Genomic DNA, 114,739 nt, shown 5'->3' on the forward strand with positions numbered 1-114,739 from the left:
CAGAATCGGGAGAGAATGCCAGCCCGTCGCTTTGCTATTAATTTATCGCCTACCTCGGTGTGTCGCGCCCGACTTCCGACCGATATCGCGCAATTGCTGGTGAAATATAAGATTGAAGCCTGGCAACTGGTCTTTGAGGTAACGGAAAGCAATGCCTTAACCAATGCCGAGCAAGCGCAGGCAACGCTGCTGCAATTGCAGTTACTTGGCTGTCAGATAGCGATTGATGATTTTGGCACCGGCTATGCCAGCTATGCGCGACTGAAAAATGTGAACGCCGATATCCTGAAAATTGACGGCAGCTTTATTCGCAATATTGTTTCGAATAGCCTCGACTACCAAATTGTGGCATCGATTTGTCACCTGGCGCGAATGAAAAGAATGATGGTGGTGGCGGAGTATGTTGAAAGCGAAGAAATACGCAGCGCGGTGGTTTCTTTAGGAATTGATTATATGCAGGGCTATCTGATCGGTAAACCGCAGCCGCTGCACGAGATTTTGCAAGAACAGGTGCCAGAAATTCTGGCACCTGTTGAAGCGTTATGCGGCGATATTGGGTGAGCGTTCTTCTTCAATTTTAAGCCGCCAGCCCGTTACGGCTTCCCAGTATTGCTGCTCTTTTTCCAGATCGAGCAAAACCAGCGCGTTCTGGCTGAACCAGTCATGAGGGAAGCGCAATGTCCAGTGGTTCTCGTCGGTGATAAGCGTCAGCGTCGGCGGCGTGGTCGTCGCCTGGCGCTGGTTGTTCAGCAAGACACCCAGACGTAGCAGCTGGATAAGCGGCAGGAACTGTTTCTTCTTAAATAACGCAAAGCGTGGCAGATCGTCCAGCTTAACGGCTTTGCGATGGTAGCGAACCAATGTCGCCATCATCAACTGCTGTTCCTGGTTAAAACCCGGTAGGTCACTGTTTTGCAGAATGTAAGCCGAGTGGCGGTGCAGGCCACTGTGGTTGATGTTCAATCCCACCTCATGCAGCATGGCGGCCCATCTGAGTAATGCTTCCAGCTGCGGGTTCGCCAGCTTAGGCTGCTGCGCATGCCACTGCTCATACATTTGCATAGTGGTTTCCAGCACGCGGCGCGCCTGTTCGCTGTCGATGTTGTACTGGTTTGCCAGGCTGCTGGCAGTACGGCTGCGTACATCCTGATGGCGGAAGCGACCTTCCATTTCATACAGTACGCCTTCCCGAAGCGCACCATCAGAAAGGCGCAGCTCACGTATTGCCAGCGCATCAAAAACGCCGCACAGGATAGCCAGTCCGGGGACAAAAACCGCTTTCCGCTCCTCGGACAGCCCTGGCATACTGAGTGCTGAAAAAGAGGTGTGCTTCAGGACTTCACTGGTCAGCATTTCCAGGCGTTCGGGGGTAATAAAGCCATCTTTTTCACCCATCTCCAGCAGCACCTCGTGCGCCGCTTTAATGGTGCCTGAGGCACCCAGCGCCACGTTCCAACCTTGAATTCGAAACTGCCAGGTTAAGGTTTCCAGTTTTTGCGCTGCCGCCATGCGGGCGCGCTGGAAGTTTTCCCGAGTGATAATCCCGCCTGGGAAATACATCTGGGCAAAGCTGACGCAGCCCATCCGACGGCTCTCGACCAGTTTAGGCTCGAAATCTTCACCGATCACCAGTTCGGTAGAACCCCCGCCGATGTCTATCACCAGCTTACGGCCTTTCTCCGGCTGCGTATGTTCCACGCCCATAAAAATCAGTCGGGCTTCTTCGTTACCGGAAATAATTTCGATCGGGTAGGGGATGACCTTTTCTGCGCGCTTGAGAAAATCAGGGGCATTTAGTGCCTGACGCAGCGTATGAGTCCCCACAATACAGACGCTTGATGGGGGGAAGCCCTGCAGTCGTTCCGCGAACAATGACAAACAGCTTAATCCGCGCTCCATGGCTTCTTCGCTCAGCTTATTGTCTTCGCTGAGTCCATCCGCCAGATGTACGCGTTGTTTTAGTCGCCCTATAATTTGCATCGCTCCGTCAACTACGCGGGCAATAACCATATGGAAACTATTTGAACCCAGGTCGACCGCAGCAAATTCCTGCGGTCGTGGTGACTTGTCGTGTATTGGCATAGCGTTTATCCGTCATACTTCAAGTTGTGTATGTGTTGGCTGCATTCGTTCACCCCAGTCACTTACTGGCGTAAGTTCCCGGGGATTCTCTCATTTTCCGCCTTCCCACAACTTGAATTATTTAGGCTAGTGTCAGGTTGCTCGAGTGATTTGATGTAGTCATAAATCGCCAACTGCGACTGAACCTTACGGCGGTTTCCACGTGGCACGTAGCGATTACTCAGTTCTTTATCAATGTAACGGGCTTTTACCGTATCGCTGAACAGGATCTCGATAATATCCAGCACGCGCTGCTTGAGGTGTGGATCCAGCAGCGGCGTGGCGACTTCGATACGATAATCGATGTTTCTTGTCATCCAGTCCGCCGAGGACAGGTATACCTGTTTATCGCCGCCATTCTCGAAGATATAGACCCGGTCATGTTCAAGATAGCGGTCAACGATGCTAATCACGCGAATATTATCACTGATGCCTTCCAGATTCGGGATCAGGGAGCACATTCCGCGGATCAGCAAATTAACCGGTACGCCCGAACTGGACGCCGCATAGAGTCGATCAACGAGGCCCTTATCGACCAGGTTGTTCAGTTTTAGCGTAATGCCGGAAGAGCGCCCCTGCTGTGCATTGGCAATCTCTTTGTCGATCATCGCGTACAGCAGACGTCGCGAGTTCTGCGGGGAAACCAATAGATAATCAAAGGTCACCGGACGATACGGGTTTTCGATAAAGTTGAACACCCGACGCACTTCGTTGGTAATGCGCGAATCGGCGGTCAGCAAAGAGTAGTCGGTATACAGTCGCGCCGTTTTTTCGTTGAAATTCCCGGTCCCGATATGGGCGTAGCGCACCACCTCGTCGCCTTCTTTACGTGAGATAAGGAACAGCTTGGCGTGAATTTTCAGTCCCGGTGCTGAGAAGATGACGTGCACGCCGGCTTCGGTCAGACGCTTGGCCCAATGAATGTTGGCTTCTTCATCAAAGCGCGCCTGTAATTCGACGACCACGGTCACTTTTTTACTGTTGTGGGCCGCATGGATCATTGCGTCGATGATGCGGGAGTCTTTTGCCACGCGGTAGATATTGATCTTTATAGCCAGCACGCTCGGGTCAAACGAGGCCTGGCGCAGCAGTTCAAGGACGTGCTCAAAAGTATGATACGGATAATAGAGCAGCACATCGCGTTCGCGGATGGCATCAAATCCGTTACGGAACTTTTCGTTATCAAACCAGATATGGCGCAGGCGAGGCAGCGGCTTGTTCACCAGATTAGCTTTGCCAACGTTGGGGAAATTAATAAAGTCTTTAAAGTTATGGTAACGCCCGCCGGGGACGATCGAATCGTAGCGAGAGATCGTCAGTTTTTCACGCAGGATTTCGACCAGCGCATTGGGCATATCACGCTGATAGACAAAGCGCACAGGCTCTGCGGTCAGACGTTGCTTCAGGCTGGACGACATCAGCTCCATCAGGCTGGATTCCATCTCGTGAACCAAATCGTATTCAGCGTCGCGGGTCATTTTCATCGAATAGGCATTCAGCGTATCGTAATCAAAGAACCCTTTGAAAATGTCATCAAGGCAATAACGCAGGATGTTGTCTAGCAGGATCATGGGCTTGCGACGACGGGGCGTTTCCGGCGGCAGATTTACAAAGCGGGGAACCTTGTCAGACGGAATTTCCAGTAGCGCATAGCGAATGGTATCACCACGGATGATCTCTACGGCCAGATAGGTATAGTCGTCCTTCAGAAACTGGACTAAATCTGTCTCGCGGTTAATCAGGATCGGCGTAATGTGCTGGCGAAGATATTGCTTGAAGTAATGACGCAACCAGCTCTGCTGATTGGCTGACAGTTGGCGCTCATTGATTAAGAATATCTGATTGCGCGCCATCTCCAGCAGTAATTCATTGTACAGGCCATCGAACTCCTGATCGGCTTTCAGTACGCGGGCCTGGATTTTGCCTAACAGATGGCGGGAGTGAGAGTTAGAACCCTGCTCTTCGCTAATAATGATGCGGCGTTTTAGTTCGGCAAAACGAACTTTATAAAACTCGTCGAGGTTATTGGAATAGATGCCCAGAAAACGCATCCGTTCAATCAACGGGTTTGACTTATCAGCAGCTTCCTGCAGGACGCGTTCGTTGAACGCTAACCAACTAAGCTCTTTCTCGATGTATAGCTTTTCCTGACCCATTAATACTTTTACTCCGTTTCATTCACGGGACACTACGTGATCATTATGGCGAGCACGACTGGCATGTGCCAGAAAAAATGAGGGGAATTGCAGGATGTAGGCCGGATAAGACGCTTTAGCGTCACCATCCGGCATAAAAGCCCACATGAGTGCCGGATGGTGGTGTGAATGCCTTATCCGACCTACGAGGCTGGGAGGTTATTTTATGCTTCGTCGGCTGCGTAGCCTTGTGGTGGAAGGCGAATGCCGTCCAGCCAGGCTGCGTTATCGCGCATTTGCAGACGACCATCGACAAACCAACCGACCACCAGCGGATAGATGGCATGTTCCTGGGCCTGAACGCGTGCCGTCACATCATCTTCGCTGTCGCCGTCAAACACTGGCACTTTCGCCTGCAGAATAACCGGCCCACCGTCCAGTTCGTCAGTGACAAAATGAACGGAGGTTCCGTGTTCTTCATCACCGTTTTCCAGCACCTGACGATGTGTATGCAGGCCGGGATATTTGGGCAACAGAGAAGGGTGGATATTCAGCAAGCGTTCGGCATAGTGGGCGACAAACGCCGGGCTGAGGATACGCATATACCCGGCCAGTACCACGACGTCCGGCGCATAGGCATCGATCTCTTGTATTAGCTGGCGATCAAAGGCTTCACGGCTGGCAAACTGGCTTGCCTCCAGCGAATGAGCCGGAATGCCTGCTTCGCGTGCACGTTCAAGGCCGAACGCGTCGGCCTTATTACTGAATACTGCACGTAGGGTGCCCTTGATTTTTTTCTGTTTGCAGGCGTCAATGATCGCCTGCAAATTGCTTCCGTTACCGGAAATGAGCACCACTATATTTTTCATTCAATGACCACACGCTGTTCGGAATCGGACGCTTTGATGATACCGATTCTCCACGCGTTTTCACCTTTTTCGTTCAGCAGCGCAAGAGCATTGTCCACTTCAGCTTCTGGCAGAGCGATAACCATGCCTACGCCGCAGTTGAAGGTGCGATACATCTCGTGCTGACTGACGTTACCCGCTGTTTGCAGCCAGTTAAAGACGGCTGGCCATTGCCAGGAGGATTCATCGATTACGGCCTGGGTGTTGTCAGGCAAGACGCGTGGGATATTTTCCCAGAAACCGCCGCCGGTCAGGTGGGCAATTGCGTGCACGTCAACCTTCTCAATCAGCTCCAGAATGGATTTCACATAAATGCGGGTAGGCGCCAGCAGATGATCGGCCAGTGATTTGCCTTCCAGTTCGGTTGTTTCCGGGTCACAGCCGCTGACTTCGACAATTTTACGCACCAGGGAATAACCATTGGAATGCGGGCCGCTGGAGCCAAGCGCAATCAGCACATCGCCATCAGCCACTTTTGAGCCGTCGATGATTTCTGATTTCTCAACCACGCCTACGCAGAAACCGGCCACATCGTAATCTTCACCGTGATACATCCCCGGCATTTCAGCGGTTTCACCCCCGACCAGCGCACAGCCGGACTGCAGGCAACCTTCGGCAATACCGGCGATCACGCTGGCAGCGGTATCGACGTCCAGCTTACCCGTGGCATAGTAGTCGAGGAAAAACAGCGGTTCAGCGCCCTGCACCACGAGGTCGTTGACGCACATCGCCACCAGGTCAATACCGATGGTATCGTGGCGCTTCAGATCCATCGCCAGACGCAGTTTTGTACCTACGCCGTCAGTGCCGGAAACCAGTACCGGTTCACGATATTTTTGCGGCAATGCGCACAGCGCACCGAAGCCACCCAAACCACCCATTACTTCCGGGCGACGGGTTTTCTTTACTACGCCTTTGATTCGATCGACCAGAGCATTCCCTGCGTCAATATCAACACCGGCATCTTTGTAGCTAAGAGAGGTTTTATCGGTCACTGCCTGGTTCCCCACGTGTTTACTTGCAGTAAAAGTTAAATTCGGCGCAATTCTAACAGGGAAAGCAAACGTTTGCGAGTCTGCTCTGCATTGGCTTTTTTCTGCCGTTTTTTTCAGCGATTTACATTCACATACGTCTTTATTTGACCTGAGCCACGAAAATGAAACCGGGTTCAGCCTGGTGCTTGAAACCGGATGACGTAATGCACAGTATCTTACTGAAACCGGTTTCTGTTTTTATCAGCAGTAATGAAATTAACGGTGACCACACGTCAAAAGGAAGGATCATTAATGAATATCGCAGCATTCGATATTGGTGGTACGGCATTAAAAATGGGCGTGATTAGCGAACAGGGTGAATTGCGGGAAAAGGGCAAGCTGTCAGTGCCTGACTGCGATGGAGACAAAATTTTGCAGGGCATGCTGGACTGGGTTTCAGCCCATCCTGACTGCGAGGGCATCGCCATTAGCGCACCGGGTTATGTCAATCCGACTACCGGCTATATCGAAATGGGCGGAGCGATTCGCCAGTTTGACCATTTTGCACTCAAAGCATGGCTGGAAGAGCGTACCGGGCTGCCGGTGACGGTTGAAAATGATGCGAACTGTGTCGCGCTTGCTGAGCGTTGGCAGGGGAAAGTAGCCGGTATCGAGAATTTCCTTGTTCTGACCATCGGGACGGGGATTGGCGGGGCGATTTTCTGCAACAACCAACTGGTGCATGGCGCGCGTTTTCGTGCTGGTGAATTTGGTTATATGCAAACCGCCCGACCCGGAACACGTGATGTCAGACGCTATTCGATGAATGAAAATTGCACCCTGCGCGTTTTACGTCATCGCTATGCGGAACATATTGGGAGCGCACTGGAAGCCGTCTCGGGCGAAGATGTTTTTGATCGCTACGACGACGGAGACCCTGTCTGCCAGCGTTTAGTCACTGAGTTTTTTAACGACCTCGGCACGGGTCTTTATAACCTCGTTAATGTGTTCGATCCGCAGGTGATATTCATCGGTGGCGGCATTGTTGAACGCCCTGGATTCCTGTCGCTGTTGCGTCATCATTTGGCCTGGTTCGGTATTGCGGAATATATCGATATCGTCAGCCACGGCAACGACGCCGGGTTGTACGGTGCCGTTTACCATTTCAATCAGCAAAACAGAACGGTATAGGAGCTAACATGTCTGGATTTAAAGCAAATTTCATGTGGGGTGGCGCGGTTGCTGCTCACCAACTGGAAGGTGGCTGGCAGGAAGGGGGAAAGGGGATTAGCGTTGCTGATGTGATGACGGCGGGGGCAAATGGTGTCGCTCGCGAAATTACCGATGGCGTGCTACCAGGGAAAAATTACCCCAACCATGAGGCTATTGATTTTTACCATCGCTACCAGGACGACATTAAGCTGTTTGCCGAAATGGGGTTTACCTGCTTTCGCACGTCAATTGCCTGGACCCGTATTTTCCCACAGGGTGATGAAACGCAGCCAAATGAAGCGGGCCTGCAATTCTATGACGATCTGTTCGATGAATGCCTGAAATACGGTATTGAACCGGTGGTTACGCTGTCGCATTTTGAGATGCCGTACCATCTGGTGAAGGAATATGGCGGCTGGCGTAATCGTAAGTTGATTGATTTCTTTGTCCGTTTTGCCGAGGTGGTCTTCACCCGCTTCCAGCATAAAGTGAAGTACTGGATGACGTTCAATGAGATCAATAACCAGGCTAATTTCCACGAAGATTTTGCACCGTTTACCAACTCCGGCTTGAAGTACCAGCCAGGCGAAGACCGTGAGCCGGTAATGTATCAGGCTGCACACTACGAACTGGTGGCGAGTGCACTGGCGGTAAAAGCGGCGCGTGAGATTAATCCCACGCTGCAAATTGGCTGCATGATTGCCATGTGCCCGATTTACCCGCTGACCTGTGCGCCTGACGATATAATGATGGCGATGAACGCCATGCATCGCCGTTACTGGTTTACCGATGTCCATGTGCGCGGCAAATATCCGCAGCATATTCTCAACTACTTTGAACGTCGGGGATTTGAGCTGGATATTACCGAGGAGGACCGTCAGGCGCTGACTCAGGGCTGTGTTGACTATATTGGTTTCAGTTATTACATGTCCTTTGCTACGCAGGCTTCAGCGGAGAATCCGCAACTGGATTATGACGAAACGAAAAGCCTGGTCTCCAACCCCTATGTGCAAAAATCGGACTGGGGCTGGCAGATTGATCCGGTCGGCCTGCGCTACTCGCTAAACTGGTTCTGGGATCATTATCAACTCCCGCTGTTTATCGTAGAAAACGGGTTTGGTGCCATCGATATGCTGGAAAGCGATGGGACGGTGAACGATCAGTACCGCATTGACTACCTGGCGGCCCACATCAGTGAGATGAAAAAAGCCGTGGTGGAAGATGGCGTCGATTTAATGGGCTATACGCCGTGGGGGTGTATTGATTTAGTGTCCGCTGGTACGGGCGAAATGAAAAAACGCTATGGTTTTATCTACGTTGATAAAAATAATGACGGTAGTGGGACATTAGCACGCTCGCCTAAGAAATCTTTTTCATGGTATCAGCACGTCATTCAGACCAATGCTGAATTTTTATAGAATTCAATGGATTGATGCTCGGCCCCGCCCAGCGCGCGGGGCGTGTCTTATACTCATTTTTCAGACGTAAATGACTTTGGTTGATCCATATCAAGCGTATGCAGTGTTGCGCCAGAGAGGAAAAGCGGTATAATCCGGCGATTTTTTTTGTGGTTGCCACTCGTCTGAGGAAAGGAGAAGAGTATGAAGATCGTGGAAGTCAAACACCCACTCGTCAAACACAAGCTGGGATTGATGCGTGAAAACGACATCAGCACTAAACGCTTTCGTGAACTCGCCTCGGAAGTTGGCAGCCTGCTGACTTATGAAGCAACCGCTGGTCTGGAAACCGAAAAGGTGACCATTGAAGGCTGGAACGGCCCGGTTGAAGTCGACCAAATCAAAGGTAAAAAAATCACCGTTGTGCCAATCCTGCGTGCGGGCCTGGGTATGATGGAAGGCGTACTGGAAAACGTCCCGAGCGCGCGTATCAGCGTGGTGGGCATGTACCGTAACGAAGAGACGCTGGAGCCGGTACCGTACTTCCAGAAACTGGTGTCTAACATTGACGAGCGCATGGCGCTGATCGTTGACCCGATGCTGGCCACCGGTGGTTCCGTTATTGCTACCATCGACCTGCTGAAAAACGCGGGCTGCAGCAGCATTAAAGTGCTGGTGCTGGTTGCTGCGCCAGAAGGTATCGCTGCGCTGGAAAAAGCGCACCCGGATGTTGAGCTGTATACCGCATCTATCGACCAGGGGCTGAACGAGCACGGATACATTATTCCGGGACTCGGCGATGCCGGCGATAAGATTTTTGGTACCAAGTAAATGAATAAATAAAAAGAAGCCGACTTTAAGAGTCGGCTTTTTTTTGAATAAAACAACCCATCGCTACTCAAACACAATACTCAGAGGAAAACACTATGACGCGCCGTGCTATCGGGGTGAGTGAAAGACCGCCGCTTTTACAGACAATCCCGCTTAGTTTGCAGCACCTGTTCGCCATGTTTGGCGCCACGGTACTGGTGCCAGTCCTGTTTCATATCAACCCGGCCACCGTCCTGCTGTTTAACGGCATTGGTACGCTGCTGTATCTCTTTATCTGTAAGGGGAAAATCCCAGCGTATCTGGGGTCCAGCTTTGCCTTTATCTCTCCGGTACTGCTGCTACTGCCGTTAGGGTATGAAGTGGCGCTCGGCGGTTTTATCATGTGTGGCGTGCTGTTCTGTCTGGTTTCTTTCATCGTGAAGAAAGCAGGTACCGGTTGGCTGGATGTGATGTTCCCGCCTGCGGCTATGGGCGCAATCGTTGCCGTCATCGGCCTTGAGCTGGCTGGTGTTGCGGCGGGGATGGCAGGCTTGCTGCCCGCTGAAGGACAAATGCCGGACTCTAAAACCATTATCATTTCGATGGTGACGCTGGGCGTAACGGTATTTGGTTCGGTACTGTTCCGCGGCTTTATGGCGATTATCCCGATTCTGATTGGTGTGCTGGCGGGTTATGCGCTCTCGTTCGTGATGGGCGTTGTGGATACCACACCCATTGCCGAAGCCCACTGGTTTGCTCTGCCGACCTTCTACACGCCGCGTTTTGAATGGGTGGCTATTCTGACCATCCTGCCTGCGGCGCTGGTGGTGATTGCCGAACACGTAGGACACCTGGTGGTGACCGCCAATATCGTGAAGAAAGATTTAATTCGCGATCCCGGCTTGCACCGTTCGATGTTCGCCAATGGCCTGTCGACGGTGATCTCCGGCTTCTTTGGTTCCACGCCTAACACCACTTATGGTGAGAACATCGGCGTCATGGCCATTACCCGCGTGTACAGTACCTGGGTCATTGGCGGGGCGGCAATTTTTGCTATTCTGCTTTCATGTGTGGGTAAACTGGCCGCCGCGATTCAGATAATCCCGCTGCCGGTTATGGGCGGTGTCTCACTGCTGTTGTACGGGGTGATTGGTGCGTCCGGTATCCGCGTGTTGATCGAATCAAAAGTTGATTATAACAAGGCACAAAACCTGATCCTGACTTCGGTGATTCTGATTATCGGCGTGAGCGGTGCGAAGGTTCACATTGGTGCGGCTGAGCTGAAAGGCATGGCGCTGGCGACCATTGTCGGCGTTGCCCTGAGCCTGATCTTCAAAGTGATTAGCCTGCTGCGTCCGGAAGAAGTCGTCCTTGACGCTGAAGATGCTGACAGACCGCAACACTAAGTCTCTGACCGGGCGGCATCGCTGCCCGGTTCTATCGCGACGTATTTCTGTGGTAAACTCAACGCGATTTTATGAAATCCTGGGTTGAGGTATCTCTGAACACACCGGCACAGCTCTCTTTGCCACTTTATCTTCCTGACGATGAAACCTTCGCAAGTTTCTGGCCGGGGGATAACTCCTCTTTACTGGCCGCGCTGCAAAACGTGCTGCGTCAGGAACATAGCGGGTATATCTATCTCTGGTCGCGTGAAGGCGCGGGCCGTAGTCATTTGCTGCACGCAGCCTGTGCCGAGCTTTCTCAGCGCGGGGATGCCGTCGGCTATGTCCCGCTGGATAAGCGTACGTGGTTCGTACCGGAAGTGCTTGATGGCATGGAACATCTCTCGCTGGTGTGCATTGATAACATTGAATGCGTGGCCGGGGATTCCCTGTGGGAAATGGCGATCTTCGATCTCTACAACCGCATTCTGGAATCAGGGAAAACGCGCCTGCTGATCACTGGCGATCGTCCACCAAGACAGCTTAATCTCGGACTGCCGGATCTGGCTTCTCGTCTGGATTGGGGGCAAATCTACAAACTTCAGCCGCTCTCGGATGAAGATAAGCTTCAGGCATTGCAATTACGCGCCAGATTGCGCGGATTCGAACTGCCGGAGGACGTGGGCCGCTTCCTGCTAAAGCGTCTGGATCGCGAAATGCGCACGTTGTTTATGACCCTGGATGAGCTGGATCATGCGTCGATCACCGCTCAGCGCAAGCTGACCATTCCGTTCGTCAAAGAGATTCTGAAGCTGTAAGCACCGCAGCCGAAAAGACTGCGGTGCATCACATTAGCCGACGATATCCAGCACCTGCTCCGGCGGACGCCCAATTCGCGCTTGACCGTTGGCCACCACAATCGGACGTTCCATCAGTTTCGGGTTTTCCACCATCGCCTGAATCAGCGCCTCTTCACTCAGAGTCTCGTCCGCCAGGTTGAGCGATTTATAGAGATCTTCTTTCTGGCGCATCAGCTCACGCGCGCTGGACATGCCCAGCATCTGCAGCAGATTACGCAAAGTTGCTGCGTCTGCGGGAGTGTCGAGATACAGCACTACTTCCGGCTCCACGCCGTTGGACTTCAGTAATTCCAGTGTCTCACGGCTCTTTGAGCAACGTGGGTTATGGTAGATTTTAATCGCGTCTGACATGACTTCTCCTTGCATAGCAAAACTGCCGGATGGCGGATAAGACGCAACAGCGTCACCATCCGGTAAGTATTCAATAGTTACATCTTCGTGTACGGTTTAAAGCGCTCTTGCAGCTGGCGTAGCTGGTCAATACGGGCATCGTATCTTGCCTGCTGCTGGCTTCCCAGCTTCACCTGTGAACTTGCGCTGCTGAGCATAGAAATGGCCTGGTCAAGACGTCCCGCCAGCGCATAGCCTTCTGCGCGCGCTGCCAGTTCCTGATCGCGGTTATTCAGCGTTGCTTCCGTTTGTGCTAACAGATCCCAGCCATTGCCGTCATCCTTATGATTAAACGTATAACGATTCAGGATGGTAGCGGCCTCTTTGGCCTGACCGGCCTGTAAATAGGCATTCGCCAGGTTAAGCTGCAATACCGGATTAACGCGCAGGTCGCGGGCGTTTTTCAGGCGATTAATTGCATCGCCGGTTTTCTTCTGACCGAGATCGATATCGGTCGCCAGGTCGAGATACCAGGCATTGTTCGGATCGGCAGACAGCAGCGGCTGTAGCGCTTTACGCGCCTCGTCGTATTTACTGTCTTCCATTGCTTGTAACGCGCGGCCATATTGCGCCGCCCGTTGCTCGCGGACGTTGCCTTTTGCCCAGTTATCCAGCAGGTCGCTGCTCAACTGGTTGCGACCCGAGTTATACATGCCGAGGGTTCGCGCTTTTGCCAGGTAAAAATCTTCCGAGGATTGCACCACCGTCGGTCGCATCTGGTTAGCACGGTTACGCGCATCCGCCAGACGGCTTTCTGGCAGGGGGTGCGTCAGCAGAATTTCAGGCGGGCGCGTGGAATAGCGCGCCTGGTCGAGCAGTTTTTCCAGAAACGTCGGCATGGCCTGCGGATCAAATCCTGAGCGTTGCAGGACCTGAATACCGATACGGTCCGCTTCCTGTTCATTTTGCTGCGTAAAGCTGATCATCCCCTGACGGGTGCCGGCCAGCGTACCGGTCAGTGCTGCCATCCCTGCCTGCGGACTGGCCATCGCCAACAGAATAGAACCCAGAGCCCCCACCCAGGTCAGCGGGGCAGAGCGCTTTTGGTCTTCCATGGCGCGCGCTAGGTGGCGCTGCGTGACGTGAGAAATTTCGTGCGCCATCACCGATGCCAGCTGGCTTTCGTTATCGGAATAGCGGAAAAGCGCAGAGTGCAGCACAACGTTGCCGCCAAAGAAGGCAAAGGCGTTTATTTCATCGTTATTAATCAAAAAGAAATGGAAGGGGGTTTTGACGGAGTCCGCGTGTGAGACCAGACGCATCCCCAGAGAATTAATGTATTGGGTCAGCAAAGGATCGTTAATTAACGGCGCACTGCCGCGCAGCTGGCGTACGTAATAGTCGCCCATCTGCATTTCCTGCCCGATGGAAAGCGTGCTCCCTGCTGAGGTTCCCATATCCGGTAGGGTGTCCGCAGTGTCAGCAAATGCGGGCGCGACCTGACCGATGGCCAGTGCAGCAATGAGGGTAGCAACCAGGTTTTTTTTCAACTGCCTGAACATAACCTCTGTCCTGTATTCTTTTTTGAGATAGCCATTTGACCCATGCTGTGAAGTATCGTTCACCCTCAGACAGCTTTGGGAGTGTAACTGCGAAATTCGACGATGAACACCCAGGAAAAATGTCTTTTCACTTTGCGTAAACCGCTATAAAAAGCGAAGTCTTTTTTGTGACATTTCGATACAATTCGGGATCGCAATCCCGCTATTGAGGTTCATGGAAGGGTTTTATGCTCGAAATGTTGATGCAATGGTATCGCCGCCGCTTTAGCGACCCTGAGGCTATTGCCTTGCTGATTATTCTGGTTGCCGGTTTTGGCATCCTTTTCTTCTTTAGTGGGCTGTTAGCGCCGCTGCTGGTTGCCATTGTGCTGGCTTATCTGCTGGAATGGCCCACCGTGCGGCTGGAAAATATCGGCTGTTCAAGGCGTTGGGCGACATCCATTGTACTGGTGGTGTTCGTCGGTATTCTGCTGCTGATGGCGTTTGTGGTAATGCCGGTCGCGTGGCAGCAGGGGATCTACCTGATTCGTGATATGCCCGGCATGCTTAACAAGCTGTCTGATTTTGCCGCTACCTTGCCGCGACGGTATCCGGCGCTGATGGATGCCGGCATCATTGATGCGATGGCAGAGAATATGCGCGCGCGAATGCTCAATATGGGCGATTCCGTGGTGAAATATTCGCTGGCTTCGCTGGTCGGATTGCTGACGCTGGCGGTGTATCTGGTTCTCGTTCCGCTAATGGTGTTCTTCCTGGTGAAAGACAAAAGCCAGATGCTGAATGCCGTACGTCGGGTACTTCCGCGTAATCGTGGACTGGCCGGGCAGGTCTGGAAAGAGATGAACCAGCAAATCACCAACTATATTCGCGGCAAAGTGCTGGAAATGGTGGTGGTAGGCGTCGCCACCTGGCTGGGCTTCCTGCTGTTTGGCCTCAACTACTCCTTGCTGCTGGCTGTACTGGTCGGTTTTTCAGTCCTGATCCCGTATATCGGTGCCTTTGTGGTGACCATCCCGGTGGTGGGCGTGGCGCTGTTCCAGTTTGGTCTCGGGACCGAGTTCTGGAGCTGCTTTGCCGTGTACCTGATCATTCAGGCGCTGGATGGCAATCTGTTGGTCCCAGTGCTGTTCTCCGAAGCCGTAAACCTGCATCCACTGGTGATTATTCTGTCGGTGGTGATTTTTGGCGGGCTGTGGGGATTCTGGGGCGTATTCTTTGCTATTCCGCTGGCGACGTTAATCAAAGCAGTCGTCCATGCCTGGCCGGATGGTCAGACGATTGACGAGTCATAGACCCTGACGCCCGGCGGTGCAATGCCGCCGGGCCAGAACTTGTCTGACCTCTATACACACTTTCTGAATAATCTTCCTGGGTGTCGTTTTTCTCCGTATTAGCCTTTAACTTGACCAATGTGATGTTTTTTTGTCACACAAGGAATAAGACCAACAGGAGAAAAAAATGGGTCACAACACGCACACGCAACAAAAAGCGGGATGGGTTGGCTATCTCGCCTTTTTCGTCACTATTATCCTTTTTTCCGGCATGTTTTCGAAAAGTACCGACTGGTGGCGGGTGTTCGATTTCACCGTTCTCAACGGCGCATTTGGGCAGATAAACGCGGCAGGCGAGACGGCGGTCTCGTTTCGCGGTACCGGCGGGATGGGCGCAAAAGATGGCTTTTTATTTGCGCTGGAACTGGCGCCCTCCGTCATTCTGTCACTTGGCATCATCTCCATTACCGAAGGCTTGGGTGGGTTGCGCGCGGCGCAGCAGCTAATGACGCCGGTCCTGCGCCCCTTACTCGGCGTTCCGGGTATTTGCTCGTTGGCGCTGATTGCGAATGTGCAAAATACCGATGCCGCAGCCGGAATGACCAAAGAGCTGGCGGAAGAGGGGATTATCACTGAACAGGAACGCGCTATTTTTGCCTGCTGGCAAACCAGCGGTAGCGCGTGTATCACCAACTATTTTTCCTCAGGCGCGGCGCTGTTTACGATGGTTACCGTTCCGGTGATAACGCCACTGGCGGTGATCCTGGTCTTCAAATTTGTCGGCGCGAACCTGCTACGGCTGTGGATCGCGCAGCTTGAAAATCGCCGTACGCAGCAGGAGGCCTGAGATGACAACACACGTACGTAAAAATGTCATGGATATGTTCATCGATGGCGCAAGGCGCGGGTTTACCATTGCCACCACCAGCCTGTTACCGAACGTGGTGATGGCGTTTGTGATTATTCAGGCGCTAAAGGTAACGGGGTTGCTCGACGTCGTCGGCCGGGTGTGCGAACCGGTTATGGCGCTGTGGGGATTGCCGGGGGAATCTGCCACCGTGCTGTTGGCGGCGGTGATGAGTATGGGCGGCGGCGTTGGCGTTTGCGCCAGTCTGGTTGTCGCCGGAACCCTTTCGGGACATGATGCGACGGTATTGCTACCGGCCATCTACCTGATGGGGAATCCAGTGCAAAATGTCGGACGCTGTCTGGGGACTGCGGGGGTTCATCCTCGCTATTATCCGCTTATTATTGCGGTATGCGTGATGAATGCGCTGCTCTCTATTTGGGTTATGCAGGTAATTGCCTGACAAGGAAGGTTATGAACTGTTCAATTCTTGGTCTGACGCTGTTCCAGCGCGGACACGTTTACGCGCCTGACGATTTGGGGCAACAAGATATTCTGGTCGCGGGCGGAAAAATTGTCGCCATCGCGCCGTCTATCCTGGCAGACGATTTTCCCGGCTGTCGGTGTGTTAATCTCGAGGGTGCCATTGTTTGTCCGGGGTTTATCGATCAGCACGTTCATTTGATTGGCGGTGGCGGAGAGGCCGGCCCCCACACCCGCACACCGGAAGTGCGTCTGTCACGTCTGGTTGAAGCGGGTATCACCTCAGTGGTGGGATTGCTGGGTACCGACGGAATTACCCGTCATCCGGAGTCGCTGTTGGCGAAAACCCGAGCACTGGAATATGAAGGCATCAGTGCCTGGATGCTCACCGGCGCGTATTCGTTACCCTCCCCGACCATTACCGGCAGTATTGAGCGTGATGTGGCGCTGATCGACAAGGTGATAGGGGTGAAATGTGCGATTTCAGACCATCGCTCATCAGCCCCGAATACCGCGGTGCTGGCGAACATGGCGGCGCAGTCGCGCGTCGGCGGATTATTAGGGCAGAAGCCGGGGATTAGCGTCTTCCATATGGGTGACAGCCCGCGCATGCTGGAGCCGCTGTATGACGTCCTCGCGCATTCAGATGTGCCGATAACCAAACTGCTGCCAACGCATGTTAACCGCGCGGAACCGTTGTTTGAGGCCGCCTTAGCCTATGCCCGCAAAGGGGTGTATATCGACATTACCAGCAGTATTGATGAGCCCGTGGATCCGGCAACGGCCATCGCGACCGCGCTGCGCAGCGACGTTCCACTGTCGCGGATTACCTTGAGTTCAGACGGTAACGGCAGCCAGCCGGAGTTTGATGAACAGGGCAATCTGACGGGGATTGGTGTGGCCGGATTTGAATCACTGGCACACACGCTGCGCCAACTGGTGACTGTTCATGCCATTCCTCTGGAGCAGGCATTATGTCCGCTCACGCGCACGGTGGCGGAGTTTCTGGGACTTGGGCATAAAGGACGTCTGGCGGTTGGATGCGATGCGGACATTCTGGTGCTCAACGACACGCTGGAAGTTTACCACCTGTGGGCGAAGGGCAACGCGGTGGTGAAAGAGAAAAAAGCGTGTGTTAAAGGGACGTTTGAGTAAACGACGTTGATGCCGGATAGCGGCGTAAATGCCTTATCCGGCCTACGGACTTGCGCGGATGTAGGCCTGATAAGACGCGTAGCGTCGCCATCAGGCTTAATCCGGCAAAAATAAATCAGGCGTTTTCCTGCACCCATTTCAGCACGATGTCGTGGTGATTGCTGGTTTTGAAATCATCAAACACATGTTCAATCTTGCCGTCAGCATCCACCAGGAAGCTGATGCGATGAATGCCATCATAGGTTTTACCCATAAATGACTTTTCTCCCCAGACGCCAAACTGCTCGCAAACCTGGTGATCTTCATCGGACAGGAGCGTGAAGTTAAGCACTTCCTTCTCCACGAAGCGGGAAAGCTTCTCCGGTTTATCGGTGCTGATACCCAGCACTTCCACGCCGGCTTTTTTTAACTGATCCATGTTATCGCGTAAGCCACAGGCCTGTACGGTACAGCCGGGCGTCATGGCTTTCGGGTAGAAATAAACCAGAACACGCTGTCCCTGGAAGTCGGTTAAATTTACTTGTTCTCCGTCTTGATCCGGCAAGCTAAATTTCGGTGCGATATCACCGGCTTTCAGTGGGTTCATTACTTAACTCCATCCTGTTCATCATGCTGTGAGTAATTGACGACGTTAATACTGCCTTGCGCATTGAGTTCTGTACAGAGTGCTTTAAACGCATCCTCAATATTTGCCGAATCGTGTGACGCAGGGCTATGTGCGGTAATCTGAATAAACAACTGGGCAGCCTTTCCGTTCTCCGCCGGTTGGGTGCGAGAAACCAGTTCGGCAATATTCATTTGATGACTGTCGAAAAGGGCGGTAAAACGCTCAATCAAATGGGGAGAGTCAGGGACATCAACCTGAACCCATACCGTGGCGGGCATCGCCGGGCGGGGGCGTGCGGTTGTACGCTTCATCACAATCAATAAATCTAGCTCTGCGCCTTTCAACGGCAAGGTTGATTCAATCAGGGTGATGGCATTCCAGGTGCCAGACAACAGCATGATAAATGTAAACTCGTCACCCAGCATGGCCAGTCGGCTGTCTTCAATATTACAGCCACAACTGCTGACATGACGAGTGATGGTGTTCACAATTCCTGGGCGGTCGGCACCCAGCGCAGTAATGACCAGATAGTGTTGCGATGACGATGTCAAACCTGTTCTTCCTTTGAGCGGTGAGGTAATTATAAGGAAAGCATAAAAAAAACATGCATACAACAATCAGAAAGGCTCTGGTCGCTTGCTTTTATTGTCGTACCAAACGTACCATTGAGACACTTGTTTGCACAGAGGATGGCCCATGTTCACGGGAAGTATTGTCGCGCTTATTACGCCGATGGATGAGAAAGGTAAAGTCTGCCGGTCGAGCCTGAAAAAACTGATTGATTATCATGTCGCCAGCGGCACCTCGGCGATCGTTTCGGTTGGCACTACCGGTGAGTCCGCCACGCTGAGTCATGATGAACATGGCGATGTGGTGATGATGACGCTGGAACTGGCCGACGGGCGTATTCCGGTGATTGCCGGAACCGGCGCCAATGCGACCGCAGAAGCCATTAGTCTGACGCAGCGTTTCAACGACAGCGGTATTGTCGGCTGCCTGACGGTGACGCCTTACTACAACCGCCCGACGCAGGAAGGTTTGTTCCAGCATTTCAAAGCCATCGCTGAACATACTGACTTGCCACAAATTCTGTATAATGTGCCGTCCCGTACTGGCTGCGATATGCTGCCGGAGACCGTGGGTCGTCTGGCGAAAGTAAAAAATATTGTCGCTATCAAAGAGGCCACAGGGAACTTAAGTCGTGTTCACCAGATCAAAGAGCTGGTTTCAGACGATTTTATTCTGCTCAGCGGTGATGACGCGACCGGGCTGGACTTTATGCAGCTCGGTGGTCATGGCGTGATTTCCGTTACCACTAACGTAGCGGCACGTGAAATGGCTGAAATGTGCAAACTGGCGGCAGAAGGGCGTTTTGCCGAGGCGCGGGTGATTAACCAGCGTTTGATGCCGTTACACAACAAACTATTTGTCGAACCCAATCCTATCCCGGTGAAATGGGCATGTAAGGAATTGGGTCTTGTGGCAACCGATACGCTGCGTCTGCCGATGACGCCAATCACGGACAATGCTCGTGATATCGTCAAAGCGGCGCTTAAGCATGCCGGTTTGCTGTAAAGTTTAGGGAGATTTGATGGCTTACTCAGTACAAAAGTCGCGCCTGGCCAAGGTTGCGGGTGTTTCGCTAGTTATGTTGCTCGCGGCCTGTAGTTCTGACTCGCGCTATAAGCGCCAGGTGAGCGGTGATGAATCCTATCTGGAGGCCGCACCGCTTGCTGAGCTTCATGCGCCAGCTGGGATGATTCTGCCGGTAACAACCGGTGATTATACCATCCCGGTAACCAACGGCAGCGGTGCTGTTGGTAAAGCGCTGGATATTCGCCCACCGGCTCAACCGCTGGCATTGGTTAGCGGTGCACGTACCCAGATCGCAGGTGATACGGCAACGTTGCTGGTAGAGAATGGTCGTAGTAACACGCTGTGGCCGCAGGTCGTTAGCGTGATTCAGGCGAAAAACTACACCATTACCAAACGTGATGATGCCAGTCAGACGCTGACGACCGATTGGGTTGACTGGAACCGTCTTGATGAAGACGAGCAGTATCGCGGACGTTATCAAATCTCGGTTAAACCGCAGGGCTATCAGCAGGCGGTAACGGTGAAACTGGTTAACCTCGAGCAGGCCGGTAAGCCGGTGGCAGATGCTGCATCAATGCAGCGCTACAGCGCTGAGATGATGAACGTTATCTCTGCGGGTCTGGATAAGACCGCCACCGACGCCGCGAATGCCGCGCAGAGCCGCTCTGCCGCCACCATGGATGTTCAGAGCGCCGCCGATGACACCGGCTTGCCGATGCTGGTGGTACGCGGACCGTTCAACGTGGTGTGGCAGCGTCTGCCAGCAGCACTTGAGAAAGTGGGCATGAAAGTGACCGACAGTACTCGTTCTCAGGGCAGCATCGCCGTAACCTACAAACCGCTGTCCGATAGCAACTGGCAGGAACTGGGCGCGAGCGATCCGGGTCTGGTATCCGGCGACTACAAACTGCAGGTCGGTGATTTAGACAACCGCAGCAGCTTGCAGTTTATCGATCCGAAGGGACATACCCTGACGCAAAGCCAGAACGACGCGCTGGTCGCCGTCTTCCAGGCCGCATTCAGTAAGTAAAAATCAAGGGCTGGATAACTCCAGCCCTTTTTTCTGGTATGATACGCAAACGTGTGCGTCAGCAGAAAAACGCAATATTTATCGTTATTTCACACCCAGGAGTAATAAAGATGCAAAAGCAAGCTGAGCTGTATCGTGGTAAAGCGAAGACCGTATACAGCACGGAAAACCCGGACCTGTTGGTGCTCGAATTCCGCAATGATACGTCAGCAGGGGATGGCGCGCGCATCGAACAGTTCGATCGTAAAGGCATGGTGAACAATAAGTTCAACCATTTCATTATGACCAAGCTGCAAGAAGCGGGCATTCCGACCCAAATGGAGCGACTGCTATCCGATACCGAATGTCTGGTGAAAAAACTGGAGATGGTCCCGGTCGAGTGCGTGGTGCGTAACCGCGCGGCAGGTTCCCTGGTGAAGCGTTTAGGCGTTGAGGAAGGTATTGAACTGAATCCGCCGCTGTTTGATCTGTTCCTGAAAAACGATGCTATGCACGATCCAATGATTAACGAGTCCTATTGCGAAACGTTTGGTTGGGTGAGCAAAGAGAATCTGGCACGAATGAAAGAGCTGACCTACAAAGCTAACGACGTGCTGAAGAAAATGTTTGATGACGCGGGTCTGATCCTGGTCGACTTCAAACTTGAGTTTGGTTTGTATAAAGGTGAAGTGGTTCTGGGCGACGAATTCTCTCCGGACGGTAGCCGTCTGTGGGACAAAGAAACGCTGGATAAAATGGACAAAGACCGTTTCCGCCAGAGTCTGGGCGGCCTGATCGAAGCCTATGAAGCTGTCGCACATCGCCTGGGTGTGAAGTTAGACTGATCCCTTCCTGAGCCGGCGATCGCTCTCCGGCTCATCAATTCCCCCCTGGTTTGATTACTCTTTCTTATGGTAATCCTGTTCCGAACCGCCTACGATCATCATCATAATGAATAAAAAGTTGAGGTGATTATGCGCTGGCAAGGGCGTCGCGAAAGCGACAATGTAGAAGACAGACGTAACAGTTCGGGCGGCGGACCTTCTATGGGCGGGCCGGGCTTTCGTTTGCCACGTGGTAAAGGCGGCATCATCCTGCTGATTGTGGTCCTTGTGGCCGGCTATTATGGCGTCGATCTCACCGGGTTAATGACCGGCCAACCTGTTTCGCAGCAGCAATCCACGCGTTCCATCAGTCCGAATGATGATGAAGCGGCCAAATTTACCTCGGTGATCCTCGCCACGACCGAAGACACCTGGGGCCAGCAGTTTGAAAAAATGGGCCGTACTTATCAGCAGCCTAAGCTGGTGATGTACCGTGGCGCGACGCGAACCGGATGTGGAGCAGGCCAGTCAGTGATGGGGCCATTTTATTGCCCTGCGGACGGCACGGTCTATATCGATCTCTCCTTCTATGACGACATGAAAAGTAAGCTCGGCGCTGACGGTGATTTTGCTCAGGGCTATGTCATTGCGCATGAGGTTGGCCACCACGTGCAGAAACTACTAGGCATAGAACCGAAAGTTCGCCAGATGCAGCAGAATGCCTCGCAGGCGGAAGTGAATCGTCTTTCCGTGCGTATGGAGCTGCAGGCTGACTGCTTTGCTGGCGTCTGGGGCAACAGTATGCAGCAGCAGGGCGTGCTGGAAACGGGCGATCTGGAAGAAGCGCTGAACGCCGCCCAGGCAATTGGTGACGATCGCCTGCAGCAGCAGGGGCAGGGACGCGTGGTACCGGACAGCTTTACGCATGGTACCTCTGAACAGCGCTATAGCTGGTTCAAACGCGGTTTTGATAGCGGCGACCCGGCGCAATGCAATACTTTTGGCAAAGGCATTTAAGATCCTGAGGCAGGGATGTCCGATAACACCGCATTGAATGCGTTAACTGAACACATGGGCCGGGAAGGCATCCGTCGTCTGCTGATTATTAGCGGCGAGGGTCTGTGGCCTCAGGAGCGGGCGCTCGCGCTACGCAACACATTACCCGGCGACTGGCTTTGGGTGGGGGCAACGGCTCCCGCTGAACCGTACTGCACGCCGCAAGCGCTACAAACGTTACTGGGGCGTGAGTTTCGCCATGCGGTTTTTGATGCCCGTCAGGGATTTGACGCTGCGGCGTTTGCCGCCCTAAGCGGCACGCTGCGTGCCGGAAGCTGGCTGGTGCTGCTGACGCCCCCCTGGCTGACCTGGCAAACGCATCCTGATGTGGATTCACTGCGCTGGAGCGATTGCGCCGAACCTATCCCTACGCCGCACTTTGTCGAACACTTTCAACGGGTGATGACCCGTGACGGACAAACCCTGCACTGGCAACAGCATCAGCCGTTTGCGCCTGGACATTTTCCCGCGCGCGCTCGCTGGCAGCCAGCTAACGGCGAGCCTCAGCCAGAGCAGGCGGTCATTTTACAGCAGCTGCTGGATATGCCGCCCGGCGTGGCAGCGGTAACCGCCGCGCGAGGCCGGGGTAAATCCGCGCTGGCCGGGCAGTTGATATCACGCATGAAGGCAAGCGCCATTGTTACCGCCCCGGCAAAAGCGGCGACGGATGTGCTGGCGCAGTTTGCCGGAGAACGTTATCGCTTTATGGCGCCTGATGCGTTACTCACCGGCAGCGAAACCGCTGATTGGTTGATTGTGGATGAAGCGGCCGCTATTCCCGCTCCGTTGCTGCATCAGCTGGTTTCGCGTTTTCCACGTGTACTGTTGACTACCACCGTTCAGGGCTACGAGGGAACCGGCAGAGGGTTCTTATTGAAGTTCTGCGCGCGTTTCCCCCATCTTCTGCGTTATGAACTGCAGCAGCCCATCAGGTGGGCTCAAGGGTGTCCGCTGGAACAAACCGTCAGTGAGACGCTGGTGTTCGACGACGACACTTTTTTGCATCCCCCTCAAGGCGATATCCACTTCTCCACCTTTGAGTCGACGGTCTGGCATAGCAATCCGCATCTGCCGCTGGCGGTATACCGGCTGCTCTCCGGGGCGCATTACCGCACGTCTCCGCTGGATTTGCGCCGAATGATGGACGCGCCTGGCCAGCATTTTTTGCACGCATCGGCGGCTGACGCGGTGGCGGGGGCCGTCTGGTTGGTGGATGAAGGCGGCTTATCCGCTGAACTTAGCCAGGCCGTCTGGGCAGGTTATCGTCGTCCAAGAGGAAACCTGGTGGCGCAATCACTGGCCGCGCACGGCAGTGACCCACAGGCGGCGACGCTCGTTGGACGGCGAGTAAGTCGTATTGCGGTTCATCCCGCCCGCCAGCGGGAAGGTATTGGGCAACGGCTAATCGAGCAGGCTCATTACTATTCCACGCAGTGTGACTATCTGTCGGTCAGTTTTGGTTATACGAGTGAGCTATGGCGTTTCTGGCAGCGCTGCGGCTTTGTGCTGGTGCGGATGGGGAATCATCGGGAGGCCAGCAGCGGCTGCTACACCGCGATGGCGCTGCTGCCGATAAGCGAGGCGGGAAAACGCCTGGCCGCAACCGAACACCTGCGCCTGCGTCGGGATGCTGACGTTCTGGCACAGTGGAACGATGAGGCGATCCCGGTCGTGCCGCTGAAAGAGACTACGCTTAATGAAGATGACTGGCAGGCGTTGGCTGGATTTGCTTTTGCGCATCGGCCGCTGCTCACGTCGTTAGGCTGTCTGAGTCGCCTGCTCCAGGGCAGCGAGCTACCTCTTCCGGCATTGCGCGGACGTGTCGACGAGAGATGCGGCGACGCTGAACTGTGCCTACGACTGAAGGTGTCCGGGCGTAAAGCGCTTTTGTTGGTTCAGCGGGCTGAAGCGGCGCAGGCGTTGGCCCAGATCGATGCGGCCCGGACGCAACAGCTACAGAATCGCATTATGCAATGGCAATTTTTTCACTGACTTCTTCAATTTCCTGGCATGGTCATTGCGATTAAGCGGCGTAGAATTACTCTTATCAGTTAAGGAGATCGCCATGAAACATGACCATTTTGTTGTTCAAAGTCCCGATAAACCTGCGCAACAGCTGTTGCTGCTGTTTCATGGTGTCGGCGATAACCCGGTTGCCATGGGCGAAATTGGTTCCTGGTTTGCACCGCTGTTCCCCGATGCGCTGATTGTCAGTATCGGTGGGGCACAGCCTTACGGTTCCACCGGCGGCCGGCAGTGGTTTTCAGTGCAGGGCGTGACGGAACAGAACCGTCAGGAGCGGGTTGATGCCATCATGCCGGTGTTTATCGACATCGTACGCTACTGGCAGCAACAGAGCGGCGTTTCCCCTCAGGCAACCGCGCTGATTGGTTTTTCGCAGGGGGCGATTATGTCGCTTGAGAGTATCAAGGCCGAACCGGGGCTGGCATCGCGGGTGATTGCCTTCAATGGCCGCTACGCCAGCGTGCCGGAGGTGGCGACGACCGCCACAACGGTGCATTTGATTCACGGCGGGGAAGACCGGGTGATCGAACTGTCTCACGCCGTTGCCGCGCAGGAAGCATTAATTCGTGCCGGAGGGGATGTGACGCTGGATATCGTCGAAGATCTCGGCCATGCCATTGACGATCGCAGCATGCAATATGCACTCGATCATTTGCGTTTTACCGTACCGAAGCACTATTTCGATGAAGCACTGAGTGGCGGTAAGCCCCACGATGATGATGTGATTGAGATGATCTAGCCCGTAGGCCGGATAAGGCGAGGTCGCCATCCGGCACTTAATGCCCGGTAGCGCTAACGCTTACCGGGCCTACGGGACTGTGTTTATTTCTTCGGCTGATCTTTGTTCGGCCAGTCATCGTCATCATCCCATTTATCGTTAAAGTCACGATGCGGGGGAAGCTCCGGTTTATTGGCGAGAAATTTTTTATGGTCAACGCGCTTGAGATCTTTGATTACGTTCAGCAGTACGCCTACCAGAAAAACCAGTACTAAAATCCACCAATACTTTGCCAGCAAGTCCATGCTCATTTCCTCTTGCAGGAACGCTCATCAGGCGACGAGCTGCTCCATGATACGTTGATACATACGGGCAAGCAGCTGCAGGTCGGCGGCATTAACACATTCATTAATTTTATGAATGGTGGCATTGACCGGCCCAAGTTCTACTACCTGCGCCCCCATGCGGGCAATAAAGCGCCCGTCGGATGTCCCGCCTGTAGTCAGTAACTGCGGTTTAATTTCATTATAGTGCTCAATGGCGTTGACCACTGCATCCACCAGTTTACCGCGATCCGTCAGGAACGGCTGACCGGAAAGCCACCAGTCGACGGTATAACGCAGCTGATGCTTATCCAGCAGCGCCAGCACCCGCGATTTGATCATCTCATCGTTGAGTTCGGTGCTGAACCGGAAGTTGAACTGAACAAAAAGCTCGCCGGGGATGACGTTATTGCTGCCGGTACCTGCCTGAATATTGGCAATCTGCATGCTGGTCGCGGGGAAAAATTCATTGCCCTGATCCCATTCAATGCCTACCAGTTCATTCAGCATTGGCGCAGCGCGGTGCACAGGGTTATCGGCCAGATGCGGATAGGCCACGTGTCCCTGAACCCCGTGAATTGTCAGGTTGCAGGTCAGTGAACCCCGACGCCCGTTCTTGACCACATCACCGACGATTTCGGTACTGGATGGCTCGCCGACCAGGCAATAGTCCAGTCGTTCGTTGCGGGCCATCAGCGCTTCAACCACCTTCACGGTGCCATTTTTCGCGCTGGCTTCTTCGTCAGAGGTGATTAAAAATGCCAGACGGCCTTTATGGTTAGGGTGCTGAGCGACGAAACGCTCTGCCGCGACAACCATTGCCGCCAGCGATCCTTTCATATCCGCAGCGCCGCGTCCGAACAGCAGGCCGTCGCGGATTGTTGGCTCAAATGGCGGATTGATCCAACGATCAACATCGCCGGCAGGCACGACGTCGGTGTGACCGGCAAACGCCAGCGTCTCACCGTGTCCGCGCCATGCCCAAAAATTCTGTGTGTCACCAAAATCCATTCGCTCAACGGTAAAACCTACCGCGCGCAGGCGCTCAATCATTAACGCCTGGCACCCGGCATCATCCGGGCTTAGGGAAGGACGGCGAATAAGCTGCTGTGTCAGCTCAATAACCGGGCACGACATAGACTACACCTCATTACAATCATTAAAAAACTGCATATAACTGGATTCACTAAAACCCAGCAGCATAGGCTTACCCGGTGCGCAGAGCAATGGGCGTTTGATCATTGCAGGCATTTCAATCATCAACGCGGCGGCGGCGTCCGCAGTGGTGATGTGGCTCCGCGTGGTTTCATCCAGTTTGCGCCAGGTGGTTCCGCGCGTATTGAGCAGCGCCTCCCAACCTAACTCGTTGATAAAAGACTGCATGAGTGCGTGGTCCAGACCGTCAACGCGATAATCATGGAAGCGGTACTCAATACCGCGTTCCTCCAGCCAGCGTCGGGCTTTTTTAATCGTATCGCAGTTTTTAATGCCGTAAAGGGTGACCATTTGAATCCTTATTGACGTAATTTGAATATTTATTCTTAATCTGTGTTATTGCAGATAATACATAGTGTCACTCAATCGTTATAGAAAAATATAACATTGTTGAACAACAGTGAATAATGATTCCTGAAAGTTCCAGAATCAGGGATGGCGTAAAATTCAGAATTTACTGCTTTGCATCTGACTGTTTTTCCATCAGAATTATCAAAGTCGTAGATTATGTATGAATATTTCAAAATATTGCCGTAAGTCACATAAAATTTATGGGTATAGCGCATAGTGATGACATACACCCCACACACGGGAGGATGCAATCACAACCATTGGTTAAATTGTCTTCTTTTAATGATGATGATTTCGTAGAATGCCCATAATAATAAGAGAGGTTGTTATGATTGAACGTGAACTGGGGAACTGGAAAGATTTTATCGAAGTTATGCTTCGTAAATAAATTTCTGGCAGACATCCTGATCCCGCAAGGGATAAAAAAAGGCGACTCATAATAAGTCGCCTTTTTTGTGCCCTGATTATTCCGGGCGTGGCTTCAGCGGGAAGCGCCTGCGTACCAGCACAAAAAACAGCGGCACGAAGTAAATGGCCAAAATAGTGGCGGATATCATCCCGCCCATCACGCCGGTCCCTACCGCATGCTGACCGCCGGAGCCTGCGCCGCTGCTGATGGTCATCGGCAGCACCCCGAAGATAAACGCCAGTGAGGTCATTAAAATTGGACGTAAACGCTGACGACAGGCGTGCAGTGTGGCGTCGAGCAAATCGTGTCCTTTTTCATTCATTTCATTGGCGAACTCAACAATTAATATCGCGTTTTTCGCCGACAGCCCGATAACCGTTAATAGCCCGACCTGGAAATAAACGTCGTTTTCCAGACCGCGCATCCAGGTCGCCAGCAGCGCGCCAATCACCCCCAACGGCACTACCAGCATGACGGAGAACGGTACCGACCAGCTTTCGTACAGTGCCGCCAGACACAGGAACACCACCAGCAGCGAAATAGCGTACAGGGCAGGGGCCTGAGAGCCCGAGAGCCGTTCCTGATAAGACATCGCCGTCCATTCGAGGCCAAATCCGGTCGGAAGCTGATGCACCAGCGATTCCATCACGTCCATTGCCGTCCCGGTACTGACGCCGGGCGCGGCTTCGCCGACGATCTCGACGGCAGAGTATCCGTTGTAGCGTTCCAGACGCGGTGAACCGGTTTCCCAGCGCGAGGTGGCAAACGCCGAGAACGGCACCATACCACCGCTATTGTTGCGTACGTACCACAGGTTGATGTCGTCAGGGAGCATGCGATATTTCGCCGCCGCCTGCACGTAGACTTTTTTCACACGGCCGCGGTCCATAAAGTCATTGACGTAACTGGAGCCCCAGGCCGTTTGCAGCGTGTCGTTAATATCATCGATAGAAACCCCCAACGCCTGTGCTTTGCGCTGATCGATATCAATTTGCAGCTGCGGGCTGTCGTCGAGGCCATTATGACGTACGCGGGTGAGAGAGGTGTCCTTCCCGGCAAGTTCTATCAGTTTGTCCCGTGCGGCCATTAACGCGTCATGACCCGCACCGGCGTGATCCTGCAACTCCATATCAAAACCGGCAGAGCTACCCAGGCCGCTGATGGCCGGAGCGCTGCTGGCAAATACGCGCGCCTCTTTAATCTGGTTAAACGCTTTGGTGGCGCGTTCGATAATGGCAAATGAGGTGCCGGTGGTGGCGTCACGATCGTCCCAGTCTTTTAAGCGGACAAACATGCGCGCTACGTTCTGCCCGTTCCCTCCAGGTCCAGAGCCGACGGTTGAGAAGACCGACATGATGTTGTCTTTTTCATAGGTGAAATAATACTTCTCGACTTCTTCCACCACTTTTAACGTCTGCTGCTGCGTGGAACCGCTGGGCAGCTGTACCGAGGTGGTAAACATGCCGCGGTCTTCCAGCGGCAGGAACGAGGTTGGCAGGCGCAGGAACAGGAATACCATGCCGCCGAGCAGCAAGCCGTAGATCAGGATCCAGCGCAGGCTGCGATGTAAAATTCGGGCAACGCCTTTTTCATAGCGTTCAGCATTGCGGTTAAACATGCGGTTAAACCAGCCGAAAAACCCGGTCTGACCGTGATGTTCGCCCTTGTGCAGCGGCTTGAGCAATGTGGCGCACAGGGCCGGGGTCAGGATCATCGCCACCAGCACCGACAGCACCATTGCCGAGACGATGGTTATCGAGAATTGGCGGTAAATCGCCCCGGTGGTGCCACCGAAGAAGGCCATCGGGATAAATACCGCGGACAGCACCATGGCGATACCCACCAGCGCACCCTGGATCTGCCCCATCGATTTCCGCGTGGCTTCACGCGGCGAGAGGCCTTCCTCGCTCATGATGCGCTCGACGTTCTCCACCACCACAATGGCGTCATCGACCAGCAATCCGATGGCCAGCACCATCGCAAACATCGTCAGCGTGTTGACGCTGTAGCCAAAGGCGTAGAGCACGGAGAAGGTGCCCATTAACACCACCGGGACGGCGATGGTCGGGATAAGCGTCGCACGGAAGTTTTGCAGGAACAGATACATGACGAGGAAGACCAGCGCGATGGCTTCCAGCAGCGTTTTTACCACGTCGATAATCGACGCTTTGACGAAGGAGGTGGTTTCATACGCCACCTTGTATTCCAGTCCGTGCGGGAAATATTGCGACAGCTCATTCAGGCGATTGATAACCAGATTCGCCGTCGCCATTTCATTGGCGCCAGAGGCTAATTTAACCCCCAGGCCGGAGGCCGGATTGCCGTTAAAGCGGCTGAGGTAATCGTATTTCTCTGCGCCCATTTCGACTGTGGCGACGTCGCCCAGTTTGACGTCGGAACCGTCCTGGTTCACGCGCAGCGTAATCGCGCGGAAATCGTCCGGCGTTTGTAGCAATGACTGAGCATTGATCGTCGCATTCAGCGCCTGTTTGTCCACCGAAGGCGTACCGCCAAGTTGGCCCACTGCAATTTGCGCATTTTGCGACTCGATAGCGTCGGTGACGTCTTTGGCGGTCATCTGGAAGCTGTTCAGCTTGGCCGGGTCGAGCCAGATACGCATGGAGTATTGAGAGCCGTAGGCGTCAATATCCCCCACGCCGTTAATACGGCTGAGCGGGTCCTGAATATTACTCGCCACGTAGTCGGCAATATCCTGCTTGTCCATTGAGCCGTCGGTGGAGACAAAGGCGATAGTCAGGATATTGGTATCCCCGGTTTTACGTACCGTCACCCCCTGATCCTGTACCGCCTGCGGCAGCTTACGCATCGCCGACTGCAGTTGGTTTTGTACCTGCTGTACGGCTTCGTCAGGATCGGTCCCTGCCACAAAACTGAGTGTCACCGACGCCTGGCCGGTCCCGCTGCTTTGCGACGACATATACATCAGGTTATCGAGACCGGTCATGTTCTGTTCGATAACCTGGGTCACGGTGTTTTCCAGCGTTTGTGCCGACGCGCCTGGATAGTTCGCGGTGACGCGCACGTTCGGCGGCGCCAGATCGGGATATTGCTCAACGGGCAGCGAAAAAATAGCCAGGGTTCCTGTGAGACACAACAGGATAGCTAACACCCAGGCAAAAATGGGGCGATCGATAAAAAAATTCGCCATTAAAAGGGGACCTCGTGTTTCTGCGTATATTTGTGGGTATGACCTGCTTCACTGTAGCGGCAAGGTACGAGCCAAACGTGGAGAAAAAAAGAAGATAATGTAAATTATCATACGCGTTTACAGCGTACCTTTCGTGCCAACGCCGTCTGGACTGGGTGCAGACCAGACGGCGCATTGCTGTTCTTTACGTTAGCTGACTTTCTGTCTCTGCCGATCGAAAACTAATGCTGACCAGCGTTCCGCCCCCGGAGGGTTGCGAGAAGGTCAGTGTACCGCTGAGTCTTTCTGCTCGCTCACGCATAATATTCAAACCATAGTGTCCCGCGGGTTCTTGCGGGTCACCGATACCGACGCCGTTATCGCGGATATACACGGTATGATTCCCATCCGGCGCGGTCACGCAGCTGACGGCAATTTCGCTCGCACTGGCGTGTTTAATGGCGTTCAACACTGCTTCACGAACGATCTGCAACAAGTGCACCTGCATTTGCGCATCCAGTGCCAGCGTCGGTAACCGGCAATCGAGCGTCAGTTTAGCCGAAGTTTGGTTTTGCAGCGTTTCCAGCATTTCGTGCAGGGCAGAAGGCAGATCGGCCTGCTGTAAGGTCAGTCGGAAGGTGGTGAGCAGCTCGCGCAACTGGCGATACGCATCATTCAACGCCTGGGAGAAATCGGCCATGATGCCCTGCGCCGGGGCATTATCTTCCGGAATCGAACGCTTCAGTAGCGTTAACTGAATGCGCAAATAAGACAGCACCTGCGCCAGCGAGTCGTGGAGTTCACGCGCGATGGTCGCTCGCTCTTCCATTAACAACAGTTGCTGAAAATGTTTTTGCGCCTGATTGAAGTACAGCCCGCGACCCAGCATGGTTGACACGCTATTAAGCAGCGGTGTGGACGCACTTACGTTAGGGCTTTGCCAGTGTAGTTCACCATAGACGGTCTCTTGCATGGTGACCGGCAGGATCTGCATCGGCAGGTCGGGGCTTTTCGTTCCTTCGCTGATCCGCCAGTTATCCCCGACGGTGAGTTCCAGGAAATATGCAGCGTCGTGCTCGCGAACGATCTGTAAAATATGGCGGAAGCAGTGCACGTCAATTTGGCTGGTATTCAGCGCCTGAGAGCACTGATACAGCACTTCCAGGCGGCGATTGGCTTCGTGAAGGTCGTGTGTTTTCTCCGCCACGGAGGCTTCCAGCGAGCGGTACAGTTTATGCAGTTGACTCGACATCTGGCTAAACGTCTTCGCCAGCAGCCCCAGTTCGTTGGGCAAGCCGGTATCCAGTTGGGGGATATCAAACTGACCGTGTTCAATCTGCTGGCTGGCCATCACCAGGTTATTGAGTGGACGTACTACCTGCTGGCGAATACGCCGCAAAGTAAAGAACACCAGGGTGAATATGCCGATCCCGCCCGCCAGCGATATGCCAAACACCAGCATCACTTTGCGCTCAGCATAATGCTGCAGCGCCAGAACGAAGAGGTCGATTTGATTGACATAGTTGTTGATATTGGCCTGATACCAGGGCAAATCGCCGCTTATCAGTCGGGTGTTCATTTCCAGCCAGTTCGCATGCAGACGTCCATAGCGGCTTTTTACCGCCTCTGGAACATACCAGGCGTTCAGATTTTGTAATGCCGGCGCGTTTAACGCCTGCTGGAAAAGCTGGCGATGGGCGTTGAGTTGTGGGCTTTGGCTTTGCAGGTCATACCCCAGCCGATAACTTTGCATACGCAGGGAACCGGCAATATTAATTGCCTCCGCGTCGCGCAAACTGCTGGTGAGCGTAAGCAGCGCAATGCCCGTAGAGAGAATTGACAGCAGCACGATGTAGAAAAAAGCCTTGGCTAAACTGGCCGAGACAGGACGCTTTACCGTCACTCGCACATCCTCACACAATGCGCCTCGCGCCTGGTTGCAGCCCGAACGACTCAGTGTATTTGTTAAATGTTAATAAAATCGCCATGAAACAGGATGGTAACTGAAACACAATTTCATATGCGATGAAATAAATTGATCTGCCACAGGTTCTGGATAAATAGTTGTACTTTCTGGGCAAATGGACATTGCCGCTCACTTCAGGGTCGGTTAATAACAGTCATATAAAGAATAAGGTTTTTGCAACCAAAAAAGAAGGAAGCCATGAATCGTTTTATTATGGTCAACAGCCAACAGTGCCTGGGATGCCACGCCTGTGAGGTCGCCTGTGTCATGGCGCATAACGATGAGCGGCATGTCCTGAGCCAACGGCATTTTCAGCCGCGCATTACCGTCATCAAACATCAACACCAGCGCAGTGCGGTGACTTGCCGCCACTGTGAAGACGCGCCCTGTGCCAGAAGCTGTCCGAATGGCGCAATCAATCATGACAATGACAGCGTGCAGGTGAACGCGAAAAAGTGTATTGGCTGTAAATCCTGCGTTGTTGCCTGTCCTTTTGGCACGATGCAGATCGTACTGACTCCCGTGGCGAAAGGAAAGGTGAAAGCGACCGCGCATAAGTGCGATTTGTGTCAGGGGCGGGAAGAAGGACCGGCCTGCGTTGAGAACTGTCCGGCGCAGGCGCTACAGCAGGTGACTGAAAGCTCACTTGCCGGTCTTTCAAAAGCACGCAGGCTGCGCGCAGCCAGTCAGGAGTGTCAACCCTGGCATGCGATTGCCAGCGGAGTGACGCAGCATGTCACCAGTAAAGTTGAACAAATGCGGGCCACGCCCCCGCGCGGTGAGCCCGATAAACTGCCGATTGAAGCCCGTAAAACCAGCTTTGATGAAATTTATTTGCCGTTCCGCACGGCGCAGGCTGAACGGGAAGCCTCCCGCTGCCTGAAGTGTGGCGAGCACAGTATTTGTGAGTGGACGTGCCCGCTGCACAACCATATTCCACAGTGGATCGAACTGGTGAAAGCCGGAAACATTGACGCAGCGGTTGAGCTTTCGCACCAGACCAACTGTCTGCCGGAAATTACCGGACGCGTCTGTCCGCAGGACCGGCTCTGCGAAGGGGCTTGTACGGTACGTGATGAACACGGTGCGGTCACCATTGGCAATATTGAACGTTACATCTCCGATCGCGCGTTGAGCAAAGGGTGGAGACCGGACCTAAGTCATGTACAGAAAGTCGATAAACGCGTCGCCATTATCGGTGCGGGTCCGGCGGGGCTGGCTTGTGCGGATGTGTTAGCCCGCAACGGCGTTAGCACCACCGTCTTCGATCGCCATCCTGAAATTGGCGGCTTACTGACGTTTGGTATTCCGGCCTTCAAACTGGATAAATCATTGCTGGCGCGCCGTCGTGAAATCTTCAGTGCCATGGGTATTCATTTCGAGCTGAACTGCGAAGTCGGCAAGGACGTGACGCTGGCTGCGTTGCTGGAAGACTACGATGCGGTGTTCGTGGGCGTCGGGACCTATCGTTCGATGAAAGCGGATCTGCCGAATGAAGACGCCCCCGGTGTGTATGACGCGCTACCGTTCCTGATTGCCAATACCAAGCAGGTGATGGGACTGGATGAACTGCCAGAGGAGCCGTTTATTGACACCGCCGGACTTAACGTCGTTGTCCTCGGCGGCGGCGATACGGCCATGGACTGCGTGCGTACCGCGCTGCGCCACGGGGCAAGCCAGGTCACCTGCGCTTACCGTCGGGATGAAGCCAACATGCCCGGCTCGAAAAAAGAGGTCAAAAATGCCCGCGAAGAGGGGGCTAACTTTGAATTTAACGTCCAGCCGGTTGAGCTGGTGCTGAATGCTGAAGGGCGCGTCAGCGGCGTGCGTTTCTTACGCACCCAACTCGGTGAACCTGATGCGCAGGGGCGGCAGCGTCCGGTTCCCATCGCCGGGAGTGAATTTGTGATGCCTGCAGATGCGGTGATCATGGCGTTTGGTTTTCATCCGCACGGCATGCCATGGCTGGAGGCGCACGGTGTGAAGGTTGATAGCTGGGGGCGGATCGCTGCGGACGTTGAGAGCGCTTACCGTTATCAAACCACGAACCCGAAGATTTTTGCCGGGGGGGATGCGGTGCGCGGAGCCGATCTGGTGGTGACGGCCATGGCGGAAGGGCGTCATGCCGCACAGGGGATCGTCGACTGGCTGGGTATAAAATCAGTTAAATCTCACTAATCAGCGGGTAGGCCGGATAAAACGCGTTAGCGTTGCCATCCGGCAATGTGCCGTATGTAGGTCTGATGGCGCTTCGCTTATCAGGCCTACATTGTTCTAAGACAAACCCGGTTTCACGGCGTAGTATTATTGCTCACTTCTCTCCGTGGAGCCGGTATGTCGCAAAAAATTACCCTCATCAAAGACAAAGTCCTTTCCGATAACTACTTCATCCTGCGCAATATTACCTATGAACTGACCCGTAGCAACGGCGAGGTCATCCGCCACAAACGCGAGGTTTACGATCGCGGTAACGGGGCCACCATCCTGCTGTATAACCCGGAGAAAAAGACCGTGGTGTTGATCCGCCAGTTTCGCGTCGCGACCTGGGTCAACGGTAACGAAAGCGGACAGCTAATAGAAACCTGCGCCGGACTGCTGGACAACGACGAGCCGGAAGCCTGCATTCGCAAAGAGGCGATAGAAGAGACCGGCTATGAAGTGGGTGAGGTGCGTAAACTGTTTGAGTTGTACATGTCGCCGGGCGGCGTGACCGAATTAATCCACTTTTTTATCGCGCAATACAGTGACAGCCAGCGGGCGAATGCTGGCGGCGGCGTTGAAGATGAAGATATTGAGGTTCTGGAGCTCCCCTTCACGCAGACGCTGGAGATGATCAAAACCGGTGAGATCCGAGATGGTAAAACGGTGCTATTGCTGAACTATTTGCAGTCGTCACATCTCATGGACTCATGATCGGGATTTATATTTCTTTACAAAATAACGGCCAATCCGACGATTCTGATTGAGCCTCATCAATCGCGCAAGGAAGATACGGCTCAGGTTGTTGGTTTTGACTTCGGGGTTGTACCGTCCATGCGCTATCGCGTTATTTTCATCTTTCTGCTCGGTTTGCTGCCGGTCCGCTTTTTGTGGGCGGCTCCTGCGCAGCAGGCATTTTCCGACTGGCAGGTGACCTGCAATAACCAGAATTTTTGCGTGGCGCGCAATACCGGTGAACATCACGGCCTGGTGATGACCCTAAGCCGCAGCGCCGGGGCGCATACCGACGCGGTGTTGCGCATCGAACTGGGGGGACTGGACTCCCCCGATGCCAAAGAGGCAGATATTGCGCCGCGTTTGCTGCTCGACGGCGCACCGCTGCCGTTGACCGGTGAACACTGGAATATAACGCCCTGGCATCTGATGACTGACGATCCTGTCACCATTAGCGCCTTTTTACAGACCGTGCAAAACGCGCAGGCTATTACCCTGCAAAAAGGGGGGCAAACCCTGTCGCTGACAGGACTGAAAGCCGCGCTGTTGTTTATTGACGCACAGCAAAAACGTGTAGGCAGTGAAACCGCCTGGATACAAAAAGGTGACGAGCCGCCGCTCAGCGTGCCGCCGGCACCCGCCCTGAAAGGTGTGGCCATCGTGAATCCCACGCCAACGCCGCTGTCTGAACAAGAACGCAACGACCTACTGGATTACGGGAACTGGCGGATAAACGGGTTGCGTTGTTCGCTCGACCCGATGCGTCGTGAGGTGCGGGTGTCTGCGTTAACGGACGACAAAGCGCTGCTGATGATCGGCTGTGAGGCCGGGGCATATAACACCATCGATTTGGCATGGATTGTGTCCCGCAGCAAACCGCTGACCTCCCGCTCCGTGCGGTTGAGTCTGCCGTTTAAAACGGATGCAGAAAGCAATGATATGGAGTTGACCAATGCTGCGTTCGATGAAAAATCGCGCGAGCTGATTACGCTCGCCAAGGGCCGAGGTTTGTCGGACTGCGGTATCCAGACTCGCTGGCGTTTTGACGGCCAGCGTTTTCGTCTGGTGCGTTATGCGCAGGAGCCAAGCTGTGATAACTGGCATGGCCCCGACGCCTGGCCCACATTGTGGATCACCCGTTAAGCACCTTATGTGCTTTTTCGACAATGTTCTCCACCGTAAAGCCGAAAAACGGGAATAATTTGTCCGCCGGGGCGGATTCCCCATAGCCGGTCATGCCGACAATCGCACCTTTCAGACCGACGTATTTGTACCAGTAATCGGCAATGCCCGCTTCGACCGCCACGCGCGCGCTGACGTTTGCTGGCAGGACCGATTCACGGTATGCCTCGTCCTGGGCGTCGAAGATATCCGTTGAGGGCAGGGAGACCACGCGAACGTTGCGCCCTTCCCCCGTCAATTTCTCCGCCGCCAGCAGGGTGATCTCCATTTCTGACCCGGTAGCAATCAGGATAATATCCGGCTTCCCCCCGCCGTCTTTCAGCACGTAGCCGCCGCGGGCAATCTCTTTGACCTGCTCAGGCGTGCGTTCAACCTGTGCCAGGTTCTGCCTGGAAAGGATCAGCGCCGTGGGACCGTTATGGCGCTCAACAGCCAGTTTCCAGCCTACCGCCGCTTCGACCTGATCGCACGGACGCCAGGTGCTGAAGTTGGGCGTCAGGCGCAGGCTGGCGAGCTGCTCTACCGCCTGGTGAGTCGGACCGTCTTCCCCCAGACCAATCGAGTCGTGGGTATAGACCATGATCTGTCGGGCCTTCATTAATGCTGCCATGCGTGCGGCGTTACGGGCGTATTCGACAAACATCAGGAAGGTGGCTGTATACGGGACAAAACCGCCATGATGGGCGATGCCGTTGGCAATGGCGGTCATGCCAAATTCACGCACGCCGTAGTGAATGTAATTCCCGGCCGGGTCGTCTTTCAGCGAGGTTGAGCCTTTCCAGATAGTCAGGTTGCTGGGGGCGAGATCGGCAGAGCCGCCAAGCAGCTCGGGCAGCATCGGGCCATACACGTTGAGGGTGTTTTGCGATGCCTTACGGGTGGCAATTTTTGCCGGATTAGCCTGCAATTCGCGAATGTATTTCTCGGTACTCTTTTCCCACTCTTTTGGCAGCCCACCACGCATCCGGCGGGTAAACTCTGCTGCCAGTTCAGGATGTGCTTGCTGGTACGCGGAGAAGGTCGTATTCCAGTCCTGTTGGGCTTTTTCGCCTTTTTCCCGCGCGTCCCAGGCCCGATAAATCTCTTTGGGGATGTGAAAGGCGGGATGATGCCAGCCCAGCTTCTGGCGGGTCAGCGCCACTTCTTCTTCACCCAATGCCGCGCCGTGCGCCTCTTCTTTCCCGGCCTTATTCGGCGAACCAAAGCCAATTACCGTCCGACAGATAATGAGTGATGGCTTATCGGTCACGCTTTGGGCTTCCAGAATGGCTTTCTTCACCGCTTCAGGATCGTGCCCGTCTATCTCGTGTACCACATGCCAGTGATACGCTTCAAAGCGCTTCGCGGTATCGTCGGTAAACCAGCCTTTGGTTTCGCCATCAATAGAGATGCCGTTGTGGTCGTAAAAGCCGATCAGCTTGCCCAGTCCCAGCGTCCCCGCCAGCGAACAGACTTCGTGGGAAATCCCTTCCATCAGGCAGCCGTCGCCCATAAAAACATAGGTGAAATGGCTGACAATCTCATGGCCCGGTTGATTAAACTGCGCGGCCAGCGTTCGTTCGGCCACCGCCAGCCCGACGGCGTTCGCCAGGCCCTGACCCAACGGCCCGGTGGTGGTTTCCACGCCCGGCGTGTAGCCCAGTTCCGGGTGCCCGGGCGTTTTTGAATGCAGCTGGCGGAAGTTCTTTAACTCGTCCAACGGCAGGTCGTAACCGGAAAGATGCAGCAGGCTGTAAAGCAGCATAGAGGCGTGACCGTTGGACAAAATAAACCGGTCACGATCGTACCAGTGAGGATCGCTCGGGTTATGGCGGAGAAAATCGTTCCACAGCACTTCGGCAATATCGGCCATGCCCATCGGTGCGCCGGGATGGCCTGAGTTGGCTTTCTGGACCGCATCCATACTCAGCGCACGAATGGCATTGGCAAGCTCTTTACGGGTCATAGGAAATACTCCTTGAAAAGTAAAGTGTTAGAGCGTGTGTTAATTCACACTTTTGGAGAATTTGCAGGCGTTGTCAGCAAAAAGCATAGCAGACAGGCATGGTATTGCTGGCTTAAGCAGGTAACATGGCTGTTATAAATTGATAACAAATTCTTTCTTTGAGTAGTGAGAGTTTGGCGACCTTCAAAGTTTGCACCGCTGACTGAGGTGATAATGTGCGGCTCTGCAAAAGGGTTACCTGCGCCACTTTATTGATCGATACGTGAAAGGAACAACAAGATGGATGACCAGTTAAGACAAAGCGCCCTCGATTTCCACGAGTTTCCAGTACCCGGCAAAATTCAGGTTTCGCCAACCAAACCCCTTGCCACCCAACGTGACCTGGCGCTGGCCTATTCACCCGGTGTTGCCGCCCCGTGTCTGGAGATTGAAAAAGACCCGCTGGCAGCCTACAAATACACCGCGCGTGGCAACCTGGTGGCGGTGATTTCCAACGGTACTGCGGTACTGGGGCTGGGCAACATTGGTGCGCTGGCCGGTAAACCGGTGATGGAAGGGAAAGGCGTTCTGTTTAAGAAATTTGCCGGGATTGACGTGTTCGATATTGAAGTCGACGAACTCGATCCGGATAAATTTATTAACGTGGTGGCGGCCCTTGAGCCGACGTTTGGCGGCATCAACCTCGAAGATATCAAAGCGCCGGAATGCTTCTACATAGAGCAAAAACTGCGTGAGCGCATGAATATTCCGGTATTTCATGACGACCAGCACGGCACGGCTATCATCAGCACCGCTGCGATCCTCAACGGTCTGCGGGTGGTGGAGAAGAATATCTCTGATGTGCGTATGGTGGTGTCCGGTGCGGGGGCGGCGGCGATTGCCTGTATGAACCTGCTGGTGGCGCTGGGCATGCAGAAGCACAATATCGTGGTCTGCGACTCCAAAGGCGTGATTTACAAAGATCGCGAACCAAATATGGCTGAAACCAAAGCAGCCTACGCGGTGGAAGATGACGGCAAGCGTACACTGGATGACGTGATTGACGGGGCTGACATCTTCCTTGGCTGTTCCGGCCCGAAAGTGCTGAGCCAGGAGATGGTCAAGAAAATGGCGCGTGCGCCGATGATTCTGGCGCTGGCCAACCCGGAACCGGAAATTCTGCCGCCGCTGGCGAAAGAAGTTCGTTCCGATGCCATTATTTGTACCGGTCGCTCCGACTACCCGAACCAGGTCAACAACGTCCTGTGCTTCCCGTTCATCTTCCGCGGTGCGCTGGACGTGGGTGCCACTGCAATCAACGAAGAGATGAAGCTGGCGGCGGTACATGCTATTGCGGAACTGGCGCATGCTGAGCAGAGCGAAGTGGTGGCCTCCGCCTATGGCGATCAGGACCTGAGCTTTGGCCCGGAATACATCATTCCTAAGCCGTTTGACCCGCGTCTGATTGTCAAAATTGCACCGGCGGTGGCGAAAGCGGCCATGGACTCCGGCGTGGCAACGCGCCCGATTGCCGACTTTGATGCGTACATCGATAAGCTGAGTGAGTTTGTCTACAAAACCAACCTGTTCATGAAGCCGATTTTCTCGCTGGCACGCAAAGCGCCGAAGCGCGTGGTGCTGACGGAAGGGGAAGAGGCGCGCGTGCTGCATGCGACCCAGGAATTGATCACCTTAGGTCTGGCGAAGCCGATCCTGATTGGCCGTCCGAGCGTGATCGAAATGCGCATCCAGAAACTGGGGCTGCAGATCAAAGCCGGTGTTGATTTTGAGATCGTCAACAACGAATCCGATCCGCGCTTCAAAGAGTACTGGAGTGAGTATTATCAGATCATGAAGCGCCGGGGGATCACCCAGGAGCAGGCGCAGCGTGCGGTGATTGCCAACACCACGGTGATTGGTGCGATCATGGTGCAACGCGGTGAAGCGGATGCGATGATCTGCGGCACGATTGGCGACTATCACGAGCATTTCAGCGTGGTGAAAGCGGTATTTGGTCACCGCGACGGTGTGCATACGGCGGGGGCGATGAACGCGCTGTTGCTGCCAAGCGGCAACACCTTTATCGCCGATACCTACGTTAACGATGACCCGACGCCGGATCAACTGGCGGAAATCGCCGTGATGGCGGCCGAAACCGTACGGCGTTTTGGTATCGAACCGAAGGTGGCATTGCTGTCGCACTCCAACTTTGGCTCTTCCAACTGTCCGTCGGCCAGCAAAATGCGCGCAGCGCTGGAGCTTATCAAGGCGCGTGCGCCAGAACTGATGATCGACGGTGAGATGCACGGTGATGCCGCGCTGGTAGAAAGCATTCGTAACGATCGGATGCCGGACAGTCCGCTGAAAGGCTCCGCCAATATTCTGGTGATGCCGAATATGGAAGCGGCGCGTATTAGTTACAACTTACTACGCGTGTCCAGCTCTGAAGGCGTAACGGTCGGCCCGGTGCTGATGGGTGTGGCGAAACCGGTTCATGTATTAACGCCGATCGCCTCTGTTCGTCGTATCGTGAATATGGTGGCGCTGGCGGTTGTAGAAGCGCAAACACAACCGCTGTAATTTCACTTTAATTAATTCTGGCGCGGGTTTCTCCCGCGCCTTTTTATTTTCCCTTTCTTAGTGATCTCCCTCACCTTTTAAACCTGGTTGCCGAATTTTGTTATTTACTCTGACGAAAAATTGCCACGATGGGGTCAGTTTTAGCAGAGGCGGTGAGCAATGGAAAAAGAACGCATCATCCAGGAATTTGTGCCGGGGAAACAGGTCACGCTGGCGCATCTGATAGCGCACCCCGGCGAAGAGTTGGCGAAAAAGATCGGCGTTCCCGAGTCTGGCGCGATCGGCATCATGACCTTAACGCCGGGTGAAACGGCGATGATTGCCGGTGATTTAGCCATGAAGGCGGCGGATGTACATATCGGCTTTCTCGATAGATTCAGCGGCGCGCTGGTGATCTACGGCTCTGTAGGTGCAGTGGAAGAGGCGTTGCTCCAGACGGTGAGCGGTCTGGGCCGGTTATTAAATTTCACTTTGTGCAACCTGACAAAAAGTTAATCAGAGGCGGCGATGAAACGTATTGCGTTTGTCGGTACGGTGGGGGCGGGAAAAACCACGCTCTTTAATGCGCTCCAGGGGAATTATTCCCTCGCCAGAAAAACACAGGCTGTCGAGTTTAATGAAAACGGCGATATCGACACTCCGGGAGAATATTTTAGCCATCCGCGCTGGTATCACGCCTTAATTACCACGCTGCAGGATGTTGATACGTTGATTTATATACACGCGGCAAATGATTTAGAAAGTCGCTTACCTGCCGGGCTGTTGGATATCGGCGCCAGTAAACGACAAATCGCCGTTATCAGCAAAACGGATGTGCCGGATGCCAATGTCGCCGCAACGCGACAATTACTTCGCGGGATAGGGTTTCAGGAGCCGATTTTTGAGCTCAATAGCCATGACCCAAGCAGTGTGCAGCACCTGGTGGATTATCTGACTGAGCTCAGCCAAAAGGAGGAAAGGGCAGGTGAAAAAACTCATCACAGCTAACGATATTCGTGCGGCCCACGCACGCGGTGAACAGGACGTATCGGTTGTTCTGCGCGCCAGTATCATCACCCCGGAAGCACGCGAAGTTGCGGCGCTGCTGGGCGTCACTATCACTGAATGCGATGAATCCGCGCCGGCAGCCGTATCAACGTCTACGGCAGCACCAACTGCGGCGGATGACGGCAAAACGGAAAGCCAGCGTATTCGCGAAACCATCATTGCGCAGTTACCGGAAGGACAGTTTACCGAAAGCCTGGTCGCGCAGCTGATGGACAAAGTGATGAAGGAGAAACAGTCGCTGGAGCAGGGCGGAATGCAGCCCAGCTTTGCCTCGGTGACCGGCAAAGGTGGCGTCAAAGTCATTGACGGCAGCAGCGTCAAGTTTGGCCGTTTTGATGGCGCCCAGCCGCACTGTGTCGGCTTAACCGACTTAGTTACTGACCAGGACGGGAGCAGCATGGCCGCCGGGTTTATGCAGTGGGATAACGCATTTTTCCCATGGACGCTGAACTACGACGAAATTGACATGATTCTGGAAGGCGAGCTGCACGTTCGTCATGAAGGCGAAACCATGATTGCGAAGGCCGGGGATGTGATGTTTATCCCGAAAGGTTCCAGCATTGAGTTTGGTACGCCGACGACGGTGAAGTTCCTGTATGTGGCCTGGCCTGCGAACTGGCAGTCCTGCTAAGGCGGATGTATGAAGGATTTCATTACCGAAGCATGGCTCAGAGCGAATCATACGCTTAGCGAAGGGGCTGAAATTCATCTCCCCGCTGATGCTCGCCTGACGCCGTCTGCCCGGGAGTTGCTGGACAGTCGTCGACTGCGCATTAAGTTTATCGATGAGCAGGGAAGCCTGTTTATCGACGACGAGCAGCAGCAACCGCAGCCGGTGCATGGTTTAACCAGCAGCGATGCACACCCGCAGGCAAGCTGCGAGCTGTGTCATCAACCGGTGGCGAAGAAACCTGACACGCTGACGCATCTGACAGCGGACAAAATGGTCGCCAAAAGTGACCCGCGCCTGGGATTTCGCGCGGCGCTGGACAGCACCATTGCGCTGGCCGTGTGGTTACAGATTGAGCTGGCCGAACCGTGGCAGCCGTGGCTGGCGGATATCCGCTCGCGCTTAGGCAACATTATGCGCGCCGACGCCATGGACGAACCTCTGGATGCGCAGGCCATTGTTGGCTTAAGCGACGGAGATTTACACCGGCTCTCGCATCAACCGCTGCGCTACCTGGACCACGACCATCTGGTGCCGGAAGCCAGCCACGGTCGTGATGCTGCACTGCTTAATTTGCTGCGCACCAAAGTCCGTGAAACGGAAACGGTGGCGGCGCAGGTGTTTATCACCCGTGGTTTTGATGTGTTGCGACCAGACATCCTGCAGGCGCTAAACCGTCTTTCGAGTACGGTTTACGTAATGATGATTTTGAGCGTGGCGAAGCATCCACTGAGCGTCAGCCAAATCCAACAGCGATTAGGGGAGAAGTCATGATCATTGAACGCGCTCGCCAACTCGCCAAACGTTCACCTGCTCGGGTGGTGTTCCCGGATGCGCTGGATGTCCGAGTGCTGAAAGCGGCGAACTACCTGCATCAGCACGGTCTGGCTCGCCCTATTCTCGTCGCCAGCCCATTTGCATTGCGCCAGTTTGCCCTCAGTCACCGCGTGGCAATGGACGGTATTCAGGTTGTCGATCCGCAAAGCAATGTGCAAATGCGTGAAGAATTTGCCCTGCGCTGGCTGGCCCGTGCGGGCGAAAAAACGCCGCCGGATGCGCGGGAAAAACTCAACGATCCGCTGATGTTTGCCGCCGCGATGGTCAGTGCAGGTAAAGCCGATGTCTGTATTGCCGGCAACCTGTCGTCAACGGCAAACGTGCTGCGCGCAGGGTTGCGTATCATTGGCTTACAGCCGGGTTGCAAAACGCTGTCGTCGATTTTCCTGATGCTGCCGCAGTATCTCGGACCGTCATTAGGATTTGCCGACTGTAGCGTGGTGCCGCAGCCGACCGCCGCACAGCTGGCGGATATTGCCATCGCCAGCGCGGAAACTTGGCAGGCGATTACCGGTGAAGAGCCGCGAGTGGCCATGCTGTCGTTTTCCAGTAACGGCAGTGCCCGTCATCCCAACGTCGCTAACGTGCAGCAGGCGACGGACATCGTTCGTGAACGCGCGCCGCAGCTTACCGTCGACGGTGAACTGCAGTTTGATGCCGCTTTTGTACCGGATGTCGCCGCGCAAAAAGCGCCCGCCAGTCCGCTACAGGGCAATGCCAATGTGATGGTTTTCCCGTCGCTGGAGGCAGGCAATATTGGTTATAAAATCGCCCAGCGCCTGGGAGGGTATCGTGCCGTAGGCCCCTTAATTCAGGGACTTGCCGCACCGCTTCACGACCTCTCTCGCGGCTGTAGCGTGCAGGAAATTATCGAACTGGCGTTGGTGGCAGCTGTGCCGCGCCAGACTGAAATGAGTCGTGAAAGCGCCTCGCAAACACTGGTTGTTTAGGTCCCGTTCTGGACCCCTTCTACTAAGAGGAAAACACAATGGAAGCATTAGGAATGATCGAAACCCGGGGCCTGGTTGCACTGATTGAGGCTTCTGACGCAATGGTTAAAGCGGCACGCGTGAAACTGGTTGGCGTGAAGCAGATCGGTGGCGGCCTGTGTACTGCCATGGTTCGTGGTGATGTGGCCGCTTGCAAAGCAGCTACGGATGCCGGAGCTGCTGCTGCGCAGCGTATTGGCGAACTGGTTTCTGTACACGTTATCCCGCGTCCGCATGGCGATCTGGAAGAAGTATTCCCGATCAGCTTCAAAGGCGACAGCAACGATATGTAAGTCGTCCATGTGACGCCACTGGATTGTTAAGAGAAAGCTGGCGTCACCCTCTCTCCTTTTCACATTACCTTCTGCGGAGGGTAGGGGGAGGTTTTACCTGAAATATGCCACGGAGGCGGGTATGAAACTGGCAATCGTCACAGGACAAATTGTTTGTACCGTACGCCATCAGGGGCTCGCGCACGACAAGTTGCTGATGGTGGAAATGATTGATGCTCAGGGAAATCCCGACGGGCAGTGTGCTGTTGCTACCGACAGCATCGGGGCGGGAACCGGAGAGTGGGTGCTGCTGGTCAGTGGAAGCTCTGCCCGCCAGGCGCACAGTAGTGACTCATCGCCTGTCGATCTGTGCGTGATTGGCATTGTCGATGAAGTGGTGGCAGGTGGTCAGGTGATCTTCCATAAATAAGGCAGAAAATCATGAATCAACAGGATATTGAACAGGTCGTGAAAGCGGTGCTGCTGAAAATGAAAGACAGCAGCCAACCCGTCAGTGCCGTTCAAGAAATGGGCGTATTTGCCTCCCTGGATGACGCAGTGGCGGCAGCAAAACTGGCACAGCAGGAGCTGAAAAGCGTCGCTATGCGCCAGTTGGCCATTCACGCCATTCGTGAAGCAGGCGAAAAACACGCCAGAGAATTAGCGGAATTTGCCGTCAGTGAAACCGGCATGGGACGCGTTGAAGATAAATTTGCCAAAAACGTGGCGCAGGCACGCGGCACGCCGGGCGTGGAATGCCTGTCTCCACAGGTACTGACCGGCGATAACGGCCTGACGCTGATTGAAAATGCGCCGTGGGGCGTGGTGGCATCGGTAACGCCGTCCACCAACCCGGCCGCGACCGTCATTAATAACGCCATCAGCCTGATTGCGGCGGGTAACAGCGTGGTCTTTGCGCCGCATCCTGCTGCAAAAGGCGTTTCTCAGCGTGCGATCGGTCTGCTTAACCAGGCGGTAGTCGCTGCGGGTGGTCCGGCAAACCTGCTGGTGACCGTTGCCAATCCGGATATCGAAACCGCTCAGCGTCTGTTCAAGTACCCAGGCATCGGCTTGCTGGTGGTGACCGGCGGCGAAGCGGTGGTGGAATCTGCGCGTAAGCACACCAACAAACGTCTGATTGCCGCAGGTGCGGGTAACCCACCGGTGGTGGTGGATGAAACCGCCGATCTGGCGCGCGCCGCGCAGTCCATCGTCAAAGGTGCGTCGTTTGATAACAACATCATCTGCGCCGATGAAAAAGTCCTGATCGTCGTGGATAGCGTTGCCGACGAGCTGATGCGTCTGATGGAAGGTCAGCACGCGGTCAAGCTCACCGCAGCTCAGGCTGAGCAATTGCAGCCGGTGTTGATGAAAAACGTCGATGAACGCGGTAAAGGCACGGTTAGCCGTGACTGGGTCGGGCGCGATGCGGCCAAAATCGCCGCGGCGATCGGCCTGAATGTCCCGGAGCAAACCCGCTTGTTGTTCGTCGAAACCTCAGCCACACATCCGTTTGCGGTAACTGAACTGATGATGCCGGTGCTGCCGGTGGTGCGGGTGGCTAACGTTGACGAAGCCATTGCGCTGGCGGTCACGCTTGAAGGTGGTTGCCACCATACGGCGGCGATGCACTCACGCAACATCGATAACATGAACCGTATGGCTAACGCTATCGACACCAGCATTTTCGTCAAGAACGGACCGTGCATTGCCGGTCTTGGGCTTGGCGGTGAAGGCTGGACCACCATGACCATTACCACGCCAACCGGGGAAGGGGTGACCAGTGCGCGCACGTTTGTCCGCCTGCGTCGCTGTGTATTGGTGGATGCGTTTCGCATTGTATAAGGAGTGAAAGAGATGGCGCATGACGAACAACTGTGGCTCACACCCAGACTGCAAAAAGCAGCAACGCTGTGTAACCAGACGCCGGCCGCGAGTGATTCACCGCTGTGGCTCGGCGTTGATTTGGGGACCTGTGATGTGGTGTCGATGGTTGTCGACAGTGAAGGACAGCCGGTTGCGGTTTGTCTGGATTGGGCCGACGTCGTGCGTGACGGCATCGTCTGGGATTTTTTCGGTGCCGTGACCATTGTTCGTCGCCATCTCGATACGCTCGAACAACAACTGGGTTGCCGCTTTACCCACGCGGCAACCTCGTTCCCGCCAGGAACGGACCCGCGTATCTCCATTAACGTGCTGGAGTCTGCCGGACTTGAGGTTAGCCATGTGCTGGATGAGCCCACCGCCGTGGCGGATCTACTTCAGCTGGATAACGCAGGCGTGGTGGATATCGGCGGTGGGACGACCGGTATTGCCATCGTGAAGCAGGGCAAAGTGACCTATTCCGCCGACGAAGCGACCGGTGGGCATCACATTTCTCTGACGCTGGCTGGGAATCGTCGTATTCAACTGGAAGAAGCCGAGCAGTACAAGCGCAGCAACGGCAAGGAAATCTGGCCGGTAGTGAAGCCGGTTTACGAAAAGATGGCGGAAATTGTCGCCCACCATATTGCCGGGCAGGGCGTCATGGATTTATGGCTGGCCGGTGGGTCCTGTATGCAGCCGGGGGTTGATGAGCTGTTCCGTAAGCGTTTCCCGGAGCTGCAGGTGCATTTACCGCAGCACAGTCTGTTTATGACCCCGCTGGCGATTGCCAATAGCGGAAAAGTAAAAGCGGAAGGAATCTATGCAAGCTGAATTGCAGACCGCGCTCTTTCAGGCATTCGATGCCCTGAATCTACAACGCGTAAAAACGTTCAGCGTTCCACCGGTCACGCTATGCGGACTGGGAGCGCTCAGCACCTGCGGACAGGAAGCGCAAACGCGCGGGCTGACGCACATGTTCGTTATGGTAGATAGCTTCCTGCATGAAGCGGGAATGACCGCCTCACTGGAACGCAGCCTGGCGATGAAAGGCGTGGCGATGACGCTGTGGCCGTGCCCGGTCGGTGAGCCGTGCATCACTGACGTTTGCGCGGCGGTCGCACAGTTGCGCGAGTCAAAATGTGACGGCGTTGTGGCCTTCGGCGGCGGCTCGGTACTGGATGCCGCCAAAGCCGTCGCGTTGCTGGTAACCAACCCAACGCAGACACTGGCTGATATGACGGAAAACAGCGTGCTGCGTCCTCGTTTACCGCTGATTGCCGTGCCAACCACCGCCGGGACCGGGTCAGAAACCACCAACGTCACGGTGATTATCGATGCCGCTACCGGACTGAAAAAAGTGCTGGCCCACGCCACGCTGATGCCGGACGTCGCCATTCTCGATGCGGCGGTAACGGAAGGCGTACCGCCGCACGTGACGGCAATGACTGGCATCGATGCACTCACCCACGCTGTTGAAGCCTACAGCGCGCTGAACGCGACACCGTTTACCGACAGCCTGGCAATTGGCGCGATTGCGATGATCGGCAAGTCGCTGCCTAAAGCGGTGGGTTACGGCCATGACCTGGCGGCGCGCGAAAGCATGTTACTGGCTTCCTGTATGGCGGGGATGGCTTTTTCCAGCGCAGGTTTGGGCTTGTGTCATGCGATGGCTCACCAACCAGGTGCTGCGCTGCACATCCCGCACGGGCAGGCTAATGCCATGCTGCTTCCTACGGTAATGGGCTTTAACCGCATGGTGTGCCGTGAACGCTTCAGCCATATCGGCAGAGCGTTAACCAATAAGAAATCAGACGATCGTGACGCTATCAGCGCGGTAATTGAGCTGATCGCTGAAGTGGGCCAGACCAAACGGCTCGCTGACGTGGGCGCGAAACCTGAGCATTACAGTACCTGGGCGCAAGCCGCATTGAACGATATTTGTATACGCAGCAACCCACGAACCGCCACGCAGGAACAGATTATCGACCTGTACGCGGCGGCACAATAAGGCATACCAGGACGTAGGCCGGATAAGGCGTTCGCGCCGCCATCCGGCAACAACGCGACATCATTGCCTGATGGCGCTGCGCTTATCAGGCCTACTAAGCACCTGGCAAATGGAGATAGGGCTATGGGAATTAACGAAATCATCATGTACATCATGATGTTCTTTATGCTGATTGCCGCCGTGGACAGGATCCTGTCGCAGTTCGGTGGTTCAGCACGTTACCTCGGTAAGTTTGGTAAGAGCATCGAGGGATCGGGCGGTCAGTTTGAAGAAGGTTTTATGGCGATGGGCGCACTGGGTCTGGCGATGGTCGGTATGACTGCGCTGGCACCGGTACTGGCACATGTGCTCGGACCGGTAATTATTCCGCTGTATGAAATGCTGGGCGCGAACCCGTCAATGTTTGCCGGAACGCTGCTGGCGTGTGATATGGGCGGCTTCTTCCTGGCGAAAGAACTGGCGGGTGGCGATGTGGCCGCATGGCTGTACTCTGGCCTGATCCTCGGGGCAATGATGGGGCCGACGCTGGTCTTCTCCATCCCGGTTGCGCTGGGAATTATTGAACCGTCAGACCGTCGTTATCTGGCTCTGGGCGTACTGGCCGGTATCGTGACCATTCCGGTTGGCTGTATCGCTGGCGGCCTGGTGGCAATGTACTCCGGGGTTGAAATCAACGGGCAACCGGTGGAGTTCACCTTCGCGCTGATTCTGATGAACATGATTCCGGTGCTGATCGTCGCCATCCTGGTGGCGCTGGGGCTGAAATTTATCCCGGAAAAAATGATTAACGGCTTCCAGATCTTCGCCAAGTTCCTGGTGGCGCTGATCACTATCGGCCTGGCGGCGGCGGTCATTAAGTTCCTGCTTGGCTGGGAGCTGATCCCGGGTCTCGATCCTATCTTCATGTCTGCGGGTGATAAGCCCGGCGAAGTGATGCGCGCCATCGAAGTGATCGGTTCTATCTCCTGCGTGCTGCTGGGTGCCTACCCGATGGTACTGCTGCTGACCCGTTGGTTTGAAAAACCGCTAATGAGTGTCGGCAACCTGCTGAAAATCAACAATATCGCCGCTGCGGGTATGGTGGCAACGCTGGCGAACAACATCCCGATGTTCGGCATGATGAAAAATATGGATACCCGCGGCAAAGTGATCAACTGCGCGTTCGCGGTCTCTGCAGCCTTCGCTCTGGGTGACCACTTAGGTTTTGCCGCCGCGAACATGAACGCCATGATCTTCCCGATGATTGTCGGCAAGTTGATTGGTGGTGTGACGGCGATTGGCGTAGCGATGATGCTGGTGCCAAAAGACGAAAATGTTCCGGCCGTTGTTGACGCGGAAACTGCAGAAGCAAAAGCGGAGGCGCAATCGTGAATACTCGCCAGCTACTGAGCGTCGGTATCGATATCGGCACCACCACCACTCAGGTGATCTTCTCCCGCCTTGAGCTGGTTAACCGTGCGGCAGTGTCGCAGGTGCCGCGCTACGAATTTATCAAACGCGAAATTAGCTGGCAAAGCCCGGTCTTCTTCACACCCGTCGATAAGCAGGGCGGGTTGAAAGAGGCTGAACTTAAAGCGCTGATCCTGGCCCAGTATCAGGCGGCGGGTATCGCGCCGGAAACGGTTGATTCCGGCGCGATCATCATTACCGGAGAAAGCGCGAAAACCCGCAACGCCCGTCCGGCGGTGATGACGCTCTCCCAGTCGCTGGGTGACTTCGTGGTGGCCAGTGCCGGTCCGCACCTGGAATCGGTGATTGCTGGTCACGGTGCCGGTGCACAAACTCTGTCTGAGCAGCGTCTGTGCAGCGTGCTGAATATCGACATCGGCGGCGGGACGTCAAACTACGTACTGTTTGATGCCGGAAAGGTCAGCGGCTCTGCGTGCCTGAACGTCGGGGGACGACTGCTGGAAACTGACGGTCAGGGGCGCGTGGTCCATGCGCACCAGCCGGGACAGATGATCGTCGACGAGGTGTTTGGTGCCGGTACCGACGCCCGAACGCTCAATGCCGCACAGCTTGTCCAGGTCGCGCGGCGAATGGCGAATCTGATCGTGGAAGTGATTGACGGCACGCCTTCTGCCCTGGCGCAGGCGCTGATGCAAACCGGTTTACTGCCTGCGGGCGTGAAACCGGATGTGATTACGCTTTCCGGAGGAGTGGGCGAGTGCTACCGCAACCAGCCTGCCGATCCGTTCTGTTTTTCTGACATTGGACCGCTGCTGGCGACGGCGCTGCATGAACATCCGCGCTTGCGTGAGATGAACGTGCAGTTCCCGGCGCAAACCGTGCGCGCCACGGTGATTGGCGCCGGGGCGCATACGCTGTCGCTGTCGGGCAGCACCATCTGGCTGGAAGGTGTGGCACTTCCGCTGCGCAATCTGCCGGTGGCGATCCCGGTTGACGACGCTGATTTGGTGGCGGCCTGGCAGCTGGCGCTGGTGCAGCTCGATCTTGATCCGAAAACAGACGCCTATGTGCTGGCGCTGCCCGGGTCGCTGCCGGTGCGCTACGCCGCGCTATTAACGGTCATCGACGCGCTGCTGGCCTTTGTCGCGCGTTATCCGAATCCGCATCCCCTGCTGGTGGTAGCCGAGCAGGATTTTGGTAAAGCCCTGGGCATGCTGTTACGCCCACAGTTACAGCAACACCCGCTGGCGGTCATCGATGAGGTGATTGTCCGGGCGGGGGACTATATCGACATTGGTACGCCTCTTTTTGGCGGATCGGTTGTGCCGGTGACGGTGAAATCACTCGCATTTCCTTCCTGAGGGAACGACTTATGAAACTAAAGACCACATTGTTCGGCAATGTTTATCAGTTTAAGGATGTAAAAGAGGTGCTGGCCAAAGCCAACGAACTGCGTTCGGGGGATGTGCTGGCAGGTGTCGCCGCGACAAGCTCACAGGAGCGCGTGGCGGCCAAACAGGTGTTGTCGGAAATGACGGTGGCGGATATTCGCAACAACCCGGTGATTTCCTATGAAGAGGACTGCGTCACGCGTCTGATTCAGGATGACGTCAACGAAACAGCCTATAACCGCATCAAAAACTGGAGCATCAGTGAGCTGCGCGAGTACGTGTTGAGTGATGAAACCTCTGTCGATGACATTGCGTTTATGCGCAAAGGGTTAACGTCAGAAGTGGTCGCTGGGGTGGCAAAAATTTGCTCCAACGCGGACTTGATCTACGGCGGCAAAAAAATGCCGGTGATCAAAAAAGCCAACACCACGATCGGCTTGCCGGGCACCTTCAGCTGCCGTTTGCAGCCGAACGACACCCGTGACGATGTGCAGAGTATTGCCGCGCAAATCTACGAAGGGCTTTCTTTCGGTGCGGGCGATGCGGTGATCGGCGTTAACCCGGTAACCGATGACGTGGAGAACTTAAGCCGCGTACTCGACACCGTGTATGGCGTGATCGACAAATATAACATTCCTACTCAGGGCTGCGTGCTGGCGCACGTTACTACCCAGATCGAAGCGATTCGTCGCGGCGCGCCGGGCGGGCTGATTTTCCAGAGTATCTGCGGTAGCGAGAAAGGCTTGAAAGAGTTCGGCGTTGAGCTGGCGATGCTGGACGAGGCGCGTGCAGTGGGCGCTGAATTCAACCGTATCGCCGGGGAAAACTGCCTGTACTTTGAGACCGGGCAGGGGTCTGCGCTTTCTGCTGGCGCTAACTTCGGTGCCGATCAGGTGACGATGGAAGCGCGTAACTACGGGCTGGCACGCCACTACGATCCGTTCCTGGTGAATACCGTTGTCGGCTTTATCGGGCCAGAGTATCTCTACAATGACCGCCAGATTATTCGCGCCGGTTTAGAAGATCACTTCATGGGCAAGCTGAGCGGCATTTCGATGGGCTGTGACTGTTGTTACACCAACCATGCCGATGCTGACCAGAACCTCAATGAAAACCTGATGATTCTGCTCGCCACCGCAGGCTGCAACTACATCATGGGCATGCCGCTCGGTGACGACATCATGCTCAACTATCAGACCACCGCGTTCCACGACACCGCGACTGTGCGCCAGTTGCTGAACCTGCGTCCGTCGCCGGAGTTTGAACGCTGGCTGGAAAACATGGGCATTATGGCAAACGGTCGCCTGACCAAACGGGCGGGCGATCCGTCACTGTTCTTCTGATGACGCGGGGATGACACACGATGGATCAAAAACAGATTGAAGAAATTGTACGCAGCGTAATGGCGTCAATGGGTGAGTCACAACCGCAGGCTCAAGCGCCGTCAGCGGAAGTGAAATGCAGCACCACGCAGTGCGCCGCACCAACGGGCGAAAGCTGTGCCATGGATTTAGGTTCAGCCGAAGCGAAAGCGTGGATTGGCGTTGAAAACCCGCACCGCGCAGAAGTGTTGACGGAGCTGCGTCGCAGCACCGCTGCACGTGTCTGTACCGGTCGTGCTGGCCCTCGTCCGCGTACCCAGGCGCTGCTGCGCTTCCTGGCTGACCACTCACGCTCGAAAGATACCGTGCTGAAAGAGGTGCCGGAAGAGTGGGTGAAAGCACAAGGCTTGCTGGAAGTGCGCTCGGAAATCAGTGACAAAAATCTGTACCTGACCCGCCCGGACATGGGCCGTCGTCTGAGTGCAGAAGCGATTGAAGCGCTGAAATCCCAGTGCGTGGCGAACCCGGATGTCCAGGTGATTGTCTCTGATGGCCTGTCTACGGATGCCATCACCGCCAACTACGAAGAGATTCTGCCGCCATTGTTGTCTGGATTAAAACAGGCTGGGCTGAAGGTTGGCACGCCGTTCTTTGTCCGCTATGGCCGCGTGAAAATCGAAGATCAGATTGGCGAGCTGCTGGGTGCGAAAGCGGTGATCCTGCTGGTCGGTGAACGTCCGGGCTTAGGCCAGTCGGAAAGTCTTTCCTGCTACGCCGTCTATTCACCGCGCGTGGCGACTACCGTTGAGGCCGACAGAACCTGTATTTCCAACATTCACCAGGGCGGTACGCCACCGGTCGAAGCGGCTGCGGTAATCGTGGATTTGGCCAAACGCATGCTGGAGCAAAAAGCGTCCGGCATCAACATGACCCGTTAAGGAGGCATCATGCCAGCATTAGATTTGATTAGACCTTCAGTCACCGCCATGCGCGTGATTGCCTCGGTAAATGACGGTTTTGCCCGCGAACTTAAATTACCGCCACATATACGTAGCCTCGGACTCATCACAGCAGACTCTGATGACGTGGCGTATATTGCCGCAGACGAAGCGACAAAACAGGCAATGGTCGAAGTGGTTTATGGCCGCTCGCTGTATGCCGGTGCGGCGCACGGACCTTCTCCAACGGCAGGTGAAGTGTTGATTATGCTCGGTGGACCTAACCCGGCGGAAGTTCGCGCGGGTCTGGATGCGATGGTGGCCAATATTGAAAATGGCGCCGCGTTCCAGTGGGCCAATGATGCAGAAAATACGGCTTTCCTGGCACACGTGGTATCGCGTACCGGTTCATACCTTTCTGCTACGGCGGGATGCGTACTGGGCGATCCGATGGCTTATCTGGTGGCTCCGCCATTAGAAGCAACCTACGGGATTGATGCTGCGCTGAAATCTGCCGATGTACAGATCGTTACCTACGTGCCGCCACCGTCAGAAACCAACTACTCGGCGGCGTTTTTAACCGGTAGCCAGGCCGCCTGTAAAGCAGCCTGTAACGCCTTCGCTGATGCTGTTCTGGATATTGCCCGTAATCCTGTCCAGCGCGCGTAAGAGAGGTTGCAATGATCAATTCACTGGGATTACTGGAAGTGGATGGCATGGTGGCTGCTGTAGACGCGGCGGATGCCATGCTGAAAGCCGCGAACGTGCGTCTGCTTAGCCACCAGGTGCTCGATCCTGGCAGGCTAACGCTGGTGGTGGAAGGCGATCTGGCGGCGTGTCGTGCAGCGCTGGATGCCGGTTGTGCTGCTGCTGCGCGTACAGGACGTGTTATCAGCCGCAAGGAGATAGGACGGCCGGATGATGACACCCAGTGGCTGATCGGCGGTTTTACGCGCCAGCCGAAAAAACCAGAACCGAAGAAATCAGAACCGAAGCCGGAAGTGACATCAGACGTGAAAACAGAGAAGACGCAGGAAGCACCGGTGTCCTCTGAATCCTCTGACGAATTACTGGCGCTGTTAACATCGGTCCGTCAGGGAATGACGGCAGGGGAAGTGGCCGCGCACTTTGGTTGGTCACTTGATAAAGCCAGAATTGCGCTGGAACAGCTCTTTTCTGCCGGAGCGTTGCGTAAACGCAGTAGTCGCTATCGCTTAAAAAATTAACCTGTCGGAGGGCCGGGGGCTTCAGTGAAGCTTCCGGCTTCAAAGGTCATGAAAAAGAAACGTACTGCAAATCTGCACCATCTTTATCATGAAGTATTACCCGAAGACGTTAAACTTACGCCGAAAGTGGAAGTGGACAATGTTCATCAGCGGCGAACAACGGATGTGTATGAGCATGCGCTGACCATTACCGCCTGGCAGCAGATCTACGACCAGCTGCATCCAGGTAAATTTCATGGCGAGTTCACTGAAATCCTGCTTGATGATATTCAGGTGTTCCGTGAATACACCGGTCTGGCGCTGCGTCAGTCCTGTCTCGTCTGGCCAAATTCATTCTGGTTTGGCATTCCGGCTACGCGCGGCGAACAGGGGTTTATTGGCACCCAATGTCTGGGTAGCGCTGAAATTGCCACCCGTCCGGGCGGGACGGAATTTGAGCTGAGTACGCCGGATGACTACACCATTCTTGGCGTCGTGATCTCTGAAGAGGCGATCGCTCGTCAGGCTAACTTCCTGCACAACCCGGAAAGGGTGCTGCATATGCTGCGCAACCAGTCGGCGCTGGAAGTAAAAGAACAACACAAAGCCGCATTGTGGGGCTTTGTGCAACAGGCGCTGGCGACGTTTAGCGAGAATCCTGAAAATCTTCGCCAGCCTGCGGTGCGCAAAGTGTTAGGGGATAATCTGCTGTTGGCGATGGGTACCATGTTGGATGAAGCCCAGCCGATCATCACCGCCGAGAGTATCAGCCATCAGAGTTACCGTCGGTTGCTGTCGCGTGCGCGCGAATATGTGCTGGAAAATATGTCGGAGCCGCTGACCGTGCTCGACCTGTGCAATCAGCTGCATGTCAGCCGAAGAACCTTGCAAAATGCCTTCCATGCGATCCTGGGGATCGGGCCGAATGCCTGGTTAAAACGCATTCGTTTGAACGCAGTCCGCCGTGAGCTTATCAGCCCGTGGTCGCAGAGTACGACGGTAAAAGATGCCGCGATGCAGTGGGGATTCTGGCATTTAGGGCAGTTTGCCACCGATTACCAGCAGCTGTTTGCCGAGAAACCGTCGCTCACGCTGCATCAGCGTATGCGTCAGTGGGCGTGATGAGATTATTGAGTCGGATGCGACGCTTCGCGTTTTATCCGACCTACGGGACGGTGCCATTATTGAAGTTGTAGGCCGGATAAGGCGTTAGCCGCCATCAGGCAATGACACCCAGTCGCGCACCTGAATAAACTCGCTAAGGGCGGCTTCCGGGCTGTTCGCTTCCGGCTGCCAGTCATACTCCCAGCGCACCAGCGGCGGCATCGACATCAGAATGGATTCCGTACGCCCGCCAGTCTGTAGACCAAACAGCGTGCCGCGATCCCACACCAGGTTAAATTCCACGTAGCGTCCACGACGATAAAGCTGGAAGTTGCGCTCGCGCTCACCCCAACTCATCGCTTTGCGCCGCTCAACGATCGGCAGATACGCGTCGGTATAGCCTGTGCCAACTGCTCGCATAAAATCGAAACAGTGGTCGAAGTCCGGAGTATTTAAATCATCGAAAAACAGTCCGCCGATGCCGCGCTGTTCGTTGCGATGCTTAAGGAAAAAGTAGTCATCGCACCACTTTTTGTAACGCGGGTAAACGTCATCGCCAAACGGCTGGCACAGCTCAAGCGCCGTGCGGTGCCAGTGAACGGCGTCCTCTTCAAAGCCGTAGTAGGGCGTTAAATCAAAGCCACCGCCAAACCACCACACCGGATCGGCACCGGGTTTTTCGGCGATAAAAAACCGCACGTTAGCATGACTGGTGGGAATGTAGGGGTTGAGCGGGTGCACCACCAGTGACACGCCCATCGCTTCAAAACTGCGCCCGGCCAGTTCTGGTCGATGTGCTGTCGCCGAGGCTGGCATCGCGTCACCATGGACATGGGAGAAATTCACGCCCGCTTGTTCAAAAATCCCACCGTTACGCAGCACCCGGCTGCGTCCGCCGCCACCCGCTTCGCGCTGCCAGCTATCTTCAACAAATTCAGCGCCGTCTACGGCAGACAGTTGCTGACAAATATCATTCTGCAGGCTGAGCAGGAACTGTTTAACGCGCTGGGCATCGGGCTTCATGATTAACGTTTCTTCGAGTGGGCTTTCTGGTTATCAAACCAGTGGAAATAGCTGATAACGCCATTGGCGATAGCGGTGGCAATTTTCTGCCGAAATGCCGTGGTGCCCAGCAGGCGTTCTTCTTCCGGGTTGGTAATAAATGAGGTTTCTACCAGCACCGAAGGAATGGACGGCGATTTTAGTACCACGAAGGCGGCCTGTTCTGTACTGCGGCTGTGCAGACGGTGTACTGGCTTGATTTTCTTCAGGATGTGCGACCCTAAGGTCAGGCTATTTTTAATGGTGTCGGTCTGAACCAGATCGAACAGCACTTGCTGCAACAAATGATCTTTGTCGGTGGCTTTTTTCCCGGCGACTTCATCCGCGCGGTTTTCACGATCGGACAGATACTTTGCCATGGCGCTACTGGCGCCGCGGTTAGACAGAGCAAAGACCGACGCCCCCGCCGCGCTGGGGTTAGTAAAACCGTCGGCGTGGATGGACATAAACAGGTCGGCACCGTGCTTGTGGGCGATCTCGACGCGGTCGTAAAGCGGAATAAAGGTATCGCCGGAGCGGGTCAGCCGGGCATCGATCCCTTGGCTACGCAGGATGGAGCGCACGTTTTTGGCAATCGCCAGCACCACGTGTTTTTCCTTCGAACCGTTGCGACCAATTGCCCCGGTATCAATGCCACCGTGACCCGGATCGAGAACCACAACGCGCTTTGCGCCTGATTTTTTCGCTTTCGGTTTACTGTGACCATTGCTGGTTTTTAGCGCTTCTTCTTTAGCGATAGCTGGCGACATACCTGACAGCGTCAGGGCAGCCAGCCCGGCTTTCAGCACCTGGCGGCGCGATGTGAGAGTTTTTAGTGGTTTAAAAGTGCTCATACGGCCTGAGTTGTAATAAATAAGTTCCAGATGTTATATCGTATCGCGTAGTCCGTTGCGACGGATCGGGATAATAATTGTTTTACTTTTCATTTCAATACGTGACAGTTGCCTATTATGCCATTTTTTACGCCGCTTCGCGTCAGATATTGGCTTAATCAGTTGTTCACGCCATAATCACTATTTTTAGGGCTAAAAAGGGTCTCAATACCATGGAGATACGCGTATTTCGCCAGGAAGATTTCGAAGAGGTTATCACCCTCTGGGAGCGCTGCGACCTGCTGCGTCCATGGAACGATCCGGAAATGGATATTGAGCGCAAGGTGAATCACGACGTCAGCTTGTTCCTGGTCGCTGAGGTGAACGGTGAAGTCGTTGGCACGGTGATGGGGGGTTACGACGGTCATCGCGGCTCAGCGTACTATCTTGGCGTACACCCTGAATTTCGTGCTCGTGGCATTGCGAATGCACTGCTAAGCCGGCTGGAGAAAAAGCTCATTGCCCGCGGATGTCCGAAGATTCAAATTATGGTGCGTGACGACAATGACATCGTGCTGGGCATGTATGAACGTCTGGGATATGAACATGCTGACGTACTCAATCTGGGCAAGCGCTTGATTGAAGATGAAGAGTACTGAGTTTCATCCCGCCGACTATGACGGTCACGGGCGTCTGCGCCTCCCTGTTTTGTTCTGGTGCGTGCTGCTGCTTCAGGCGCGCACGTGGGTGCTGTTTGTGATTGCGGGATCTTCTCGCGAGCAGGGAAACACCTTACTGAATTTGTTTTACCCCGATCACGATGCGTTCTGGCTGGGATTGCTCCCAGGTGTTCCCGCAGTGCTGGCGTTTTTACTCAGCGGGCGGCGTTTTGCATTTCCTGCGCTGTGGCGCTGGCTGCGCGGATTACTGATTTTGGCCCAGTTGGCGTTGCTTTGCTGGCAGCCACTGCTGTGGTTGGGGGGCGATCCGGTCAATGGCGTTGGGCTGGCGCTGCTGGTAGCCGATGTTGTCGCCCTGGTCTGGCTACTGACTAACCCGCGTTTACGTGCCTGTTTTGCCATCGAAAAAGAATAACGGCACTTTTTTATGAAGCCGGACTCCAAGCAACGTTAATTAATAAAGAAAGGATGTGAGATGAAATCGCTGCGTTTGATGTTATGCGCGATGCCGCTGGTACTGACTGGCTGCTCGACGCTCTCGTCGGTGAACTGGTCCGCCGCAAATCCGTGGAACTGGTTTGGTTCTTCGACGGAAGTCACCGAGCAGGGGGTGGGACAACTCACTGCTGCGACGCCGCTGGATGAGAAAGCCATTGCCGATGCGCTGGACGGAGATTATCGCCTGCGCAGCGGGATGAAGACCGACAACGGCAATGTGGTGCGCTTTTTTGAAGCAATGAAAGAAGATAAGTTGGCGATGGTGATCACTGGCGATGGGGGGACCATCAGCCGTATTGATGTACTGGACGGCGATATTGAGTCAGCGTCCGGTGCAGAAATCGGTACACCGTTTAGTGACCTTTACACCAAAGCGTTCGGTAATTGCCAGAAAGCGACCGGCGATGATAGTGCAGGTGTTGAGTGTAAAGCTGAGGGAAGTCAGCATATTAGCTACATTTTTTCCGGTGAGTGGAGCGGTCCTGAAGGCATAATGCCGTCTGACGATACGCTGAAAGACTGGAAAGTAAGCAAAATTATCTGGCGGCGTTAATTTGCGTCTGAACAAATCGACAGACTAAAAAAACAGGTAGAATAACGCCCATCAATGCCACGAGGTCGTGGCATCTTTTTTTCAGGAGGAACAATGTCTCAGGTTCAGAGTGGCATTTTGCCAGAACATTGCCGTGCGGCGATTTGGATTGAAGCCAATGTAAAAGGCGACGTTGAGGCTTTGCGCGCTGCCAGCAAAACATTTGCTGATAAGTTGGCGACCTTTGAAGCAAAATTCCCGGATGCACATCTGGGCGCGGTTGTGGCTTTCGGTAACAAAACCTGGCGCACGCTGAGCGGTGGCGTAGGGGCTGAAGAGTTAAAGGACTTTATCCCTTACGGTAAAGGTCTGGCCCCGGCAACGCAGTATGACGTGCTGATCCACATTCTTTCTCTGCGTCATGACGTGAATTTCTCTGTTGCGCAGGCGGCCATGGACGCCTTTGGTGATTGCATCGACGTGAAAGAAGAGATCCACGGTTTCCGTTGGGTCGAAGAGCGTGATCTGAGCGGCTTCGTTGATGGTACGGAAAACCCGGCCGGGGAAGAGACGCGTCGTGACGTTGCGGTTATCAAAGATGGCGTGGATGCGGGTGGTAGCTATGTGTTCGTGCAGCGCTGGGAGCACAACCTGAAGCAGCTGAACCGCATGAGCATCCACGATCAGGAAATGATGATTGGTCGCACCAAAGAAGCTAACGAAGAGATCGACGGCGACGATCGCCCGGCCACCTCTCACCTGAGCCGCGTAGATTTGAAAGAAGACGGTAAAGGGCTGAAAATTGTCCGCCAGAGCCTACCATACGGTACCGCCAGCGGTACGCACGGTCTGTACTTCTGCGCTTACTGCGCGCGCCTGCACAATATTGAGCAGCAACTGCTGAGCATGTTCGGCGACACCGACGGTAAACGTGACGCCATGCTGCGCTTCACCAAGCCGGTGACCGGCGGCTATTATTTTGCGCCATCGCTGGACCGCTTAATGGCGCTGTGAGAGTGAGTTGCCGGATGGTGGCATAACGCCTTCTCCGGCCTACACACTGGCGTAAAATACATCTCCCCGCACCGTCGGGGATTTTTTTTACCTGAAATTAACCTGATTTAGTGAGCCATTTCGCAGCACTGATTTGTTAATGCTGTATCTTCTGCGTGAATGAAGCGGATGCTTCATATTCAAAAGGAGAATATTGAAATGGGAAAACTCACGGGCAAAACAGCATTGATTACGGGCGCATCTCAGGGTATTGGCGAAGGGATCGCCAGAACATTTGCCCGCCACGGTGCGAACCTGATCTTGCTGGATATCTCCGATGAGATTGAAAAACTGGCGGATGAGCTTGTTGGACGCGGTCACCGTTGTACGGCAGTTCATGCGGACGTCAGAGATTTTGCTTCTGTCACGGCGGCGGTAAAACGCGCGAAGAACATTGAGGGCAAAATTGATATTCTTGTCAACAACGCAGGCGTATGCCGCCTCGGCAGCTTCCTTGAAATGAGCGATGAAGATCGCGACTTCCATATTGATATCAACATCAAAGGTGTCTGGAACGTGACGAAAGCCGTTCTGCCGGAGATGGTTGCTCGCAAGGATGGGCGCATTGTGATGATGTCATCCGTCACCGGCGATATGGTCGCCGATCCGGGGGAAACGGCCTATGCACTGTCAAAAGCCGCGATTATCGGCTTAACCAAATCGCTGGCGGTGGAATACGCGCAATCCGGCATCCGCGTTAATGCGATTTGCCCCGGCTATGTCCGTACGCCAATGGCGGAAAATATCGCGCGTCAGTCTAACCCGGACGATCCGGAATCAGTGTTAACTGAAATGGCAAAAGCCATTCCGCTGCGTCGCCTGGCGTGTCCGCTTGAAGTCGGTGAACTGGCGGCGTTCCTGGCGTCTGATGAATCCAGCTACTTAACCGGCACGCAGAACGTGATCGATGGCGGCAGTACCCTGCCAGAAAGCGTTAGCGTCGGCGTCTGAGTGATGCCTGTCTCCTCCCCGCGAACAGGGGAGGAGTTACCTCTTATTCTCTTTTCAACTTTCAAATCATCAAACGGTATATAAAACCGTTACTCCTTTTACTCCCGTTATAAATATGATGACCATAAGAAAGTCATTAAATTTATAAGGGTGCGCAATGGCCGTTAACTTACTGAAAAAAAGAACTCTGACGCTGGCGGCGCTGCTGCTGGTCGGTCAGGCGCAGGCAACAGAACTGCTGAACAGTTCCTATGATGTGTCTCGTGAGCTGTTTGCCGCCCTTAACCCGTCGTTTGAACAGCAATGGGCGCAGGATAACGGCGGTGACAAGCTGACGATTAAACAATCTCATGCCGGGTCATCAAAACAGGCGCTGGCGATTCTGCAGGGGCTGAAAGCCGACGTCGTCACCTATAACCAGGTCACTGATGTGCAGATTCTGCATGACAAAGGAAAGCTGATTCCGGCCGACTGGCAAAGCCGTCTGCCAAATAACAGCTCGCCGTTCTATTCCACAATGGGCTTCCTGGTGCGCAAAGGGAACCCGAAAAATATCCATGACTGGAATGACCTGGTGCGTTCTGACGTCAAACTGATCTTCCCAAACCCGAAAACCTCCGGTAACGCGCGCTATACCTATCTGGCGGCGTGGGGTGCGGCGGCAAAAGCGGACGGCGGCGATAAAGCTAAAACCGAACAGTTCATGACCCAGTTCCTGAAAAATGTTGAAGTCTTTGATACCGGCGGTCGCGGTGCCACCACCACCTTTGCGGAACGTGGGCTGGGCGACGTGCTGATCAGCTTCGAATCAGAAGTGAACAACATTCGTAAGCAGTATGAAGCGCAGGGTTTCGAGGTCGTTATTCCTAAGACCAATATCCTCGCCGAGTTCCCGGTGGCGTGGATCGATAAAAACGTGCAGGCCAATGGCACTGAGAAAGCGGCGAAAGCCTACCTGAACTGGCTGTACAGCCCGCAGGCGCAGACCATCATCACGGATTACTACTACCGTGTGAATAACCCGCAGGTGATGGACAAGCTGAAAGATAAATTCCCGCAGACCGAGTTGTTCCGCGTGGAAGATCAGTTTGGCGCATGGCCTGAGGTGATGAAAACGCACTTTGTCAGCGGCGGTGAGCTGGACAAACTGTTGGCGGCGGGGCGTAAGTAAATGTTTGCTGTTTCCTCCCGACGCGTGCTGCCCGGCTTTACCTTAAGCCTGGGCACCAGCTTACTGTTTGTCTGCCTGATATTGCTGCTGCCGCTCAGTGCGCTGGTGATGCAACTGGCGCAAATGAGCTGGGCGCAATACTGGGAAGTGATTACCAATCCGCAGGTGGTGGCTGCCTATAAGGTAACGCTGCTGTCCGCGTTTGTGGCCTCGATCTTTAACGGCGTGTTCGGCCTGCTGATGGCGTGGATCTTAACCCGCTATCGCTTTCCAGGTCGCACACTGCTGGATGCGTTAATGGACCTGCCGTTTGCGCTGCCTACGGCAGTGGCGGGCCTGACGCTGGCCTCGCTGTTTTCGGTTAATGGTTTTTACGGCGAGTGGCTGGCGAAACTGGATATTAAAGTAACCTACACCTGGCTCGGTATTGCGGTCGCCATGGCGTTTACCAGCATTCCGTTCGTAGTGCGTACCGTACAGCCGGTGCTGGAAGAGTTAGGCCCGGAGTATGAAGAAGCTGCGGAAACGCTCGGCGCCACGCGCTTGCAGAGCTTTCGTAAAGTGGTGCTGCCGGAATTATCTCCGGCGCTGGTTGCCGGGATCGCACTTTCGTTCACCCGCAGCCTGGGGGAATTTGGTGCGGTTATCTTCATCGCCGGGAACATCGCCTGGAAAACGGAAGTCACTTCGCTGATGATTTTTGTCCGCTTGCAGGAGTTTGACTATCCCGCCGCCAGCGCGATTGCGTCGGTGATCCTCGGGGCATCGCTGTTGCTGCTGTTTTCGATTAACACCCTGCAGAGTCGCTTTGGTCGACGCGTGGTAGGTCACTGATGGCAGAGATTACCCAATTGAAACGCTATGGCGCGCCCCGCATCAACTGGGGGAAATGGTTTCTGATCGGCACCGGTATGCTGGTCTCCGCGTTCATTTTGCTGGTGCCGATGATTTATATCTTCGTGCAGGCGTTCAGCAAGGGATTAATGCCGGTATTACAGAACCTGGCCGACCCGGACATGCTGCACGCCATTTGGCTAACGGTGCTGATTGCGCTGATCGCGGTACCGGTGAACCTGGTGTTTGGCGTGCTGCTGGCGTGGCTGGTCACGCGCTTTAACTTCCCCGGTCGCCAGTTGCTGCTGACGTTGCTGGATATCCCGTTTGCCGTGTCGCCAGTGGTCGCCGGTCTGGTCTATCTGCTGTTCTACGGTTCCAACGGCCCGCTCGGCGGCTGGCTGGATGAGCACAACCTACAGGTGATGTTCGCCTGGCCGGGAATGGTGCTGGTCACGGTCTTCGTCACCTGTCCGTTTGTGGTGCGTGAGCTGGTGCCGGTGATGTTGAGCCAGGGCAGCAATGAAGATGAGGCGGCTATTTTACTTGGCGCATCCGGCTGGCAGATGTTCCGCCGCGTGACCTTGCCAAACATTCGCTGGGCGCTGCTCTACGGCGTGGTGCTGACCAACGCCCGCGCGATTGGCGAGTTTGGCGCGGTATCGGTGGTGTCCGGCTCTATTCGCGGCGAAACCCTGTCGCTGCCTCTGCAGATTGAATTACTGGAGCAGGACTACAACACCGTCGGCTCCTTTACCGCTGCGGCGTTATTAACGCTGATGGCGATTGTTACCCTGTTTTTGAAGAGCATGTTGCAATGGCGTCTGGAGAACCAGGAAAAACGCGCGCAGCAGGAGGAAAATCATGAGCATTGAGATTGCCAATATTAAGAAGTCTTTTGGTCGCACCCAGGTGCTGAACGATATCTCACTGGATATTCCTTCAGGTCAGATGGTCGCGCTGCTGGGGCCGTCCGGTTCAGGAAAAACTACGCTGCTGCGCATTATTGCCGGGCTGGAGCATCAGTCCAGCGGACATATTCGCTTTCACGGTACGGACGTCAGTCGTCTGCACGCTCGCGAGCGTAAGGTGGGGTTTGTATTCCAGCACTACGCGCTGTTCCGGCATATGACCGTCTTCGACAATATCGCCTTTGGTCTGACGGTACTACCACGTCGCGAGCGTCCGAATGCGGCGGCGATCAAAGCAAAAGTCACCAAACTGCTGGAAATGGTACAGTTGGCCCATCTGGCAGAACGCTTCCCGGCGCAGCTTTCCGGTGGTCAAAAGCAGCGCGTGGCGCTGGCGCGTGCGCTGGCGGTAGAGCCGCAGATCCTGCTGCTCGACGAACCATTTGGCGCGCTTGATGCCCAGGTGCGTAAAGAATTGCGTCGCTGGCTGCGTCAGTTGCATGAAGAACTGAAATTCACCAGCGTGTTCGTTACCCACGATCAGGAAGAAGCGACGGAAGTGGCGGACCGCGTGGTGGTGATGAGTCAGGGTCATATCGAGCAGGCCGATGCGCCGGATCAGGTATGGCGTGAACCGGCCACCCGCTTTGTGCTGGAGTTTATGGGCGAAGTGAACCGCCTGCAGGGCACCGTACGCGGTGGGCAGTTCCACGTTGGCGCGCATCGCTGGCCGCTGGGATATACGCCCGCGTATCAGGGACCGGTCGATCTGTTCCTGCGTCCGTGGGAAGTCGATGTGAGCCGCCGTACCAGCCTCGATTCGCCGCTGCCGGTACAGGTGCTGGAAGCCAGTCCAAAAGGTCACTACACCCAATTAGTTGTCCAGCCACTGGGGTGGTATAACGAGCCGCTGACGGTGGTGATGCAGGGCGATAACCCCCCAAGCCGCGGTGAACGTCTGTTTGTGGGACTGCAAAATGCGCGTCTGTATAACGGTGAACAGCGGATTGAAACGCGTGAAACCGAACTTGCTCTGGCACAATCCGCCTGATAGGTTAATTCGCATAGTTATCGCCCGGTGGCGCTATGCTTACCGGGCCTACGGGCTAAATCATGACCTGTAGGCCGGGTAAGCGCAGCGCCACCCGGCATTTTATTGAGCAGAAAACGTGAACACATTAGAACAAACAATTGGCAATACGCCTCTGGTAAAACTGCAACGTCTGGCGCCGGATAACGGCAGTGAAATTTGGGTCAAGCTGGAAGGCAATAACCCGGCAGGGTCGGTAAAAGATCGTGCCGCGTTGTCGATGATTGTCGAAGCGGAAAAACGTGGAGAAATTAAGCCTGGTGATGTGCTGATCGAGGCGACCAGCGGCAATACCGGGATCGCGCTTGCGATGATTGCTGCGCTGAAAGGCTATCGTATGAAGCTGTTGATGCCGGACAACATGAGTCAGGAGCGTCGTGCCGCGATGCGCGCCTACGGTGCTGAGCTGATTCTGGTTAGCAAAGAGCAGGGCATGGAAGGGGCGCGCGACTTAGCCCTGGAGATGGCTCAGCGCGGTGAGGGCACGCTACTCGATCAGTTTAACAACCCTGATAATCCGTATGCGCATTACGCCACTACCGGGCCGGAGATCTGGCAGCAAACCTCAGGCCGTATCACTCATTTCGTTTCCAGTATGGGCACCACCGGCACCATTACCGGCGTGTCACGTTTTCTACGCGAGCAGGATAAACCCGTGACCATCGTCGGATTACAACCGGAAGAGGGCAGCAGTATTCCGGGGATACGTCGCTGGCCCGCGGAATATATGCCGGGGATTTTTAACGCTTCGCTGGTGGATGAAGTACTGGATATTCATCAGGACGACGCTGAGAAAACCATGCGTGAACTGGCGGTTCGCGAAGGTATTTTTTGTGGTGTGAGTTCCGGCGGCGCGGTAGCCGGTGCGCGCCGTATAGCAGAGCAAAATCCTGGTGCGGTTGTGGTGGCGATCGTTTGCGATCGCGGCGATCGCTATCTCTCGACCGGCGTGTTCGGTGAAGAGCATTTCAACCAGGGATTAGGGATCTAATTTGTAGGCCTGATAAGCGTAGCGCCATCAGGCAAACATACGACACGATCGCCGGATGATGACGTAAAGCGTGTTATCCGGCCTGCAATGTTCAATCGTTACGTTTTTCTACCAGCAAATCAAGGAACTGCCACAACTTCTCGTTCATCTGCTGGTAGTTCCATTCACGCATTTCTGTAACGGATCGAATAAACGGTTTACCTTTGGCATCCGCCAGTTCCTGCTCTGAGTGCTGGATCAGCCCTTCAACCGCTTCGGCAGTGAACTCCATATGGCACTGGAAACCATAGACAAAATTACCGTACTGCACAATTTGTCGTGGGCAACCCTCGCTGGTGGCAAGAACCGTAGCCTGATCGGTTAACCCCGGCATATCGTTATGCCAGTGCCCGACCATCAGCGGTGAACCGAAGTGGGCGATCAGCGGATGCGTTTTACCTGCGTCGGTCAACGTAATGGGGTAATGACCAATCTCTTTTTCCGGGCTTTGACACACTCTCGCCCCCAGAGCCTCACCGATCAGCTGCGAACCGAGACAAATACCGACTACAATCTTACGCGCCGCAATCGCCTGGTTGATCAGGTGCTGTTCAGCCTGAGCATCAAAATATGGGCACTCTGCCAGCGTGGTACGCGGTGATTGCGGGCCACCGAAGACCACCAGCATATCGAAACCGTCGGCACTGGCGGGAACGGACTCTCCGGCGTAAACGCGCGACCAGCTGATGGCGTAACCACGTTCTTCGGCCCATGGCAGATATGCGCCAGCAGATTCAAATGACTCATGAATAACAAAATGAACTCGCATGTATTCTCTCCGGTTAGCGCTTCAGCGGCTGATGAATATCAGCCGCCAGCCTGGTAATGTCGTGGTCGTCTAATGTTGACAGCGTAATACGCAGGCCGTGTGACGGCGCATTGATGCCAAATACTTCGCCTTCTCGTACCAGCCAGCCGGCTTTCGCCAACGCGAAAGCGAGCGACTGGCTGTGGGTCTGTAGCGGCAGCCACAGATTCAGACCATCGCCAGCGGCAAGTTCAATGCCCTGTTGCTGAAGGGCCTGGCTTAGCTTTTGTTGCTGAGAGGCGTAAAACTGCTGAGTCTGCACCAACGTGCGCTGATAGTTCTCATCACTCAGACAGGCGCAGGCCAAATCCTGCAACAGGTGGCTGACCCACTGACTGCCGGCGTTAAGCCGCAGACGCAGTTTTGCCGAGGTATCGGGATCGCTGGCAACGATGGCGAGGCGTAGATCCGGGCCTAATGTTTTTGACATCGAACGGATGACTGCCCAGTGTTTTGTCTGCGGCGCAATCACCGGATACAACGGGGATGCGGACAGCAGGGCAAAGTGATCGTCGATAATCACCAGCGTTTGCGGGTAACGTGACAGGATATCCTGCAACCGGGCGGCGCGGATAGCACTGAGGCTACAGCCGGTTGGATTGTGCGCGCGCGGGGTGATGATCACCGCCCGCGCTCCTTTCTGTAGCGCCAGCTCCAGCATGTCTGGCTGCATGCCTTCGCTGTCCACGCTGACCGGGCTTGCTGAGTACCCGGCATAACGCAGCATATTGATGCTGCTTAAAAAACAGGGATCTTCGACGGCGACGCTATCACCCGGCAGCAAATGGGCGCACAGTAGCCGTTCGATGGCATCAATGGCGCCGCTGGTAATATCAATTTCACCTGGGCCGGGCAGGACATCCTGCATCCATTGCGTCGCCCACGTCTTAAGCCCAGGGGAGACGACCTCGTCGCCATATAAGCGGGGGTGTTTATTTATTTTCGCGAAATAGTGACTCAGGTCGGGGAGGCGTGAAGGCGCAGGATTGCCGCCGGAAAGGTCGGTTAGCGGTGTATCCGGATTCCCCCCTTCCAGCGCAACGGGCGAGGATACGCCCTTGATTACCGTGCCGTTACGTCCCTGGCTAAGTGCCAGTCCGGTAGTGACCAGGCGTTTATAGGCCGCTGCGACAGTATTGCGATTAACGTTTAATACCGTTGCCAGATCCCTGACCGGCGGCAGCGTGTCTCCTGCGACAAGTGCGCCTGTAGTGATATGTTGACGAATACTGTCAAAAATTTCGTTAGCGGTTTTTCCGTCGATCATTATTGACCTATGACAAAATGAATTTTAGCATATGACGATAATAGTGAGGCATCAGCCCGCTGTCCAGCGAGAGGAGAGGTTTATGGAGCAGGAGAGTGAAATACAGTCAGTGCTCTTCGACGACAAGCATCGGGCGTTACAAACCGATATCGTCGCCGTCCAGTCACAGGTGGTGTATGGCAGCGTAGGCAACAGTATTGCCGTGCCGGCCATTAAAGCGCATGGGTTACGGGTGACGGCGGTACCGACGGTGCTGTTCAGTAACACCCCACATTATGAAACCTTTTATGGCGGGATTATCCCCGGCGACTGGTTTAATGGTTATCTCACTGCTTTACATGAGCGCGATGCCTTACGTGAACTCAAGGCGGTAACGACCGGCTATATGGGAAGCGCAGAGCAGATAGCGCTGCTCGCACGGTGGCTGGAAACCGTTCGCGCCGCGCATCCAGAGCTGTGTATTCTGGTCGATCCGGTGATGGGTGATATCGACAGCGGGATGTACGTGAAGGCCGAGATTCCGGAGGCGTACCGCACGCACCTGCTCCCGCTGGCGCAGGGCGTGACGCCGAACGTGTTTGAACTGCAAATGCTGAGTGGAAAACCGTGTCGCACGCTCGATGAGGCGATTTTGGCGGCAAAATCTCTGCTCACCGACACGCTGAAATGGGTGGTAATCACCAGTGCACCAGCTGATGTCGAGGAGGTGATCAACGTGGCGGTGGTGACGGCTGAAACGGTTGAGGTGTTAGCCCACCCGCGGGTGAAAACGGACCTCAAGGGAACCGGCGATCTGTTTTGCGCTGAACTGATAAGCGGTATCGTTGCAGGAAAAGCGCTTACCGCCGCCACACATGATGCTGCGCAGCGTGTGCTGGAAGTGATGACCTGGACCCACCTGTGCGGGTGTGATGAATTAATTCTGCCACCGGCAGGGGAGGCGCGATGAAGAGTTATCGGTTGGTGGTTCGCCAGCATGGACGTTTAGTGGGGTATTTCGATACCAGCGGCACCGAGGCGCTGGAAGATATCTGCGTCGCGCGCGCGATGTTTGGTATTGCCGGAGGATATGACTGTGAACTGCTGGTGGCGGATTCAGAAAGACGGGTGCTGGAAAGCGGGCCTGAAGGGATGAAAATTTTGATGCGAGAAGCGTGTTACCGCCCGATGACCTCGCAGATTTAATGCCGGATGGTGGCGTGAACGTCTTATCCGGCCTACGGTGAGAGTTTCTTTGTAGGCCGGATAAGCGCAGCGCCATCCGGTAAAGTGCTGCCTGATTGCCGGATGGCAGCGTAAACGCCTCATCCGGCCTACGCAGAATTACTTCTTGATGCGGATAACCGGGGTTTCGCCCACGGTCACGCTACCGGACAGTTTGATCAGTTCTTTGATTTCGTCCATGTTGGAGATAACAACCGGCGTCAGGGTAGACTTGGCTTTTTCTTCCAGCAGTGCCAGATCGAATTCAATAACCGGGTCGCCCACTTTAACGCGTTGACCTTCTTCAGCAATACGCTTGAAGCCTTCGCCTTTCAGTTCAACGGTATCAATACCGAAGTGAACGAACAGCTCAATGCCGCTATCAGATTCGATAGAGAACGCATGGTTGGTTTCAAAGATTTTGCCGATGGTGCCGTCTACAGGGGCAACCATTTTGTTACCGGTTGGTTTGATAGCGATGCCATCACCAACGATTTTTTCAGCAAAAACTACATCCGGCACGTCTTCGATGTTGACGATCTCGCCAGAGAGCGGAGCTATAATCTCAATAGTTCCGGTGTCTTTCTTATCATCAGAAACCAGAGATTTCAGTTTATCGAACAAACCCATGATCTTCTCCTAAGCAGTAAATTGGGCCGCATCTCGTGGATTAGCAGATTGTTTTTTCTTCAATGAACTTGTTAACCAGCGTCATTAACTCGTCCGTTGTCGGTTGAGCAAGAGCCTGCTCTGCTAACACCTTCGCATCTTCGAAGTTCGTGTTACGGATAATCTTCTTAATGCGCGGGATAGAAATGGCGCTCATAGAGAATTCGTCCAGACCCATCCCCAGCAACAGAAGTGTAGCACGTTCGTCGCCTGCAAGCTCACCACACATGCCGGTCCATTTGCCTTCAGCATGAGAAGCATCAATAACTTGCTTGATCAGCGTCAGAACAGATGGCGACATCGGTTGGTAAAGGTGGGAAATCATATCATTACCACGGTCAACTGCCAGGGTGTACTGCGTTAAATCATTGGTGCCGATACTAAAGAAGTCAACTTCTTTGGCTAAATGACGTGCAATGGTTGCCGCAGCCGGTGTTTCCACCATCACGCCAATCTCAATGGTTTCGTCAAATGCTTTGCCTTCGTCACGCAGTTCCTGTTTGTAGATTTCGATCTCTTTGCGCAGTGCGCGTACTTCTTCAACAGAGATGATCATCGGGAACATGATGCGCAGTTTGCCGAAAGCAGAAGCACGCAGGATGGCACGAACCTGGTCACGCAGGATCTCTTTACGGTCCAATGCGATACGAATAGCACGCCAGCCCAGGAACGGGTTTTCTTCTTTCGGGAAGTTCATGTACGGCAGCTCTTTATCGCCGCCAATGTCCATGGTACGCACGATGACCGCCTGCGAGCCACAGGCTTCAGCAACGGCTTTATACGCAGCAAACTGTTCTTCTTCAGTTGGCAGCGAGTCACGGTCCATAAACAGGAATTCGGTACGATACAGACCCACGCCTTCAGCGCCATTACGCTCAGCGCCTTCAACGTCACGCACGGTACCGATGTTGGCGCACACTTCAACCTGATGACCGTCCAGCGTGATAGCTGGCAGATCTTTCAGCTTAGCGAGTTCCGCTTTCTCGGTAGCAACTTGCTCCTGAACGGCGCGCAGTTGCTCAATAACGTCGTTGGTTGGATTGACGTAAACCAGATTGTTTACGGCATCCAGAATCAGATAGTCGTCGTTTTTCACCTGAGAGGTGACGCTGCCGGTACCCACGATGGCAGGCAGTTCCAGAGAACGCGCCATGATTGAGGTATGGGAAGTACGTCCACCCGCGTCAGTGATGAAACCCAGCACCTTATTCAGGTTCAGCTGTGCGGTTTCTGACGGTGTCAGATCGGCGGCAACCAGGATAACTTCGTCCTGAATAGCGCTCAGGTCAATAATTGCCAGACCCAGGATGTTACGCAGCAGGCGTTTACCGATGTCACGTACGTCAGCCGCACGTTCTTTCAGGTATTCATCATCCAGCTCTTCCAGAGCGGTGGCCTGACCTTCGATAATTTCATGCGCAGCTGCGTCAGCCGTCATGTGCTTATCTTTAATCAGGGCTATGATTTCCTGCTCCAGCTCCTCATCTTCGAGCAGCATGATATGCCCTTCAAAGATGGCTTCTTTTTCTTCACCGAACGTTTCACCAGCTTTGGTTTTGATCGCTTCCAGTTGCGCAGATGCCTTGGCACGACCGCTCAGAAAACGTTCAACTTCCTGATCAACCTTGTCGGCAGAAATTTTTTTCCGGTCAATGACGATTTCGTCTTCTTTCAGCAGCAGTGCTTTGCCGAAAGCGATACCCGGGGATGCTAAAATGCCTGAAATCATAACCCTACCTTACTTGTGACTGATATTGAAAAGAACTCGTTGAACTTACTCGAGTTCAGCCATCAGTTTAACCAGATGCTCAACTGCTTTCTGCTCGTCTTCGCCTTCTGCGGAAAGGGTAACAACGGTGCCCTGAGTCAGGCCCAGAGTCTGCAGTTTAAACAGGCTTTTGGCGCTAGCGCTTTTGCCGTTGGAAGTCACAGTAATTTCAGACGTAAAGCCTTTTGCTTCTTTAACGAACTGAGCAGCAGGGCGAGTATGCAGACCGTTCGGAGCGGTAATGGTAACTTCTTGCTGGAACATTATATTTCCCCAACTTATAGGTTTAGTGTTGTGGAACTAAAGTCTAGCCTGGCGGCTCAACTTTAGCCTGTATTGTTAGCGTCGACCTAAACAGGTCGCGACACAAAAGGAGTTCGGTGCAATCCGTTGCGGGCAACTTCTTGCCACTGACGTTTCTTTCGTCATTAAACATTATGCCGCGAAAGGAAGAATTGAACCAAATCATTAAATCGATTCAGCTCGCGCTTTTCCTGTAACGATTAATTTCGCGCATCAAAATAATTAGTTTGGTTAAATACCAGTTCCGGCGGGTTGAATCAATGCCAGGTGGGGTGAAACTTTGAAGCAGGCCACAAAAAAGCACCCAAAAGGGTGCTTTTTTACGCGTTTTTAACATGCTGGCATTACTGTTGCAGTTCTTTCTCAGTAAAGAGATCGGCAAACAGTGCAGTGCTCAGATAACGCTCACCCGATGACGGTAGAATAACCACTATATTCTTATTGGTAAAGGTTTCATCTTCCTGGAGTTTAAGCGCGGCAGCAACCGCGGCTCCTGAAGAGATTCCTGCCAGAATACCCTCTTCTTCCATCAAGCGACGCGCGGTAGAGATAGCCTCGTCGTTAGTGATGGCGACCACTTTATCAATCAGTTTCAGATCGAGGTTGCCCGGAATGAAACCAGCGCCAATGCCCTGAATTTTATGTGGGCCAGGCTTGAGTTCTTCACCCGCCAGCGCCTGAGCGATGACCGGAGAATCTGTCGGTTCCACGGCAACGGTGATCAAATCCGTTTTGCCTTTGGTCCCTTTGATATAACGGGAAACGCCGGTCAGCGTACCGCCGGTGCCAACGCCGGAGATAAACACATCCACCTGACCATCGGTGTCTTCCCAGATTTCCGGGCCGGTGGTTTTTTCGTGAATTTCCGGGTTAGCCGGGTTACTGAATTGCTGAAGCAGCAGGAATTTTTCCGGATTGCTGGCAACAATTTCTTCTGCTTTCTGAATCGCGCCCTTCATGCCTTTTGCGCCTTCAGTCAGCACCAGATTTGCACCCAGCGCTTTCAGCAGCTTACGACGCTCAATACTCATCGTTTCCGGCATCGTCAGGGTCAGCTTGTAACCGCGCGCGGCAGCAACGTAGGCCAGGGCAATACCGGTGTTACCGCTGGTCGGTTCAACCAGTTCAATACCCGGTTTCAGCACACCACGTTTTTCGGCATCCCAAATCATATTGGCACCAATACGGCATTTGACGCTAAAGCTCGGGTTGCGTGATTCTACCTTCGCCAGAATGCGTCCGTTACCGATACGGTTCAGTCGAACCAGCGGCGTATGACCGATAGTCAGCGAGTTGTCTTCAAAAATCTTACTCATGGCCTGTCCTTAACTGTATGAAATTGGGATACCGCATCAGCATACCTGTTGAGAAAGTATGGGGAAGTAAGGAAATCGCATATCTATATGCTGATGAGAAATAATGCCTTGCAGTATGGAATAAGAGCGGGCATAAGACGGCCCGCATTTACACATTTTTGCATTACTTCCATAACGCGTGCTTAGCACGATAGCAATCTACCCACATTGCGGTGGCACCGCAAACGGCAACCGGCATGATGAACATGTTGAGCACAGGGATCAGGGTGAACAGGCTGGTCAGCGCGCCAAACTGCATATTGGTGACTTTGCGCGTGCGCAGGGCGGTACGCATCTCTTTGAACGGCACTTTGTGGTTATCAAACGGGTAATCACAATATTGGATAGCCAGCATCCACGCGCTAAACAGGAACCACAGTACTGGCGCAACGGTCTGTCCAATGCCGGGGATAAAATAGAGCAGCAGCAGTACGACTGCGCGCGGAAGGTACCAGGCCAGCTTTTGCCATTCACGTTTCATAATACGCGGAACATCTTTCATAATACCGAGCACGCCGGTGTCGGGTGGCGTTGCGCCGGTCAGTCGTGCTTCCAGTTGTTCAGCCAGTAAGCCGTTAAACGGTGCCGCGATCCAGTTGGCAAGCGTGGAGAAAAAATAGCCAAATACCAGCAGCACGGAGAATGTCACAATGGGCCACAGCAAATAACTGAGCCACTGTAGCCAGTCCGGAACATGACTCATTAGAGCGGGTATCCAGCTATCCAGTTGGCTAAATAACCACCAGAACGCGCCCCCCATCAGCAAAATGTTCACCAGCAACGGCAGGAGAACAAAGCGACGGATCCCCGGTTGGCTGATGAGCTTCCATCCCTGAGTAAAATAATAAAAACCGCTGCGTGGTACACTTGCAGATGATGAAACCATAGTCGGGACATGCTCCTTGTGGTCTAAGTCCAGGTCAACTTCGCGTATATTACCGGGTTGTTGAGCGTTAGGCTGTTCAGAAATGTTCGAAAAAACAGCAAAAAGCACGATTTTATTCATCTTTATGCTGTGAAAGCCAAGAGTACACTTGCACTAGACGTAATCGGCAAATACTCTTAGTGAGTAAATGTTTGCCGTGGTGGCAAGGTGTTAGAACAACAGAGAATATAATGATGCAGGATTTGCGTCTGATATTAATCATTGTTGGCGCGATCGCCATAATCGCTTTACTGGTACATGGTTTCTGGACTAGCCGTAAAGAACGGTCTTCTATATTCCGCGATCGCCCACTGAAACGCATGAAGTCTAAACGTGATGACGAGGATTCTATCGGCGATAACGTCGAGGAAGACGAAGGCGTGGGCGAAGTCCGCGTACATCGTGTGAATCATGCTCCCGGCAGCGGTCAGGAACATGGTGTTCCTCCTCAGTCGCCGCAACACCAGTACCAGCCGCCTTATGCGTCTGCTCAGCCGCGTCAACCCGCGCAGCAGCCCGCTGAAGCGCCGGTACCGCCGCCGCATGTTCAGCCTGTGCAGCAGCCTGTACAACCGGTGTCGCATCAGCCTGTACCACAGCAGCCGATGCAGCACCAGCCGGTCGCGCCGCAAGTTCAGCAGCCGGTGCAGCATGCGCCACAGCCTGCACCGCAGGCCTTCCAGCCAGCCGAGCCTGTCGTTGAGCAACCGCAGCCAGAGCCGGTCGTTGAGCCAGCGCCCGTTGTGGAAAAACCGCAGCCTAAAGAAACGGTCATTATTATGAACGTGGCGGCACATCATGGCAGCGAACTCAATGGCGAAGTGCTGCTCAACAGCATTCAGCAGGCAGGCTTTAAATTTGGCGATATGAATATTTTCCATCGTCATCTGAGCCCCGATGGCAGCGGCCCGTCACTGTTCAGTCTGGCCAATATGGTGAATCCGGGGACATTCGACCCTGAGATGACCGGCGATTTCACTACGCCTGGCGTGACTATCTTTATGCAGGTGCCGTCCTACGGGGACGAGCTGCAAAACTTTAAGCTGATGCTGCAGTCAGCGCAGCACATCGCCGATGAAGTGGGTGGTGTGGTGCTCGACGATCAACGTCGCATGATGACGCCGCAGAAACTGCGCGAGTATCAGGACCGCATCCGCGACGTTATAGAATCTCACGCCTGATTGCCCTCTGGCGTGACATCTCCTTTCTGAACCCCCGCCTGTCGGGGGTTTTTTATCATTGATGGTGCGATATGGAATCAATCGAACAACAACTGACAGAACTGCGAACCACGCTTCGCCATCATGAGTATCTTTACCATGTGATGGACGCACCGGACATTCCCGATGCGGAATATGATCGCCTGATGCGCGAACTGCGTGAACTGGAAGCTCAGCACCCGGATCTGATTACGCCCGACTCGCCGACGCAACGCGTCGGTGCGGCTCCGCTGGCGTCCTTCAGTCAGATACGTCATGAAGTGCCGATGTTGTCGCTGGACAACGTATTTGATGAAGAGAGTTTTCTCGCGTTCAATAAACGCGTACAGGACCGACTGAAGAGTACGGATAAGCTGACCTGGTGCTGTGAACTGAAGCTGGACGGTCTGGCGGTAAGCATTCTGTATGAAAACGGCGTGCTGGTCAGCGCGGCAACGCGCGGTGATGGCACGACCGGTGAAGACATTACCTCGAATGTGCGTACCATTCGCGCGATCCCGCTTAAGCTGCGCGGCGACAATATTCCAACGCGTCTGGAAGTACGTGGCGAAGTTTTTTTGCCGCAGGCGGGTTTTGAAAAAATCAATGAAGACGCTCGTCGCACTGGCAATAAAGTGTTTGCTAACCCACGTAACGCGGCAGCCGGTTCATTACGCCAGCTCGATCCGCGTATCACGGCGAAGCGACCGCTGACCTTCTTCTGCTATGGCGTCGGCGTGCTGGAAGGGGGTGAACTGCCGGATACCCATTTGGGTCGTTTGCTGCAATTCAAAGCGTGGGGACTTCCGGTCAGCGACAGGGTCACGCTGTGCGACTCTCCGGAGGAAGTACTTGCTTACTATCATCAGGTTGAAGCAGACCGACCAACGCTCGGCTTCGACATTGACGGCGTGGTGATTAAGGTCAACTCGCTGGCGCTGCAGGAGCAACTGGGCTTTGTGGCCCGTGCGCCGCGCTGGGCGGTGGCGTTTAAGTTCCCGGCGCAGGAACAGATGACCTTTGTGCGCGACGTTGAGTTTCAGGTCGGACGTACCGGGGCGATTACGCCCGTCGCTCGCCTTGAACCGGTACAGGTAGCGGGGGTGCTGGTCAGTAACGCCACTCTGCACAACGCCGATGAAATCGATCGTCTGGGTTTACGCATTGGTGACAAGGTGGTGATTCGCCGCGCGGGTGATGTGATCCCGCAGGTGGTGAACGTGGTGCTTTCCGAGCGCCCCGAAGAGACGCGTGAAATCGTCTTCCCAACCCATTGCCCGGTGTGTGGTTCTGACGTTGAGCGTGTGGAAGGTGAAGTCGTTACCCGCTGCACCGGTGGTCTCATTTGCGGTGCACAGCGTAAAGAATCCCTCAAGCATTTTGTTTCGCGTCGGGCGCTGGATGTGGACGGCATGGGCGATAAGATTATCGATCAACTGGTCGAGAAAGAGTATGTCCATACGCCAGCCGATCTGTTCCAGTTAACGGCCGGTAAGTTGACGGGGCTGGATCGCATGGGGCCGAAGTCGGCACAAAACGTGGTCAATGCGCTGGAAAAAGCCAAACAAACCACGTTTGCCCGCTTTCTCTATGCGTTGGGTATCCGTGAAGTGGGCGAAGCCACGGCCGCAGGTCTGGCAAGCTATTTCGGTACGTTGGATGCGCTGGAAGCGGCGTCTATTGAGGAGCTACAAAAAGTCCCTGACGTCGGCATTGTGGTGGCCAATCACGTGTTTAACTTCTTTGCCGAAGAGAGCAACCGTGAGGTCATTGGCCAGCTACTGGCACAGGGCATTCACTGGCCTGCGCCGGTGGTCATCAACGCCGAAGAGATCGACAGCCCGTTTGCCGGGAAAACGGTGGTACTGACGGGAAGCCTGAGCCAGATGTCGCGCGATGACGCCAAAGCCCGGTTGACCGAACTGGGGGCGAAAGTGGCGGGCAGCGTGTCGAAGAAAACCGATCTGGTGATTGCCGGTGAAGCCGCAGGCTCCAAGCTTGCCAAAGCACAGGAGCTGGGTATCGCTGTGATTGATGAAGCGGAGATGATCCGCTTACTGGGCGCCTGAGATGGAAAAAGAGCAGCTGATTGACATCGCTAATACCGTCATGCCCTTTGGCAAATACAAAGGGCGTCGGTTGATTGATGTGCCGGAAGAGTATCTGCTGTGGTTTGCCCGTAAGGATGAATTTCCACCGGGCAAACTGGGCGAGCTGATGCAAATTACGTTGCTGATTAAAACCGAGGGGCTGACGCAGCTGGTACAGCCCCTAAAACGTCCGCTTTAAGCCTTTGCGGCGCGGCCTTCCTGCTGCGCCTGCAAGGCGTCAGTTTGTCGCTTATAGCGACGAGCCATCACCGCGCAGACCATCAGCTGGATTTGATGGAATATCATCAACGGCAGCACCATCATGCCGATCACCGACGTCGGGAACAGAATGTTTGCCATGGGGATCCCGTTCGCCAGGCTCTTTTTCGACCCGCAGAATACAATGGTGATTTCATCGGCCTTATTGAAACCGCATTTACGTGCTACAAAGACATTTATCCCGATCACAATAGCCAGCAGTACGACGCTGACTACCACGATAAACAACAGTGAACCTACCCCGACTTTGTGCCAGATCCCATTCACCACGGCTTCGCTGAAGGCAGAATAAACCACCAGCAGAATCGAAGACTGGTCCGTTTTAGCGATCCATTTTTTATGTTGTGACACCCAGTTACCAATCCACGGGCGTGAAAGATGCCCCAGCACGAACGGCAGCAGCAGCTGCAGCATGATTTTACCCACCTGCTCAAGGCTGCCTTCTGCGCCATGCATATTCATCACCAGACCGACCAACAACGGTGAGAGAAAAATACCCAACAGGCTGGAGGCGGAGGCAGAGCACACGGCGGCTGCCACGTTACCACCGGCCAGCGAGGTGAAGGCAATCGCCGACTGCACCGTGGCAGGCAAAATGCACAGATACAGGAAACCCGTGTACAGCATCGGATCGACGTTAACCGGTGCCCACCAGGCAAACAGCACGCCCAGCACCGGGAAGACGACAAAGGTGCTGCACATCACCCACAGATGCAACCGCCAGTGGCTACCGCCGGCAATAATGGCTTCTCGTGAGAGTTTGGCCCCATGCATAAAGAACAGCAGGGCAATCGCTGCGGTGGTTAACCCTTCAAAGAAAGGGACAAATCCACCCTCGGCGGGAAAAAAAGAAGCCAGTAACACAACGGTAATCAGCGTCAACGTGAACGGATCGAGGATACGAAAAAGTTTCATAAAAGCTCCTGGAATTCGGTCGTACTAGTTTGCGTTTTTCTGTTTGAGAAATAAAATTGATTTATTGCATCCATATATGAATTAAATCGATGAATTACTCTCTGCGTCAATTGCGTATTTTTGTCACCGTCGCTCGGGCTAAAAGCTTTAGTCGGGCGGGGGACATCATCGGCTTAAGCCAGTCGGCGGTGAGCCACAGCGTAAAAGAGCTGGAAGGGCAGACGGGCGTGCGCCTGTTGGACAGGACCACGCGAGAGGTGGTGCTTACCGACGCCGGACAACAGCTGGCAGCACGCCTTGAGCGTATCCTGGATGAGCTGCACAGCACGCTGCGCGAAGCCGGACAGGTTGGCACGCAGCTTACCGGTACAGTTCGTGTTGCGGCCAGCCAGACCATCTCTGCCCATCTTATTCCCCAGTGTATTGCCCAGAGTAATGTGCTTTATCCCGCGATCGATTTTGTCCTGCATGACAGGCCGCAGCAGTGGGTACTGGAAAGTATTCGTCAGGGGGAAGTGGATTTCGGCATTGTTATCGATCCGGGTGCGGCAACGGACCTGCAGTGTGAAGCGGTGCTGTCGGAACCCTTCCTGCTGCTGTGTCGGGAGGATCATCCTTTAGCCGAGCGGGAGTGGGTTAATTGGCAGGATCTCCTGCACGAACGTCTGGTGTTGCAGGATTACGCCTCTGGTAGCCGACCGCTGATTGATGCGGCACTGGCCCATTTCTCCATTGATGCCAACATTGTGCAGGAGATAGGCCACCCGGCAACGCTCTTTCCGATGGTCGAAGCGGGGATTGGTATCAGCGTACTGCCCGCGCTGGCGCTCCCCCTGCCGCAGGGCAGCCATTTGCAGGTCAAACGTCTGACGCCGGTGGTTGAACGACAGCTGATGCTGGCTCGACGTAAAAATCGCTCTTTATCGACCGCCGCTCAGGCATTGTGGGACGTCGTGCGCACACAGGCCAGTGAATTAACTGCCGGTCGTGCGCGGGATCCGCTGTATCAGTTATAAGCGCCCCCCATGCCATTTCCGGCAGGAGAATAATGTGAAGTTGGGCGGGTTTAGCGCAACTCATCAATACCGATTTACTATCGATCGACGGGAAAAACTGTATTGGTAATCGATTGCGTAGTCTCGTTATAACATCGGGGTACGCTACGTTATTTTCGATTACTCAGTTTTAAGGACATCTCATGAGCCACACTCTTTTCTCTCAGAATCCCTGGTATAGCGCCGATATCATTCGTGGTTATAAACCTAACTTCACGCCACGCGTGGCGTTTATTCTCGGCTCCGGGCTGGGCGCGTTGGCCGAGCAAATCGAGGATGCGGTGGCGATCTCTTACGAGAAGCTGCCAGGGTTCCCGGTCAGCACCGTACATGGACATGCGGGGGAACTGGTGCTGGGGAATCTGGCTGGCGTTCCTGTGGCCTGCATGAAAGGGCGTGGGCACTTTTACGAAGGTCGCGGTATGACGGTGATGACCGATGCTATTCGTACCCTTAAACTGCTGGGCTGCGAACTGCTATTTTGCACCAACGCGGCGGGTTCTTTACGTCCTGAAGTCGGTCCGGGCAGCCTGGTCGCGCTCAGCGATCACATTAATACCATGCCAGGCACGCCAATGGTTGGACTCAACGATGAGCGTTTTGGCGAGCGTTTCTTCTCGCTGGCGAACGCCTACGATGCAGACTACCGTGCGATCCTGCAAACCGTAGCGAAAGAAGAAGGATTCCCGCTGAGCGAAGGCGTATTTGTCTCCTATCCGGGACCGAACTTTGAGACGGCGGCAGAAATTCGCATGATGCAGATTATTGGCGGTGATGTGGTTGGTATGTCGGTGGTCCCTGAAGTTATCGCTGCACGTCACTGTGAATTGAAGGTGGTTGCGGTTTCTGCCATCACCAACCTGGCAGAAGGGCTGGGGGATGTGAAGTTATCCCATGCCCAGACGTTGGCGGCGGCGGAACTCTCCCGACAGAACTTCATCAATTTGATCTGCGGCTTCTTGCGCAAGCTGGCCTGAATAAAAACGATAACTGACCCCGCTTGCGGGGTCTTACTTTTTTGGCAAGGAACGGAAAAATGGGTATCGCCTCACGCTTAAAGCTCATGTCGTTTTTGCAATATTTCATCTGGGGAAGCTGGTTGGTGACCCTGGGTTCTTACATGATCAACACTCTGCATTTTACCGGTGCCAACGTGGGTATGGTTTATAGCTCGAAAGGGTTGGCGGCGATTATTATGCCTGGCATCATGGGGATCATCGCGGATAAATGGCTGCGCGCCGAACGCGCCTACATGCTGTGTCACCTGGTATGCGCGGGTGTGCTGCTGTATGCCACCACCGTGACCGATGCAGATACCATGTTTTGGGTGATGCTGATTAACGCCATGGCTTATATGCCGACGATTGCGTTGTCGAACAGCGTCTCATACTCCTGCCTGGCGCAATCCGGCCAGGATCCGGTCACGGCTTTCCCGCCGATTCGCGTGTTTGGCACGATTGGCTTTATTGTGGCTATGTGGACGGTAAGCCTGATGGGACTGGAACTGAGCAGTGCTCAGCTGTATATCGCCTCCGGCGCCTCATTACTGCTGGCGATGTACGCGTTTACCTTACCGAAAATCCCGGTTGCTGAGAAGAAAGTGGCAACGACGCTTGCTGGTAAGCTGGGACTGGATGCGTTTGTGCTGTTTAAAAATCCGCGTATGGCGATATTCTTTCTCTTTGCCATGATGCTGGGGGCGGTACTGCAAATCACCAACGTCTTTGGTAATCCGTTCCTGCATGATTTTGCCCGTAACCCTGAATTTGCTGGCAGCTTTGTCGTGAAATACCCCTCTATTTTGCTGTCGGTGTCGCAGATGGCGGAAGTGGGCTTCATTCTCACCATTCCGTTCTTCCTCAAACGCTTTGGGATTAAAACGGTGATGCTGATGAGCATGCTGGCGTGGACGCTGCGTTTTGGTTTCTTTGCGTTTGGCGATCCGTCACCGTTTGGCTTTGTGCTGTTACTGATGTCGATGATCGTTTACGGTTGCGCGTTTGATTTCTTCAACATATCCGGATCGGTGTTCGTTGAGCAGGAAGTCAGTTCCAACATTCGCGCCAGCGCACAGGGGCTGTTTATGACCATGGTGAACGGCGTCGGGGCGTGGGTAGGTTCAATCCTGAGCGGCATGGCGGTGGACTATTTCTCCGTCGATGGCGTGAAGGACTGGCAAACCATCTGGTTGGTGTTTGCGGCTTATGCGCTGGCGTTGGCCGTCATTTTTGCGCTGTTCTTCAAATACAAGCATGAGCCGGAAAGGTCCGTGCAGAAATCGCTGGCACATTAATCCTTACCTGCGGCGGGCTAATGCTGCCCGCCGTTTTATGTTCTGCGATGCAATGTGGTAACTTTGCGCATTATCTTTCTCCGCTGGAGCGCATTACTCATGGAACGCACGCATCGTATCGATCTGAAGTTACTGCGTTATTTTCTGGCAGTCGCAGAAGAACTGCATTTTGGACGTGCGGCTGCCCGCCTGAATATGTCACAACCCCCGCTAAGTATTCACATCAAAGAGCTGGAGCAGCAGCTCGGCACACTGTTGTTTATCCGGCATTCCCGTAGCGTGACCTTAACCCACGCCGGAAAAATCCTGATGGAAGAGTCACGCCGCCTGTTATCCAGCGCTAACCAGGCGCTGGCACGCGTGGAGCAGATTGGCCGCGGTGAGGCAGGGCGAGTCGAACTGGGCGTAATAGGCACGGCGATGTGGGGAAAAATGCGCCCGGTGATGCGGCGATTTTTGAAAGAGAACCCGAACGTTGAGGTTCTGTTTCGCGAAAACATGCCGGCAATGCAGATGACGCTGCTGGAGCGGCGTGAGCTGGATGCGGGGATTTGGCGGATGGCAACAGCACCCTCGCCCGGATTTACCAGCCTGCGCTTGCATGAGTCTTCATTTTTGGTGGCGATGCCGGAAGAACATCCGCTGAGCGCTCGTGACGCCGTGCCGCTGGAAGCGCTGCGTAATGAATATTTTGTCACGATGCCTTCCATTCATACTGACTGGGCATTTTTGCAGCGTGTGTGCCAGAGCGCCGGATTTTCACCGATGATTATTCGTGAGGTGAGGGAGCCACAAACGGTGCTGGCGATGATCAGTATGGGGATTGGTATTACGTTAATTGCAGATAGTTATGCGCAGATGAACTGGCCTGGCGTGGTATTCCGCCCGCTGGAAGAACGCATTCCTGCTGATTTATATATTGTGTATGACCAACAGCAGGCAACACCTGCGCTGGAGAAACTGGTTGGGGCATTGACGATGTGATGTGTGCCGGATGGCGACTGACGTCTTATCCGGCCTACAACGACGTAGACTGTTGGCCTGATAAGCGCAGCGTATCAGGCAGAGAATGGCTGAATTGTTAAATTCTACGCATAGCAAAAAGGCGCCTTTAGGGCGCCTTTTTACATTGGTGGGGCGTGCAGGATGACTCGCTTCGCTCGCCCTTCGGGCCGTCGCCGTGAACGGCTCCGTTGTCTCACTGCGTTCGACCCGAACCTGCTGCAGGTTCGAATCTTTGAATTCCGTGCATAGCAAAAAGGCGCCTTTAGGGCACCTTTTTACATTGGTGGGGCGTGCAGGATTCGAACCTGCGACCAATTGATTAAAAGTCAACTGCTCTACCAACTGAGCTAACGCCCCGAAGTGGTGGGTGATGACGGGATCGAACCGCCGACCCCCTCCTTGTAAGGGAGGTGCTCTCCCAGCTGAGCTAATCACCCACTTCGGTACTTCATATTTTGACAGAAAATCCAGCTGGCGAGAAAGTGGTGGGTGATGACGGGATCGAACCGCCGACCCCCTCCTTGTAAGGGAGGTGCTCTCCCAGCTGAGCTAATCACCCACTTCTCAATTTTCTGTTCTACACGGCGGAGACTACATAAAGTAGTTGGTGGGTGATGACGGGTTCGAACCGCCGACCCCCTCCTTGTAAGGGAGGTGCTCTCCCAGCTGAGCTAATCACCCCCGCTGTGTGGAGTCGCATTATAGGGAGAGTTGAAAATGAGTCAACGCATTTTCTAAAGAAATTGTTCGTTCGTCGTAAATTTAAACAAAACGATCGCAAAACAGTCCATGCGGCATGATTTGTATACGAAAATGGCAAAGCGTGATGTTCCAACCTGAACAACATTGAGGAATCAGACCACGGTGATAGAATACGGGCCTGATAATCTTCCCAGGATTTGCCGGTTGTCGGCATCTTTATAAACGTAAGGCCATTTCATGAAAATCAAAACTCGCTTCGCGCCTAGCCCGACAGGTTATCTGCACGTCGGCGGTGCGCGTACTGCTCTTTATTCCTGGCTTTTTGCACGTAACCATAGCGGTGAGTTTGTGCTGCGTATTGAAGACACCGATCTCGAACGCTCCACGCCGGAAGCTATCGAAGCCATTATGGATGGCATGAACTGGCTGAATCTGGAGTGGGATGAAGGTCCGTACTTCCAGACCAAACGTTTTGATCGCTACAACGCCGTTATTGATGAGATGCTGGAAGCGGGTACAGCGTATAAATGCTATTGCTCCAAAGAGCGTCTGGAACAGCTGCGTGAAGATCAGATGGCGAAAGGTGAGAAGCCACGTTATGACGGTCGCTGCCGCCACGGCCACGAACATCACGCCGATGACGAACCTTGCGTGGTGCGTTTTGCCAACCCGCAGGATGGTTCCGTTATTTTTGACGACCAGATCCGTGGGCCGATCGAATTCAGCAACCAGGAACTCGACGATCTGATCATCCGCCGTACCGACGGTTCTCCAACCTATAACTTCTGTGTGGTTGTTGATGACTGGGATATGGAAATTACCCACGTTATTCGTGGTGAAGACCATATCAACAACACCCCGCGTCAGATCAACATCCTGAAGGCGCTGAACGCGCCGGTGCCGGTTTACGCGCACGTGTCGATGATCAACGGCGACGACGGTAAAAAACTGTCCAAACGTCACGGTGCGGTCAGCGTGATGCAGTATCGCGACGATGGTTACCTGCCGGAAGCGTTGCTGAACTATTTGGTGCGTCTGGGCTGGTCCAGCGGCGATCAGGAAATCTTCACCCGCGAAGAGATGATCAAGCTGTTCTCTCTTGGTGCGGTAAGCAAATCGGCGAGCGCATTCAATACCGAAAAACTGCAGTGGCTGAACCATCACTACATTAACACTCTGGCGCCTGAATATGTGGCAACGCATCTGCAGTGGCACATTGAGCAGGAAAATATCGATACCCGCGTGGGTCCGCAATTGTCCGAGCTGGTAAAACTGCTGGGCGAGCGCTGCAAAACCCTGAAAGAGATGGCGCAGAGCTGCCGCTACTTCTATGAAGATTTTGCTGAGTTCGATGCGGATGCTGCGAAGAAACACCTGCGCCCGGTTGCGCGTCAGCCGCTGGAAGTGGTGCGTGATAAAATTGCTGCCATCACCGAATGGACCGCTGAAAACGTTCATCACGCCATTCAGTCTACCGCTGATGAGCTGGAAGTGGGGATGGGTAAAGTCGGTATGCCGCTGCGCGTTGCGGTTACCGGAGCAGGCCAGTCTCCAGGATTAGACGTTACGGTGCATGCGATTGGTAAATCCCGCAGCATTGAACGTATTAACAAAGCGCTGGCGTTTATTGCTGAGCGTGAAAAGCAGCAGTAAGACAGTCAGAGAGACAACAAAACGGCAGGCGCAGATCCTGCCGTTTTTTTTGGCATTTATTCGGATTCATCAATGCCCAGACGGGTGAGAAAACTACGGATACCTTCGCGCGAAAGAAACAGCGCCAGTTTTTCTTGTTCCGCTGGTGACATGTTATCCAACGCGCTGATTATTTGGCGACAGGCGTGGCTACGGACAACGTGCGTGTATTCTGCAACGGGTTCTTCAGCCTGATAAAATTCCGGGATTTTGCGAAAAGCTGGGATATTGAGAATAAATTCCCGCACGCCGGCATCAATATGAATAAGCCTTGCGCGACCGCCCTTCACACCGGGAAACTTTTCGGTTTTCCAGTTTTGTTCTCTGATCCAACGATTGACCGTTTGTTTCGCGACTCCGAGACATTCAGCCAGCTCTTCGGTGGTCATTTTGCTGCGTAATTTTTTCATATTATTTGCTGTCGCGGATCCCTAAGCGTTGTAACAAACCGGTAATGCCTTCACGCAGGATCAATGACGTAAACATTTTCTGTTCTGCTGGCGTCATTTCTTTCGCGAGGGTGATCAGCAGTGTTTCAATAGAAGAGTCGCCAGCTAAAGATAAGTTGTCTGATAAACCTTCAGCTGAACGCTCTGCACTGCGAATGTATTCGCGAACTTGTTCGTTGACGTGAACCAGACGAGCTTTTCCGCCCTGAACGCCCGGTTTTGGTGACGTAGCCCAGCCTTCCTTGCGCACCCATTTATTAATGGTCTGCCGGCTGTAACCGGTCAGATTAGCAAGTTCTTCTGGCGTCATCCGTTCCTTGAACATAACGATTCCCTGAGTAGTCGTGGGGTTAATTAGTGGTTCAGTTTATAGCACCATTTTACTAGAAACCGTGACGCGTTTAACTACTGAATGCGAGTTGTTGCGCAATGTTCTTCATTTGCCTGCTTTTTCAGCGATTGAATTCAGTGAGTTAATTTTGCCGTTGACACGCGCGAAGGGAATTCATATTATGCCGCCCGTCAACTCGACAAGCTTTACGTGACGGGGCTATAGCTCAGCTGGGAGAGCGCTTGCATGGCATGCAAGAGGTCAGCGGTTCGATCCCGCTTAGCTCCACCAAATTTAATCCCACTAAATTTGGTACGTAAAGGCATCGTGGGGCTATAGCTCAGCTGGGAGAGCGCCTGCATGGCATGCAGGAGGTCAGCGGTTCGATCCCGCTTAGCTCCACCAAAATTAAGACCCTCGCTGAAAAGCGGGGGTTTTTTGTTTCTACTTCCTGCACGATCCTCTGCTTCCTCTGTCAGATCACCAAATGACGGACATAAAAAAACCGGGGAGAATCTCCCCGGCTGAGTCACTACGATTGCGATGCTACTGTCTTACAGCACCAGTGCTGCGATGGATGCGGACAGTACGCTCACCAGCGTAGAGCCGTATACCAGCTTCAGACCAAAGCGGGATACCACGTTGCCTTGCTCTTCGTTCAGGCCTTTGATTGCGCCTGCAATGATACCGATGGAAGAGAAGTTAGCGAAGGAGACCAGGAACACAGACAGAATACCTTCCGCGCGTGGAGAGAGCGTAGACGCGATTTTCTGCAGGTCCATCATGGCCACGAATTCGTTGGAAACCAGTTTAGTCGCCATGATACTGCCCACCTGCAGCGCTTCGCTGGACGGCACACCCATCACCCACGCAACCGGGTAGAAGATGTAGCCCAGGATGCCCTGGAAGGAGATGCTGTAGCCAAACCAGCCGGTGACGGTGGCAAACAAGGCGTTCAGCGCGGCAATCAGCGCGATGAAACCGATCAGCATTGCTGCCACGATAATCGCGACCTTGAAGCCTGCCAGAATGTACTCACCCAGCATTTCGAAGAAGCTCTGTCCTTCATGCAGGTTAGACATCTGAATATTTTCTTCGCTGGCATCCACGCGGTAAGGGTTGATCAGCGACAGTACAATAAAGGTGCTGAACATGTTCAGAACCAATGCAGCAACAACGTATTTTGGTTCCAGCATGGTCATGTACGCGCCGACGATGGACATGGAAACGGTGGACATTGCCGTCGCTGCCATGGTGTACATGCGGTTGCGTGACATCTTGCCCAGAATATCTTTATAGGCAATAAAGTTTTCAGACTGACCCAGGATCAGCGAGCTGACGGCGTTGAAGGACTCCAGCTTGCCCATACCGTTGACTTTGGATAACAAAAATCCAATTGCGCGGATGATAATAGGCAGAACGCGGATATGCTGCAGAATACCGATCAGGGCGGAAATGAAGACGATTGGGCACAGTACTTTCAAGAAGAAGAATGCCAGACCTTTATCGTTCATGCTGCCGAAGACAAAGTTTGTCCCTTCATTAGCAAAACCGAGCAGTTTTTCAAACATCTCGGAGAAGCCTTTCACGAAGCCCAGCCCGACATCAGAATTCAGGAAGAACCACGCCAGTAACACTTCGATAACAAGTAATTGAATAACATAACGAATGCGAATTTGTTTACGGTCACTGCTTACCAGCAGTGCGAGTACCGCAACCACGGCAAGGGCCAGGACAAAATGAAGAACGCGGTCCATATTTGCTCCAAACATGAGGCAGGTTTAATTTCCGTGCACATTCTATGCAACAACACCAAAGAAAACGAGATCAAACACACACTATAATAAGGACCTGTGACGAGATTCAAAATTAGTGATCGGTAATACACTTCCGTGATGTTTAGTATGGAAGTGAAAAGTTATGTCATTGTGCTAATCTCATAACATTAATTAAACATCTCATCTGCGTTTCCAGTTCCCTGATCTATTTATAGACCAACGCTATCAAAGAAATCATTTTTATCCATCAAAATGAATTTGATAATCATTCTCAACTGGCGTAGTTTGAAACATAGCAAAGGCTATGTTTTTGAGGCACGAAAATGACGAACGATCGCGTTGAGACAAGCAGTGGACGGGCAGCACGCAAGCTGAAACTTGCGTTAATGGGACCTGCATTCATCGCGGCTATCGGGTATATCGACCCCGGTAATTTTGCCACCAACATCCAGGCAGGGGCTAGCTTTGGCTATAAACTGCTGTGGGTCGTCGTCTGGGCCAACCTGATGGCAATGCTGATTCAGGTATTGTCGGCCAAGCTGGGGATTGCTACTGGAAAAAATCTTGCCGAGCAAATTCGCGATCACTACCCACGTCCGGTGGTGTGGTTTTACTGGGTGCAGGCTGAAATCATTGCCATGGCGACCGATCTTGCTGAATTTATCGGTGCTGCGATTGGCTTTAAGCTGATCCTCGGCGTTTCGCTGTTACAGGGGGCGGTGCTGACCGGTATCGCCACATTTTTAATCCTGATGCTGCAACGTCGCGGGCAAAAACCACTGGAAAAAGTAATTGGTGGATTACTGTTGTTTGTGGCCGCAGCATATATTGTCGAACTGATCTTCTCGCAGCCGAATCTGGCGCAGCTGAGTAAGGGCATGATCATTCCCAGCCTGCCGAACTCTGAGGCGGTCTTTCTGGCAGCCGGCGTACTCGGCGCGACCATTATGCCGCACGTCATTTATTTGCACTCCTCTTTAACTCAGCATCTGCATGGCGGGACACGGCAACAGCGCTACGCGGCAACTAAGTGGGATGTGGCTATCGCCATGACCATTGCCGGGTTTGTCAATCTGGCAATGATGGCTACTGCTGCCGCAGCCTTTCACTTCAGTGGTCATACCGGCATTACCGATCTCGATCAGGCTTATCTGACGCTGGAACCGTTGTTGAGTCATGCGGCGGCGACGGTATTTGGTCTCAGCCTGGTGGCGGCGGGGCTTTCTTCAACGGTTGTCGGCACGCTGGCCGGACAGGTTGTGATGCAGGGGTTTATCCGTTTTCATATCCCGCTGTGGGTTCGTCGTACGGTTACTATGATGCCGTCATTCATCGTCATTCTGATGGGACTGGATCCCACCCGTATTCTGGTCATGAGCCAGGTGTTGCTGAGTTTCGGTATCGCGCTGGCGCTGGTACCACTCCTGATATTCACCAGTAACGGTACGTTAATGGGGGATTTAGTTAACACCGTCTGGGTTAAATATGTTGGCTGGATGATTGTGGTACTGGTGGTGGCGCTAAATCTCTGGCTGCTGGTAGGGACGGCGCTCGGGTTGTAAGCAAAAAGAGCCCGCAGGCTCTTTTGTTACATTAATGATGGTGGCCATGACCACGTCCGTGGCCTTTGCCGCGACCGCGATGGTCATCGCGATCGTTCCAGCCTTCACGGTAACCGCGCTCGTACGCTTTGCGCTTATCCCAGCCACGATGATTACCGTTATCATGACGCCACCAGCGATTTTTGCGCCATTCATAATTATTGTGCCAGTAACCCCGGTCGCGCCAGTGGCCGCCGTCCCAGTAGTTACCATAATTATCGCGATCGCCAATTTGCAATTTTATTGATGGCAGCAGGGTGATTTCACCAGCGTTTGCGGCCAACGGCGTGAAAGCCAATAAGGCTGCAGCCAGAATCAGTGACCTGAACATTTTTTCTCTCCTTCACGATCGAGCCGTAGCCGGCCTGTTAATGCAATATTACGGGGCAGTAAAGCCCCGTTTAATCGCCTGAACTCTTAAATCATGAAAGAGAGCACTTTTTGTTAATAAATGTGTCTTTATTTCAAACAATTCAGGATGGCGTCAATCTCCTCGCATTCTTCTGCAGACAAATGACGGTTTGCCAGCATGCCAACAGCATCTTCAATTTGCGCTGTTTTACTGGCACCAATCAACACTGAGGTGACTTTGTCTTCTCGCAACACCCAGGCCAGGGCCATTTGGGAGAGCTTTTGTCCCCGACGCTCAGCCATTGCGTTCAGCTGGCGGACTTTTTCCAGTTTCTCTGGCGTTATCTGATCCGGATTGAGAAAACGGCTACCGCTTGCCGCACGAGAATCCGCCGGGATCCCGTTCAGGTAACGGTCGGTTAACTGCCCGCCCGCCAGCGGAGAGAAAGCGATACTGCCCACGCCTTTTTCCTGCAACAGTGACAACAATCCCCCTTCAACCCAACGTTCAAACATGGAATATTTCGGCTGATGAATCAGGCACGGGGTACCTAAGTCGTCGAGGATCTCAATCGCCTGTCTGGCAAGGTCGGCGGGATAGTTAGACAGCCCGACATACAGCGCTTTTCCCTGGCGAACAATGTGATCCAGCGCCTTCATGGTTTCTGTGAGCGGCGTTTCGGGATCGGGACGATGATGGTAGAAGATATCCACGTACTCCAGACCCATACGTTTCAGGCTCTGGTCGAGGCTGGCAATCAGGTATTTACGCGAACCCCAGTCGCCGTAGGGGCCATCCCACATGGTGTAGCCCGCCTTGGTGGAAATAATGAGTTCGTCCCGCCACGGTAAAAAATCTTCTTGCAAAATACGGCCAAAATTTCGCTCGGCAGAGCCCGGCGGTGGGCCGTAGTTATTGGCGAGATCAAAATGGGTGATCCCCAGATCGAACGCGCGCTGTAGCAGGCTTCGGCTGTTTTCTACCTGCGTGGTGTCGCCAAAATTGTGCCATAAGCCCAGAGAGATAACCGGTAGCTTGAGTCCGCTCTGACCGCAGCGGCGGTACTCCATTGTCTGATAGCGATTTTCATCCGCGTGATAAACCATGTAGACCCCTTCCTGATATCAAGATGACGTATATGTTTTAGTGTATACGGTTACACGGTCGATTCTTCAATGGTATTTCACCGGCAAAACTGTAAACCCTGCTTTCCACCCCCCCACGTCGTGTTTTCTGGACAGTCATCACAGTTCTTCGATACTCAACATGAGGTTACCGTCAGAAGGATAGCTGTCATGCAAACCGCGTATTCCGTTGCTGATTACCTGCTGGACAGACTGGCAGGGTGTGGTGTTGGCCATCTTTTTGGTGTGCCGGGCGATTATAATTTGCAGTTTCTTGACCACGTGATTGACCACCCCGACGTGCGTTGGGTTGGCTGCGCAAACGAATTAAATGCGGCTTATGCGGCGGATGGCTATGCCCGGGTCGCCGGGGCAGGGGCGCTTCTCACCACCTTTGGCGTTGGGGAGTTAAGCGCCATTAATGGAATCGCAGGCAGTTACGCAGAATATGTACCCGTGCTGCAGATAGTGGGTGCGCCGTGCAGCGGCGCTCAGCGGCGTGGGGAGCTGATGCATCACACCCTGGGCGACGGCGATTTTCTGCATTTTTATCGCATGCATCAAGCGGTAACGGCGGCCAGCGCGGTGCTTGATGCCCAAAACGCCTGCTATGAAATTGACCGTGTGCTACGGGTCATGTTAACCGAACGTCGGCCTGGGTATCTGATGTTGCCTGCCGATGTCGCCAAACAGCCCGCCACGCCCCCACAGGACAGACTGATTATTCCTCTGAGTGAATCGGAAAGTAGCGTCGTTGCGGCGTTTCGCTATCAGGCCCGTGAGCGCTTGTTGGACAGCTCGCGCGTGGCGTTGCTGGCGGATTTTCTTGCGCAGCGCTTTGGTTTGCAGCCTGTTTTGCAGCGCTGGATGGCAGAAACGCCAATGGCTCATGCCACATTGTTAATGGGGAAAGGGCTTTTTGATGAACGTCATCCTGCGTTTGTTGGCACCTACAGCGCGGGGGCCAGCAGTGAATATGTGCGCCGGGCGATAGAAGATGCCGACACCGTTATTTGCGTGGGTACCTGTTTTGTCGACACGCTAACCGCCGGTTTTACGCAATGCTTGCCGCAGGAGCGCACGATTGAGGTTCAACCGCATGCTTCACGTGTGGGAAGCCAGTGGTTTAACATCCCGATGGAGCAGGCGGTTACCACGCTACGGGAGCTGTGCCTGGAGCTGTCGTTTTCTCTGCCGCCAGAACGCCCGCCTGTCGGGCGACGTCAGGTTGAAAAGGGGCCGCTGACACAGGAAAATTTCTGGTACACGGTGCAGCAATACCTGGCAGCTGACGACATTATCCTCGTCGATCAGGGGACCGCGGCATTTGGTGCCGCTACGCTTTCGTTACCTTCCGGGGCGGAAGTACTGGTACAACCGCTGTGGGGATCGATTGGTTATTCCTTACCCGCCGCACTGGGAGCGCAAACGGCATACCCGGATCGGCGGGTGATCCTGATTATTGGCGATGGCGCTGCCCAGCTTACCATTCAGGAATTGGGTACGATGCTCAGAGACGGACAAACGCCGGTTATTTTGCTGCTCAATAATGACGGCTATACCGTGGAGCGGGCTATTCACGGGGCAAACCAGCGTTATAACGACATTGCCGGATGGAACTGGACGCAGGTGCCACAGGCGCTGAGCCGTGAGTGTCAGGCGGAGTGCTGGCGCGTGACGCAGGCTGTACAGCTGGAGGAAGTTCTGGCCCGGCTGGCGCGCCCGCAGCGGCTTTCGTTAATTGAAGTGATGTTGCCGAAAGCCGATCTACCTGAGCTTCTGCGCACGGTGACCCGTGCGCTGGAAGCCCGTAACGGGGGATAGTTATTGATCGGGGCGGTTGGCGATCATCATCGGTTTACCTGCCAACAGCAGCCAGGTGGGGAGCATGACGATGCACAGCAGCGGCAGCAGGGTGGCATCGGGGACCACCACTGCCGCCATAAACAGGCTTAGCCAGGCGTCGCGGGTGACAACCAGCACCAGCCCCAGAATGGCGCAGGAGACGGTGATTGCTGCCGGAACCGCTTCGACATGGGCATGCAGCATCAATCCCAGTGCCACGCCAACGAATACCGCCGGGAAAATACGTCCTCCACGAAAACCACTGGCGGCAGCAACAACTAACGCCGCCAGTTTGATCACCGCGAGCATGAAATAGTCTGATGCCCCCAGCGTTTGGCTAAACGCCATTTGCTGCATCTCATCCAGCCCTTTAAACAGGGTAAGTGGTCCCCCAATAATGCCCAGAATCCCAAGCAGAAAGCCGCCAACGCCGAGAATCAGTACCGGGTGTTTCAGGCGATGAATCAACTGATGTAAACGGGGTAGACACCACACCGCCACCATGCCTGCCGCAATGGCAATGGCGGCAACCACCGCGCCGCTAAAAATATCGGTCAGCTGTAGCTGAGTATATTGGGCGATGGGCAATGAAAAATGCGGATGAAAGAACAGGTCAGTCGTCAGTGCACCGGCAGCAGCAGCCAGCAGTGGTGCAAACAGGCGATCCCATAACGGCACATCGTTGGAGCCATTCAGCGTTTGTGAAAATATCAGTGCCGCGGCGACAGGCGTACCAAATAGCGCTCCGATGGTGCCCGCAGAGGCGAGAATGGTCCAGTCCAGCTTATTAATTCGAGGGAACAGACGCACGCCAATCGCCGCCGTCAGCGCGATATTCACGGTCATTATTGGATGTTCAGGCCCCAAACTGACGCCGCCGGCCAGGCCGAGGATCAGCGCAGCCAGCAGGCCCGGCAGTGCTGACGTGGGGACCGGCATTCCGATTAGCGGTTCACAGGCTGGGTCCGGTCCCGCATGCCCGTGGCTGTAGCGGATGACGAGTCCGACCAGTATCCCGGTCAACGTGAGCATACCGATTATCCACAGCGAAGAGTCATGAGCAATGCCGATGCTGGCGGGCAGGCGCTCCCATAAAAATTGCTGTAAAACGGCGGCCACTTTCATGACGATGATCAGCACCAGGCTTGAGGCAACGCCAATGATCAGTGCGGGAGTGGATAACAACAGCATCGTTCTGGCTCGCGGATGGAGCATTTTCTATTCCCTCAAATAGAGTCATAAGCATAGTTTGCACAGCCTGCCTGCTGACATCGCTGCAAATGGTGCTGAAACGATAAAGTAATTCTGTGATCTGGGTCGATATTTTACCGGCATCAGCCTTCAGGCCGTTGTTGTTATGCCCCCATGAATTTACAGTGTGGCAAAGATTTATTCTGACTTTAGCGGAGCAGTAGAAGAATGACAAAATATGCTTTAGTAGGTGATGTTGGCGGCACCAACGCGCGTCTTGCTCTGTGCGACATTGCCAGCGGTGAAATTTCGCAGGCTAAGACCTATTCAGGACTGGATTACCCCAGCCTTGAGGCCGTGGTTCGCGTGTACCTGGATGAGCATAGCGTCAGCGTCGAAGACGGGTGTATTGCGATTGCCTGTCCGATTACCGGCGACTGGGTGGCAATGACCAACCATACCTGGGCGTTTTCTATTGCTGAAATGAAAAAGAATCTCGGTTTTAGCCATCTGGAAATCATCAATGATTTCACCGCCGTGTCGATGGCGATCCCGATGCTGAAAAAAGAGCATTTGATCCAATTTGGTGGCACGGAGCCGGTAGAAGGTAAACCGATTGCCGTGTACGGTGCGGGAACCGGTTTAGGCGTAGCGCATCTAGTGCACGTCGATAAGCGCTGGGTGAGCCTGCCGGGAGAGGGCGGTCACGTAGATTTTGCGCCTAATAGCGAAGAAGAGGCGATTATTCTTGAAGTCCTGCGCGCTGAGATTGGCCATGTTTCTGCAGAACGCGTGTTGTCCGGTCCGGGGCTGGTGAACCTGTACCGCGCTATCGTCAAATCCGACGGACGTCTGCCGGAAAACCTGCAACCGAAGGATATCACCGAACGTGCGCTGGCAGACTCGTGCACTGACTGTCGTCGGGCGCTGTCGCTGTTTTGCGTGATCATGGGACGCTTTGGTGGCGATCTGGCGTTAACGCTGGGGACCTTTGGCGGTGTTTATATTGCCGGCGGGATTGTGCCGCGCTTCCTTGAATTCTTTAAAGCATCGGGTTTCCGCGGTGGCTTTGAAGATAAAGGTCGTTTTAAAGCCTACGTACAGGATATTCCGGTGTATTTGATTGTGCATGATAACCCTGGTCTGCTGGGCTCCGGTGCGCACCTGCGCCAGACGCTGGGGCATATTCTGTAAGATCCCTGCCGGATGGTGTCTATTAACACCTATCCGGCACACTATAAATAATATGCCTGCCGCCGTCAGGGTAACGCATCATGTCCCGTGAGTTTTACTCGCAATCTCGTTCAGTACTATCGCTATCATCTGCTGTTCAAACATTTCGCTGTGCAGGTATCTTTTTTCTCTGTATTTTTTATCTGTCTCGAGATAAGGCTGATGCAAAACGCATTCAGGTGGCGTACACGAAATAAGAGTATTAATGACGTCGATTGGCTGAGGATATTCAAAAAAAAGCGCGCCAGGATGGTAGTTATGCTGAATTTGCCATTCTGCAAGGTCATCCAGAAAACAGTCAGCTTCTGGTTTTGACATTGTGCTGGCTTTTTCGCTGCCCCACACCACACTCGCCAGGTTGTATAACCCATGTGCGTATGGCCAGAACATTTTATTGAGCTTAGTAAGACCCGCGTCCTTCAACTTTGGTACGCTTTTACAATATAAATCGAGCTGCACGCCCGCTTCTGTCACATCCTCCTCGAGGAGCGCCATCAGATAACGGAGGATACACACATCGCTGGCTGCCTGCTTCGTCGCCAGTACCTTTTGCGCTCGTTTACTGGCTTCAGCCGCAAAATCAGTTCGTTTGTACCACAGCGCCATGACTAAATTAGCAATCGCTATAGTAACAGGGTGACCGTTGTCACTGAGACCCCATTTTTCAGGTAACAGCAGCGGTACGCGGGCAAACAGGCCGGCAGCAAGAATATCGAGGGTCGTCCAGATGTTTATACTGTGGTCGCATCCGGAATCTACGCCGAGTGTTGTATGTTTGATCATGGCTGACTGACGCAGCGCAGCGTGCAGTAATGCCATATCGTTGGCGAGGATGGCCGTTTTATATCCTAATAAATCAGGATTGTGATTAATGCGCAGCATAAAAAGCCATAGCCTTATCTGCTCTTGCAGTGACGCATCTTTATGGCATTGCGTCTGGGTATCCAGACATTCTGCTAAATAATCATCGGTATCCATCCATACCCGGGCATTTTGATCAGCTTCTTTCGCGTATTCACGCTGATATGCACGTTGATATTTTTCCGTCAGCTTTGCCATTAAATCTCAGCGCTCTTTCTTTGTGGGGTAAGTGTTATAAATGCATTAACTGCCTAAACTCTTTCACTTTACTTCGACTAACCGGGATTTCAAATTCCAGGTCTTTTAACCGCAGAATGTAGGTGTTATTGAACCACGGCTCGATTTCACGGATTTTATTCAGATTCACGCAGAACGAACGGTGACAGCGGAAGAAATGTGAAGCCGGCAGTTTGCTGCAAAATTCGCTGATGTTCATCGGCATGACGTACGATTCCCGTCGTGTGTAGACAAACGTCATCTTTTCATGTGCTTCAGCGTAGTAGATATCGTTGATCGGAGTCACGATGATTCGCTCATCTTTGATCAGATTGATAGTGTCATTCTCTCGCGTGACGGGGGTTATGTGTGGGGTTCCCGTTTGTTGCTGCTGCCAGGCTGCTTCCAGCTTTTGCAGCATTCCGACAATCCGTGACTCCTGGTACGGCTTCAGAATGTAGTCAAACGCTTCGAGTTCAAACGCCTCAACTGCGTGTTCTTTCCATGCAGTAATAAACACAATAAAGGGTTTATGCGCGAACTGGCTGATGTTTTGCGCCAGCAATACGCCGTCCAGCGAGGGAATATTAATATCGAGAAAAATGGCGTCGACGCGGTTGTGCTGCAGAAATTTCAGCACGTCCAGACCGTCGTCAAACGTGCCGACAATATCCATCTGGCTGTGTTCTTTTATCAGCCAGCTCAGTTCCTGTTGGGCCAGGAATTCATCTTCAACAATGATGACTTTCACTACTTCACTCCTGGTTAAAGCAATAAAGTCGCCGGTGCGGCAGCGGGGGAGTGCTGATTGGGCACATAAAACGCAATCTCGGTGCCAGGTTCCAGGCGGCGGATATGCAGCCCTTCGCCGTAGAGTAGCTTCACACGATGATGCACGTTCAACAGGCCGATTTTATTGCCCGGCATTTCGTTGGACTCGACCCGCTCAATGACTTTTGGATCGATACCGTGACCGGTATCCCTGACGGCGATGCGTACCCGGTTACCGCACTCTGCGACGCTGATAGTGACCACGCCTTTTCCTTTGCACGACTGGATACCGTGAACGATGGCGTTTTCTACCAGAGGCTGAATCAGCAGGCTGGGAATATAGCAGCTTACCTCTTCATCAATATCATAAATAACCGTTAGCTTATCGCCAAAGCGAGCCTGTTCAATGGCGATGTAGTCCTTAATTTGATACAGCTCTTTCTTAATATCGATCTGCTCATCGTCTTTCAATTCAATATTATAGCGAAGATAACGCGACAAATTAAAAATCAGCTGGCGGGCGGTATCTGGGTTAAGCCTGACCGATGACGAAATAGCGTTTAGCGCATTAAACAGAAAATGGGGATTGATTTTACTTTGCAGCGCACGTAGCTCTGCCTTATTTGCCATCTCCCGCAGTTGCTCTGCACGGGAAACCTCAAGCTGTGTAGAGATAATCTGCGATAAACCGATCGCCATTTCCTGTAACGAGGAGGTGATCTGATGGGCGTGACAGTAGTAGATTTTCAGCGTGCCGGTCACGACGCCTTTCTCCCAGAGCGGGATCACCAGCATGGAGTGTATTTCCGGCGTTCGATGCGCTTCATCATTGTTTTTTATTATTATTTTGCCGTGATTGATGGCTTCCTGCGTAGTGGGGCTGACGAAGTCATCGTTATTGCGATAGTTGAGTTCCCCGACGCCAACATAGGCCAGAACGTGCTGGGTATTGGTGATGGCAACCGCATCTGCGTGAATGTCATGGCGAATAATTTCGCATACCTGACGTAACGACTCGCTGTTGACATGGCGAAAGAGCGGCAGGGTTTTGTTGGCAATATCCAGTGCCAGTTTGGCCTGCTTGGCGGCGCTGGCCTCTTTCTCTCCTTCGACGCTTTGTACCAGCATCACAATAAAGCCAATACAGACGCTGCCGAGAATCATCGGGATACCGATTTTTGAGACAATATCCAGTCCCAGTTCGGTGGTGGGGGCCCAGGCGACCACCAGAATCATGGTCAACGTTTCGCACAGCATCCCACCTAAAATACCGGCACGCCAGTGCTGTGCTTTGGGGATTTTACGGTTGATCCAGCCGGCAATACAGCCCGCCAAAATACTGGTGATAAAGCACGGCAAGGCGGTGACGCCGCCAATGTCGATCAGATAGCGGTGGATACCTGCGATGATGCCGGTAATGATGCCAACCCACGGGCCGAACAGGATCCCCCCCGACATCACCGCAATAATACGCACGTTTACCAGAGAACCTTCGACCGGTACTCCGGACCAGGTACTGAACAGGGCAAACATAGAGAATATGGCCGTTACGGCGAGCAGTTCCTTCGGGGAGTGGGCTGACTTGTGCAACAGTTCTCGAAACAAGCGGATACGAATCAGAAAAAACAGGCAGAACAGCATCAGCGCTGCCCGATCAAAGACCGCCAGCAGCATATTGAATATTTCGTGCACGGGTGACTCTTGCGAATAGATTAAACCTCTATGATAGGTAACCTGAGCAAGGATGACCAGCATCCCCATTGCGCCGGGATAATGAGGAAAAACCATATAATTAAAAGGGGATTGTAAAGGAAAAGTGTGTTTCTCCGAATTTTCCAGGATTGATTGATTTTCAGAGTAAAATTTATGACTTCAATATGTTAATGAATGGTGATTTTTGCAGACCGCGTAAAATGTTTATTTCCCTGTTTATTTTTATTGATCCTCTTTTAGGGCAGGAGAAAATATTTTGCGTTGCCTCTCGACAGAAGGAATTTATTCAGGCTATTTTCTAAACGTGCCACCATCGTGGCAGCGTCGCTCGGACGGTCCGGGCGCTAACGTGAATCTGAGGATACTATGGCTGACTCCCGCCCTGAACGTCGCTTTACGCGTATTGATCGTCTTCCCCCTTATGTTTTTAACATCACTGCTGAACTGAAGATGGCTGCGCGTCGGCGCGGCGAAGATATTATCGATTTCAGCATGGGGAACCCGGATGGGGCTACGCCTCCTCACATTGTCGAAAAACTGTGTACCGTGGCCCAGCGCCCGGATACCCACGGTTATTCAACCTCTCGCGGTATTCCGCGTCTGCGTCGGGCGATTTCCCGCTGGTATCAGGACCGCTATGATGTCGAGATCGACCCTGAATCCGAAGCCATTGTGACCATCGGATCTAAAGAGGGGCTGGCGCATCTGATGCTGGCTACGCTCGATCACGGTGACACGGTCCTCGTGCCTAACCCAAGTTATCCTATTCATATTTACGGTGCCGTAATTGCCGGGGCTCAGGTGCGTTCTGTACCGCTGGTTGAAGGGGTCGACTTCTTTAATGAGCTGGAGCGGGCGATCCGTGAAAGCTACCCGAAACCAAAGATGATGATCTTAGGTTTCCCATCCAATCCTACCGCGCAGTGCGTTGAGCTCGAATTCTTTGAGAAAGTGGTCGCGCTGGCTAAACGCTACGACGTGCTGGTGGTTCACGACCTCGCCTATGCCGATATCGTCTACGATGGCTGGAAAGCGCCGTCGATCATGCAGGTGCCTGGCGCCCGCGATGTGGCGGTTGAATTCTTTACGCTGTCGAAAAGCTATAACATGGCGGGATGGCGTATTGGTTTTATGGTGGGTAACAAAACGCTGGTTAATGCGCTGGCGCGGATTAAGAGCTACCACGATTACGGAACCTTTACACCGTTGCAGGTTGCGGCCATTGCCGCACTGGAAGGCGATCAGCAGTGCGTACGGGATATCGCAGAGCAGTATAAGCGTCGACGCGATGTGCTGGTCAAAGGGCTGCATGAAGCGGGCTGGATGGTAGAGATGCCGAAGGCATCGATGTATGTCTGGGCAAAAATTCCTGAGCAGTATGCTGCAATGGGCTCGCTTGAGTTTGCTAAAAAAATGTTGAATGACGCGAAGGTCTGCGTGTCACCGGGGGTGGGTTTTGGTGATTATGGCGATACCCACGTGCGCTTTGCGTTAATTGAGAACCGTGACCGTATTCGCCAGGCGATCCGAGGCATTAAAGCCATGTTCCGTGCAGATGGTTTACTGCCCTCCAGCACGAAATCAGCCTCTGAAAGCGCTGATTAACCAAACGGTTAACCCACAAAAGCAAACAGGAGCCTGAGGGCTCCTGTTTTTTGCTGCATCTTTTAATTTAGATCATCAGGGCAAATGTACCGGCCCAAACGATGACCATAAATGAAATGCCCATAAAGAAATATTTCACTTTTCATCACTCCGCGTATTAAAGCACGCCTAAATGAACATACACTTACCTGATAGAGAGCTGACGCCAGCGTCAACGAAAGGGAGAATACCCCGCGTTTGTTTCGCTGCATCATCTCAGAATTCTGAGCTGTAATGCTCCAGACGGCGCTAATGTACGCCTAAAAATGAAGCGAGACAAGAGGCATTTTTTTATTTAATTTTAATAACTTACATGTGTCGTGAATCGGCGACAGTTTGATTTCCTTCAGCAATGAATCGCCACTGAGCGACGCGCTGATTACTCAGAGAATTCTCATATCACCATACTCATAATGCGGCTAATTTTGCGCAAAAATTGATAATGAAAAGGTTAAAAATGACCAGATTAATGATGTTAGCACTCGTTCTTACCCCACTGACGTCGATGGCGGCAGCCCCGCAAGCGTTGAATTTCAGCTGTGCAAGTATTGGTGGTGTGAATAGTGATGGTAAAGGTAATGTCTGGATTGATGGAGAGAAAGCCACCGTTAAGACATTCAACGAAAATTACTGGGAAGCGAAAAGCGGTAAAAATACCGTTTCTATTTCCCGTAATGATGACGGTAGCCCGGCCGTTTCCTAGACTGGCCCTAATCGTAAGCACGGGATTTGCCAGCCTGACGATGAGAAGAGCTATGCACCAGCGAAAAAATCGGTGAATGCTGGCCCGTCTTTCTCCTGTGCCGCGGTCGACAAGGGAAGTATGGAGGACATTATTTGTCAGAGCCCGTCACTTTCCGCAATGGACTTGAAACTGAATGGCATCTACAAGCAGGCGTTGGTGAAATCAAACAATGATTCGACGCTGAAAGCCGAGCAGCGCGGTTGGATCAAAGGCCGCAACGAGTGCTGGAAAGAGCAGGATAAGCCTGCCTGTCTTTCCCGCGAATACAGTCTACGGATGACTGAACTACAGAACAAATGGGGCATTAAGTAATTCAGCCGCAGAAAAAAAGAAAGGCCAGATGGCCTTTCTTTTTACGTATATAACGAGGCTTCACCCATCGGGCGGGTTTTGAAACGACGATGGATCCAGAGATACTGCTCGGGTGCACGCATAATCTCTTTTTCAATTATTTTGTTCATATAAGCCGCAGCCAGGCCCTCATCAGTAGGGTAACCTTCCATCTCCGGCGTGATAAACAGACGGTAGCCAGAATTGTCCGTTTTTCTCACCATGGTGACGGTCAACATCGCAGCACCTGATAAACGTGACAGTACGTAGGTACCATTGGTTGTCGCGACGTCCTTGACGGCGAAAAAGGGTGCAAACGAACTGCCTTTGCGACCGTAGTCCTGATCGGGAGCAAACCATACGGCTTCCCCTTTTTTCAGGGCGCTGACAATGCCACGCAGGTTATTTCTACCGATCATGGCTTTGTTTGAGCGCATCCGACCACGGGTCTGGATCCACTCCATTAACTTATTGTTATGCGGGCGGTAGGTTGCCATCATGGGTTGGCAAAGCCCCATCACGCGGCCTCCCAACTCCAGAGACATAAAGTGTACGCCTACTACCATCACGCCGCGGTTTTGCGACTGTGCACGCTTCAGGTTGTCGAGACCTTCGACGTCAAACCATTTACGCACGCGACGGTCAGGCCAGAACCAGGCCATGCCGGTTTCAAGCAGTGCCATGCCAAGAGAACGAAAGTTTTCTTCGACCAGCCTGTCTCGTTCTGCCTGTGGCAGATTCGGGAAGCACAGTTCGAGGTTTTTACGGGCAATAGATTCACGACGTTTTAAAAACGGGCGAGCAAGCGTTCCGGTACGCGTACCCAAAAAGCACAATACGGGGTAGGGGAGTTGCACCAAGAGCCAGAGCACACCGACACCAAACCATGTGAGCCAGTAGCGCGGATGCAAAAACGCGCGTGAAAATTTACATTGGGGGAACATAAGCACCTGTTGTTGATACTAATAAGATGTATCGCGAAGATTCTTTGTCGACAGCGTTACACTCTGATACTGATCGTTAGGCCACCATGAAGGACAATGGTTCCTGTAAAGAGTGTAAAACTTAGTCAGGACAAAACCATGGGGGGGCATGAATGATCGGGCTTATACTTTACCACCTAGAGATTAATGTCAGCCAGAGATAAATCCTCAATAAGCGTAAATGTTTATGCGGGAGAGAAACTGAAATAGGGACAGGGGTATAACCTGTTGTTTTTTTGCTGGTTAACTGTCCATCTGATGTCGAGGTTCGCCGCCATAGCCGTATTTATTGTAACAAAAATGTTGCCTGGATTGCCTGTGTATAGGAATTGTCTTAGACTATAAATTCAAGGAGTGTAAGGACTTACATGACGTTTTACGGCAGACAGGAGGTACCGCTATGCTCTATTTCTGGACCTTTCTCATATTGAGCATTCTGTGCGTTAGTTGCTATATCTGGCAGGTTTTGGGCGCGTTGGCATCAATCAGTTCTTTAATCGGCATGGCTATCCTGGCGGCATTAATTTACTTCACTACTCTGTGGCTGACTCATGGTGATGAAATGGTTACGGGAATATTTCTTTTTCTGGCTCCGACCTGTGGGCTGATCATCCGCTTTATGGTCGGTGACGGGAAGCATTAAATCGACGTGTCATTAATGATGATAACAAAATGAGTGTCACACGTTTTTTCATCCAGGATAGGAATATCCTGAAGTGCCAGCGATGCTGGCACTTTTTTATCGACCTGGAACAGATTACCGGGCATCAGCAAGCTCTAAAGCCGCTTCCTCTTGCTGGGCATCTTTTCGCTGTTGTTCCAACTCCAGCGCGCCGCGGTGAGACAAGTAGCAGAACACGATACAGCAGACGATCCCCCCCATCAGTAGGTAAAATCCCCCGTGCCACCCCATTTTGTCGACCATAACACCAAACAGGCTGGTTCCTAGTGATGCACCAAAAATGTAGCTCATAAATCCGCGCAACCCTACGGCTGAACCGACGGCGAAGCTGGGGACGATTTCCATGGTCTGCACGGATGCCAGAAACTGAGGAACGTAAATCAGGCAACCGACAATGGCGGCGAAAATAGTTACCATCACCAGGGATTCACTTTTCCAGTAGCCGATCAGACAGACGAAGATCAGCGCCATACAAATCATTGCCAGCGGCATCCTGCGCCCCTTAAACAACTTGTCGGTAAGCCAACCGGCCAGCAATGTGGAAGGAATGGCCGCCCATTCAAAAAACAGAAATGCCACGCTCATTTGTTCTTTTGAGAAGTGTTTTTCGGTAAGCAAGTAAATCGGCAACCAGCTGATCATGCCAAAACGCACCATATAGACAAACACGTCCACCAGAGAGACATACCAGGCATTTTTATTACGCAGCACGTAGGTGCAAAAGATCTGGTAGGCGCTCATATTCTCCGGTGCCTGGGTTACCTGTCGGGCGTTGAGCACGACTTTTTCTTCCGGCATCATTTCTTCCAGCGGTGGTAAACCTTCTTTACGTGGCGAACCTTTACCCAGCATTAGAACAATAAAGGCAAATAACACGGCGATACAGGCGGGGACAATATAGCTGGCGCTTTGCCAGTGTTCGCTACCCAGAATGGCAAAAGCGGTGCCTACAATCGGGGCGACAATACCGCCGCCAACGTTGTGCGAGATATTCCAGAAGGCGCCAACGCGTCCACGTTCTTTACGTGGGAACCAGTTGGCAATAGTTATAAATGAGGGGCCAACACCCATCCCCTGGAATAAGCCGTTGAACACTACCAGTGTGGCAAATATCCAGAATCCGGTGCTGAAACCTAACCCGACGTTCACGATGGCGCACAAGACCAGACCGCATGCCATAAAGACTTTGGGGCTGGCCTTATCGGCCAGGCTGCTCATAATACCCTTACTGATCCCGTAGGCAATCAACATGCAACTGCTGAGCAGACCAATTTGGGTGGCACTGAGATCCAGATGTTCTTTCAGGTACGGCGTAGAGAGTGTGAAATTATTACGTACAATATAGTACGCAAGATAGCCGAGAAATACGCTAAGTAGCGCCTGCATCCGGTATCGACCATATGTCGCCTGGACTTGCTCCGGCGGGACTTTATTTGCCGATGGCCCTGTCTTAAATATTGAAAGCATATCATCACCTAAATTTATATTGATGTGAATATCAGGAGTTTTCGTTGTGCAGGGTGAAATAAACGGTGATGGAATTCAACTCAATGAAATGTGTCAGTATTGACTCAACTTAACCAAAGAATGACTAATTTTGACTCTTTTAAATTAACAGAGGTGTGTGTTTTTTATTTTTAGCGGGGATTTATAGCCAGCATGTGCGGATACTAACAATTTTAATCGGTAATTTAAGGTATTCTGTACCCATGCTTTCGCTTTCGGCTTGGTTATTTTTATAACCACCTTACCTTTCCCCTGAGTTGGGGTAAACGGGTAAGTTTTGTCTCAATATTATTTTTTGAACATGTTGGTATTTATGAACGGGATCACAAACAGGCTTTGCGACCAGGGGCGGATGATCATCCTGTCGCTTTGTTTTACGTTGCTGTCTACGGCCAGCCAGGCACAGGGTAAAGAGCTCGTCATGGCCACGACGTTCTCCCCAGGAGCGACGGCATGGATTATCCAGCAATGGCAAACCGAGCCAGGGTCGGTAATGATTCGTACGCTAAACCGCACCAGTGCCTCTCTGGAACAACTGCTCGATACAGCGAACGCGGACAATGTTGATCTGATTTTGACCTCCTCTCCCATGCTGTTGCAGCATTTGCAGGAACATCAGAAGCTGGCTCCGTTTGATAATGCGCTGCCTGAGAGTCAACGCCTGGTGCCGGAGTCCATCCGTTCTACGTCCGTGGCGGTGGCAATATCAGGTTTTGGCCTGTTGATTAACCGTTCTGCGCTGGCGGCTCGGCATTTACCGGCTCCGACTGACTGGGGGGATTTAACGCACCCCCGGTATCAGGGCGCGCTGTTGATGAGTAGCCCGTCACGTTCGGATACCAACCATTTGATGGTGGAATCACTGCTGCAGCAAAAAGGGTGGGAACAAGGATGGGCGACGCTGCTGGCAAGTGCCGGCAATCTGGTGACGATTTCCTCGCGCAGTTTCGGTGTTGCTGACAAAATTAAGAGTGGATTAGGCGTCGCCGGGCCGGTGATTGATAATTACGCCAACCTGCTGCTCAACGACCCGCATCTGGCGTTTAACTATTTTCCGCATTCCGCGGTGTCGCCAACTTATGTGGCGGTGTTGAACAATAGCCAGCATGCCGGTGAAGCCCGTCGTTTTATTCGCTATTTATTGAGTCCTCAAGGGCAGCGGATCCTTGCCGATGCGAATACCGGGAAATATCCGGTCACGCGGTTGCCCGCCAATAATCCGCGTGCTGCTCAGCAGGCCATACTGATGGACCAGCCACCACTAAATTATCGCCTGATCCTCAAGCGGCAGCAGCTGGTGCAGCGGATGTTTGATACCGCCATCAGTTTTCGTCTCGCGCAATTGAAGGATGCCTGGCGAGCGCTGTATAGCGCCGAAGCGCGGCTAAAACGGCCTCTCCCTGAAATACGAGCGTTATTGACCAGCGTCCCGATAGACGCCAGCAGTAGTGAAGATGAGGCCTGGCTTGCGCAATTCGAGAATAAAAGCGTTGCTGAACAGCAGATGATGGAATGGCAGCTATGGTTTCTCAAAAACCAGCGCCAGGCTATCGCCAAACTGGAAGAATTAAAATGAAGGGCGGGTCGTTACTGCAACGTCTTCGTCAGCTTAGCATTAGCAGCAGTCTGCGCGGGGCCTTCCTGACAGGGGCGTTGCTGACGTTAAGCGTGAGTTGCGTCAGTCTGTATTCCTGGCATGAGCAGAGCTCGCAGATCCGCTATTCGCTGGATGACTACTTCCCGCGCGTCCATTCCGCTTTTTTAATTGAAGGCAATCTCAACCTGGTGGTGGATCAGCTCAATGAGTTCCTGTTGGCTCCCAATACCACGGTAAGACTGCAACTGCGCAACCAGATAATCCAGCATCTGGATAAGATTGAGGCGTTAAGCCGTGGATTGCAGCCCGCGGAACAGCAGCAACTGGCGGTCATTTTGCAAGACAGCCGTACCCTGATGACGGAGCTGGACAGGGTGCTCTACAACATGTTTCTGGTGCGAGAAAAAGTAAGTGAATTGTCTGCGCGCATAGATTGGCTGCATGATGATTTTACGACCGAGTTGAACTCACTGGTGCAGGATTTTACCTGGCAACAGGGAACTCTGCTGGATCAAATTGAGGCCAAAAATGGTGATGCGGCGCAATACCTGAAACGTGCCCGGGAAGTGCAAAACGAACAGCAGCAGGTTTACACACTGGCGAGAATTGAGAATCAAATCGTCGACGATCTGCGTGACAGGCTGAACGAGCTGAAGTCCGGTAGCGATGACGGTATGTTGGTGGAGACCCACATTCGTTATCTGGCAAATTTGAAAACAACGGCGGATGAAAATATCCGTACGCTGGATGACTGGCCCAGTACCATAACGTTGCGCCAAACTATTGATGAGTTGCTGGAAATTGGCATGATGAAAAATAAAATGCCCGACACAATGCGCGACTACGTGGCGGCGCAAAAGGCCCTCGTTGATGCTAATCACGCCAGAGAAGCGACGCTTGGGCGCTTTCGTACCTTGCTTGAGGCGCAACTGGGCAGCAGTCATCAGCAAATGCAGATGTTTAATCAGCGCCTGGAGCAGATTGTTCGCGTCAGCGGTGGACTGATTCTGCTGGCGACGTTACTGGCGCTGCTTCTCGCCTGGACGCTCAACCACTACTTTATCCGCTCCCGACTGGTGAAGCGTTTTACCGCACTGAATCAGGCCGTGGTGCAGATCGGTCTCGGTAGAACGGATGCAACTATCCCGGTGTATGGTCGCGATGAGTTAGGGCGCATCGCGGGCTTGCTACGCCATACGCTGGGGCAGCTTAATACGCAAAAAAATCAGCTTGAGCAGGAAGTGGCTGAGCGTAAAGAGATTGAGTCCGATCTTCGCGCCACGCAGGATGAGCTGATTCAGACGGCGAAACTGGCGGTGGTCGGCCAGACCATGACCACTCTGGCGCATGAAATAAACCAACCGCTGAACGCGCTATCGATGTACTTGTTTACGGCGGGAAGGGCCATTGAACAGGGACAACCAGCGCAGGCAAGAAGCACTTTAACCAAAGCGCAAGGGCTGATTACCCGCATTGATGCCATTATTCGCTCGCTGCGCCAGTTTGCGCGTCGGGCCGAGCCGGGGGCGCCGTTGCATCCGGTTGATTTGCGGCAAACTTTTAGTGCGGCTTGGGAACTGTTAGCCATGCGTCATAAGCCACAGCAGGGCAGGCTGACGCTCCTGCCGGAGACCGTATGGGTCCTCGGTGATGAGGTTAGGATCCAGCAGGTACTGGTTAATGTGCTGGCAAACGCGCTCGACGCCTGTCCGGCTACGGCTGAAATTGAGGTGAGCTGGCGGGCTCAGGGCAAAACGCTGTGCGTATTGATCGCTGATAACGGACCCGGTTGGCCTCAGGCGTTGTTACCGTCGCTATTGAAGCCATTTACGACCAGTAAGGATGTGGGTCTCGGCATTGGTTTGTCGATTTGTGTATCGTTAATGACGCAAATGAACGGTGAGTTACGCCTGGCGTCAACGCTGGAGCGCAATGCCTGCGTAGTCCTGCAATTCAACCTGACGGATGTAAATGATGTTGAGTGATGAATGTTCTGTTCTGCTGATTGATGACGATGCCGATGTGCTCGATGCTTACACGTTATTGTTGGAGCAGGCAGGATATCGCGTCCTGGCCTGTAACAATCCGTTTGACGCCAGAAATCTGATGCCTGCCGACTGGCCAGGGATCGTATTAAGCGATGTATGTATGCCAGGCTGTTCGGGGATCGATCTGATGACTCTGTTTCATCAGGATGATAATCAACTGCCGATCCTGCTGATCACCGGGCACGGCGATGTCCCGATGGCGGTGGATGCAGTGAAGAAAGGCGCATGGGACTTTCTGCAAAAACCGGTCGATCCTGGCAAGCTGCTGGCGCAGGTTGAGGATGCCCTGCGTCAGAGGCAGTCCGTAATTGCGCGTCGTCATTACTGCCAGCAGAAATTACAGGTTGAACTGGTCGGATACAGTGACTGGGCAACGCAATTCCGCCAGCGACTACAGCAACTGGCAGAAACGGATATCGCCGTCTGGTTTTATGGTGAACCCGGAACAGGACGCATGACGGGCGCGCGGTATCTGCATCAGCTTGGGCGCAATGTCCACGGGCCATTTATACGTGCAGACCTGACATCCGGAAATGCGGTTCAGCTCAACGCGCTCATTGATCAGGCTCAAGGTGGAACGCTGGTACTGAGTCATATTGAATGCCTGACGCGCGAGCAGCAGCACCATCTGGTGCAGTTGCAAAGTCAAGAGCGGCGTCCTTTTCGCTTGATTGGGATCGGGGAGACGTCCTTGGTGGAGTTGGCGGCAACCCACCAGATTGTTGCAGAACTCTATTATTGCTTTGCCATGACGCAAATCGCCTGCCAACCGCTGTCTCTGCGCCCGGACGACATTGAGCCGTTATTTCATCACTACCTGCATAAAGCCTGTCTGCGGTTAAACCATCCCGTGCCTGAAGTCGACGGGGAATTGCTAAAAGGCATGCGGCGACGAGTATGGTTGAGCAATGTACGGGAACTGGCAAATGCCGCAGAGTTGTTTGCCGTCGGGTTACTCCCGTTGGCTGAAACTGCCAACCCGCAGATGCATATGCCCGAGCCGACCCCGCTGGATCGTCGGGTAGAAGAGTATGAACGACAAATCATCACGGAAGCGCTCAATATCCATCAGGGGCGGATTAATGAGGTGGCAGAGTATCTGCAAATTCCGCGTAAGAAGCTGTATCTGAGAATGCGAAAATACGGGCTGAGTAAAGAGCACTATAAGTTCTAGCGCTCATCGAAATATTCGAACAGAGGCCAGAAAATCATCTGGCCATATCTCTTACCACATCAAATCATCAGGTACGACAAAGTCAGCGTACGGGTCATCTTCGTCCTTATCTTCCTGGCTCAGTTCGCAATTTAAGACAATGTAGCTGGCGTCACGCTGCGCGATCTTATCGGCAACCACCGCCGGGATGATGGCGTATTCGCTCTCGCGATCACTTTCAGCGGCCAGACGCGCAATGGCAAGACGCCCCTTGATTAACTGAGTCTGGGTAACTTTATCAACGTAGATTTTTTTAATCAGATTGTTGTCGGTAAAGTTATAACCAATATCGCCTCTTGAAATGGTGATTTTATTCATTTCAATCAGCTGCTTAATCTGAGCTTTGTATTCTTTCGACAGGGCTGCTTGCTTTTGCTGCTCGCTGAGTTGCTTATCACGCTCAACCTGTGCTTTTTTATTTTCTTCAACCGCCTCTCTGGCCTCACGCGCCTGAACGCGCGACTTTTTCGCCGTTCTTTGCACCTTCGCCATTTTTTTACTGGTGACTAAGCCAGCTTTAAGCATCTGCTCTTGTAGGGTGAGTTTTGTCATATTCGTTTCTAAATCCAGTAAAAAGAGTTCTCAGGATTATACCCTTAACGTCCGGGGGGATGCCAGATTGCGGGGAGTTGCAAAGCGTCGGGGATAAAATGGCAGGCTATGGTGTCCCCTGCAGGAATCGAACCTGCAACTAGCCCTTAGGAGGGGCTCGTTATATCCATTTAACTAAGGGGACGAAGCGGCACGAGTATAGCGTTTTTTACCTGCAACGGTAAGTCTGTGTCCGCCTGACTGCTCAAACAGTCGCCATTCAGGATTGTTTCTTCTGGTTTTTCTGCTTTTTTTGTTCCCGCTCCGCCTCTAATCGGGCCTCTTCTTTGCGTTTATTGCTCATATCATTGCGAATTTGCGCATGGCTCATCAACGCGAAGATAAATGTCCCACCGCAAATATTCCCGGCAAGTGTTGGAAGCGCGAACGGCCAGAAGAAGTCGCTCCAGTGCAGCGTGCCGTTAAAGACCAGGTAGAGAATCTCAACCGAGCCGACGACGATGTGCGTGGTATCACCCAACGCAATAAGCCAGGTCATCAGAACAATGACGACAATTTTTGCCGCGCCCGCTGCGGGAAACATCCACACCATAGTGGCGATCAGCCAACCGGAAATAATCGCGTTGGAAAACATCTCCGTCGGGCTATTTTTCATAACGTCCATCCCAATTTTGACAAAGGCGTCGCGAGTCTCTTCATCAAAAATTGGCATATATTCAAACGCCCATGCCGCAATGCCGGTGCCGATAATGTTACCCAGCAAGACCACGCTCCACAGACGCATCAGTAAACCAAAATTGCCGAGGGTTGGATTTTGCATGACCGGCAGGACAGCGGTTACGGTGTTTTCGGTAAAGAGCTGTTGGCGGGCCATTATAACGATGATAAACCCGAAGGTATAACCGAGGTTTTCCAGTAAGAACCCGCCGGGAACGCCCTCAAGCTGTACGTGAAAAATGCCCTTTGCCAGTAAAGAGGCTCCCATCGATAGCCCAGCGGCGATAGCTGACCACAGCAGCGCCATCGCATCGCGCTCCATCTCTTTTTCCCCGTCCTGGCGAATATGTTCGTGAATCGCCATGGCGCGGGAAGGAAGTCGGTCCTCGTCGACCTCTATCTTTTTACCCTGCAACTTCTCTTCACTTTCTACTTCGAGTTCGTCGCTGTGTTGATCAATTTTTTCTTTTTCGATGTCATTCATTTTTGAGTCCTGAATAAGCACGTATTGCTAAAGCGTAGCGGTTTTTATCCAGGAACTGGCGGGAGAAACTCTGAAATCGCAAAAATGGTAACGTTTGTATTTATCGGATTCGGTAAAATAGAAACACCGCGAGGTCTACCTTACCAGGCTATGATCAAATCAGTAAGTTAGGGTATATAGACATCGTTTGACGTGCTGTTACAATCGCTCACATCTAAACCGGCGGATACCTTATTGTTCCGTCATGGATGGCAATCAGCGATAGCCATAATACACAGGGAGACACTTATGAAGCTTCGCCTGTCGGCGCTTGCGCTGGGAACCACACTTTTGGTGGGGTGTGCGAGCTCCGGTACAGAACAGCAGGGGCGCTCGGATCCGTTTGAAGGGTTCAACCGCACCATGTACAACTTCAACTTTAATGTGCTGGATCCGTATGTTGTTCGACCGGTGGCTGTAGCCTGGCGTGATTATGTTCCGCAGCCGGCCAGAAACGGTTTGAGCAACTTTACGGGCAACCTCGAAGAGCCGGCCGTAATGGTCAACTATTTCCTTCAGGGCGATCCTTATCAGGGGATGGTGCATTTCACCCGTTTCTTCCTGAACACCTTGCTAGGTATGGGCGGCTTTATCGATGTTGCGGGCATGGCGAATCCAAAACTGCAGCGCGTTGAACCACATCGTTTCGGCAGTACGTTAGGTCACTATGATGTAGGTTACGGTCCGTATATGCAGCTTCCGTTCTACGGCAGCTTCACGGTACGTGATGACGGTGGTGATATGGTGGATACGCTGTATCCGGTTCTGTCGTGGCTGACCTGGCCGTTGTCGGTCGGTAAATGGACCATTGAAGGGATTGAAACCCGCGCGCAACTGCTCGACTCCGACGGTCTGCTGCGTCAATCTTCCGATCCGTACATTATGGTGCGTGAAGCTTACTTCCAGCGTCATGACTTCATCGCGAACGGCGGGAAACTCAAACCAGAAGAAAACCCGAACGCGCAAGCTATTCAGGATGATTTAAAAGATATCGATTCCGAATAAGGAAGAGGTACAAATAAAAAGGTGAGCTAAAAAGCTCACCTTTTTTACGCCTGAAGAAAATCAGAATGCGTAGTTAAAGTTGGTACCGAACAGCCAGGCTTTACCTTCAGATTCGAAGGTATATGGACCTTCTTTGATGGTCACGTTCTGCCCGTGCATATAAGAAGCACCGATGTCGATAGACGCATCTTCATTGAACGCGTAGGTCGTACCCGCGCTCAGCCACAGGCGGTCCTGGTCTGGAATGGAGATGGAGCGTTTATCCGCAGGAACCGGGCTATCGTCGTAGGCGATACCAGTACGGAACGTCCAGTTTTTATCCATGTAGTAGGTCGTACCCAGCGCGAGGCGGTAAGAGTCCCGGAAGCCTTCTTCTTTATAGAACAATGTTTGTCCGTTGGTGCCCGTTGCTTTCAACTCCTGGAACTGACTCCAGCTGGTGTAAGCGATGCTGTAGTGAACGGCCCATTGCGGTGCTACGCGGTTATAGCCAGACAGTTCCCACATTTCCGGCAGGTTAAGCGTCAATGCGCCCGGAACGGTCGTGTTGGTTGTACCCCATGGGAACGTCACGCCAGCACCCGGTAAGCCGTTGGCCTGGCTTCTGATGCCGCTCTTATAATCACCGTCGAAATCGATTTTAACTTCTGAACGATAGGTTAAGCCCCAGCGGTTATCTTTATCCAGCTCATACAAAATACCCGCGTTCCAGCCGTAACCCCATTCATCACCTTCCATGCTTGCAATTTTAGGGCTGACCTTCGGTAATGCTGCGGTCATTTCACCGGAATAACGTTCAATTTTGGCGTCAGCATAAACGGCGTTAAAACCAAGGCCGAAGCTCCAGCTATCATTTAGGCGATAGGCGCCGCTGAGGTTAAGGTTGACCGTTTTAAGGTCGGTCTTGCCGCCGTATTCACCGACAATGTAGCTGTCGTTAAATTCGGTCGCCAGACCATAGTTAGAGGTGACAGACGCGCCCCAGCCAAACTGCTCGTTAATAGGCATCACGAAGTGCGCATTCGGAACCCATGCCGTCGGGGCGATGTTGTCCGCATTGGTGCTGCGCCCGGTGTATGGCGATTTACCGGAGATATTAACGTCTGGATCGATATACACCGCACCTGCTGAGAAAGTAGGGCGATCGAACATCATGATCAGTGCCGGGTTGCGGCTGGCGTTACCTGCGTCGTCTGCGATA

106 protein-coding genes, 7 tRNA genes, 1 other RNA gene and 2 pseudogenes (2 of these 116 cut by a window edge) are annotated in these 114,739 nt (G+C 53.6%); 71 read left to right on the forward strand and 45 right to left on the reverse strand.

All coding sequences use genetic code 11. The features are described from left to right. Window positions 1-561, forward strand: the end of a protein-coding gene (locus FCH32_RS00460; protein ID WP_174360309.1) for a sensor domain-containing phosphodiesterase. It extends 1,710 nt beyond the left edge of the window; only the last 561 of its 2,271 coding nucleotides appear in the window; its start codon lies off the left edge, out of view; it ends in the stop codon at window positions 559-561. Here the strand turns inward: FCH32_RS00460 and ppx are convergent. From ppx to purM, 4 genes and pseudogenes are all read right to left on the reverse strand, one after another. After that, the gene (ppx, locus tag FCH32_RS00465) at window positions 541-2,082 is read right to left on the reverse strand and encodes an exopolyphosphatase (protein ID WP_137361940.1); all 1,542 of its coding nucleotides are present in this window, start codon (window positions 2,080-2,082) and stop codon (window positions 541-543) included. The two genes, FCH32_RS00460 and ppx, sit on opposite strands and share 21 nt — an antisense overlap. 131 nt (window positions 2,083-2,213) lie before the next feature. Further along, window positions 2,214-4,277: pseudogene (gene ppk1, locus FCH32_RS00470) on the reverse strand (polyphosphate kinase 1); the annotation flags it as partial. Between the two features lie 203 nt (window positions 4,278-4,480). After that, the gene (gene purN, locus FCH32_RS00475) at window positions 4,481-5,125 is read right to left on the reverse strand and encodes a phosphoribosylglycinamide formyltransferase (RefSeq protein ID WP_096756186.1); all 645 of its coding nucleotides are present in this window, start codon (window positions 5,123-5,125) and stop codon (window positions 4,481-4,483) included. Next, window positions 5,122-6,159, reverse strand: a complete 1,038-nt coding sequence (purM, locus tag FCH32_RS00480; protein WP_096759359.1) for a phosphoribosylformylglycinamidine cyclo-ligase — start codon at window positions 6,157-6,159, stop codon at window positions 5,122-5,124. Before purM ends, purN begins: the two co-directional genes overlap by 4 nt. Before the next feature lie 291 nt (window positions 6,160-6,450). Here purM and bglK point away from each other — a divergent pair, with 291 nt between their 5' ends. From bglK to FCH32_RS00505, 5 genes are all read left to right on the forward strand, one after another. After that, window positions 6,451-7,329 (forward strand): beta-glucoside kinase BglK, encoded by an 879-nt coding sequence (bglK, locus tag FCH32_RS00485; RefSeq protein ID WP_115257797.1) that lies wholly within the window; start codon window positions 6,451-6,453, stop codon window positions 7,327-7,329. An 8-nt stretch (window positions 7,330-7,337) separates the two neighbouring features. Beyond that, window positions 7,338-8,768 carry a 6-phospho-beta-glucosidase gene (locus tag FCH32_RS00490; protein ID WP_146717300.1) on the forward strand — a complete coding sequence of 477 codons (1,431 nt, stop codon included), beginning with the start codon at window positions 7,338-7,340 and terminating at the stop codon, window positions 8,766-8,768. 183 nt (window positions 8,769-8,951) lie between these two features. Continuing rightward, entirely contained in the window at window positions 8,952-9,578 is a 627-nt protein-coding gene (gene upp, locus FCH32_RS00495) for a uracil phosphoribosyltransferase (RefSeq protein ID WP_096756189.1), read from the forward strand. A gap of 95 nt (window positions 9,579-9,673) precedes the next feature. Next, window positions 9,674-10,963: a uracil permease gene (gene uraA / locus FCH32_RS00500; RefSeq protein ID WP_096756190.1), complete on the forward strand. Its 1,290-nt coding sequence runs from the start codon at window positions 9,674-9,676 to the stop codon at window positions 10,961-10,963. Between the two features lie 95 nt (window positions 10,964-11,058). Beyond that, window positions 11,059-11,760 (forward strand): DnaA inactivator Hda, encoded by a 702-nt coding sequence (locus FCH32_RS00505; protein ID WP_212726261.1) that lies wholly within the window; start codon window positions 11,059-11,061, stop codon window positions 11,758-11,760. A 33-nt stretch (window positions 11,761-11,793) separates the two neighbouring features. On the opposite strand, the gene arsC is transcribed toward FCH32_RS00505, so the two are convergent. Beyond that, entirely contained in the window at window positions 11,794-12,153 is a 360-nt protein-coding gene (gene arsC / locus FCH32_RS00510) for an arsenate reductase (glutaredoxin) (protein WP_096756192.1), read from the reverse strand. Between the two features lie 77 nt (window positions 12,154-12,230). After that, window positions 12,231-13,694: a beta-barrel assembly-enhancing protease gene (gene bepA / locus FCH32_RS00515; protein ID WP_115257799.1), complete on the reverse strand. Its 1,464-nt coding sequence runs from the start codon at window positions 13,692-13,694 to the stop codon at window positions 12,231-12,233. A gap of 227 nt (window positions 13,695-13,921) precedes the next feature. Here bepA and FCH32_RS00520 point away from each other — a divergent pair, with 227 nt between their 5' ends. The 4 genes from FCH32_RS00520 (at window position 13,922) to iadA (ending at window position 17,450) form a co-directional block, all read left to right on the forward strand. Then, entirely contained in the window at window positions 13,922-14,986 is a 1,065-nt protein-coding gene (locus FCH32_RS00520) for an AI-2E family transporter (protein WP_096756194.1), read from the forward strand. Between the two features lie 166 nt (window positions 14,987-15,152). Then, on the forward strand, window positions 15,153-15,812 hold the full coding sequence (locus tag FCH32_RS00525) for a nucleoside recognition domain-containing protein (RefSeq protein ID WP_137361936.1): 660 nt from the start codon (window positions 15,153-15,155) through the stop codon (window positions 15,810-15,812). 1 nt (window position 15,813) lies between these two features. Next, window positions 15,814-16,275: a YjiG family protein gene (locus FCH32_RS00530; protein WP_117343531.1), complete on the forward strand. Its 462-nt coding sequence runs from the start codon at window positions 15,814-15,816 to the stop codon at window positions 16,273-16,275. Window positions 16,276-16,286: 11 nt separating this feature from the next. After that, on the forward strand, window positions 16,287-17,450 hold the full coding sequence (gene iadA, locus FCH32_RS00535; RefSeq protein WP_174360310.1) for a beta-aspartyl-peptidase: 1,164 nt from the start codon (window positions 16,287-16,289) through the stop codon (window positions 17,448-17,450). A gap of 115 nt (window positions 17,451-17,565) precedes the next feature. Here iadA and bcp read toward each other — a convergent pair whose 3' ends face one another. Both bcp and FCH32_RS00545 read right to left on the reverse strand, forming a co-directional pair. Then, window positions 17,566-18,036, reverse strand: a complete 471-nt coding sequence (bcp, locus tag FCH32_RS00540; RefSeq protein ID WP_096756198.1) for a thioredoxin-dependent thiol peroxidase — start codon at window positions 18,034-18,036, stop codon at window positions 17,566-17,568. After that, window positions 18,036-18,608 (reverse strand): glycine cleavage system transcriptional repressor, encoded by a 573-nt coding sequence (locus FCH32_RS00545; RefSeq protein ID WP_003037954.1) that lies wholly within the window; start codon window positions 18,606-18,608, stop codon window positions 18,036-18,038. The genes bcp and FCH32_RS00545 overlap by 1 nt, the downstream gene beginning before the upstream one ends. A 145-nt stretch (window positions 18,609-18,753) precedes the next feature. Here FCH32_RS00545 and dapA point away from each other — a divergent pair, with 145 nt between their 5' ends. From dapA to ypfH, 6 genes are all read left to right on the forward strand, one after another. Next, entirely contained in the window at window positions 18,754-19,632 is an 879-nt protein-coding gene (dapA, locus tag FCH32_RS00550) for a 4-hydroxy-tetrahydrodipicolinate synthase (RefSeq protein ID WP_096756200.1), read from the forward strand. A 16-nt stretch (window positions 19,633-19,648) separates the two neighbouring features. Continuing rightward, window positions 19,649-20,683, forward strand: coding sequence for an outer membrane protein assembly factor BamC (gene bamC / locus FCH32_RS00555; protein WP_117343534.1), 1,035 nt, complete (start codon window positions 19,649-19,651; stop codon window positions 20,681-20,683). A 110-nt stretch (window positions 20,684-20,793) separates the two neighbouring features. After that, entirely contained in the window at window positions 20,794-21,507 is a 714-nt protein-coding gene (purC, locus tag FCH32_RS00560; RefSeq protein ID WP_096756202.1) for a phosphoribosylaminoimidazolesuccinocarboxamide synthase, read from the forward strand. A 129-nt stretch (window positions 21,508-21,636) separates the two neighbouring features. Further along, window positions 21,637-22,503 (forward strand): KPN_02809 family neutral zinc metallopeptidase, encoded by an 867-nt coding sequence (gene ypfJ, locus FCH32_RS00565; protein ID WP_117343535.1) that lies wholly within the window; start codon window positions 21,637-21,639, stop codon window positions 22,501-22,503. 15 nt (window positions 22,504-22,518) lie between these two features. Continuing rightward, complete coding sequence (locus tag FCH32_RS00570) at window positions 22,519-24,534, forward strand: tRNA(Met) cytidine acetyltransferase TmcA (protein WP_174360311.1); 2,016 nt, start codon at window positions 22,519-22,521, stop codon at window positions 24,532-24,534. 73 nt (window positions 24,535-24,607) lie between these two features. After that, window positions 24,608-25,306: an esterase gene (gene ypfH / locus FCH32_RS00575; protein WP_096756205.1), complete on the forward strand. Its 699-nt coding sequence runs from the start codon at window positions 24,608-24,610 to the stop codon at window positions 25,304-25,306. 83 nt (window positions 25,307-25,389) lie between these two features. Here ypfH and FCH32_RS00580 read toward each other — a convergent pair whose 3' ends face one another. The 3 genes from FCH32_RS00580 to FCH32_RS00590 are packed head-to-tail and all read right to left on the reverse strand — an operon-like array spanning window position 25,390 to window position 27,114. Next, on the reverse strand, window positions 25,390-25,590 hold the full coding sequence (locus tag FCH32_RS00580; protein ID WP_096756206.1) for a hypothetical protein: 201 nt from the start codon (window positions 25,588-25,590) through the stop codon (window positions 25,390-25,392). Between the two features lie 27 nt (window positions 25,591-25,617). Further along, a complete protein-coding gene (gene dapE, locus FCH32_RS00585; protein WP_096756207.1) occupies window positions 25,618-26,745 on the reverse strand; it encodes a succinyl-diaminopimelate desuccinylase in 1,128 nt (375 codons plus the stop codon). 3 nt (window positions 26,746-26,748) lie between these two features. Continuing rightward, window positions 26,749-27,114, reverse strand: coding sequence for an ArsC family reductase (locus FCH32_RS00590; protein WP_137399763.1), 366 nt, complete (start codon window positions 27,112-27,114; stop codon window positions 26,749-26,751). Between the two features lie 388 nt (window positions 27,115-27,502). Between FCH32_RS00590 and ypfM the strand changes: the two genes are divergently transcribed. After that, window positions 27,503-27,562, forward strand: coding sequence for a protein YpfM (ypfM, locus tag FCH32_RS00595; RefSeq protein WP_001386977.1), 60 nt, complete (start codon window positions 27,503-27,505; stop codon window positions 27,560-27,562). A 76-nt stretch (window positions 27,563-27,638) separates the two neighbouring features. Here the strand turns inward: ypfM and acrD are convergent, their stop codons facing one another. Further along, window positions 27,639-30,752 carry a multidrug efflux RND transporter permease AcrD gene (gene acrD, locus FCH32_RS00600; protein ID WP_174360312.1) on the reverse strand — a complete coding sequence of 1,038 codons (3,114 nt, stop codon included), beginning with the start codon at window positions 30,750-30,752 and terminating at the stop codon, window positions 27,639-27,641. 184 nt (window positions 30,753-30,936) lie between these two features. Next, a complete protein-coding gene (gene narQ / locus FCH32_RS00605) occupies window positions 30,937-32,634 on the reverse strand; it encodes a nitrate/nitrite two-component system sensor histidine kinase NarQ (protein WP_174360313.1) in 1,698 nt (565 codons plus the stop codon). Between the two features lie 261 nt (window positions 32,635-32,895). Between narQ and aegA the strand changes: the two genes are divergently transcribed. The 3 genes from aegA to FCH32_RS00620 all read left to right on the forward strand — a co-directional run bounded on the left by aegA (window position 32,896) and on the right by FCH32_RS00620 (window position 36,774). After that, complete coding sequence (aegA, locus tag FCH32_RS00610; protein WP_174360314.1) at window positions 32,896-34,875, forward strand: formate-dependent uric acid utilization protein AegA; 1,980 nt, start codon at window positions 32,896-32,898, stop codon at window positions 34,873-34,875. A 156-nt stretch (window positions 34,876-35,031) separates the two neighbouring features. Next, window positions 35,032-35,610, forward strand: coding sequence for a GDP-mannose pyrophosphatase NudK (gene nudK, locus FCH32_RS00615; protein WP_174360315.1), 579 nt, complete (start codon window positions 35,032-35,034; stop codon window positions 35,608-35,610). 120 nt (window positions 35,611-35,730) lie between these two features. Next, window positions 35,731-36,774: a DUF1176 domain-containing protein gene (locus tag FCH32_RS00620; protein WP_174360316.1), complete on the forward strand. Its 1,044-nt coding sequence runs from the start codon at window positions 35,731-35,733 to the stop codon at window positions 36,772-36,774. Here FCH32_RS00620 and tkt read toward each other — a convergent pair. After that, window positions 36,764-38,758, reverse strand: coding sequence for a transketolase (gene tkt, locus FCH32_RS00625; RefSeq protein ID WP_115257812.1), 1,995 nt, complete (start codon window positions 38,756-38,758; stop codon window positions 36,764-36,766). The genes FCH32_RS00620 and tkt overlap by 11 nt on opposite strands. A gap of 279 nt (window positions 38,759-39,037) precedes the next feature. On the opposite strand from tkt, the gene maeB reads away from it, so the two are divergent. From maeB to eutR, 18 genes are all read left to right on the forward strand, one after another. Then, entirely contained in the window at window positions 39,038-41,317 is a 2,280-nt protein-coding gene (maeB, locus tag FCH32_RS00630; RefSeq protein ID WP_096756215.1) for an NADP-dependent oxaloacetate-decarboxylating malate dehydrogenase, read from the forward strand. A gap of 159 nt (window positions 41,318-41,476) precedes the next feature. Next, on the forward strand, window positions 41,477-41,812 hold the full coding sequence (gene eutS, locus FCH32_RS00635; RefSeq protein ID WP_096756222.1) for an ethanolamine utilization microcompartment protein EutS: 336 nt from the start codon (window positions 41,477-41,479) through the stop codon (window positions 41,810-41,812). 12 nt (window positions 41,813-41,824) lie between these two features. Then, entirely contained in the window at window positions 41,825-42,304 is a 480-nt protein-coding gene (gene eutP / locus FCH32_RS00640; protein ID WP_096756223.1) for an ethanolamine utilization acetate kinase EutP, read from the forward strand. Next, window positions 42,282-42,995: an ethanolamine utilization acetate kinase EutQ gene (gene eutQ, locus FCH32_RS00645; RefSeq protein ID WP_117343542.1), complete on the forward strand. Its 714-nt coding sequence runs from the start codon at window positions 42,282-42,284 to the stop codon at window positions 42,993-42,995. Before eutP ends, eutQ begins: the two co-directional genes overlap by 23 nt. Before the next feature lie 9 nt (window positions 42,996-43,004). Next, window positions 43,005-43,808 (forward strand): ethanolamine utilization cob(I)yrinic acid a,c-diamide adenosyltransferase EutT, encoded by an 804-nt coding sequence (gene eutT / locus FCH32_RS00650; protein ID WP_137361928.1) that lies wholly within the window; start codon window positions 43,005-43,007, stop codon window positions 43,806-43,808. Further along, window positions 43,805-44,821: a phosphate acetyltransferase gene (pta, locus tag FCH32_RS00655; protein ID WP_096756226.1), complete on the forward strand. Its 1,017-nt coding sequence runs from the start codon at window positions 43,805-43,807 to the stop codon at window positions 44,819-44,821. The genes eutT and pta overlap by 4 nt, the downstream gene beginning before the upstream one ends. Before the next feature lie 38 nt (window positions 44,822-44,859). Then, complete coding sequence (gene eutM / locus FCH32_RS00660) at window positions 44,860-45,153, forward strand: ethanolamine utilization microcompartment protein EutM (protein WP_005121908.1); 294 nt, start codon at window positions 44,860-44,862, stop codon at window positions 45,151-45,153. A gap of 121 nt (window positions 45,154-45,274) precedes the next feature. Beyond that, on the forward strand, window positions 45,275-45,562 hold the full coding sequence (eutN, locus tag FCH32_RS00665) for an ethanolamine utilization microcompartment protein EutN (protein WP_096756227.1): 288 nt from the start codon (window positions 45,275-45,277) through the stop codon (window positions 45,560-45,562). Window positions 45,563-45,573: 11 nt separating this feature from the next. Further along, the gene (locus FCH32_RS00670; protein WP_096756228.1) at window positions 45,574-46,977 is read left to right on the forward strand and encodes an aldehyde dehydrogenase family protein; all 1,404 of its coding nucleotides are present in this window, start codon (window positions 45,574-45,576) and stop codon (window positions 46,975-46,977) included. A gap of 12 nt (window positions 46,978-46,989) precedes the next feature. Then, window positions 46,990-47,829: an ethanolamine utilization protein EutJ gene (gene eutJ / locus FCH32_RS00675; RefSeq protein WP_096756229.1), complete on the forward strand. Its 840-nt coding sequence runs from the start codon at window positions 46,990-46,992 to the stop codon at window positions 47,827-47,829. After that, window positions 47,819-49,006: an ethanolamine utilization ethanol dehydrogenase EutG gene (gene eutG, locus FCH32_RS00680; protein WP_115257818.1), complete on the forward strand. Its 1,188-nt coding sequence runs from the start codon at window positions 47,819-47,821 to the stop codon at window positions 49,004-49,006. The genes eutJ and eutG overlap by 11 nt, the downstream gene beginning before the upstream one ends. 123 nt (window positions 49,007-49,129) lie before the next feature. Next, complete coding sequence (gene eutH, locus FCH32_RS00685; RefSeq protein WP_096756231.1) at window positions 49,130-50,377, forward strand: ethanolamine utilization protein EutH; 1,248 nt, start codon at window positions 49,130-49,132, stop codon at window positions 50,375-50,377. Then, window positions 50,374-51,777: an ethanolamine ammonia-lyase reactivating factor EutA gene (gene eutA, locus FCH32_RS00690; protein WP_115257819.1), complete on the forward strand. Its 1,404-nt coding sequence runs from the start codon at window positions 50,374-50,376 to the stop codon at window positions 51,775-51,777. Before eutH ends, eutA begins: the two co-directional genes overlap by 4 nt. Before the next feature lie 11 nt (window positions 51,778-51,788). Further along, a complete protein-coding gene (gene eutB / locus FCH32_RS00695) occupies window positions 51,789-53,150 on the forward strand; it encodes an ethanolamine ammonia-lyase subunit alpha (RefSeq protein ID WP_096756233.1) in 1,362 nt (453 codons plus the stop codon). Window positions 53,151-53,170: 20 nt separating this feature from the next. After that, window positions 53,171-54,067, forward strand: a complete 897-nt coding sequence (gene eutC, locus FCH32_RS00700) for an ethanolamine ammonia-lyase subunit EutC (RefSeq protein WP_117343545.1) — start codon at window positions 53,171-53,173, stop codon at window positions 54,065-54,067. Window positions 54,068-54,076: 9 nt separating this feature from the next. Next, window positions 54,077-54,736 (forward strand): ethanolamine utilization microcompartment protein EutL, encoded by a 660-nt coding sequence (eutL, locus tag FCH32_RS00705; protein ID WP_096756235.1) that lies wholly within the window; start codon window positions 54,077-54,079, stop codon window positions 54,734-54,736. An 11-nt stretch (window positions 54,737-54,747) separates the two neighbouring features. Next, window positions 54,748-55,293, forward strand: a complete 546-nt coding sequence (gene eutK, locus FCH32_RS00710; RefSeq protein ID WP_096756236.1) for an ethanolamine utilization microcompartment protein EutK — start codon at window positions 54,748-54,750, stop codon at window positions 55,291-55,293. A 48-nt stretch (window positions 55,294-55,341) separates the two neighbouring features. Beyond that, a complete protein-coding gene (gene eutR, locus FCH32_RS00715; RefSeq protein ID WP_115257821.1) occupies window positions 55,342-56,394 on the forward strand; it encodes an HTH-type transcriptional regulator EutR in 1,053 nt (350 codons plus the stop codon). A gap of 87 nt (window positions 56,395-56,481) precedes the next feature. Here eutR and hemF read toward each other — a convergent pair whose 3' ends face one another. After that, window positions 56,482-57,399, reverse strand: coding sequence for an oxygen-dependent coproporphyrinogen oxidase (gene hemF, locus FCH32_RS00720; protein ID WP_174360317.1), 918 nt, complete (start codon window positions 57,397-57,399; stop codon window positions 56,482-56,484). 2 nt (window positions 57,400-57,401) lie between these two features. Next, window positions 57,402-58,271: an N-acetylmuramoyl-L-alanine amidase AmiA gene (amiA, locus tag FCH32_RS00725; protein ID WP_117343548.1), complete on the reverse strand. Its 870-nt coding sequence runs from the start codon at window positions 58,269-58,271 to the stop codon at window positions 57,402-57,404. A gap of 212 nt (window positions 58,272-58,483) precedes the next feature. On the opposite strand from amiA, the gene FCH32_RS00730 reads away from it, so the two are divergent. The 10 genes from FCH32_RS00730 to cysM all read left to right on the forward strand — a co-directional run bounded on the left by FCH32_RS00730 (window position 58,484) and on the right by cysM (window position 66,961). Beyond that, window positions 58,484-58,909 carry a GNAT family acetyltransferase gene (locus FCH32_RS00730; RefSeq protein ID WP_096756240.1) on the forward strand — a complete coding sequence of 142 codons (426 nt, stop codon included), beginning with the start codon at window positions 58,484-58,486 and terminating at the stop codon, window positions 58,907-58,909. Further along, on the forward strand, window positions 58,896-59,345 hold the full coding sequence (locus tag FCH32_RS00735; protein ID WP_115257824.1) for a DUF2919 domain-containing protein: 450 nt from the start codon (window positions 58,896-58,898) through the stop codon (window positions 59,343-59,345). The genes FCH32_RS00730 and FCH32_RS00735 overlap by 14 nt, the downstream gene beginning before the upstream one ends. A 60-nt stretch (window positions 59,346-59,405) precedes the next feature. Further along, window positions 59,406-59,981, forward strand: coding sequence for an RpoE-regulated lipoprotein (locus FCH32_RS00740; protein ID WP_146716706.1), 576 nt, complete (start codon window positions 59,406-59,408; stop codon window positions 59,979-59,981). A gap of 93 nt (window positions 59,982-60,074) precedes the next feature. Continuing rightward, complete coding sequence (gene yfeX / locus FCH32_RS00745; RefSeq protein WP_096756243.1) at window positions 60,075-60,974, forward strand: porphyrinogen peroxidase; 900 nt, start codon at window positions 60,075-60,077, stop codon at window positions 60,972-60,974. A 198-nt stretch (window positions 60,975-61,172) separates the two neighbouring features. Further along, complete coding sequence (gene ucpA, locus FCH32_RS00750) at window positions 61,173-61,964, forward strand: SDR family oxidoreductase UcpA (RefSeq protein ID WP_096756244.1); 792 nt, start codon at window positions 61,173-61,175, stop codon at window positions 61,962-61,964. 157 nt (window positions 61,965-62,121) lie between these two features. Further along, entirely contained in the window at window positions 62,122-63,135 is a 1,014-nt protein-coding gene (cysP, locus tag FCH32_RS00755; protein WP_135911640.1) for a thiosulfate/sulfate ABC transporter substrate-binding protein CysP, read from the forward strand. Continuing rightward, entirely contained in the window at window positions 63,136-63,969 is an 834-nt protein-coding gene (gene cysT / locus FCH32_RS00760) for a sulfate/thiosulfate ABC transporter permease CysT (RefSeq protein WP_096756246.1), read from the forward strand. Beyond that, window positions 63,969-64,844, forward strand: coding sequence for a sulfate/thiosulfate ABC transporter permease CysW (gene cysW, locus FCH32_RS00765; RefSeq protein WP_115257826.1), 876 nt, complete (start codon window positions 63,969-63,971; stop codon window positions 64,842-64,844). The genes cysT and cysW overlap by 1 nt, the downstream gene beginning before the upstream one ends. Beyond that, window positions 64,834-65,931: a sulfate/thiosulfate ABC transporter ATP-binding protein CysA gene (cysA, locus tag FCH32_RS00770; RefSeq protein ID WP_096756248.1), complete on the forward strand. Its 1,098-nt coding sequence runs from the start codon at window positions 64,834-64,836 to the stop codon at window positions 65,929-65,931. Before cysW ends, cysA begins: the two co-directional genes overlap by 11 nt. Before the next feature lie 118 nt (window positions 65,932-66,049). After that, a complete protein-coding gene (gene cysM / locus FCH32_RS00775; protein ID WP_135911642.1) occupies window positions 66,050-66,961 on the forward strand; it encodes a cysteine synthase CysM in 912 nt (303 codons plus the stop codon). A 91-nt stretch (window positions 66,962-67,052) separates the two neighbouring features. Here cysM and FCH32_RS00780 read toward each other — a convergent pair whose 3' ends face one another. Together FCH32_RS00780 and ptsJ are read right to left on the reverse strand one after the other, a co-directional pair. After that, complete coding sequence (locus FCH32_RS00780) at window positions 67,053-67,769, reverse strand: type 1 glutamine amidotransferase (RefSeq protein ID WP_115257829.1); 717 nt, start codon at window positions 67,767-67,769, stop codon at window positions 67,053-67,055. 13 nt (window positions 67,770-67,782) lie between these two features. Then, window positions 67,783-69,075: a MocR-like B6 salvage transcription factor PtsJ gene (gene ptsJ / locus FCH32_RS00785; RefSeq protein ID WP_174360318.1), complete on the reverse strand. Its 1,293-nt coding sequence runs from the start codon at window positions 69,073-69,075 to the stop codon at window positions 67,783-67,785. An 82-nt stretch (window positions 69,076-69,157) separates the two neighbouring features. On the opposite strand from ptsJ, the gene pdxK reads away from it, so the two are divergent. Together pdxK and FCH32_RS00795 are read left to right on the forward strand one after the other, a co-directional pair. Beyond that, window positions 69,158-70,024 (forward strand): pyridoxine/pyridoxal/pyridoxamine kinase, encoded by an 867-nt coding sequence (pdxK, locus tag FCH32_RS00790; RefSeq protein WP_135911645.1) that lies wholly within the window; start codon window positions 69,158-69,160, stop codon window positions 70,022-70,024. Beyond that, window positions 70,021-70,260 (forward strand): cytoplasmic protein, encoded by a 240-nt coding sequence (locus FCH32_RS00795; protein WP_174360319.1) that lies wholly within the window; start codon window positions 70,021-70,023, stop codon window positions 70,258-70,260. Before pdxK ends, FCH32_RS00795 begins: the two co-directional genes overlap by 4 nt. 138 nt (window positions 70,261-70,398) lie before the next feature. Here the strand turns inward: FCH32_RS00795 and crr are convergent, their stop codons facing one another. The 5 genes from crr to cysZ form a co-directional block, all read right to left on the reverse strand. Continuing rightward, complete coding sequence (gene crr, locus FCH32_RS00800; protein WP_049841435.1) at window positions 70,399-70,908, reverse strand: PTS glucose transporter subunit IIA; 510 nt, start codon at window positions 70,906-70,908, stop codon at window positions 70,399-70,401. A 40-nt stretch (window positions 70,909-70,948) separates the two neighbouring features. Beyond that, window positions 70,949-72,676, reverse strand: coding sequence for a phosphoenolpyruvate-protein phosphotransferase PtsI (ptsI, locus tag FCH32_RS00805; protein ID WP_096756254.1), 1,728 nt, complete (start codon window positions 72,674-72,676; stop codon window positions 70,949-70,951). 45 nt (window positions 72,677-72,721) lie between these two features. After that, window positions 72,722-72,979: a phosphocarrier protein Hpr gene (gene ptsH, locus FCH32_RS00810; RefSeq protein ID WP_002913505.1), complete on the reverse strand. Its 258-nt coding sequence runs from the start codon at window positions 72,977-72,979 to the stop codon at window positions 72,722-72,724. A 383-nt stretch (window positions 72,980-73,362) separates the two neighbouring features. Then, window positions 73,363-74,334, reverse strand: a complete 972-nt coding sequence (cysK, locus tag FCH32_RS00815; RefSeq protein ID WP_135911646.1) for a cysteine synthase A — start codon at window positions 74,332-74,334, stop codon at window positions 73,363-73,365. Window positions 74,335-74,497: 163 nt separating this feature from the next. After that, window positions 74,498-75,259, reverse strand: coding sequence for a sulfate transporter CysZ (cysZ, locus tag FCH32_RS00820; protein WP_174360320.1), 762 nt, complete (start codon window positions 75,257-75,259; stop codon window positions 74,498-74,500). A gap of 230 nt (window positions 75,260-75,489) precedes the next feature. On the opposite strand from cysZ, the gene zipA reads away from it, so the two are divergent. From zipA to FCH32_RS00835, 3 genes are all read left to right on the forward strand, one after another. Next, entirely contained in the window at window positions 75,490-76,479 is a 990-nt protein-coding gene (gene zipA / locus FCH32_RS00825; protein ID WP_146716701.1) for a cell division protein ZipA, read from the forward strand. Window positions 76,480-76,550: 71 nt separating this feature from the next. Beyond that, window positions 76,551-78,566, forward strand: coding sequence for an NAD-dependent DNA ligase LigA (ligA, locus tag FCH32_RS00830; RefSeq protein WP_174360321.1), 2,016 nt, complete (start codon window positions 76,551-76,553; stop codon window positions 78,564-78,566). A gap of 1 nt (window position 78,567) precedes the next feature. Continuing rightward, complete coding sequence (locus FCH32_RS00835) at window positions 78,568-78,786, forward strand: DUF3820 family protein (RefSeq protein WP_045445890.1); 219 nt, start codon at window positions 78,568-78,570, stop codon at window positions 78,784-78,786. On the opposite strand, the gene FCH32_RS00840 is transcribed toward FCH32_RS00835, so the two are convergent. Beyond that, the gene (locus FCH32_RS00840; protein ID WP_115257837.1) at window positions 78,783-79,781 is read right to left on the reverse strand and encodes a bile acid:sodium symporter family protein; all 999 of its coding nucleotides are present in this window, start codon (window positions 79,779-79,781) and stop codon (window positions 78,783-78,785) included. The genes FCH32_RS00835 and FCH32_RS00840 overlap by 4 nt on opposite strands. A gap of 89 nt (window positions 79,782-79,870) precedes the next feature. Between FCH32_RS00840 and FCH32_RS00845 the strand changes: the two genes are divergently transcribed. The 4 genes from FCH32_RS00845 to FCH32_RS00860 all read left to right on the forward strand — a co-directional run bounded on the left by FCH32_RS00845 (window position 79,871) and on the right by FCH32_RS00860 (window position 84,113). Further along, the gene (locus FCH32_RS00845) at window positions 79,871-80,797 is read left to right on the forward strand and encodes a LysR family transcriptional regulator (RefSeq protein ID WP_135911650.1); all 927 of its coding nucleotides are present in this window, start codon (window positions 79,871-79,873) and stop codon (window positions 80,795-80,797) included. A 182-nt stretch (window positions 80,798-80,979) separates the two neighbouring features. Continuing rightward, complete coding sequence (gene xapA, locus FCH32_RS00850) at window positions 80,980-81,813, forward strand: xanthosine phosphorylase (protein WP_135911651.1); 834 nt, start codon at window positions 80,980-80,982, stop codon at window positions 81,811-81,813. A gap of 59 nt (window positions 81,814-81,872) precedes the next feature. After that, complete coding sequence (locus FCH32_RS00855) at window positions 81,873-83,129, forward strand: nucleoside permease (RefSeq protein ID WP_115257840.1); 1,257 nt, start codon at window positions 81,873-81,875, stop codon at window positions 83,127-83,129. Between the two features lie 99 nt (window positions 83,130-83,228). Then, on the forward strand, window positions 83,229-84,113 hold the full coding sequence (locus tag FCH32_RS00860) for a LysR family transcriptional regulator (RefSeq protein ID WP_096756263.1): 885 nt from the start codon (window positions 83,229-83,231) through the stop codon (window positions 84,111-84,113). Between the two features lie 146 nt (window positions 84,114-84,259). On the opposite strand, the gene FCH32_RS00865 is transcribed toward FCH32_RS00860, so the two are convergent. The 5 genes from FCH32_RS00865 to FCH32_RS00885 form a co-directional block, all read right to left on the reverse strand. Next, window positions 84,260-84,393, reverse strand: a non-coding RNA gene (locus FCH32_RS00865) — RtT sRNA. A gap of 22 nt (window positions 84,394-84,415) precedes the next feature. After that, window positions 84,416-84,491 (reverse strand) — tRNA-Lys (locus tag FCH32_RS00870). 4 nt (window positions 84,492-84,495) lie between these two features. Further along, window positions 84,496-84,571, reverse strand: a tRNA-Val gene (locus tag FCH32_RS00875). Window positions 84,572-84,617: 46 nt separating this feature from the next. Next, window positions 84,618-84,693: transfer RNA gene (locus FCH32_RS00880), tRNA-Val, on the reverse strand. A gap of 46 nt (window positions 84,694-84,739) precedes the next feature. Continuing rightward, a tRNA-Val gene (locus FCH32_RS00885) sits at window positions 84,740-84,815 on the reverse strand. 258 nt (window positions 84,816-85,073) lie between these two features. Here FCH32_RS00885 and gltX point away from each other — a divergent pair. Beyond that, the gene (gene gltX, locus FCH32_RS00890; RefSeq protein ID WP_096756264.1) at window positions 85,074-86,489 is read left to right on the forward strand and encodes a glutamate--tRNA ligase; all 1,416 of its coding nucleotides are present in this window, start codon (window positions 85,074-85,076) and stop codon (window positions 86,487-86,489) included. Between the two features lie 56 nt (window positions 86,490-86,545). On the opposite strand, the gene FCH32_RS00895 is transcribed toward gltX, so the two are convergent. Together FCH32_RS00895 and FCH32_RS00900 are read right to left on the reverse strand one after the other, a co-directional pair. Next, on the reverse strand, window positions 86,546-86,938 hold the full coding sequence (locus tag FCH32_RS00895; RefSeq protein WP_096756265.1) for a MerR family transcriptional regulator: 393 nt from the start codon (window positions 86,936-86,938) through the stop codon (window positions 86,546-86,548). A gap of 1 nt (window position 86,939) precedes the next feature. Then, window positions 86,940-87,302, reverse strand: a complete 363-nt coding sequence (locus FCH32_RS00900) for a YfeC-like transcriptional regulator (RefSeq protein WP_096756266.1) — start codon at window positions 87,300-87,302, stop codon at window positions 86,940-86,942. A 221-nt stretch (window positions 87,303-87,523) separates the two neighbouring features. Here FCH32_RS00900 and FCH32_RS00905 point away from each other — a divergent pair. Both FCH32_RS00905 and FCH32_RS00910 read left to right on the forward strand, forming a co-directional pair. Beyond that, window positions 87,524-87,599, forward strand: a tRNA-Ala gene (locus FCH32_RS00905). Window positions 87,600-87,637: 38 nt separating this feature from the next. Further along, window positions 87,638-87,713: transfer RNA gene (locus FCH32_RS00910), tRNA-Ala, on the forward strand. A gap of 149 nt (window positions 87,714-87,862) precedes the next feature. Here FCH32_RS00910 and nupC read toward each other — a convergent pair. Further along, window positions 87,863-89,065 (reverse strand): nucleoside permease NupC, encoded by a 1,203-nt coding sequence (nupC, locus tag FCH32_RS00915; RefSeq protein ID WP_115257842.1) that lies wholly within the window; start codon window positions 89,063-89,065, stop codon window positions 87,863-87,865. Window positions 89,066-89,338: 273 nt separating this feature from the next. Here nupC and FCH32_RS23375 point away from each other — a divergent pair, with 273 nt between their 5' ends. Together FCH32_RS23375 and FCH32_RS00920 are read left to right on the forward strand one after the other, a co-directional pair. Next, a complete protein-coding gene (locus tag FCH32_RS23375) occupies window positions 89,339-89,413 on the forward strand; it encodes a hypothetical protein (RefSeq protein WP_420838392.1) in 75 nt (24 codons plus the stop codon). Further along, window positions 89,410-90,648 (forward strand): Nramp family divalent metal transporter, encoded by a 1,239-nt coding sequence (locus FCH32_RS00920; protein WP_117343677.1) that lies wholly within the window; start codon window positions 89,410-89,412, stop codon window positions 90,646-90,648. Before FCH32_RS23375 ends, FCH32_RS00920 begins: the two co-directional genes overlap by 4 nt. A gap of 31 nt (window positions 90,649-90,679) precedes the next feature. Here the strand turns inward: FCH32_RS00920 and ypeC are convergent, their stop codons facing one another. Together ypeC and mgrA are read right to left on the reverse strand one after the other, a co-directional pair. Beyond that, window positions 90,680-91,018: a DUF2502 domain-containing protein YpeC gene (gene ypeC, locus FCH32_RS00925; protein WP_096756273.1), complete on the reverse strand. Its 339-nt coding sequence runs from the start codon at window positions 91,016-91,018 to the stop codon at window positions 90,680-90,682. A 128-nt stretch (window positions 91,019-91,146) separates the two neighbouring features. After that, the gene (gene mgrA, locus FCH32_RS00930) at window positions 91,147-92,145 is read right to left on the reverse strand and encodes an L-glyceraldehyde 3-phosphate reductase (RefSeq protein WP_117343678.1); all 999 of its coding nucleotides are present in this window, start codon (window positions 92,143-92,145) and stop codon (window positions 91,147-91,149) included. A gap of 189 nt (window positions 92,146-92,334) precedes the next feature. On the opposite strand from mgrA, the gene FCH32_RS00935 reads away from it, so the two are divergent. Then, the gene (locus tag FCH32_RS00935; protein ID WP_174360322.1) at window positions 92,335-93,987 is read left to right on the forward strand and encodes an alpha-keto acid decarboxylase family protein; all 1,653 of its coding nucleotides are present in this window, start codon (window positions 92,335-92,337) and stop codon (window positions 93,985-93,987) included. Here FCH32_RS00935 and FCH32_RS00940 read toward each other — a convergent pair whose 3' ends face one another. Further along, a complete protein-coding gene (locus FCH32_RS00940) occupies window positions 93,988-95,223 on the reverse strand; it encodes an ion channel protein (RefSeq protein WP_174360323.1) in 1,236 nt (411 codons plus the stop codon). A gap of 204 nt (window positions 95,224-95,427) precedes the next feature. Here FCH32_RS00940 and glk point away from each other — a divergent pair, with 204 nt between their 5' ends. Next, window positions 95,428-96,393 (forward strand): glucokinase, encoded by a 966-nt coding sequence (gene glk, locus FCH32_RS00945; RefSeq protein ID WP_096756277.1) that lies wholly within the window; start codon window positions 95,428-95,430, stop codon window positions 96,391-96,393. 78 nt (window positions 96,394-96,471) lie between these two features. Here the strand turns inward: glk and FCH32_RS00950 are convergent, their stop codons facing one another. The 3 genes from FCH32_RS00950 to FCH32_RS00960 are packed head-to-tail and all read right to left on the reverse strand — an operon-like array spanning window position 96,472 to window position 99,972. Then, entirely contained in the window at window positions 96,472-97,491 is a 1,020-nt protein-coding gene (locus FCH32_RS00950) for a hypothetical protein (RefSeq protein WP_174360324.1), read from the reverse strand. A gap of 34 nt (window positions 97,492-97,525) precedes the next feature. After that, window positions 97,526-98,260 (reverse strand): two-component system response regulator YpdB, encoded by a 735-nt coding sequence (ypdB, locus tag FCH32_RS00955; protein WP_115257849.1) that lies wholly within the window; start codon window positions 98,258-98,260, stop codon window positions 97,526-97,528. Between the two features lie 14 nt (window positions 98,261-98,274). Next, entirely contained in the window at window positions 98,275-99,972 is a 1,698-nt protein-coding gene (locus FCH32_RS00960; protein ID WP_115259914.1) for a sensor histidine kinase, read from the reverse strand. A gap of 387 nt (window positions 99,973-100,359) precedes the next feature. Here FCH32_RS00960 and alaC point away from each other — a divergent pair, with 387 nt between their 5' ends. After that, window positions 100,360-101,598 (forward strand): alanine transaminase, encoded by a 1,239-nt coding sequence (gene alaC / locus FCH32_RS00965; RefSeq protein ID WP_115257850.1) that lies wholly within the window; start codon window positions 100,360-100,362, stop codon window positions 101,596-101,598. A gap of 67 nt (window positions 101,599-101,665) precedes the next feature. Here alaC and ypdK read toward each other — a convergent pair whose 3' ends face one another. Continuing rightward, window positions 101,666-101,737: a membrane protein YpdK gene (gene ypdK, locus FCH32_RS00970; protein ID WP_010723117.1), complete on the reverse strand. Its 72-nt coding sequence runs from the start codon at window positions 101,735-101,737 to the stop codon at window positions 101,666-101,668. A 342-nt stretch (window positions 101,738-102,079) separates the two neighbouring features. Between ypdK and FCH32_RS23335 the strand changes: the two are divergent. After that, window positions 102,080-102,694 (forward strand): annotated as a pseudogene (locus tag FCH32_RS23335) (lysozyme inhibitor LprI family protein). A 41-nt stretch (window positions 102,695-102,735) separates the two neighbouring features. Here the strand turns inward: FCH32_RS23335 and lpxP are convergent. Continuing rightward, on the reverse strand, window positions 102,736-103,656 hold the full coding sequence (gene lpxP, locus FCH32_RS00980) for a kdo(2)-lipid IV(A) palmitoleoyltransferase (protein ID WP_115257852.1): 921 nt from the start codon (window positions 103,654-103,656) through the stop codon (window positions 102,736-102,738). A gap of 439 nt (window positions 103,657-104,095) precedes the next feature. Here lpxP and FCH32_RS00985 point away from each other — a divergent pair, with 439 nt between their 5' ends. After that, entirely contained in the window at window positions 104,096-104,338 is a 243-nt protein-coding gene (locus FCH32_RS00985) for a YfdY family protein (RefSeq protein ID WP_115257853.1), read from the forward strand. A 114-nt stretch (window positions 104,339-104,452) separates the two neighbouring features. Here FCH32_RS00985 and pgtP read toward each other — a convergent pair whose 3' ends face one another. Further along, entirely contained in the window at window positions 104,453-105,844 is a 1,392-nt protein-coding gene (gene pgtP / locus FCH32_RS00990; RefSeq protein WP_115257854.1) for a phosphoglycerate transporter PgtP, read from the reverse strand. A gap of 391 nt (window positions 105,845-106,235) precedes the next feature. Between pgtP and pgtC the strand changes: the two genes are divergently transcribed. From pgtC to pgtA, 3 genes are read left to right on the forward strand one after another with little or no spacing between them, the layout of a single operon-like run. Beyond that, the gene (pgtC, locus tag FCH32_RS00995; protein ID WP_117343683.1) at window positions 106,236-107,459 is read left to right on the forward strand and encodes a phosphoglycerate transport regulator PgtC; all 1,224 of its coding nucleotides are present in this window, start codon (window positions 106,236-106,238) and stop codon (window positions 107,457-107,459) included. After that, window positions 107,456-109,465: a two-component system sensor histidine kinase PgtB gene (gene pgtB / locus FCH32_RS01000; RefSeq protein ID WP_146716696.1), complete on the forward strand. Its 2,010-nt coding sequence runs from the start codon at window positions 107,456-107,458 to the stop codon at window positions 109,463-109,465. Before pgtC ends, pgtB begins: the two co-directional genes overlap by 4 nt. Beyond that, window positions 109,455-110,702 carry a two-component system response regulator PgtA gene (gene pgtA / locus FCH32_RS01005; RefSeq protein ID WP_115257857.1) on the forward strand — a complete coding sequence of 416 codons (1,248 nt, stop codon included), beginning with the start codon at window positions 109,455-109,457 and terminating at the stop codon, window positions 110,700-110,702. The genes pgtB and pgtA overlap by 11 nt, the downstream gene beginning before the upstream one ends. Before the next feature lie 51 nt (window positions 110,703-110,753). Here pgtA and FCH32_RS01010 read toward each other — a convergent pair whose 3' ends face one another. The 3 genes from FCH32_RS01010 to FCH32_RS01020 form a co-directional block, all read right to left on the reverse strand. Then, window positions 110,754-111,293, reverse strand: a complete 540-nt coding sequence (locus tag FCH32_RS01010) for a DUF2058 domain-containing protein (RefSeq protein ID WP_096756304.1) — start codon at window positions 111,291-111,293, stop codon at window positions 110,754-110,756. Between the two features lie 109 nt (window positions 111,294-111,402). Then, window positions 111,403-111,477: transfer RNA gene (locus FCH32_RS01015), tRNA-Arg, on the reverse strand. Between the two features lie 75 nt (window positions 111,478-111,552). Further along, the gene (locus tag FCH32_RS01020) at window positions 111,553-112,494 is read right to left on the reverse strand and encodes a formate/nitrite transporter family protein (protein ID WP_115257882.1); all 942 of its coding nucleotides are present in this window, start codon (window positions 112,492-112,494) and stop codon (window positions 111,553-111,555) included. A gap of 288 nt (window positions 112,495-112,782) precedes the next feature. Between FCH32_RS01020 and mlaA the strand changes: the two genes are divergently transcribed. After that, entirely contained in the window at window positions 112,783-113,538 is a 756-nt protein-coding gene (mlaA, locus tag FCH32_RS01025; RefSeq protein WP_096756318.1) for a phospholipid-binding lipoprotein MlaA, read from the forward strand. Between the two features lie 60 nt (window positions 113,539-113,598). Here mlaA and fadL read toward each other — a convergent pair whose 3' ends face one another. Next, window positions 113,599-114,739, reverse strand: partial view of a long-chain fatty acid transporter FadL gene (gene fadL / locus FCH32_RS01030; protein WP_115257883.1) — the 3' portion only. It continues 140 nt past the right edge of the window; the window shows 1,141 of its 1,281 coding nt (coding positions 141-1,281); the start codon falls outside the window, past its right edge — the gene reads right to left on this strand; it ends in the stop codon at window positions 113,599-113,601.

It is taken from the genome of Citrobacter gillenii (assembly GCF_013337685.1).
GTDB classification, from domain to species: Bacteria; Pseudomonadota; Gammaproteobacteria; order Enterobacterales; family Enterobacteriaceae; genus Citrobacter; species Citrobacter gillenii.

Excerpts from the sequence above, each read along its gene's own strand:
- bglK (WP_115257797.1), top strand. The coding sequence starts at position 6,451 with ATGAATATCGCAGCATTCGATATTGGTGGTACGGCATTAAAAATGGGC.
- ptsJ (WP_174360318.1), bottom strand. The coding sequence starts at position 69,075 with ATGATCGACGGAAAAACCGCTAACGAAATTTTTGACAGTATTCGTCAA.
- pdxK (WP_135911645.1), top strand. The coding sequence starts at position 69,158 with ATGGAGCAGGAGAGTGAAATACAGTCAGTGCTCTTCGACGACAAGCAT.
- dapA (WP_096756200.1), top strand. The coding sequence starts at position 18,754 with ATGTTCACGGGAAGTATTGTCGCGCTTATTACGCCGATGGATGAGAAA.
- cysP (WP_135911640.1), top strand. The coding sequence starts at position 62,122 with ATGGCCGTTAACTTACTGAAAAAAAGAACTCTGACGCTGGCGGCGCTG.
- eutJ (WP_096756229.1), top strand. The coding sequence starts at position 46,990 with ATGGCGCATGACGAACAACTGTGGCTCACACCCAGACTGCAAAAAGCA.
- eutK (WP_096756236.1), top strand. The coding sequence starts at position 54,748 with ATGATCAATTCACTGGGATTACTGGAAGTGGATGGCATGGTGGCTGCT.
- bcp (WP_096756198.1), bottom strand. The coding sequence starts at position 18,036 with ATGAACCCACTGAAAGCCGGTGATATCGCACCGAAATTTAGCTTGCCG.
- glk (WP_096756277.1), top strand. The coding sequence starts at position 95,428 with ATGACAAAATATGCTTTAGTAGGTGATGTTGGCGGCACCAACGCGCGT.
- FCH32_RS00895 (WP_096756265.1), bottom strand. The coding sequence starts at position 86,938 with ATGAAAAAATTACGCAGCAAAATGACCACCGAAGAGCTGGCTGAATGT.
- pgtC (WP_117343683.1), top strand. The coding sequence starts at position 106,236 with ATGATCATCCTGTCGCTTTGTTTTACGTTGCTGTCTACGGCCAGCCAG.
- ligA (WP_174360321.1), top strand. The coding sequence starts at position 76,551 with ATGGAATCAATCGAACAACAACTGACAGAACTGCGAACCACGCTTCGC.
- FCH32_RS00845 (WP_135911650.1), top strand. The coding sequence starts at position 79,871 with ATGAATTACTCTCTGCGTCAATTGCGTATTTTTGTCACCGTCGCTCGG.
- aegA (WP_174360314.1), top strand. The coding sequence starts at position 32,896 with ATGAATCGTTTTATTATGGTCAACAGCCAACAGTGCCTGGGATGCCAC.
- xapA (WP_135911651.1), top strand. The coding sequence starts at position 80,980 with ATGAGCCACACTCTTTTCTCTCAGAATCCCTGGTATAGCGCCGATATC.
- FCH32_RS00520 (WP_096756194.1), top strand. The coding sequence starts at position 13,922 with ATGCTCGAAATGTTGATGCAATGGTATCGCCGCCGCTTTAGCGACCCT.
- hemF (WP_174360317.1), bottom strand. The coding sequence starts at position 57,399 with ATGAAGCCCGATGCCCAGCGCGTTAAACAGTTCCTGCTCAGCCTGCAG.
- cysZ (WP_174360320.1), bottom strand. The coding sequence starts at position 75,259 with ATGGTTTCATCATCTGCAAGTGTACCACGCAGCGGTTTTTATTATTTT.
- FCH32_RS00940 (WP_174360323.1), bottom strand. The coding sequence starts at position 95,223 with ATGCTCCATCCGCGAGCCAGAACGATGCTGTTGTTATCCACTCCCGCA.
- ppx (WP_137361940.1), bottom strand. The coding sequence starts at position 2,082 with ATGCCAATACACGACAAGTCACCACGACCGCAGGAATTTGCTGCGGTC.
- eutC (WP_117343545.1), top strand. The coding sequence starts at position 53,171 with ATGGATCAAAAACAGATTGAAGAAATTGTACGCAGCGTAATGGCGTCA.
- FCH32_RS01020 (WP_115257882.1), bottom strand. The coding sequence starts at position 112,494 with ATGAATGACATCGAAAAAGAAAAAATTGATCAACACAGCGACGAACTC.
- FCH32_RS00670 (WP_096756228.1), top strand. The coding sequence starts at position 45,574 with ATGAATCAACAGGATATTGAACAGGTCGTGAAAGCGGTGCTGCTGAAA.
- FCH32_RS00525 (WP_137361936.1), top strand. The coding sequence starts at position 15,153 with ATGGGTCACAACACGCACACGCAACAAAAAGCGGGATGGGTTGGCTAT.
- eutL (WP_096756235.1), top strand. The coding sequence starts at position 54,077 with ATGCCAGCATTAGATTTGATTAGACCTTCAGTCACCGCCATGCGCGTG.
- cysT (WP_096756246.1), top strand. The coding sequence starts at position 63,136 with ATGTTTGCTGTTTCCTCCCGACGCGTGCTGCCCGGCTTTACCTTAAGC.
- FCH32_RS00840 (WP_115257837.1), bottom strand. The coding sequence starts at position 79,781 with ATGAAACTTTTTCGTATCCTCGATCCGTTCACGTTGACGCTGATTACC.
- mlaA (WP_096756318.1), top strand. The coding sequence starts at position 112,783 with ATGAAGCTTCGCCTGTCGGCGCTTGCGCTGGGAACCACACTTTTGGTG.
- cysW (WP_115257826.1), top strand. The coding sequence starts at position 63,969 with ATGGCAGAGATTACCCAATTGAAACGCTATGGCGCGCCCCGCATCAAC.
- mgrA (WP_117343678.1), bottom strand. The coding sequence starts at position 92,145 with ATGGTTTATCACGCGGATGAAAATCGCTATCAGACAATGGAGTACCGC.
- FCH32_RS00570 (WP_174360311.1), top strand. The coding sequence starts at position 22,519 with ATGTCCGATAACACCGCATTGAATGCGTTAACTGAACACATGGGCCGG.
- FCH32_RS00730 (WP_096756240.1), top strand. The coding sequence starts at position 58,484 with ATGGAGATACGCGTATTTCGCCAGGAAGATTTCGAAGAGGTTATCACC.
- FCH32_RS00740 (WP_146716706.1), top strand. The coding sequence starts at position 59,406 with ATGAAATCGCTGCGTTTGATGTTATGCGCGATGCCGCTGGTACTGACT.
- eutH (WP_096756231.1), top strand. The coding sequence starts at position 49,130 with ATGGGAATTAACGAAATCATCATGTACATCATGATGTTCTTTATGCTG.
- cysA (WP_096756248.1), top strand. The coding sequence starts at position 64,834 with ATGAGCATTGAGATTGCCAATATTAAGAAGTCTTTTGGTCGCACCCAG.
- pgtP (WP_115257854.1), bottom strand. The coding sequence starts at position 105,844 with ATGCTTTCAATATTTAAGACAGGGCCATCGGCAAATAAAGTCCCGCCG.
- FCH32_RS00855 (WP_115257840.1), top strand. The coding sequence starts at position 81,873 with ATGGGTATCGCCTCACGCTTAAAGCTCATGTCGTTTTTGCAATATTTC.
- ypfJ (WP_117343535.1), top strand. The coding sequence starts at position 21,637 with ATGCGCTGGCAAGGGCGTCGCGAAAGCGACAATGTAGAAGACAGACGT.
- ptsH (WP_002913505.1), bottom strand. The coding sequence starts at position 72,979 with ATGTTCCAGCAAGAAGTTACCATTACCGCTCCGAACGGTCTGCATACT.
- arsC (WP_096756192.1), bottom strand. The coding sequence starts at position 12,153 with ATGTCAGACGCGATTAAAATCTACCATAACCCACGTTGCTCAAAGAGC.
- purC (WP_096756202.1), top strand. The coding sequence starts at position 20,794 with ATGCAAAAGCAAGCTGAGCTGTATCGTGGTAAAGCGAAGACCGTATAC.
- FCH32_RS00490 (WP_146717300.1), top strand. The coding sequence starts at position 7,338 with ATGTCTGGATTTAAAGCAAATTTCATGTGGGGTGGCGCGGTTGCTGCT.
- amiA (WP_117343548.1), bottom strand. The coding sequence starts at position 58,271 with ATGAGCACTTTTAAACCACTAAAAACTCTCACATCGCGCCGCCAGGTG.
- tkt (WP_115257812.1), bottom strand. The coding sequence starts at position 38,758 with ATGACCCGTAAAGAGCTTGCCAATGCCATTCGTGCGCTGAGTATGGAT.
- eutG (WP_115257818.1), top strand. The coding sequence starts at position 47,819 with ATGCAAGCTGAATTGCAGACCGCGCTCTTTCAGGCATTCGATGCCCTG.
- iadA (WP_174360310.1), top strand. The coding sequence starts at position 16,287 with ATGAACTGTTCAATTCTTGGTCTGACGCTGTTCCAGCGCGGACACGTT.
- FCH32_RS00795 (WP_174360319.1), top strand. The coding sequence starts at position 70,021 with ATGAAGAGTTATCGGTTGGTGGTTCGCCAGCATGGACGTTTAGTGGGG.
- eutN (WP_096756227.1), top strand. The coding sequence starts at position 45,275 with ATGAAACTGGCAATCGTCACAGGACAAATTGTTTGTACCGTACGCCAT.
- dapE (WP_096756207.1), bottom strand. The coding sequence starts at position 26,745 with ATGTCGTGCCCGGTTATTGAGCTGACACAGCAGCTTATTCGCCGTCCT.
- eutS (WP_096756222.1), top strand. The coding sequence starts at position 41,477 with ATGGAAAAAGAACGCATCATCCAGGAATTTGTGCCGGGGAAACAGGTC.
- bepA (WP_115257799.1), bottom strand. The coding sequence starts at position 13,694 with ATGTTCAGGCAGTTGAAAAAAAACCTGGTTGCTACCCTCATTGCTGCA.
- zipA (WP_146716701.1), top strand. The coding sequence starts at position 75,490 with ATGATGCAGGATTTGCGTCTGATATTAATCATTGTTGGCGCGATCGCC.
- FCH32_RS00920 (WP_117343677.1), top strand. The coding sequence starts at position 89,410 with ATGACGAACGATCGCGTTGAGACAAGCAGTGGACGGGCAGCACGCAAG.
- pta (WP_096756226.1), top strand. The coding sequence starts at position 43,805 with ATGATCATTGAACGCGCTCGCCAACTCGCCAAACGTTCACCTGCTCGG.
- acrD (WP_174360312.1), bottom strand. The coding sequence starts at position 30,752 with ATGGCGAATTTTTTTATCGATCGCCCCATTTTTGCCTGGGTGTTAGCT.
- cysK (WP_135911646.1), bottom strand. The coding sequence starts at position 74,334 with ATGAGTAAGATTTTTGAAGACAACTCGCTGACTATCGGTCATACGCCG.
- bamC (WP_117343534.1), top strand. The coding sequence starts at position 19,649 with ATGGCTTACTCAGTACAAAAGTCGCGCCTGGCCAAGGTTGCGGGTGTT.
- pgtA (WP_115257857.1), top strand. The coding sequence starts at position 109,455 with ATGTTGAGTGATGAATGTTCTGTTCTGCTGATTGATGACGATGCCGAT.
- eutM (WP_005121908.1), top strand. The coding sequence starts at position 44,860 with ATGGAAGCATTAGGAATGATCGAAACCCGGGGCCTGGTTGCACTGATT.
- FCH32_RS00835 (WP_045445890.1), top strand. The coding sequence starts at position 78,568 with ATGGAAAAAGAGCAGCTGATTGACATCGCTAATACCGTCATGCCCTTT.
- nupC (WP_115257842.1), bottom strand. The coding sequence starts at position 89,065 with ATGGACCGCGTTCTTCATTTTGTCCTGGCCCTTGCCGTGGTTGCGGTA.
- purN (WP_096756186.1), bottom strand. The coding sequence starts at position 5,125 with ATGAAAAATATAGTGGTGCTCATTTCCGGTAACGGAAGCAATTTGCAG.
- FCH32_RS00900 (WP_096756266.1), bottom strand. The coding sequence starts at position 87,302 with ATGTTCAAGGAACGGATGACGCCAGAAGAACTTGCTAATCTGACCGGT.
- ypeC (WP_096756273.1), bottom strand. The coding sequence starts at position 91,018 with ATGTTCAGGTCACTGATTCTGGCTGCAGCCTTATTGGCTTTCACGCCG.
- FCH32_RS01010 (WP_096756304.1), bottom strand. The coding sequence starts at position 111,293 with ATGACAAAACTCACCCTACAAGAGCAGATGCTTAAAGCTGGCTTAGTC.
- ypfH (WP_096756205.1), top strand. The coding sequence starts at position 24,608 with ATGAAACATGACCATTTTGTTGTTCAAAGTCCCGATAAACCTGCGCAA.
- ptsI (WP_096756254.1), bottom strand. The coding sequence starts at position 72,676 with ATGATTTCAGGCATTTTAGCATCCCCGGGTATCGCTTTCGGCAAAGCA.
- gltX (WP_096756264.1), top strand. The coding sequence starts at position 85,074 with ATGAAAATCAAAACTCGCTTCGCGCCTAGCCCGACAGGTTATCTGCAC.
- FCH32_RS00530 (WP_117343531.1), top strand. The coding sequence starts at position 15,814 with ATGACAACACACGTACGTAAAAATGTCATGGATATGTTCATCGATGGC.
- FCH32_RS00950 (WP_174360324.1), bottom strand. The coding sequence starts at position 97,491 with ATGGCAAAGCTGACGGAAAAATATCAACGTGCATATCAGCGTGAATAC.
- eutP (WP_096756223.1), top strand. The coding sequence starts at position 41,825 with ATGAAACGTATTGCGTTTGTCGGTACGGTGGGGGCGGGAAAAACCACG.
- nudK (WP_174360315.1), top strand. The coding sequence starts at position 35,032 with ATGTCGCAAAAAATTACCCTCATCAAAGACAAAGTCCTTTCCGATAAC.
- maeB (WP_096756215.1), top strand. The coding sequence starts at position 39,038 with ATGGATGACCAGTTAAGACAAAGCGCCCTCGATTTCCACGAGTTTCCA.
- alaC (WP_115257850.1), top strand. The coding sequence starts at position 100,360 with ATGGCTGACTCCCGCCCTGAACGTCGCTTTACGCGTATTGATCGTCTT.
- eutB (WP_096756233.1), top strand. The coding sequence starts at position 51,789 with ATGAAACTAAAGACCACATTGTTCGGCAATGTTTATCAGTTTAAGGAT.
- yfeX (WP_096756243.1), top strand. The coding sequence starts at position 60,075 with ATGTCTCAGGTTCAGAGTGGCATTTTGCCAGAACATTGCCGTGCGGCG.
- FCH32_RS00735 (WP_115257824.1), top strand. The coding sequence starts at position 58,896 with ATGAAGAGTACTGAGTTTCATCCCGCCGACTATGACGGTCACGGGCGT.
- FCH32_RS00580 (WP_096756206.1), bottom strand. The coding sequence starts at position 25,590 with ATGGACTTGCTGGCAAAGTATTGGTGGATTTTAGTACTGGTTTTTCTG.
- ucpA (WP_096756244.1), top strand. The coding sequence starts at position 61,173 with ATGGGAAAACTCACGGGCAAAACAGCATTGATTACGGGCGCATCTCAG.
- FCH32_RS00935 (WP_174360322.1), top strand. The coding sequence starts at position 92,335 with ATGCAAACCGCGTATTCCGTTGCTGATTACCTGCTGGACAGACTGGCA.
- lpxP (WP_115257852.1), bottom strand. The coding sequence starts at position 103,656 with ATGTTCCCCCAATGTAAATTTTCACGCGCGTTTTTGCATCCGCGCTAC.
- eutT (WP_137361928.1), top strand. The coding sequence starts at position 43,005 with ATGAAGGATTTCATTACCGAAGCATGGCTCAGAGCGAATCATACGCTT.
- FCH32_RS00985 (WP_115257853.1), top strand. The coding sequence starts at position 104,096 with ATGCTCTATTTCTGGACCTTTCTCATATTGAGCATTCTGTGCGTTAGT.
- eutR (WP_115257821.1), top strand. The coding sequence starts at position 55,342 with ATGAAAAAGAAACGTACTGCAAATCTGCACCATCTTTATCATGAAGTA.
- crr (WP_049841435.1), bottom strand. The coding sequence starts at position 70,908 with ATGGGTTTGTTCGATAAACTGAAATCTCTGGTTTCTGATGATAAGAAA.
- FCH32_RS00620 (WP_174360316.1), top strand. The coding sequence starts at position 35,731 with ATGCGCTATCGCGTTATTTTCATCTTTCTGCTCGGTTTGCTGCCGGTC.
- uraA (WP_096756190.1), top strand. The coding sequence starts at position 9,674 with ATGACGCGCCGTGCTATCGGGGTGAGTGAAAGACCGCCGCTTTTACAG.
- FCH32_RS00780 (WP_115257829.1), bottom strand. The coding sequence starts at position 67,769 with ATGCGAGTTCATTTTGTTATTCATGAGTCATTTGAATCTGCTGGCGCA.
- pgtB (WP_146716696.1), top strand. The coding sequence starts at position 107,456 with ATGAAGGGCGGGTCGTTACTGCAACGTCTTCGTCAGCTTAGCATTAGC.
- FCH32_RS00860 (WP_096756263.1), top strand. The coding sequence starts at position 83,229 with ATGGAACGCACGCATCGTATCGATCTGAAGTTACTGCGTTATTTTCTG.
- FCH32_RS00590 (WP_137399763.1), bottom strand. The coding sequence starts at position 27,114 with ATGGTCACCCTTTACGGCATTAAAAACTGCGATACGATTAAAAAAGCC.
- upp (WP_096756189.1), top strand. The coding sequence starts at position 8,952 with ATGAAGATCGTGGAAGTCAAACACCCACTCGTCAAACACAAGCTGGGA.